The sequence below is a fragment of the Sodalis sp. RH16 genome, assembly GCF_047324245.1.
Taxonomy (GTDB): Bacteria; Pseudomonadota; Gammaproteobacteria; order Enterobacterales; family Enterobacteriaceae; genus Acerihabitans; species Acerihabitans ligni.
This window is the reverse complement of sequence record NZ_CP178737.1, coordinates 1319210-1434552: the sequence shown is the minus strand read 5'-3', so window position 1 is coordinate 1434552 and position 115343 is coordinate 1319210. Positions and strand designations below refer to the sequence as shown.

Here is a 115343-nt window from a genome sequence, read left to right as displayed (position 1 = left end):
CCGCCAGCTGATGGCTGTTCTCGCCGTAACGCATATCCTGTTTTTTAACAAAATTCAGATTCAGGGTGCGGGGAAAGCGGCCGGCGGGGGCGGAAGTCTCACCATAATAGGGGGGGACCTGGCTGCCAAAATAGTTGGCGATCATGCTGTCATATGCCGCGGTGTGTTCAAACGCTTTAATCGCCAGGTCAAAGCGGGTGTCGTAAGTCAATGAACCGTCGTGCCGGTCCATTTCATTGAGCAGGCGAGGGTAATCCGCGCTGTTCACCACAATCGCGACATCCTTATGATTCTTGGCGGCGGAACGCACCATGGTGGGACCGCCGATATCGATATTTTCCACCGCATCTTCGCGGGTACAATCTTCCCGCGCCACGGTTTGGGCAAACGGATAAAGATTTACCACCACCATATCGATAGGCTCGATGGCATGCAGTTGCATAATGGCATCATCCTGGCCGCGGCGACCCAAAATACCGCCATGCACTTTGGGGTGCAGTGTCTTAACCCGACCGTCCATCATTTCAGGGAAGCCGGTGTAGTCTGAAACCTCGGTCACCGGCAATCCGGCTTCCGCCAAAAGGCGCGCGGTACCGCCGGTGGACAGCAGTTTAACGCCGCGCTGCGACAGGGACCGGGCGAATTCTACGATACCGGCTTTGTCAGAAACACTGAGCAGAGCACGGCGTACAGGACGTGGTTGTTGCATAACAAAGTTATCCCTTGATTGGATAGTTTTAATAACACTGACACGCACCGGCGTTCATTTATAAAAGGCCACTGATGCATGGAATACCGATGCTGATAAAATAGGCGTGAATTGTAGCGAAAACGTTTGCGTGATGCTCGCCAAATTTTGCCTGTCATGCATGTCTGTGGATAAGTTTGTGCACAAGCGGGTATAACCCCCTGTTTTGCTGTGGAAAGCAGCGAACGAGCCTATTCAGGCAAAATACCTGTTGCGGCTCCATTAGAATTCCCTATAATGCGCCTCCATCGACCGGGACTGTGAGCAGCTTCACAAGGACCGAAAACGAGTCAGAAGCAAGCCTGACGGGCTTGACACTGATAGGGGAAAGCGTAATATACGCCACCTCGCGCCAGACTGAATCATAGCGGCGCACGCTCTTTAACAATTTATCAGACAATCTGTGTGGGCACTCACAAGACCGTATCGAAACACAACAATACAAGTCTTAGAGTGTTTACCAGTTAATTCAGTAATGAATGAAACAGTAGATTCTTTGAGCATCAAGCTTTTAATTGAAGAGTTTGATCATGGCTCAGATTGAACGCTGGCGGCAGGCCTAACACATGCAAGTCGAGCGGCAGCGGAAAGTAGCTTGCTACTTTGCCGGCGAGCGGCGGACGGGTGAGTAATGTCTGGGGATCTGCCCGATGGAGGGGGATAACTACTGGAAACGGTAGCTAATACCGCATAACGTCGCAAGACCAAAGTGGGGGACCTTAGGGCCTCACACCATCGGATGAACCCAGATGGGATTAGCTAGTAGGTGGGGTAACGGCTCACCTAGGCGACGATCCCTAGCTGGTCTGAGAGGATGACCAGCCACACTGGAACTGAGACACGGTCCAGACTCCTACGGGAGGCAGCAGTGGGGAATATTGCACAATGGGCGCAAGCCTGATGCAGCCATGCCGCGTGTGTGAAGAAGGCCTTCGGGTTGTAAAGCACTTTCAGCGGGGAGGAAGGGGTTGGGTTTAATAGATTCAATCATTGACGTTACCCGCAGAAGAAGCACCGGCTAACTCCGTGCCAGCAGCCGCGGTAATACGGAGGGTGCGAGCGTTAATCGGAATTACTGGGCGTAAAGCGTACGCAGGCGGTTTGTTAAGTCAGATGTGAAATCCCCGAGCTTAACTCGGGAACTGCATTTGAAACTGGCAGGCTAGAGTCTCGTAGAGGGGGGTAGAATTCCAGGTGTAGCGGTGAAATGCGTAGAGATCTGGAGGAATACCGGTGGCGAAGGCGGCCCCCTGGACGAAGACTGACGCTCAGGTACGAAAGCGTGGGGAGCAAACAGGATTAGATACCCTGGTAGTCCACGCTGTAAACGATGTCGATTTGAAGGTTGTGGCCTTGAGCCGTGGCTTTCGGAGCTAACGCGTTAAATCGACCGCCTGGGGAGTACGGCCGCAAGGTTAAAACTCAAATGAATTGACGGGGGCCCGCACAAGCGGTGGAGCATGTGGTTTAATTCGATGCAACGCGAAGAACCTTACCTACTCTTGACATCCAGAGAAGACTTCAGAGATGGAGTTGTGCCTTCGGGAACTCTGAGACAGGTGCTGCATGGCTGTCGTCAGCTCGTGTTGTGAAATGTTGGGTTAAGTCCCGCAACGAGCGCAACCCTTATCCTTTGTTGCCAGCACGTCATGGTGGGAACTCAAAGGAGACTGCCGGTGACAAACCGGAGGAAGGTGGGGATGACGTCAAGTCATCATGGCCCTTACGAGTAGGGCTACACACGTGCTACAATGGCGCATACAAAGAGAAGCGAACTCGCGAGGGTAAGCGGACCTCACAAAGTGCGTCGTAGTCCGGATTGGAGTCTGCAACTCGACTCCATGAAGTCGGAATCGCTAGTAATCGTGGATCAGAATGCCACGGTGAATACGTTCCCGGGCCTTGTACACACCGCCCGTCACACCATGGGAGTGGGTTGCAAAAGAAGTAGGTAGCTTAACCTTCGGGAGGGCGCTTACCACTTTGTGATTCATGACTGGGGTGAAGTCGTAACAAGGTAACCGTAGGGGAACCTGCGGTTGGATCACCTCCTTACCGAAAGATGCGCGTCAAGTGACGTGTCCACACAGATTGTCTGATAGAAGTGATGAGCAAACAGCTCGTATGGTTTTGTTTGTGAAGCGCAGCTTCGCGAACGCGTATCTTTGTCCCCTTCGTCTAGTGGCCTAGGACACTGCCCTTTCACGGCGGTAACAGGGGTTCGAACCCCCTAGGGGACGCCAAACAGCCTACGTGTCTGATAAATTTCAGAGCGCATTTGAAAGAGTGCGCTGCGAAATACTGCTCTTTAACAATCCGGAACAAGCTGAAAATTTGAAAAAAACATGCTGAGCAAAATCAGTATGCGAGTCTCTCAAAGCAAGCAAACCTAGAATGCTGTTATGTCGATAACAGCCTCTGTCCAACGCTGGCGATGTCCGTAACAGGCCGCGCCGAAGCAAGACCGAGCGAACGAATGCAGGGCAAGGCGCCCGGCACGGAGAAACCGGAGTGGACTGTATGTCCATGAGGATTTCGAGTACCGGAGTGGACTGTATGTCCATGAGGATTTCGAGTACCGGAGCAACGCGGCCATGTATTTGTGCAGCCGGTCGGACAGAACAAACACTTTAGGGTTGTGAGGTTAAGTGACTAAGCGTACACGGTGGATGCCTAGGCAGTCAGAGGCGATGAAGGACGTGCTAATCTGCGAAAAGCGTCGGTAAGCTGATATGAAGCGTTATTAGCCGGCGATGTCCGAATGGGGAAACCCAGTGCAATTCGTTGCACTATCATTGCGTGAATCCATAGCGCAATGAGGCGAACCGGGGGAACTGAAACATCTCAGTACCCCGAGGAAAAGAAATCAACCGAGATTCCCCCAGTAGCGGCGAGCGAACGGGGAACAGCCCAGAACCACCATCAGCTTTTGCATCAGGAGAACGGTCTGGAAAGTCCGGCGACAGAGGGTGATAGCCCCGTATCCGAAGGTGCAGAGGTTGTGGGTTCGATGAGTAGGGCGGGACACGTGATATCCTGTCTGAAGATGGGGGGACCATCCTCCAAGGCTAAATACTCCTGACTGACCGATAGTGAACCAGTACCGTGAGGGAAAGGCGAAAAGAACCCCGGCGAGGGGAGTGAAACAGAACCTGAAACCGTGTACGTACAAGCAGTGGGAGCCCCATCACTAAGCCAGTGGTGAAGCTGCATATGCATCCTTTGCTAAAGGTACGGCAGGCGGAGCGAAAGCGACGCCCAACCGACAAAATAAGCAGAGGGGGCTTAGTGATGGGGTGACTGCGTACCTTTTGTATAATGGGTCAGCGACTTATATTCTGTAGCAAGGTTAACCGCATAGGGGAGCCGTAGGGAAACCGAGTCTTAACTGGGCGTGTAGTTGCAGGGTATAGACCCGAAACCCGGTGATCTAGCCATGGGCAGGTTGAAGGTTGGGTAACACTAACTGGAGGACCGAACCGACTAATGTTGAAAAATTAGCGGATGACTTGTGGCTGGGGGTGAAAGGCCAATCAAACCGGGAGATAGCTGGTTCTCCCCGAAAGCTATTTAGGTAGCGCCTCGTGAATTCATCTTCGGGGGTAGAGCACTGTTTCGGCTAGGGGTCCACCCCGGATTACCAACCCGATGCAAACTGCGAATACCGAAGAATGTTATCACGGGAGACACACGGCGGGTGCTAACGTCCGTCGTGAAGAGGGAAACAACCCAGACCGCCGGCTAAGGTCCCAAAGTCATGGTTAAGTGGGAAACGATGTGGGAAGGCATAGACAGCCAGGATGTTGGCTTAGAAGCAGCCATCATTTAAAGAAAGCGTAATAGCTCACTGGTCGAGTCGGCCTGCGCGGAAGATGTAACGGGGCTAAACCATGCACCGAAGCCGCGGCAGCGATACCTTCGGGTATTGTTGGGTAGGGGAGCGTTCTGTAAGCCTGAGAAGGTGGCCTGTGAGGGTTGCTGGAGGTATCAGAAGTGCGAATGCTGACATAAGTAACGATAAAGCGGGTGAAAAGCCCGCTCGCCGGAAGACCAAGGGTTCCTGTTCAACGTTAATCGGAGCAGGGTGAGTCGACCCCTAAGGCGAGGCCGAAAGGCGTAGTCGATGGGAAACAGGTTAATATTCCTGTACTGGGTGTGACTGCGAAGGGGGGACGGAGAAAGCTAGACCGGCCGGGCGACGGTTGTCCCGGTTCAAGCGTGCAGGTGGAGAGGACAGGAAAATCCGTTCTCTTGTAACACTGAGGCGTGATGACGAGCCACTACGGTGGTGAAGGGGTTGATGCTACGCTTCCAGGAAAAGCCTCTAAGCACCAGGTCACATCGAATCGTACCCCAAACCGACACAGGTGGTCAGGTAGAGAATACCGAGGCGCTTGAGAGAACTCGGGTGAAGGAACTAGGCAAAATGGTGCCGTAACTTCGGGAGAAGGCACGCTGGCATTAGGTGGAGGAACTTGCTTCCCGAGCCGAAGCCAGTCGCAGATACCAGCTGGCTGCAACTGTTTATTAAAAACACAGCACTGTGCAAACACGAAAGTGGACGTATACGGTGTGACGCCTGCCCGGTGCCGGAAGGTTAATTGATGGGGTTATCCGTAAGGAGAAGCTCTTGATCGAAGCCCCGGTAAACGGCGGCCGTAACTATAACGGTCCTAAGGTAGCGAAATTCCTTGTCGGGTAAGTTCCGACCTGCACGAATGGCGTAATGATGGCCAGGCTGTCTCCACCCGAGACTCAGTGAAATTGAACTCGCTGTGAAGATGCAGTGTACCCGCGGCAAGACGGAAAGACCCCGTGAACCTTTACTATAGCTTGACACTGAACATTGAGCCTTGATGTGTAGGATAGGTGGGAGGCTTAGAAGTAGGGACGCCAGTCCTTATGGAGCCAACCTTGAAATACCACCCTTTAATGTTTGATGTTCTAACTCCGGCCCGTAATCCGGGTCGAGGACAGTGTCTGGTGGGTAGTTTGACTGGGGCGGTCTCCTCCTAAAGAGTAACGGAGGAGCACGAAGGTTAGCTAATCACGGTCGGACATCGTGAGGTTAGTGCAAAGGCATAAGCTAGCTTGACTGCGAGAGTGACGGCTCGAGCAGGTGCGAAAGCAGGTCTTAGTGATCCGGTGGTTCTGAATGGAAGGGCCATCGCTCAACGGATAAAAGGTACTCCGGGGATAACAGGCTGATACCGCCCAAGAGTTCATATCGACGGCGGTGTTTGGCACCTCGATGTCGGCTCATCACATCCTGGGGCTGAAGTAGGTCCCAAGGGTATGGCTGTTCGCCATTTAAAGTGGTACGCGAGCTGGGTTTAGAACGTCGTGAGACAGTTCGGTCCCTATCTGCCGTGGGCGTTGGAAGATTGAGAGGGGCTGCTCCTAGTACGAGAGGACCGGAGTGGACGCACCACTGGTGTTCGGGTTGTCATGCCAATGGCATTGCCCGGTAGCTACGTGCGGAAGAGATAACCGCTGAAAGCATCTAAGCGGGAAACTTGCCTCGAGATGAGTCTTCCCTGTGGCTTTAAGCCACCTGAAGGGACGTTAAAGACGATGACGTTGATAGGTCGGGTGTGTAAGCGCAGCGATGCGTTGAGCTAACCGATACTAATGACCCGTGAGACTTAACCTTACAACACCTAAGGTGTTTGAGCGATGAGAGCGTTGTCCGCAAGGGCGATGAGAGAATTTTCAGCGATTGTTCCGGATAAAGGCCAATGGTCATCAGTAAAAGATGACGGTTGGATAACGAATTTGCCTGGCGGCACTAGCGCGGTGGTCCCACCTGACCCCATGCCGAACTCAGTAGTGAAACGCCGTAGCGCCGATGGTAGTGTGGGGTCTCCCCATGCGAGAGTAGGGAACTGCCAGGCATCCAATTGAACGAAGCCCTCTGTGAAAACAGAGGGCTTTTTCATATGCGTCAAACTGGCGGTTCGCTACTCGGTCAGTTCGTATAAGAGGTAGAGTAGGACAACCGGCAAAGCCGGTTGAACGAAGCCGAAGGCGCCGGCCCGCAGGGTGACCGCCGCAGGCGGGCATCAACTGCCAGGCATCCAATTGAACGAAGCCCTCTGTGAAAACAGAGGGCTTTTTTCTGCCTGCTAAATCCTTCGGGCTTACTCACCACCGATCGTTTCACGGATTCGTTGTGCAATATATTCCACATGGGTTTCCAACGCGAAATGGCCGGTATCCAGCAATTCGACGACCGCATTCGGATTGTCTGATTTATAGGCATGGGCACCTGGCGGAATAAAGAAAGGATCGTGTTTTCCCCAGATTACCAGCGTCGGCAGCTTGGTTTTACGAAAGAACGCCTGGAAATCAGGATACAGCTTCAGATTGTTGGCGTAGTCCAGGAACAGATCGAGCTGGATGGTTGTGTTGCCGGGGCGTGATAGCAGAAAGTTATCGAAAAAATAGGACTCCGGGGCAATGCGGTTTAATGTCTTCTCCGGCACACCGTGAATATATTGCCAGCGAATCCCATCAAAGTTCAACGCCGCATCCTGAACAGTCTGCCGGTTCTCTAGAGAAGGATCGGCCCAATAAGCCTGAATCGGCGCCCAGGCATCCCCAAGTCCTTCAAGGTAGGCGTTGCCATTCTGCGAAACAAGTCCCGTCACGCGTTCGGGATAAGCCAAGGCCAGGCGCAAACCCGCTGGCGCGCCGTAATCGAACACATACAAGGCATAGCTCTTTAAGCCAAGCGCATCTACAAAATGGACCAGCGTTTTACCCAGGGCATCGAAACTATAGGCATAGTTGCGTTCGGCAGGAACCTCGGTGAAACCAAAGCCGGGAAGGTCGGGAGCAATAAGATGAAATTTATCCGCCAATAAGGGAATCAGCTCACGAAACTGGTGGGACGAACTGGGAAAGCCATGCAGCAGCAGGAGGGTTGGCGCATCGGCATTGCCTGCTTCACGATAAAAAACGCGGACACCATCAACATCGATAAATTGATAATGAACGGGGAAATGGGTATTGGCAGTCATATGGCACCTCTTTTGTGTAACCGTTAAAGTGTATTATTACTAGTTATCTGAAAGCAGTATGCCTGCATTATGTAACTAGTCAAGTTGATTTTTATTGGTTACAATGGTGGGGAGTCAGTTTCGGAGATCAACATCACTATGCAAAATGCCATGCCGAACGCTATCCCGCGTTTTCTCGCCGATCATACGGCGCTGGATCTGCTCAATACGGTAGAGATGATTGACGGAAAGCAATGCGACCTTTGGCATACCAGTGATGATGTTAAACTCTGGTTGTCAAAGGTCGGTCTGTTGCTTGATGCGAAAAAAATGGATATCCAGGATAGCCTGTTAGATGAGGCCAGAACCCTGCGCGAGACGGTACGGGAGCTGGTTGCAAGCAAAAAGGCCGGGCGACCCTTAACAATCAGTAAATTGAATGATTATCTGGCGCAGTCATGCAGTTATCCTGCGCTTAAGATAAGTGAGGAAGGGATATTAAGCACCGCGCGTATTTATCAACCTCAAACCGCTGGACAACTGCTCGGTCCGTTGGCGGAACAGGCGGCGGATTTACTGGCCAATGTTGATTTCGGCCTGGTGCGTGAATGCGAAAATCATGAATGCTGCCTTTGGTTTTATGATAAAACCAAGTCCCACCGGCGTCGTTGGTGCAGCATGGCGGTTTGTGGAAACCGGCATAAGGTGGCCAAATTCCGCCAAAATCAGAAAGACGCTGAATAAATAACAATTATCCCGCCCAACTGCTCCCAAAAAGAAAACGGAAAAAACAGGAGGCACAGCGGCAAACCCCTCATGCTGTGCTCCGTTTTTCAATAGCTTTGCTTCATGGGATATTTTCGGCCAGGCGATATAACACCTCCGCCAGTACCTGTGTGCCGGCGTGCAGATCGGCAAGGGCAGCGTTTTCCTTTTCATTATGACTGATGCCTCCTTCGCAGGGGACAAAGATCATTCCCGTGGGACAGCACAAATGCAGATTGACGGCATCATGGCTGGCACCGGAGGGTAATACCCGATTCGGAAGCTTAAGACGATGGGCGGCGTTTTGAATCAAATCGGGCAGGACTTTACTGAATTCAACGGGCTTACGCCATCTGAGCTCTTTCGCCCGGATGCTGCACCGGCCCGTATGCTTATCGCATAACGCTATGACTTTATTGCCCAATGCCGTCAATGAAGATTGCAAGGGGTGTCGTAAATCGATGTTAAAGACAACTTGGCCCGGTACGACAGAGCTGCTGTTGGGATACACCTGGAAAGCGCCGACGGTGAAACGGCACTCATCACCGGCCGAATCCATAAGGGTATAAAGATCGCGCAACAGCAAAACCGCCGTCTTCATGGCATCCTGGCGGGATGATGCCGGCGTGGTGCCGGCATGGGCCTCCATACCGCTGATAGTGACCTGAAAATCCCTGCATCCCTGAATACCGCTTACGATGCCGATGGTGGCTGATGTATTTTCCAGTACCGGTCCCTGCTCAATATGGGCTTCTACATAGGCATGCACAGGGGTACCCAGCGGACGATGCGGGATCCCCGACAGTGTCTTATGGAAGCGCGCCACCGCCTGTGCGACGGTAATGCTTTCATCGTCGGTGATGGCCAGCCAGTGTGGCAAATCATCAGGCTTTGCAAAGCAGGCCGACCCCATGCATCCCGGAACAAAACGGCAGCCTTCTTCATTGGCCCAAACCGCTAATTCAAGCGGGCGGACGGTGGCCATATCCAGGTCATCCAGGGTACGGAATACCTCCAGTCCTGCCAGGACGCCGTAAATACCGTCAAATTTCCCCCCGGAGGGCTGGGTATCCAGATGAGAGCCGGTCATTACCGGGTCCAGGGAAGGCGTGGCGCCGTCGCGACGGATAAACAGGTTACCTATCGCATCGACAAAAAAATGATAATTCGGCCGATTTATCCATTCCATGAGGATGATGCGCACAGCATTGTCCGTTTCAGTCAGGGCGAGCCGGTTCACCCCGCCGTTGGCCGTGGCGCCGTATTTCGCCATTTCCATAATAGAGTCCCATAATCTGCCGGGCTTGATGGTTTGGGTGATAGCATCCACCTTCTCTTGTATGGATTTCATTTCGCGCTGACTCATCATCGTTCACCTGTTACCGAGGGGATTGCCACGTCCGCATCCGCGGCGAAACGGCAGATCCTGTCCCAGACCTCCGCCAGAATTGGTACTCCCTGCCCGAGATTGTTTGTGCGGGCCCTGGCCGAGCGTTCACCCGGCATCAATATCTCATCGACGCCAGGCATCCTTCTGCCCGCTTTTATTTCCGCCAAATAGGTATCCGCACGGCTGCGGGCGACGGTGGGATCACCAAAAGCCGCGGGATCGATGGCAATAAACAGATGGCTCCTTTTGCCCAGGCTCCGGTCATTGGAACGGGCCACTATATCCAGCCGGGAACCCAGCTCGCCGCCCGCCATGGCCCCGGAGAGCAGGGCGATGCATAGTCCCAGCCCAAACCCTTTATGGCCGGCCATGGGGGTAAGCGCTCCTTGCAGCGCCTCGCCGGGATCGGTGGTCGGCACGCCATCGGCATTTAATGCGATGCCCGGCGCAATTTTTTCGCCATGATAGTCTGCAAGCCTGACGTGTCCGATGGCGGAAGTGCTTGTGGCCGAGTCGAACACGATCGGCTTTGCTCCGGTAGGGATGCCGATGGCCAAGGGGTTGGTGCCCAGGATCGGATCGATACCGCCGGTGGGGTGTACGCGCGGGGGCCAGGTATTGGTAAATACCAGACCAATCAGGCCGGCCCGGGCGAACTGCTCGGCATAGTATCCCAGCATAAAGAGATCTCCGGCATCCTGCAGGGCCGCCGAAGCCGTGCCCATACGGCGGGTTTTTTCAATGAGCTGTTCCGCAGCGAACACACCTCCCACATATCCCGGGCATCCCGCGCCATCGATTAAAAGCGTTGCGCCCGTGTCGGAAATAACCCGCGGGGCGGCATCGCCTTTTAAAACGCCATTGGCCAGGTCGCGCAGTATAGAGTAGATATGATCGATGCCTTGAATGGAATGCCCGCGTAAATCCGCTTCAATACAGACGTTCGCCATAATTTGGGCATTGCTTTCACTGCAGCCGTTGGCGATGAAAATATCTTTGATAAACCCGGTTAGGACGGTGATGCCAATGCGGTGGTACCGCCTGGGCTGAATATTATTCATATCCATGTGAGCCATGGCCTCCAGCATATTGCTGCCTTGTGTCTTCCAAGGCCTCGGTGATGGAAATAAATTGGCCGCCGTGCTGACGGATATGGACCAGCATTGTCTTAAGCTGCTGATTCAAAAATTCGTTTTCCACGGAATAGGTATGGCAGAGGAAAGAGACCACCTGCGGTTGACCGCTATCCGTTGCCCGGCGGGCAATGGCGTCCCAGACCCGTTTCAACTGCTCTAAGGCGCTGGTTTCGTTCGCCAGGTAATTTACCGTGGGGCGGCGCCGGTCTTCAGGGATGATACCGTCCCAGCCCAAGGGAATCATCAGCATTGCTCCTTGGTGGGCGGCGCCCCGGGCCGAGAGATTACCGTCCAGGGCAAAATAGGCGGTAGCGGGCGCGCCTTGCCAGTTGACGCCGCGCTCTTGCCAGTAAAGCCCCGGCGCGCAGCTCAGATCGGCGATAATGCCCTGGGTTTTTAAAAACTCCGCAAGGGCCAGGGAATGTCCGTTTGATCCGCCGCGGAAACAGCAACAGTCGATTTTCCCTTCTTTGAGCCGCGCCAATATCGTCTTGATAATGTCAAACAGCGTTTCCGGACGGTGAAAAATACTCGGCTGCCAGGACTCAGAGGAGGGTAAGCGATATAAATCATCCTCGATATGTATGGCCAGGTCCTTGCCCGAGGCTGTCCACTCTCGCCAGAACGCCATGTACCGGTCGCTGATAAACCGCTGCCGAAATACCGGGCTGCTGTGAACCGTCATGACGGCTTTACCATCACAATACTCATTCACTAGGGATCGCATTTTATGGTATTTGCGAAAAACGACGGCATCGGGGTCGGGATTAAGTACAGGATCCGGATCGCCGTCAATACTTAATACCACTTTGACTAAAGGATACATTTTCCCTCCCTCTATATTGGGATATTGGGCATAATTGCCCTATTCAACGGCCGGGCAGCTTATATTATTGAAAAGACAAAAGCCGTTATTCGCTGGCGTTAATCCTTGAGCAGGCGCTTATGGCCGAGCTTTCGCCGTGACTGCCATATCTCATTATTCAAGAGATGAGGAGGCCTAATATCTTTGAACACCGAAACAATTTGTTCGGCGCAGCAGATGGCCGTCTTTCGCAAGGCTTCCTGGGTGGAGCCGGCAATGTGAGGCGTCAACAGGGTATTTTGCAGTGTGGCCAGCCGCGAGCGGGGCAGCAGGGGTTCATGCTCAAACACATCCAAACCGGCGGCGGCAATGCGTTTTTCCAGCAGGGCCTGGTATAATGCGTCTTCGTCTATCAGCCCGCCGCGGGAGGTGTTGATAAGCAACGCGGTGGATTTCATCTTCCCCAGGGCCGCGCCATCGATAGTGTGAAACGTGTCCGGGCGCAACGGGCGATGCAGGCTGATGATGTCGGCGTTTGCCAGCAGATCGACTAAACTGCCGACCGGGGCGGCGCCCGCGGCGGTGATATCGGCGGCGTGGGCATGGGGAGACCAGACCGAGACCTGCATTCCGAAGCCGCCTATCGCCATTTTGCACACCTGCCGGCCGATATCGCCAAAACCGATAATACCCAGGGATTTGCCGGATAAAGAATGGGTAATGCCGGTGAACTTAAAATCCCAATCCCCCCGGCGTGCCGCCATATCGGCGCAAAGCAGTTTGTGGGACAGGGCCAGCATTAACAATAGGGTGTGTTCAGCGACGGACAGGGCATTACAGTTCGGCGTATTGACTACCAAAATGCCTTTCCCATGGGCATAGTTGATATCGATTCTGTCCGTGCCTGAACCATGATTGGCTATTACCGCGAGGCTGTCCGCGCCATCGATACATTTGCTTTTGATCTCCCCTCGGGTAATTACCGCGTCCGCCGATGAAAGCGCTTTTGCCAAGGCGTCGTCATCGCAATCATAGGCAAATCGCACATCAACACCCGCGGCGGTTAATAGCGAGATGCCATCGTCGTGAATGGGATGGGTGATTAAACAAATTGGCTGCTTCATCATGTATTCCGGATAATGACTATTGGTTGGATATTTCCCATAAAATATCGGATAGCACTCGGGCGCCATTGCTGAAATCATCCATTTCCATCATTTCATCCGGATTATGGCTGCCGTTGGCATTGGGAATAAAAATCATGGCGGTAGGGATGCCTGCATTGGCGAACATGGCGGCATCATGTCCCGCGCCGCTCGGCATCGTATGGAATTTCAAATCTCTGTTTTTCGCACAGGCTGTTAACCTATGGCGCAATGCCGGATCCATTATTGCCGGCTGGCTGCGAATTTTTTCCCCCAGCGAGAAATTTACGGCATAGCGCGCGGATATATCCGCTACGGCACATCGAACGTAATAATCCATCAGTTCCAGGGTATCCCCATCACGGGAGCGGATATCAATGCAAAATAGGACATATCCCGCCACCTTGCTGAAATCCGACTGTTTTGCATCGGTATTGACCTGGCCGAAGGTTAACGTCAGTTCATGTCCTTCCGCTTCCATCATCCGCCATTTGTCTTGCAGTCCATGGACCAGTTCGGCAAACGCCACCACGGCATCATGGCGATGGCTTCTGGGCGTCGCGCCGGAATGGGCGTACTGGCCGTTGATGGCCGCGCTGCGGTATCTGAGGCTACCGCAAATGCCGGTCACAATACCGATAGCATGTCGGCTTTCGATCAAGACCGGGCCTTGTTCAATATGCAGTTCAATAAAAGCGCGAACGGTATCGCCGGAAACGGCAGGCGTTCCGTTCAATACTTTTTCAGGCAATCCGCCCTGATCCTCCATGTGTCCGCGCAGGGTCTTGCCGGTATCAAAACGAACCGCCTCCAGGGCCTCGGGGGGCAACAATCCTAAGGCAGACTTACTGCCGATATAGGAGACCGGGAACCATACGCTCTCTTCCGCGCGAATGCAGATAACGGTCACATCGCGTTTCGGCTGCCGGCCGCACCTTATCCAGGAAGCCAATACCGACATGCCGGCGATAACCCCGGCCGCGCCGTCGTAATTGCCGCCGCGGGGGACGGAATCCAGATGGGAACCGGCCAGTACGGCGGGCAGGCCGCGTTCCTGGCCGGGCAGGGTGAGGTAAAGATTCAGCGCCGCGTCAATACGGGATTCGAGGCCAAGCCCGGTGCCATGGCGCCGGATAATGTCATGGGCGCGCTGTTCCCCCGGCCCATACGTGTCGCGCGTGACGCCAATGCCGTCGTAGCCGATAGCATAGAGCTCCTTGAACAAAGTTCGCGCCAGTTCCACGTCAGGTTCAATCATAGATAAACCATCCCAAGGCGCGCTAAGGCGTTGTAATGAAGTCGAAACAGATTGAAATTCATCATATTCCAGATCCTAGCGATTTATGAATACCGTTGGTATACCAATGACTTGCTGATGCTCTCCTGATTTAGTACAGAAGCCATTACCGATAAGTTTCAGGACGTTAAAAAAAATACGTTTGCTTGTTCATTTAGATATTAATCAAGTCCCGAGGAATTTTACTTAACGGCCGGCATCCGTCCCGCGTAACGATGACCGTTTCGCTGCAGGCAACGGTAAATCGAGCATATTCCCGCAGGGTGATGGGAATATGAAAGGCCATGCCTTCAACCAATTCCACATCGTAGCCTTTATTAAGATGTAAAATATTGCCTTCACCCCAGTCAGGGGCAAAAGAGATACCCATGCTATACCCGGTCCGCTTCCTATAGGCATTCGTGGCGCCGCCGGCGTCAATCACCCGCTGCGCCGCATCATGGACATCGGAACACAGATTGCCGGGTTTCATGGCTGCCATGGCGGCGGCGAGGGCGTCAAGGGTGATGTTATGCCAATCGCGGGCCTGTTGCGGGACATCCCCCACCATGATGGTGCGAAAAAGCGCGGCATGGTAGCGGTGATGGCAACCGGCGGTTTCCAATACCACCACATCGCCAGATTGGATCACGCGACGGCGCCAGGTGGTATGGGGAACGCCGGAGCGCGGGCCGGACGTGACAAAGGGTTCCATTCCCATATATTCCGAACCGGCGGCGATGGTCGCGCCCATAATCGCGCCGGCAATGGCGTTTTCATCCACGCCGGCTCTGGCCGCCTGTATTCCTGCCCGCATACCGGCGTCATTTTCCCGCGCCGCTTCCTCCAGCGCGAGGATTTCCAGAGGACTTTTCACCCGGCGCAGCGATTCGGCGAAACCGCTGCCATCCTGCATTTCCCCCAGGCGGGCGGCAAGTTCGTCGAAAATATTCACCGTGAGAAACCAGGCGTTTCTATCGATAGCGATGCGTTTGCCTTTCCACCCTTCCTGTTCAATGGCCGAGGCCAGGGCTTGTGCGGGAGAGAAGCCGTCGCCGTAACCGTATAAACTTTCCAGGTAGGTATTGAAGCGGGCGTTATAGGACTCCAGCTCGCGCAGAACCAGGAAGGGTTCTCCCTGTACCGGAATTGCCAGACACTGGAAAACGTAATAACCAGGGGTTTGCTGGCCGGAAAGATAGAATATATTTTCAGCGCCGCTGGTGAGATATAAGTCGATACTTTTATCCCTTAAAATGGCCTGGAGTTTCGCGATACGGCTGTCGAATTCCTGCTTGGGAAAGGCCGAATCGCCCCCTTGGGGGATGCTGCCGATTAAGTTCTTATCTATCATTTCACTTTTTCCTTATGAGAGAGTGCCGGCTGTTTTTGCCTCAAAGCACTTTGGAGAGAAACGCTGATTGTCTTGCGTCATTGGCCGGTCTGAAAAATTCCTTCGGCGGTAAATCAACCACTACCTGTCCATCATTCATCATGATGACCCGGTCCGACACCTCGCGTGCAAATCCCATTTCGTGGGTAACGACAATCATGCTCATGCCGCTTTCGGCCAGTTCTTTCATCACCACGAGCACTTCCGATACCATTTCCGGGTCAAGGGCAGAGGTAGGTTCGTCGAACAGCATCAGGGCCGGCTCCATGGCCAACGCCCGTGCTATGGCGACCCGTTGCTGTTGTCCGCCCGACAGTTGGCCGGGGTATTTGTCTATCTGATCGGCCAGGCCGACGCGAGCCAGGAGCTGCTCCGCCCGTGAATTCGCTTCTTTCCTGCCCAGTCCCAGGGCGCTTACCGGCGCCAGGGTGACGTTGGTTCTCACGCTCAGATGCGGGAATAAATTGAAGTTTTGGAAAACCATACCCACATCTTTGCGTATGGCCCGAGCCGAAGCGGCATTGTGTTCCAGCCGAATGCCGTCTATGAAAATCTCGCCGGCATCGATGGGTTCAAGGGCATTTAACGTCCGCAGGAAGGTGGATTTGCCGCTGCCTGAGGGACCGACAACGCAGGTGACGGTTCCTCTTTTGAATTCCAGGGAGATGTCATTCAGGGCGCAAAAATTACCGTAGTATTTTTTTACTGCCTGGCATATGACAATATGCGAGGAAGGAATATCCGCATTCATACGCATCTTAAGTCCTCGCCATATGATATTTGCTGCGATTTTCGCAATAACGGCCATACAGGCTCAGCGGCACTATCATGAGCAAATAATAGACGGCGGCCAGGGTATAGATTTCGAGGTAACGATAATTTTCACCGCTGATGACGGATGCTTCATAAGATAAGTCAGCGATACCGATGGTTGAGAGTAAACTGGATATTTTGACGAGATCGCTGGTGAAATTGACAAACGCGGGGAAAACGACTTTCACCGCTTGAGGAATAATAACCGTTTTCCATTTCTCCACCCTGGGTATGGATAGCGCCGCGCAGGCTTCAAATTGCCCTTTCGGTATAGCCAAGATGCCCGTTCTGAATATTTCGGCAAGAAAAGCACCACTGCAGAGCGTTAATGCCAGGATGCCGGAGGAGAAGGCGGATAATTTCACATCAAAAATAAACGGGACGCAGGTGTATATCCAAAATATGGGAATCAATTCAGGAATGGTCCGGAAGGTTTCAATAATGATAACCGAAACCCGATAGAGAGGGCCGCTGCCTTGCATCTTTCCCCAGCATAAAACCGCGCCAAGCACCATACCGAGCGCCAGCGACAGGCAGCAGCTTAAAAAGGTTGTCACGGCACCCTGCGCAAGGATTTTCCAAGCGTTTTCAATAACAAAAAAGTGGAAATTCATGTGGGGTCCCGTAAAGATGATTGCGACAGTCTTTTCTCAAGCCTGGAACTCAGGTACGAAAATCCATAGCCGATAATAAAAAAGAGCAGGCCGGAAAAAGTGATGATCTCAATGGGCCTAAAGGTGAAGCTGGCAATATTATTACTGACTGTCACTAATTCGCTGATGGCCAGAACGGAAAGTATGGTGGAGCCTTTAAAAAAGCTGAGAACGGTATTGCACAGCGCCGGCAGCATCAATTTAAGCGCTTGAGGCAAAATGACCCGCAGCCATGTGGTCCTTGTTGAAAGATTCAGTACCTTCGCCGCTTCCCATTGTCCCTCGGGGATGCTTTCAATGCCCGAGCGGGTGATTTCCGTTAGATAGGCGCTTGACTGGAGCGTCATGGCTATAATGCCGGAAACCAGAGCCGGGGTGGGAATACCGGTGATTTGCGGCAGGGCGAAATGGATCCAGAAGATTTGCACCAGCAGCGGCGTTGAACGCCAGATCTCCACATGGACGGCGATGAGGATTTTGATTATCCGGAAGGGAAGCTGGCTGAGGATAGCCAGGACGATGCCGCTCAGCAGGCCGGTTATAACCGAGACCAGCGTAACAAGCACCGTCATGGAAAGTCCCTTGAGCAATAACCGCCAATATTGATAAATCACGGAAAAATCGAGGGTGCGTACAAAACTCCATTTCACGTTATATAAAATAAACGCGAATAAAAGAATAACGATGACGGTACCGACGATTTTTTGCGTATCAATTTTTTTACGTTTAGCGATTATGGCTGACTCGGTCATACAGCGTCCTCATACCGATATGAAGAGTAGGGAGTGCCGGTTGACTCGGCACTCGTGATTATTTACTGGACATAGTCGGTGCCAAACCATTTTTTCCACAGCTCGGCCGTACGTCCGGAATTGAGCTGTCCCCGCAGCCACACATTGATTACCTGCTGCAGATGATATTCATTCAGGTCGATTGCCCAGACAATGCCTACGCGATCCAGCGGTTTTTCACCCAGCGGCCGCATGCCGAACTGTGGGTTCTGCTGGAGCATGCGTGATGTGGAGGTGTAGGAAACCCACCAGGCGTCGGCCCGGCCGTTGGCCACTTCCGCCGCGTCTACCGAACTGTTGTCGGAAGCGACAAACCGTATTTCGGCGTTTTTGAAGAACCGTTTGGCGAAATCACCTGATGCGGATCCGGTTTTGGAAATCAGCACCTTACCTTTCTTGTCCAAATCGGCGTAGGTTTTATAGGGAGAATCATTTTTGACAAAGGCGCCGCTGGTTTCATACGAAAGGGGATCGGTGAAAAGAACGACTTCAGCCCGTTTCATGGTGTCGAATAACGCGGCTCCGCCAATGTCGCACTCGTGATTTTTCACGCTGGCTATGATGGTTTTAAACGTTGAATCGACATCCACCAGTTTGACTTCCATGGCGCTGGCGAGATCAACGGCCATATCGTGGTCAAATCCTTCCCATTTACCGGTGGCGGGGTCTTTATAGGAATAGGGATTGTCTTCAGCCCAGCAAACGCGCAGCTCGCCCTTTGACAAAATAGTGTCTACCGCGCTATCCGCCGCAGCGGCGTATTGCGCGAATCCCAATACAAATAAGATTGCCGCGCCTATTTTTCTGCACTCTTTCCGAGTGAAAATCGACAGTAAATGCATGGAGTTACCCTTATCATATGGATAATTGTGCTTATCAGCCGTTTGGGCCGCTTTATTTTTTCATAGCTATCATCATGTTATTTTGGTATCCAAGTGGTATACCAGTTGGATCAAAGATTACCCATGATACTTTTCCTCTTGGTTAACCTGGTATGATCGATTGGTATCAAAATGGTATATTTTTTGAAAGCAATATAAATGCCAAATTTTCCTAACCAGCACAAGAAAACGGCAGCGCAGGCGTATAAAAATTGTACCGATGCCTTGAGGTCCTGCGCGATAAAGAAACAATTTTCACGAAATCCTTAGCGCAATAATTTTAAAATTTATTATAATTCAGCGAGATATTCTACCGATCCTCTCGCCTGTTTTTGTAATGATGATAGAGTCCGGCCAATAGCTGCCCTTTTTTTTCACCGCGAGAGTATTTCAACGAATCCCTTTTTATAAGGTAAATATTTTTCCCCTCCGGGTTTTATTCACTTTTCAGCAGCGAATGCGTTCGCCTGTTTCAAGTGATTCAGCAGCTAAACGCACCAAGTCAGTGCTATTGATTTATTTTTGTGCAAAAGAATTCGCCGGCCTGATCACACATCCGCCAATGCTTGGCCATGGTTTCCAATAAACGTTGACATCCTGCTAAGAGTTAATAGATTAATATACCTATGGTATTCCGTCTGATATGGCCAGTCTCCCTCTCCCTCTTTTAATTTCATGAAAGATATAATAAATGACAAATAAAACAGCATTATTGGATGGCGGTAATGGCGGTCTTGGCAATCAGGCTTATGAAGCGCTGCTGGATTTGATCATTGCCAGGGAGCTAAAGCAGGGCGAGCAGATACAAGAGCGGGCGCTAGCTATCCGTCTCGGTATTTCCAGGACCCCGCTACGTGAAGCGATGCACAGGCTTGAAGGAGAGAAAATCCTCGAGCGTAAGTCCAATAATCGGCTTTTTGTCCGCATGGTGACCCTTGAGGAAATTCTTGAGATCCTCCACGTCAGACGACTGCTGGAAACCGAGGCGGCGGCCCGCTCAGCCGGCAAAATCCCCCTGAATAAGCTGGCGCTGCTGAAGGTCAGGCTGGAAAAGCTCAGGCAGGCCGGCGATCCTTCCAGCTATGAGCACCAGATTGTGGATGCGGAATTGCACGGGCTGATTGTCCATTATTGCGAAAACAAGCTCTTGGCGGAGATGATAGATGAATTACGGCGCAAAACCCGGATGTTTTCACTCAAACGGGTGGATAAGCGCATGATGCCCGTCCTGAATGAACATATGGCTATCATTGCCGCCCTTGAAAAGGGGGACGCGGAGCAGGCCGCCCTGGAGGTCTCGCATCATATTGACAATATCAGGATTTCGATAATCGAAAAATACACCAGCCTCTGATGTAAAAAGTGAGGCAAATATCCGCATCAGCTGAGGCTATATCCCGCAGTTTTTTTACCCCGAAACGTTTATTTTATTAAAAATTAAATAATATCATATGCTTAATATCATGGCATGATGGTTGCTCTCTATAGCCCGGAAGCAATGTAGCTATAAAGAGGACCACCCATGAAAAATAACGCAGTCGTCATCAATGGCAAGGACAACGTTGCCGTTGCCCTGATAGCCCTCCACGCCGGAGAGAACGCCACGGTTGCCATCGACAATCGTTTTATCGATGTGTCTTTGCGCCAGGATGTGCCGTTCGGGCACAAATTCGCCATCGCCGATATCGCTTTGCACGGCGAAGTTTATAAATACGGTGAATCCATAGGCCGCAGCACCGCGCCCATTCAACGGGGCGAGTATGTCCACGTGCACAATGTGGAAAGTGAACGCGGCCGCGGCGACTGGCAATAACAGGAGATAAGCATGAGCATGACATTTAAAGGTTATCGCCGTCCCGACGGATCCGTCGGCATCCGTAACCATGTATTGATTTTACCCACCAGCGCCTGTTCCAATAAAGTGGCGCGCGATATCAGCCTGCAGGTTAAAGGCGCCGTGTGGATAAATAATAATTTCGGCTGCTGTCAAATAGCCAGCGATGCCAAACTCACGGTAAAAACCCTGATCAACGTCGCCGCCAACGGTAATGTCGGTGCGGTGGTGGTGGTGGGGCTGGGCTGCGAAGGGGCTGAGCCCACCTATGTTACCGATGAAATCCGCAAAACCGGCAAACCGGTCTGCTGCGTGACCATCCAGGGCGAAGGCGGCACGCTTAATTGCCAGGCTAAAGGTATTTCCCTGGCCCGGGCCTATGCCCAGGAGCTGTCGATGCAGCAGGGGGAGGCGATTTCCCTTGCCGAACTGACGCTGGGTATGGAATGCGGCGGTTCGGATACTACTTCAGGGCTGATTTCCAATCCTTCGTTGGGGGTTGCCTGCGATCGGCTGATTGCGGAAGGCGGCACCGCCATGCTGTCGGAAACCACCGAATTTATCGGCGCGGAGCAGGTTTTTGCCAAACGTGCCGTCAACCCGCGGGTGGCGAAAGAATTCATCGATATGGTGCTGGACTGCGAGCAGCGGGCCAAGGCATTAGGTGAGGATATTCGCGGCGGCCAGCCGACGCCGGGCAATATCAAAGGCGGCTTGACCACCATTGAAGAAAAATCCCTCGGCTGCATCCATAAAGCGGGCCATTCGCCGCTGCAGGGAGTGTTGAAATACGCAGACCGTCCGCAGGGCCATGGGCTGTGGGTGATGGACACCCCAGGGCAGGATATTGAATCACTCTCCGGCAAGGTCGCGGGGGGCGCCAATTTGATCGTTTTCACCACCGGGCGCGGCAGTCCTACCGGCACGCCCATTGCGCCGGTGATTAAAATCACCGCCAACGAAGCCACCTACGCCAAAATGAGCGATAACATCGACCTTGATGTTTCAGCGGCCATGCGCGGAGAAGCCACCATTGAGGAGATGGGACAACGGGTATTTGATGAAATACTGAAGGTTGCCAACGGAAAAAGCACCAAAGCGGAAGAACTCGGCCATGATGAGTTCTCGATTTATAAAATTGCGCCTTCCTTCTGAATATATTCAGGCCCCAAGGAACGGTAACGTCCCTTCAGACTGCTGACAGACGTATTCGGAGTCAATAAGACGGGACAGGCTGCCAGAAGAGTAAACCGTCCGCGCCAGGGATGGCGCGGATCGAGCCTAAAAGGACGTATTCACGGCGAGTTTACGATCTGGCAGCCTGCCCCGGCCATGCGCTATGTCAACAAGCTCCTTTATAAGAGGCTGAAATGAAAATCAAACGAGCAATGGAAAAATTTCCGGGCGGCATGATGGTCATACCGCTGATTATCGGCGCCCTATTTAAAACATTTTTCCCCCGAGCCCTGGAAATAGGCAGCTTTACCACCGCGTTATCCCACGGTTCGATGGCGATCCTGGCGGTATTCTTTATTTGTATGGGAGCGGAAATCCGCTTTAACGCCGCGCCACAGGCTTTGAAAAAAGGGGCGGCCATTACCTTGTCAAAACTGGTGGTGGGTATCGTCATTGGTCTGGCGGTAGTGAAATTTTGCGGAGAGGGCGGATTGTTCGGGCTGTCCGGCCTGGCCATTATTTCCGCCATGACCAATGCCAATATGGGCCTGTATGCGGCGCTTACCAAAGAATACGGTAATGAAACCGATCGCGGCGCCATTGCGGTACTGTCAGTGCTGGAAGGCCCGTTTCTCACCATGGTGGCGATGGGCACCGCCGGCTTGGTGTCGATTCCGCTGCTGGATTTTATCGCGGTAATCATTCCTATCATTATCGGCGTGATATTGGGTAATCTGGATGAGGAGATGCGCGCCTTTTTGAAAAGCGGCGGCGGTATGTTGATCCCCTTCTTCTCTTTTGGCCTGGGCACCAATATCGATTTTATGACGCTGCTGCAAGCCGGGCTGTCGGGCGTATTGCTTGGCGTGATGACGGTGGTCATCGGCGGCGTCTTTAATATCCTGGTTTCGCGCCTGGCGGGGGGCAGCGGCATTGCCGGCGCGGCGGTGTCAACCACCGCGGGCAACGCGGTAGCCACACCGGCGGCCATTGCCGGCGTCGATCACAGCATGGCGGGATTGGTGGCGGTGGCGACGCCGCAGGTGGCGGCATCCACTATCGTTTCCTCGCTGTTGACGCCGTTGCTGAGCGCCTGGGTCGCTAAAAAAGAAGCCCTACGCTTGGAAAAAAAACATCAAATGATTCCCAAAAAAGCAAGGACCTAAATGTAAATAACGGGACCGGCTAACAGTAAATATTTCTTATCTCTTTATCATCGTGCGGAAGTTGTTTATGGGACATTGTGTAATGAAGAAGCTTCCGCATTTTTGTATTATTTCACCCACCGCCGATCTCACCGAAAATATTGCCGGCATTAAAGCCAATTATGCCGGTAAAGCCAACATTACCATTGTGGAATCCAGCTTGACCGGGATTAAAGAGACCCTGAAGCATTTACCGCTGGAAGATTACGATATTTTTATCAGCCGCGGCGGCATGGTGAGATTGCTGGAACAATGCATAAAGCAGCCCATTATCGAAATAAAAACCTCCGCTTACGATATCATTGACGCCTTGGCTCCTTATCGTAACCAAACCTGCATCGGCATCGTCGGTTACGTCAGCGTCATCAACGGCAGCCGTAAAATCGCCGCGATGCTGAATATTCCGCTGAAAATTTTTACCGTGCCGGATATGTCGCTGCCCACCATCGAACGTATTCGCCGGCAGGTGCATCAGCAAATGGCCAGCGGCGAGGTGGAGCGGCTTATCGGTGATGCCATTAGCACTGATTATTTCGACCTTCCCGCCGAGCGTTGCACGCTGTTGAGTACCGGCGTGGAGTCCATTGAACGGGCGCTGGAAGAGGCCATTACGGTCTATCGGGGGCTGGCGCGCCAGCGTGTGGAAAACCGCCAGCTGCAAACCTTGATTGATGCGGTGAGCAAGGCCATTATCACCGTCAACGGGCGGGGAGAAATCCTGCACAGCAACAGCCAGGCGATGTCCATGCTTGGGTTGACGCAGCGTACCGGGAATAACTTGCAACGCTACCTGGCGTTTGGGTCTTTATCCCGCTTTAACGAACACTATGATGTGAACGAAAGCCTGATTATCGATAGCAGCGCCTATGGATCCCTCCTGGCCAAGGTAACGCCCATTGTTGAAAACGGCGAGACCGACCGGCTGATTATCACCTTGCAAAAAGCCGCCACCGTACGCGGCGAGGAGCAGGCCATACGCCTTAAGGAAGCGGAAAAACGCAATTTCCAGGCCCGTTATGGTTTCAACGATTTTATCACCGGCCACCCTGAAATGGCCCGCCGGCTGCAGCTGGCGGCAACCTATGCCAAGACCGATGCCACAATTTTGCTGATTGGCGAGAACGGCACCGGTAAGGAGATCATTGCCCAAAGCATTCATAATGCCAGCGAGCGCCGGGATAAAATGTTCGTGCCGGTAAATTGCGGGGCCATCCCGCCGGATATTCTGGAAAGCGAGCTGTTCGGCTATGTGGAGGGGGCATTTTCCGGCGCGTCGCGCAAGGGCAAAACCGGACTGTTTGAACTGGCCCATGGCGGTACGCTGTTCCTGGATGAAATCACCGAGCTGGACAAAAGCCTGCAATCAAAACTGCTGCGGGTGTTGCAAGAACGCCAACTGATACGCCTGGGCTCGGATCGTATTATTCCCATCGATGTGCGCATTATCGCCGCCACCAACCGTAACATCCAGACATTTGTCGAGGAAGGCGGTTTTCGCGAAGACCTCTATTACCGCATCAACGTATTGAAGATTACCGCCATGCCGCTGCGCGAACGGCCGGAAGATATCCGCGCCATCGGTGAATACTGGCTGAGCCGTTATCGCCGGCGCTATGATTTGCCGCCGCTGCGTCTGGCGGACAATCTGTGGCGATTCCTGACTCGTTACTCTTGGCCTGGCAATGCACGGCAGCTGGGCAATATTATGGAGCGTCTGGCGCTCTCAGCCGTCGGCGACACGCTGGATCTCGAGCAGGCCGCGCTCTACATCGAGGATCTCGCCGGCGGGCAACAGCAATTGGGGAAAAAAGCCTGTACCCAATGCGATTTGCTGGAGGGTAATTACGCACAGATCCGCCGGGCTATACTGGAGCGGGTCATTGCCAGGCAAGGTTATAATAAAAGCCGTACCGCACGGATGCTGGATGTGGATCGTACCTCAATCAACCGCTGGCTAATGAAACCTTAGGGTTGCCGGCGGTAAAACTGCCGGGCATCCTGGTGCCCCAGCCTGCCTTTCACGCATGAAAACAGTTATTTCATCATTTAATCAAACCATTACAAAAATACGGCCGCTAAAAAATCCATCAGCTAAAATAGTGATTAAGATGAAACATTTTCAACTTATGGTTGAATACTCGACATCATTTAGCAAAAGCGGTATGGTCGGGCATCTGGATGTCTAAACGTATAAACGTATGCTTTGAGGTTCTAAGGTTATGCCGATTCGGGTTCTTGATGAGTTGCCGGCAGTAAATTTTCTGCGCAATGAAAATGTCTTTGTGATGACGACTTCCCGCGCCAGCACACAGGAAATTCGTCCGTTGAAGGTTCTGATACTCAATCTGATGCCGAAAAAAATAGAGACGGAAAACCAATTCCTGCGTTTGTTATCCAATTCGCCGCTCCAGATCGATATTCAACTGCTGCGCATCGACAGCCATGAGTCGAAAAATACGCCGGCGCAGCATCTCAATACCTTTTACTGCGACTTTGAGGATATCCAGGATCAGAACTACGACGGTCTGGTGGTTACCGGGGCGCCGCTGGGGCTGGTGGATTTCAGCGATGTGGTTTACTGGCCGCAGATCGCCCGGATCCTGCAATGGTCAAAGGATCATGTCACGTCAACCCTGTTTGTCTGTTGGGCGGTACAAGCCGCGCTGAATATTTTGTACGATATTCCCAAAATGACCCGCCAGGTAAAACTGGCCGGCGTTTACCAGCACAATACCCTTAAGCCCCACGCGTTGCTGACCCGTGGTTTTGATGAGACCTTTCTGGCGCCCCATTCCCGCTATGCGGATTTTCCCACCGACGTCATCCGCCGGTATACCGATCTGGAGATCCTGGCGGAGTCCGAGCAAACGGGGGCGTATCTGTTCGCCAGTAAAGACAAGCGGCTGGCCTTTGTCACCGGACATCCTGAATATGACGCACTGACCCTGGCCGGCGAATATCATCGGGATCTGGCCGCCGGCCTGGATCCCTTGCTGCCGGTTAATTATTTCCCGGATGACAATCCCGACCTGACGCCGAAAGCGAGCTGGCGGAGCCACGGGCACCTGCTGTTTGCCAATTGGCTCAATTATTACGTTTATCAGATCACGCCGTTCGATTTACGCAATATGAACCCCACCATCGATTGATGTCCCACAAACATACAAGGGGCGCGGTGAGGGCCAAGGACGGCCTGCAGAGAAACCATCCCGGCCAGGCTCGGCCGGGAATCGCAGGGTAAGGATTTTTGCGCTTAGACGACGATGCAGCTAGCGCCCTGTTCGGCGCCGGAGAGCTGGCTGCGCAGGGCACCGAACAGTTCCCGCCCGCTGCCCATATGGCCGGCGCTTAAATCGGGCAACGCGACGGTACGTTGAGCCAGTTCGCTTTCTTCCACCAGCAGGGACAACTCGCCGGTAACGCCATTAACCCGCACCATATCGCCGGTGCGGGCCTTCGCCAGCAACCCGCCGTTAAAGGCTTCCGGCGTGACGTGGATTGCCGAGGGCACTTTGCCCGAGGCGCCCGAAAGACGTCCATCGGTCACCAGCGCTATTTTGTAACCGCGATCCAGCAGGACGCCCAGGGGCGGCATCAGCTTGTGCAGCTCCGGCATCCCGTTGGCGCGGGGGCCCTGATAACGCACCACGATGACACAGTCTTTATTCAACTGCCCGGCATCAAAGGCCGGACCGACGTCATGCTGGCTTTCGAATACCACCGCCGGCGCTTCAATAACCTGGTTGGCGATGGGTACGGCGGAGGTCTTCATTACCGCACGCCCCAGGTTGCCGTCCAACACCTTGGTGCCGCCGTGATGCTCGAACGGGCTTTCCAGCGTGGAAATCACTTTCGGATCCAGGGAGGTCTCGGGACTTTCGCGCCAGGCCAGAGTGCCCTGATCCAGCCAAGGTTCAAGGGTATAGCGGCTTAAGCCGAATCCGGCGACGGTATTGACGTCTTCATTGAGCAATCCGCCTTTCAGCAGTTCGCGAATCACCAATTGGACGCCGCCGGCATCGTGGAACTGATTGATGTCCGCCGGGCCGTTCGGATATATCCGCGCCAGCAAAGGCACCGAATCGGAGAGTTCGGAAAAATCGTCCCAGTTGATGATGATGCCGGCGGCGCGGGCCATGGCCACCAGATGCATGGTGTGATTGGTGGAACCGCCGGTGGTGAGCAATGCCACAATGCCGTTCACGATGACCTTTTCATCCACCAACCGGCCGACGGGCAGGTAATTGCCGCTGTTTTCCGTCAGACGGGTAACCTGGACGGCTGCGGCATCTGTGAGGGCGTCACGCAGCGGGGTGTTTGGCTGGATAAAGGAGGAACCCGGCAGATGCAGCCCCATCATTTCCATGACCATCTGGTTAGAGTTGGCGGTACCGTAGAACGTACAGGTGCCGGCGCTGTGATAAGACTCGGCTTCTGCTTCCAGCATGGCGGCCCGGTCAAGCTTCCCTTCCGCATAGAGCTGCCGGACCCGGACTTTTTCCTTATTCGGTAAACCGCTGGCCATGGGGCCGGCCGGTACAAACACCGCCGGCAGATGGCCGAAAGATAACGCCGCCATCACCAGGCCCGGGACTATCTTGTCGCAGATACCGAGATAAAGCGCCCCGTCGAACATATTGTGGGATAAGCCGATGGCCGCCGACATGGCGATGATTTCGCGGCTCATGAGCGAGAGTTCCATCCCGTCCTGGCCCTGGGTAACGCCGTCGCACATGGCCGGAACCCCGGCCGCCACCTGGCCTACCGCGCCGGCGCTATGCAAAGCGGCTTTCAACCGTTCCGGATAATGTTCATAGGGTTGATGGGCGGACAGCATGTCGTTATAGGCGGTGATAATGGCGATGTCATTATGGGTCAGGCTTTTCAGCGCGGCTTTATCGTCGGGCTGGCAGGCGGCAAAACCATGGGCCAGATTGCCGCAGGCCAACTGGGCGCGGTGGACCGTTTTGGTGCGCGCATCGTCGATGCGCGCCAGGTAAGCGGCGCGGGTGGCAGTTGAACGGTCGATGATACGTTGCGTTACACGGGCTACGGTAGGATTCATACATGCCTCACTTAAGATTGAACGGTTCAGGGCCGCCCTCGCGGGCAGCGCTGAACAACAGAATTTGTGGTCCGACGGCACATCAGGATGCTTTACGCTTTTATTATTAAAATCGGTCGTTGGCGGAACCGTCTGATGGCGCTGTTATCGGTCGGCCCCCAGTAAGGCCGGGTCTTTTGTCGCTTTTAACCGAGGTGCAAATTGGCATACCTCGATGTTGAATCGTTTCAGCTACGCAGAACTTAAAAAGCCGGATGCCAAAAGTCGGGCTCATCCGGCCTGTGTGAATGTAAATCCTTTACATCCTTTGAAGAAACCGCGATTCCGGCAACGTCGGTCGCCGGCTTCAGCCGGCGTTTTACTGATTAAACTGCCGGATATAATTCAAGGCATCGTCAATCACTTTTTCCACCGGCTGGGCGATATTGACGACGAATACATCGGGTTCGTCCGCACCGGGTTCTTCCAGAGTATCGAATTGGGTCACCAGCATCTCGGATTTGAAAAAGTGGCCTTTACGGGCCTTCATGCGTTCTTCAATTACCTCGAAGCTGCCCTTGAGATAGATGAAGGAGAGATTGTCATTGCCCTGCCGCAGGCGATCGCGATACCGCTTTTTCAGCGACGAACAGACGATGATGGAGACCGCGTTGGTGCGCTGCATGGCGAAAGCGGCATCGTTAATCGCCGCCAGCCAGGGCGCGCGATCATCATCGTTTAACGCATGGCCCGCCGCCATTTTTTCAATGTTGGCGCGGGGATGGAGGAAATCGCCATCCAGAAACGCGGCCGAAAGCTCGCGGGCCAGGGCGCTGGCTACAACGGATTTGCCGCTGCCTGAAACGCCCATTAAAACGAAGATATGGTTGGATGTAGTTGTCATCGTAGGGCTCCGAGGCCTGCTAAAGTTCATTGATGTTACCGGTAACATTATGCGTGTTTTTTTATCGGTTTCTAGCGGCATCAACGACTTTTATTTTCTTCTGTGATCGACATCAAATTATAAGGGCATTATGAAACATAACTTTTACATTAAGTGGCGTTTTTTTAAACTGTCAGCCGATAACTGAAAAAGTCTCATGAGCCGCCATCTTCGCTCCCGCTTAACTTATGTTAGGATGTTCTGCCTGTTTTGGCTCAATTTTAGACGCTCTACCCTGGATAATTCGGGTTGCAGGAAAGCGACGCACCTGCAGCTTGAAGTATAACGGGTATATTTTTCTGCGGTGGATGGGTAATAGTGAATAATCGAACTGACGGACTTCGCCGGCAATTGGCCCAGCGCATCATGGTGCTGGACGGCGCCATGGGCACCATGATCCAGAGCTACCGGTTGGAGGAAGCGGACTACCGGGGCGAGCGCTTTGCCCAGTGGCCAAGCGATTTGAAGGGCAATAACGATTTGCTGGTGCTCAGCAAGCCCGAGGTGATTTCCGCGATTCACTACGCCTACCTTGAAGCGGGCGCCGACATTCTGGAAACCAATACCTTCAACTCCACCGCCATCGCCATGGCCGATTACCAGATGGAGTCGCTGGTTGGCGAGCTTAATTTCGAAGCCGCCCGGCTGGCACGACAGTGCGCCGATGAATGGACGGCGCGCACTCCGGATAAACCGCGTTATGTTGCCGGCGTCCTGGGCCCCACCAACCGCACCGCCTCGATTTCCCCGGATGTAAACGATCCGGCGTTCCGCAACGTGACCTTTGATCAGTTAGTAAGTGCTTACAGAGAGTCGGTGCACGCATTGGTTGAGGGGGGCGCGGATTTGATTATGGTGGAAACCATTTTCGATACCCTCAACGCCAAGGCGGCTATATTCGCCATTGAAACCGAATTTGAAGCCATGGGCGTAGAGTTGCCGGTGATGATTTCCGGAACCATCACCGATGCCTCGGGACGGACGCTTTCCGGCCAGACCACGGAAGCCTTTTACAACTCCCTGCGGCACGTTAAACCGCTGTCGTTCGGTTTGAACTGCGCCCTTGGCCCGGATGAGCTGCGGCAGTATGTCGCCGAGCTGTCCAGGATTGCCGAGTGTTACATTAGCGCCCATCCCAATGCCGGATTGCCCAATGCCTTCGGCGAGTACGATCTCGGCCCCGATGTTATGGCCAGGCAAATCAAGGAGTGGGCCGGCGCCGGTTTTTTGAATATCGTCGGCGGCTGCTGCGGCACCACGCCGGAGCATATCGCCGCCATCGTCCGGGCCATTGAGGGCATACCGCCGCGCCAGCTGCCGGATCGGCCGGTGGCCTGCCGCCTGGCGGGGCTGGAACCCCTTAATATCGACAAAGACACCCTGTTTGTGAACGTGGGCGAACGGACTAATGTCACCGGCTCTGCGCGCTTCAAACGCCTGATAAAAGAAGAAAAGTATAATGAAGCCCTGGCGGTGGCCCTTCAGCAGGTGGAAAGCGGCGCCCAGGTTATCGATATCAACATGGATGAGGGCATGCTGGATTCCGAAGCCGCCATGGTGCGTTTTCTGAGCCTGATCGCCGGAGAGCCTGACATCTCCCGCGTACCCATCATGATCGACTCCTCCAAATGGGATGTTATCGAGCAAGGCCTTAAATGCATCCAGGGCAAAGGCATCGTCAACTCCATCTCCATGAAGGAAGGCGAGGAGGTCTTTATCCACCATGCCCGCCTGGTGCGCCGTTACGGCGCCGCGGTGGTGGTGATGGCCTTTGACGAGGACGGACAGGCGGATACCCGCGCGCGCAAAATAGCCATTTGCCGCCGGGCTTACCGTATCCTGACCGAGACGGTGGGCTTTCCGCCGGAAGATATCATTTTTGATCCGAATATCTTTGCCATCGCCACCGGCATTGAGGAGCATAACAATTATGCGATGGATTTTATCGGCGCCTGTGCCGATATCAAGGCCGAACTGCCCCATGCGCTGATTTCCGGCGGTGTCTCCAACGTGTCTTTCTCGTTTCGCGGCAATGAACCGGTGCGGGAAGCCATTCATGCGGTATTCCTTTATCACGCCATCCGCAACGGTATGGATATGGGTATCGTCAATGCCGGGCAATTGGCCATTTATGACGATTTGTCGGCTGAGCTGCGCGAGGCGGTGGAGGATGTGGTGCTTAATCGCCGCGCCGACGGCACGGAGCGGTTGCTGGAACTGGCGGAGAAGTACCGCGGCGGCAAGACCGACGAAGTCAGTAAGCAGCAGCAGGCGGAATGGCGCGGATGGCCGGTGATAAAACGCCTGGAGTATGCCTTGATAAAAGGCATTACCGAGTTTATCGAGCCCGATACCGAAGAAGCGCGGCAGCAGGCGGCACAGCCCATCGAGGTCATTGAAGGGCCGCTGATGTCCGGCATGAACGTGGTGGGAGATCTGTTTGGCGCCGGCAAGATGTTTTTGCCGCAGGTAGTGAAATCGGCGCGGGTCATGAAGCAGGCGGTGGCTTACCTGGAGCCTTTTATCCAGGCCGGTAAGCAGCAAAAGAAAGCGGCGGGAAAAGTCCTGCTGGCGACGGTAAAGGGTGATGTCCACGATATCGGTAAAAATATCGTCGGCGTGGTGTTGCAATGCAATAACTATGAAATCATCGACCTGGGGGTAATGGTTCCGATGGACAAAATCCTGAAGACCGCCCGGGAGATGAACGTGGATATCATCGGTCTGTCCGGCTTGATTACCCCATCGCTGGATGAAATGGTCAACGTCGCCAAGGAGATGGAGCGGCAGGGATTCACGCTGCCGCTGCTGATTGGCGGCGCAACCACCTCCAAGGCCCATACCGCGGTGAAAATCGAGCGCAACTACAGCGGACCGACGATTTATGTCCAGAACGCGTCCCGTAGCGTGGGGGTGGTTTCCGCACTGCTGTCCGATGCGCAACGGGACGAATTTGTCCAGAAAACCCGCAGTGAATATGACACGGTGCGTATCCAGCATGGCCGTAAAAAGCCCCGTACCCCGCCGGTGACATTACAAGCCGCGCGGGACAATGACGCCGCCATGGACCGGGAGCATTACACTCCGCCGGTGGCCCATCGCCTGGGGATTCAGGCGGTGACGGCCTCCATTGAGACCTTGCGCAACTATATTGACTGGACGCCGTTTTTTATGACCTGGTCGCTGGCGGGTAAATATCCGCGCTTGCTGCAGGACGAGGTGATCGGCGAAGAGGCCCGGCGGCTGTTTGCCGATGCCAACGCCATGCTGGATAAGCTCTCCGCTGAAAAATCACTGCTCCCGCGCGGCGTGGTGGGGCTGTTTCCCGCCAACCGGGTGGGTGACGATATCGAAATCTATCGGGATGAAAGCCGCCGCGAGGTGGTTGCCGTCAGCCATCATCTGCGCCAGCAGACGGAAAAAACCGATTTCGCCAATTACTGCCTGGCAGACTTCGTGGCCCCGAAATCCAGCGGCAAGGCGGATTATCTCGGCGCGTTTGCCGTGACCGCCGGTTTGGAGGAAGACCAGCTGGCCGCGGACTATGACGCCCTGCATGACGATTACAATAAAATCATGGTAAAAGCCTTATCCGATCGGTTGGCTGAAGCGTTTGCCGAGTACCTGCACGAACGGGTGCGTAAAGTCTATTGGGGGTATGCCGCTACGGAAAACCTCAGCAACGAGGAGTTGATCCGGGAAAATTATCAGGGTATCCGCCCGGCGCCGGGCTACCCCGCCTGTCCCGATCATACGGAAAAAGAGGCTATCTGGCGCCTGCTCAACGTTGACGAAAATACCGGCATGCGGTTGACTGAATCCTATGCCATGTGGCCGGGAGCATCGGTTTCCGGCTGGTATTTCAGCCACCCCGACAGTAAATATTATGCCGTGGCGCAAATTCAGCGGGATCAGGTGGAGGATTATGCCGCCCGTAAGAGTATGCCGGTGGCGGAAGTTGAACGCTGGCTGGCGCCTAATCTCGGCTATGATGCCGATTGAGGATCAATTCCACATAGTGATGATGGTAAGCAATCCTTTTGGATTGCTTTTGTTTCTGAAATAACCTGTTTTTTTGCCTGGACAGGGAAGCTTGACATTGAATTTATTAGCAATATTGATTTTATAATAAGAATTATACCCCGCTAATTAATTATGGCTAATAATATAATTATTTTACCTATCCCCTTGCCGGCGTTAGATTGATCTAAGCAAAGCGGCATTATAATCAAAACGCTAATTATTATTTGAAATGTAATTGTTCATAACTTTATTTAAATTTTTATTTTATTGGAAGCAGTCTGAGCAATCGGCAGACATTTACTATTAACCCGCAGGACATTACGCAGTTCATGATAACGGGAAATCATTCCCGCTATCGGCAATTGCGGACCGGCGGCGTTAATGGTTTTGGACTCGTATACCCTTAATGGGTATAAATATGGCAAATTGGGGTGGTATATGGACCAACATGAAGAGAAAATTTTCCTGGCAAACTTAGTGGCGGCATTTAGAACAACACAGCGGTATATGAAGCGCAATTATATGCCCGGTAAGGGAATGGAGAAGACCGCGCCACGTTCTTGAAAGGGAAAATTCAATGACGGTAAGAGGTTAAGATGATTCAACATAACGTGTTGTTCCGGTTCAAGGCGACGCTCGGCGAAGATGAAATCCATCGCATCAGCGCAGCGTTATTGACCATGGATCGGTATATTCCGGGTATTCTCAACGCTTCATGGCATGAAAATATCAGCCGCGAACAACACGATTACGGATTCAGGCATAAAATAAGCCTTTATTTTGCCGATAATGACGCGCTGGAAATTTATCTTAACCACCGCCATCATCTTTATGTCCGGGAAAATATTATTCTGCCGTCTCTCACCGACGGGGTCTGTTCAGTACTGATTTTTGATGCGTTATTATCCGGGGTAGCCGAGACCTGACCTTCCCCGTGCCATTTGCCTCCGTTATTCCGCTTCCACGCTGATATGCAGCGTGTCATAACGCCAATATTCCAAGTCACAATCGATGATCCGCGCATACTGATCGCGATTGATACGGGTAATAAACAGCGCCGGGCTGTTATCCGCCACCTTCAGCGCCTGCGATGCCGCGAAAGGAAAGGTGGTGGGCAACATGTCGAAACGGACCTTGCCATAACGGATCCCATAGCGGTTAGCGTAGAGTTCGGTGAGGGAAGAGGTGAGATCTTCTTGCAAAATCGCCGGGAAAAAAGCGACATTGAGATAATGCTCCACATAAAGCACCGCCCGCCCATCGATGCGTCGCACCCGTCGAATACAAAATACCCGCCCCCCCGCCGGCAGGTCCAGATGGGCGCATATCGCGTCCGGCGCCACGATTTCACCGGCATCCAATACTTCGGTGTCCGGTTTTCGTCCCTGTTCCCTGGCCATGGCATGAAAATGGCTGCGCTGAAGCGGGTTATAGATAATCCGCGGCGGGCTGACAAACCAGCCGCGGCGCTCCTCGCGATAAATCATCCCTTGTGCTTCCAATTGACCCAGGGCTTCTCTTAGGGTGATGCGGGTGGTGGCGAACTGCTCGCTAAGGATACGCTCCGCCGGCAAACGGTCGTTATGGGTCAATACGCCCTGGGTGATCCAGCCGCTAATGGCCTGGCAAATGGCGGTAACGGTTTTCTGCCGGGAAAGGCTTTGCAGAAAAGGAGCGTCATTTTGAGGCATTTTAGTCACCCATCTGCATTGTCATAGTGCATGATTTTCCGCCTTTGCGGATGCGGTAGTGAAACCATAACAAAAAACAGGCTAAAAGAATTACTGACATCAAATATTCATCTTTATTAAGTAGATTGGCTTGGTTCTTGCTGGACTAGACCAGTTATCTGTTCCATTCACACACTATCATCCGGAGCATCACATATGAAACTTTTGTTCGCTTCAGTGTTAACAACCGCGATTTTGCTGGCCAGCCAGGCCGGTTACGCCGCACCCGCCGATGTGGCGGCGTTACAAAAAGCAGCACAACAAGAAGGCGAGGTTAATAGTGTCGGTATGCCGGACAGCTGGGCAAACTGGAAAGACACCTGGGCGGATTTGTCCAGTAAATACGGACTCAAGCACAGCGATACCGATATGAGTTCGGCCCAGGAAATCGCCAAGTTTCTGGCGGAAAAAAATAACGCCAGCGCCGATATCGGCGACGTGGGATCCTCTTTCGGGCCTTTGGCGGTACAAAAAGGCGTAGCGCAACCCTATAAACCCAGTACCTGGGATCAGGTGCCCGCCTGGGCAAAGGATAAGGACGGCAACTGGGCGTTGGCCTATACCGGCACCATCGCTTTTATCGTCAATAAGCAGACGGTAAAACAAATACCCCATAGCTGGGCCGATCTTCTTAACGGCAGCTACAAGGTTTCCGTAGGGGACGTCAGCACCGCGGCGCAGGCGGTTAACGGCGTCCTGGCGGCGACCTATGCCATGGGCGGCAACGAGAAGAACCTGAAACCGGGCCTGGATTTCTTTGCCAAGCTGGCCAAGGCCGGGCGGTTGGGACTGAATAATCCCACTATCGCTTCGCTGGAAAAAGGGGAAGTGGATGTGGGCATCGTCTGGGATTTCAACGGCCTTAACTATCGCGATACCATCGACAAAACCCGCTTCGAGGTGCTGATTCCTTCCGACGGCTCCATTACCTCGGGTTATACCACCATCATCAATAAATACGCCAAACACCCCAACGCCGCGAAATTTGCCCGGGAATATATCTTCTCCGACGCCGGACAAATCAACCTGGCCAGAGGCTATGCCCGTCCTATTCGTATAGAACATTTGACCCTGCCGGAGGATGTCAAAGCCAAACTGCTGCCCATCGGGCAATATAAAAACGCCCATCCCATCGCCGATCAGGCCGCTTGGGAGCAGAGCGCTAAAACCTTACCTCGGCTGTGGCAGGAAAATGTCATGATATCCATGCAGCAGTAAGTCAAGGAGTCCTGATGAAAACTGTGTTGGTGATACTGGACGGATTAAATTATCAGGTAGCCTATGACGCCATGGGTTATCTGCATGCGGAATGCGCGGCGGGGCACGGATGCCTCTATTCGCTGGAATGTGAATTGCCGTCATTATCGCGGCCATTGTACGAATGCATTCTTACCGGCATGCCGCCGGTGGAGAGCGGCGTGGTCCACAATAATGTGGTGCGGCTTTCCCGTCATCGCAGTGTTTTCCATTATGCCCGCGCCGCCGGTTTGACCACCGCGGCCGCGGCGTATCATTGGGTAAGCGAACTCTACAATCGCGCGCCGTTCGATGCGGCCCGCGATCGGCATACCCTCGACCCTGAGGCCGCCATTCAGTACGGGCATTTTTACCATGCGGATCATTATCCCGATTCCCATGTGTTTGAAGACGCCGAAAGCCTGCGGCTGCGTTATCAGCCGGATTTCCTGTTAATCCATCCGATGAACATCGACGATGCCGGCCACCGTTTCGGTTTATCCACGCCGCAATACCGTAACGCGGCGCGGACGGCGGACGGGCTGTTGTCGTTATATCTGCCGGAGTGGCTGGCCCGGGGTTATCAGGTCCTGGTGACCGCGGATCACGGTATGAACGATGACCGTAGCCATGGCGGAATTCTGCCGGAAGAGCGCCAGGTGCCGCTGTTTGTCTTCGGCGAAGCGTTCAGCCAATCGCCGGCGGCGGTGCGGCAAACTGAACTCTGCGGCACGGTATGTTCTTTGCTGGGGGTGGAGCATGATAAACCGGTCTGTGGGGGGCTACTCAAATGAAGGGTAAATGGCTGGCGGCGGCCATCATGTTGCCCTTTGTCCTGTTTTTCTGCGCCTTCCAGATTGCGCCGATGATTTGGATGGCTTTTAACAGTTTTAACAGCGAGACGGACGGATGGGGATTTGCCAATTACCAGGAGATTCTCACCTCGCCGTTTTACCGGCAGGCCATCGTTTTTTCCCTTGAGATAACCTTCTGGTCCAGCCTGTTCGGCCTGTTGATCGCACTGGTGTGCAGCTATTCGCTGCGCCAGCTGGGCGCCACCCGATTGCGCACCGCGGTGATGTCTTTTACCAATATGACCAGTAACTTTACCGGGGTGCCCCTGGCGTTCGCCTTTATCATCCTGCTGGGCACCAACGGCTGCGTCACGCTGATTCTGCGCCGTTACGGCGTGCTGGAGGACTTTAACCTTTACTCCAAACCCGGATTGATGGTGCTTTATACCTATTTTCAAATTCCGCTGGGGGTGCTGCTGCTCTATCCGGCGTTCGACGCCTTAAGCGAGGATTGGCGCGAGTCGGCGGCGTTGCTGGGGGCGGGGCAGGTGCATTACTGGCGCTACATTGGCTTACCGGTGCTGGCGCCTGCCCTGTTGGGTACCTTCGTTATTTTGCTGGCAAACGCCCTGGGGGCTTACGCCACGATTTATGCGCTGACGGGCGGTAATTTCAACGTTATCCCGATTCGCATTGCCGCCCTGGTGGCGGGGGATCTGGACCTGGATCCGAATATGGCCAGCGCCTTGGGTATGTTCCTGGTGGTGCTGATGGTCTTTATTACCTTAGTGCATCAATGGATCGTCCGGCGGAGCTACACCCATGCCCGTCCTTGATCTATTGCCGGCCGGCTGTTCAGGAGGCTCTGATGTCGCGTATTGAAAATTTCTATCACCGTGGCGTGGTCACGGTCATGCTGATTATCCTGTTATCACCGTTGGTCGCCACGTTGATTTACGCTTTTTCCAGCCAGTGGGGCTCGACGATTTTGCCCGAAGGCTTCACGTTGAAGTGGATGACCGAGCTATTGCAGGATCCCCGCTTCCTGATTGCGCTGGAGCACTCATTAATTATCTGTTTCGGCGCCCTGGCGTTATCGGTGGTGCTGGTGCTGCCCTTAATGTTTGTGATTGCTTACTATTTTCCCCAGCTTGATTCAGTCATGAATATCCTGATCCTGCTGCCGTTTGCCGTACCGCCGGTGGTGTCATCGGTGGGCTTGTTGCAGCTCTATTCCGACGGCCCGCTGGCGCTCACCGGTACGCCATGGATCCTGATCGGTTGTTATTTCACCATAGCGCTGCCCTTTATCTACCGGGCCATTACCAACAATATGCAGGCCATTCATTTGCGCGATCTGATGGATGCGGCGCAGTTGCTGGGGGCCAGCACCTGGAAAGCGGCAATTTTGGTGGTGCTGCCGAATCTGCGTAAAGGCTGTATGATCGCGTTGCTGCTGTCCTTCTCTTTTCTGATAGGTGAGTTTGTGTTCGCTAACCTGCTGGTGGGCAACCGCTTTGAAACGCTGCAGGTTTACCTGTACAACCTGCGTAACGGCAGCGGTCATTTAACCAGCGCGCTGGTCATCTCATACTTCCTGGTGGTACTGCTGCTGACCCTGGCGGCGAATACCGTTAACAAGGACAAGGATTAATCATGTCTTATCTGGCGGTTAAACAACTCAACAAACATTACGGACCGACCCAGGTCTTTGAGAATATTGATTTCAGCGCGGATGAGGGTGAGTTTGTTACGCTGCTGGGTCCCAGCGGCTGTGGAAAATCCACGCTTTTACGCTGCCTGGCGGGGCTGACCTCGGTGGACAGCGGGCAAATCGTTCTGCAGGGAGAAGACCTGGTGCCGCTGGCGCCGCAGCAGCGGGGCATCGGCATGGTATTTCAGAGTTATGCCCTGTTCCCGAATATGACCGTGGACGGCAATGTGTCCTTCGGCCTGAAAATGCAGAAATTGCAGTCCGCCGAGATCCGCCGGCGGGTGGAGGAGGTGTTGGCATTGGTGGAGTTACAGGAATTCGCCCACCGCTATCCGCACCAGCTTTCCGGCGGGCAGTGCCAGCGGGTAGCGCTGGCGCGCTCGCTGGTGACCCGGCCGCGGCTGCTGTTGCTGGACGAGCCGCTCTCGGCGTTGGATGCCCGTATTCGTAAACATTTGCGGGATCAAATCCGCCGTATTCAGCAAGAGCTGCGCTTGACCGCGATATTCGTCACCCACGATCAGGAAGAGGCCCTGACCCTGTCCGACCGGGTGGTGTTGATGAATAAAGGTAAAATCGTGCAGAACGGCAGTGCGGAGATGCTTTATACCCGGCCGGTGAATGCCTTCGCCGCCGGGTTTATCGGCAGTTACAATGTGCTGAGCCCGCAGCAGGCCGCGTTGCTGACCGGACGTTCCTGGCAGGGACAAGTGGCCGTCCGGCCCGAGTCCATTACCCTGGTTCCGGTCGGCCAGGGCATTGAGGGACGCATCCTCAGCCACAGCCTGCTGGGGAATGTGATCCGTTATCGTGTGGAAACGCAAGGCATTGAACTGCTTGTAGATGTTTTGAACCGTTCGGTGGCCGATCTCCATCCTAATGACGTGCAGATTGGTCTACAGTTAGATATAGCGACATTATGTGAGGTGGCATGAGGCTGGCGTTATTCGATCTGGATGAAACTCTCATCAATGGCGATTGCGCCAGCTTGTGGAGTCGTTATATGTGCGAATTGGGGTGGACGGAGGGCCGCGCCTTTGTCCGGCGGGAGCAGACGCTGATGCGGCAATATGCCCAGGGGACACTTTCCATGGATGAGTATATGTCCTTTACCCTGCAGCCGTTAATCGGCCGTTCAACCGGCGAAGTAAGGCACCATGTGAACCGGTTTATCGAGAGCGTGATTGTTCCGGCCATCCGTGAAGAGGCCAGCCGCTGTGTTGATGCCCACCGGGCCCGTGGGGATAGGGTTATCGTCATTTCCGCCTCCGGTGAACACCTGGTGGCGCCCATTGCGCAGCATTTCGGCATCAGTGAAACATTATCCATTAAGCTTGAAGTGCTGGACGATTCCTATACCGGTGGGACCACAGGCATATTAACCTATCGGGAAGGCAAGGTGGCTCGCTTGTCGTCGCTGCTGGGGGGAGATTTATCGGTATTGGCCGAGGCGAGTTTCTACTCCGATTCCAGTAACGATTTGCCATTACTGATTCAGGTCGGCTATCCCCATGCCGTTAATCCGGATAGCGTCCTGCTGCGGCATGCCCAAGGGGCCGGGTGGCCGATTCACCGCTGGTAATTAAGGAGTTTTGATACGCGTGCTGACTTTGTTGCATCTGCTTTCCGCGGTGGCATTACTGGTATGGGGAACTCACATTGTCCGTACCGGGATTATGCGTGTATACGGCGCCCGTTTACGCCAGGTGCTGAGTAGCAGCGTAGAAAAAAAGCCCATGGCGTTTATGGCGGGTATCGGCGTTACCGCGCTGGTGCAAAGCAGCAACGCCACGGCAATGCTGGTGACCTCCTTTGTGTCCCAGGGGTTGGTGGCCCTAACCCCTGCCTTGGTGATTATCCTCGGGGCGGATGTGGGCACTGCTTTGATGGCCAGGGTGCTGACCTTTGATTTATCCTGGCTTTCCCCACTGCTGATTTTTATCGGCGTCTGCCTGTTTCTCGGCCGCAAGCAAGCGCGAATCGGCCAGATAGGCCGGGTGTTTATCGGCCTGGGCCTGATCCTGCTGGCCCTGGAGCTGATTGTAGCCGCCGCGGCCCCTATCACCCAGGCCAACGGCGTTAAAGTCCTGTTCTCCTCCCTGACCGGGGATGTGGTGCTGGATTCCCTCACCGGCGCCCTGTTCGCCATTATCAGTTACTCCAGCCTGGCGGCGGTATTGCTCACCGCCACGCTCACCGCCACCGATGTTATCTCTTTTAAAGTCGCCCTGTGCCTGGTGATTGGCGCCAATCTCGGCAGCGGCATCCTGGCGATGATTAACGCCAGCGGGCAAAATGCCGAAGGCAAGCGGGTGGCCCTCGGCAGCCTGTTGTTCAAATTGATCGGCTGCGTGGTGGTTTTACCGGTCATTTCATGGCTGGCCGATCTGCTGGACCGCCTGCCGGTGAGCGCCGCCGAGCTGGTGATTTATTTCCATGTTTTCTATAACCTGATCCGCTGCCTTGTCCTGGTGCCTTTTGCCGGCCCGATGGCCCGTCTCTGTACGCAATGGATAGGGGATACGCCGGCCAGCGAACTCGGGGTTCGGCCCCGCCATTTGGACGTGAGCGCGCTGGATACCCCGGCGCTGGCATTGGCCAACGCTTCCCGCGAAACCCTGCGCATGGGGGATGTGGTGGAGAGTATGCTGCTGCTGCATCATGAGGTGCTGCACGGCCAGCCGAACAAGGATCGTGAAGTACGCCGGCTGGATGATGATGTGGATGTGCTTTATACCGCCATCAAGCTTTATCTGGCGCAAATGCCGAAAGAGGATTTGGATGAGCCGGATTCCCGCCGCTGGGCGGAAATCATCGAGATGGCCCTGAACCTGGAACAGGCCGGGGACATCATCGAACGCATGACCGGCGATATTGCCGCCAAGTCCCTGGCAACCCGCCGGGCATTTTCCCCGGAAGGGCTACAGGAACTGGATACCCTCCATGAACAGTTGGTATCCAATCTGCGCCTGGGCCTGTCGGTGTTCCTGTCGGGGGATATCACCAGCGCGCGGCGTCTGCGGCGGGCAAAACACCGGTTTCGCATCACCGATCGCCGCTATGCCCACGCCCATGTGGACCGGCTGCATCAGCAAAACGTCCAGAGCCTGGAAACCAGTTCCCTTCATTTGGGGCTGCTGGGAGACATGAAGCGCGTCAACTCGCTGTTCTGCTCGGTGGCCTACAATGCGCTGGAGCTGGAAGAAGAGGACGCGGACGACCTGGACGATCGCCGCAAAACACCAAAAATTGTCTAAGCATTACCCGAACAGGTTATGATGCAGGGTTTTCACCACCTGTTCGGCGTCCTGTCCGGGTACCAGCAGGCACAGATTATGGCTGCTGGCGCCGTAGCAAATCAGCCGGATATTAAACGGGTCCAGTACGCCGAACACGTCTTTGCCCACCCCGCAGGCTTGGGAAAGCTTATTGCCGATCAGCGCGATCAGCGCCAGATTTTCTTCCACCTCCACCCGGCACAGGGACGAAAGCTCCGTAAGCAGCGAGGTGGTCAACAGGCTGGCGCTGGTGGAGGTAGAGCCGGTGGTATCCATGGTCAGCGCCACGCTCACCTCCGAGGTGGTAATCAAATCCACGGAGATGTAGTGGCGGGCCAGAATATTGAAAACTTCCGCCAAAAAGCCCCGGGCCTGCAGCATGTTGAGGCTGTGCAACGTCAACAGTGTTTGCCGGCGGCGCAGGGCGATGGCGCGGAACAGCGGAGGATTGGCGGTTTTGTTGCACACCAGCGTGCCGCCGATATGGGGGTCCTTACTGGAGCCGACAAACACCGGGATATCGCTGCGCACCGCCGGCAACAGCGTAGCGGGATGGAGGATTTTGGCGCCGAACGTGGCCATCTCCGCCGCTTCCTCAAAGCTGATTTCATCAATCCGCCGCGCTTCCGGCACCACGCGCGGATCGGTGGTGTAGATACCCGGCACGTCGGTCCAGATATCGATTCGCGATGCATGCAGCGCTTCGCCAAGCAGCGCGGCGGTGTAGTCGCTGCCGCCCCGCCCAAGCGTCGTGGTGCGTCCCTTGGCCTCGCTGCCGATAAAACCCTGGGTAACGGTAAGCGACAAGGACAGCCGCGGCAACAGCAGATTCCGGGTCAGCTCCTTCAACGTGCCGATATCCGGTTCGGCATGGCCGAAACGATCGTTGGTGCGCATAATCTTGCGCACATCGAACCACTCCGCCGCCACCTGGCGCTGGCGCAGTATCTCCACAAACAGCAGGGTGGACATGAGCTCGCCGTGACTCACCAGCTCATCGGTCAGGGCGTGAGAGGTCGCCAGCCCCGCCGCTTCGGAAAGCATGGCGATATTATCGAGCATGCGATCGATTTCTTCGCGGATGACCTGTGATTCCGCCAGGCGATCGATAATGGCGTATTGAATTCGGCGAATTTCATCGAGATGGAAGGCGCGCCTTTCCGGCTCATTCCCTTCCGCCAGCGCCACCAGTAAATTGGTGACGCCCGCGGAGGCGGACAATACCACCAGACGAACCGAGGGATTGGACAGGACGATATCCGCGCTGCGATTCATGGCGTCGAAATCAGCGACGCTGGTACCGCCGAATTTTGCCACGATCAAGGAGTTTAATGCTGTTTCTGCCATGCTCTTGCTGCCTCGTATCAAGCTGTCATCCATATCCGTGATGACAACGTTTAAATAATGCCGGCACGCGTTAAGAGCGGAAAACGGGGAGCAGACGTAGATGATGACCTACGATACGCCCAGAAGCGCCCCACCGTGCCTATCGCCCAACGGCGAATATGCGGGTGACAACCCAGGGGATTCAGCCCATGCGGTCGGTAGCGGAAATTCCGTGCATTCACCGCCACCTCGGCGCCGCTCCCCCTCGGGTTCTTTCAACGGAAAACGGATCCTCCGGAACCTTGCCTGGGCGGCGCGCCTCTTCTGGTTCACGCATATACCCGTCATACGTCAAGTCGCAGGTGCGTGCCGCCTTCCTGCAACTCCAATTATTCAAGGTATTGGATGCGCAACTAGGCCACTACAAATAGCGGGTAATTTTGTTCCTGTCAACGAGCAGCGTAAGGGGATATTCAATTTGCCCGCAAGTCATGGCGATAGCGCAAATCCGTTCGACTCTGTTACTCTGAAATACAGGCGCCCGCCTCGCGAGGCCATGGCGCGATAGTTTTTGCCGGTGGTTGTAACTATCCAAATTAATTCCAGTTGCGGGAAGGCGGCACGCGCCTGCAACGTGAAGCATGACGGGTATATCGCAATAAAAGGCATCGCAAGCCGAGTCCTTAGCGATACAATCACCGTTATCGGATCTTTTTAATTCTCAAGAAGAGCGTTGCTATGAAAAATATTAACCCTATCCACACGGCGGCCTGGAAAGCGCTGCAACAGCATTATGATCAGATGAAAAACGTGAAGATAAGCGATCTGTTTGCCCAGGACAGCGATCGTTTCAGCAAATTCTCCGCCACTTTTGACGACCAGATGCTGGTGGACTTCTCCAAGAACCGGATAACCGGCGAGACGTTGGCGAAATTACAGGACCTGGCTAAAGAGTGCGATCTCTCCGGAGCCATTAAGTCCATGTTCTCCGGCGAAAAAATCAACCGTACCGAAGATCGCGCGGTATTGCATGTGGCGCTGCGCAACCGCAGCAATACGCCGATTATTGTGGACGGTAAAGACGTCATGCCGGACGTCAATGCGGTACTGGCCAAAATGAAACAGTTTTGCGAACGGGTCATCAGCGGCGCATGGCTGGGCTATACCGGTAAACCTATTACCGACGTGGTGAATATCGGTATCGGCGGTTCGGATCTCGGGCCTTATATGGCCACCGAAGCGTTGCGGCCTTTTAAAAATCACCTGAGCATGCATTACGTCTCTAACGTTGACGGAACCCATATCGCCGAAACGGTCAAACATCTCGATCCCGCCACAACGCTGTTCCTGGTGGCCTCCAAAACCTTCACCACCCAGGAAACCATGACCAACGCCCACAGCGCCCGGGACTGGTTCCTGGCCGCCGCGGGGGATGGGAAACACGTCGCCAAGCATTTTGCCGCCCTCTCTACCAACGGCAAGGCGGTAAGCGAGTTCGGTATCGATACCGACAATATGTTCGAATTTTGGGATTGGGTGGGGGGACGTTACTCGTTATGGTCCGCCATCGGCCTTTCCATTGCCCTGTCCGTGGGGTTCGACAATTTTGAACAGCTGCTCAGCGGCGCCCACGCCATGGACCGTCATTTCGCACAAACGCCCGCTGAACAAAACCTGCCGGTGCTGCTGGCGCTTATCGGCCTGTGGTATAACAATTTCTACGGTACCGAAACCGAAGCCATCCTGCCTTACGATCAATATATGCACCGGTTTGCCGCCTATTTCCAACAGGGCAATATGGAATCCAACGGCAAATACGTCGATCGCAACGGGCAGCCGGTCACCTATCAAACCGGGCCGATTATCTGGGGTGAACCCGGCACCAACGGCCAGCACGCTTTTTATCAGCTGATTCATCAGGGCACCAAAATCGTACCTTGTGATTTTATTGCGCCGGCAATCAGCCATAATCCCCTAAGCGATCATCACGCTAAGCTGCTGTCGAATTTCTTTGCGCAAACGGAAGCCCTGGCATTCGGCAAATCACTCCAGGTGGTGGAAGATGAATTCGCCGCAGCGGGTAAAACGCCGGAACAGGTGACCCATGTGGCGCCGTTTAAGGTGTTTGAGGGCAATCGCCCCACCAATTCCATTTTGCTCAAAGAGATCACCCCCTACAGCCTGGGTGCTTTGATTGCATTGTATGAACACAAAATCTTCACCCAGGGCGTCATCATGAACATCTACACGTTCGACCAATGGGGCGTAGAACTGGGTAAACAGTTGGCGAGCCGGATCCTGCCGGAATTAGCCGCTGACGACCATGTCACCAGCCACGACAGCTCAACCAACGGATTGATAAATCGTTTCAAAGCCTGGCGCCGCTGATTACGCTACAGACCGAACGGGCAGCCAAGGAGTGGCTGCCGTTATGGCCCCGAGCGTTGCCGCTTATGGTATCCGATTGTTTATAATTAACTTTTTAATAGGGAGTAAGGTTAATCCTAAAAAAGCCGGTAAAAAGGCTTTTAACAATTTTTTATATGCGACTTAGCTGAAAAGAGCCATAAAATTTAAAAGCATGTTACTTCAAGCGGATAGGCTGTTATAATCTCGTCGCTATTAACCCTGGCAGCCGCTATAAAGCCGTGAGAATTTTCTGATTTATTATTGTCATGAAAGCTTCATAGCATTGAATAATCTGTCTATTCCTCGCCTATATTAGCGTTTAATCTTACAAATTTTCGATCAAATAGCGGAAGTCACTGGTTTAAGCCACCGGAGACTTTTGAATGCCATTTTTTAGCCCCTGATCCACAGGGATGAATGCAAGATATATTTTATTGCATTATATTGCTTTATGATGCTTATATAAGGCAAATCAACATTCCAGTGCTTTATAGTCATCATCCTCAAGAGTCTAAGGTAATAAATATGAAAAAACTGTTTAATGTTGTAATAGCTGCGATGCTGATGGCTAGTGGTTCCTACGCGATAGCGGCTGCACCTACCACCACCACTTCCAACGGCACCACGGGCAGTACGGCCGCCGCTTCAGGTTTGGGCGCGGGTGCCGCGACGGCAATCGGTGTCGGTGCGGTGGCATTGATAGCGGGTGCTGCGCTGATCAGTTCCCACAACGATGACAACGGTGATAACGGCGGTGGCGGTGGAACAACCGGAACCGGAACCACCACTTCAACCCGATAAATTATAATTACTCGATAACCACACATTTGTGTGGTTATTTTTTGGTCTCCTTCGTTTGGGATGAACGACGTGCGCTATTTCTTCTTATTGGTGGTGTGCTTTCTGGTGGCCGCGTGCAGTCCAGCGCAACAAGGTATAGGCGAGACGTTTAAAGTAGCTGTATTTGGTACGCCCGATGTGGAAAGGACCCCTGAACAGATTCGGGACCTTCCCTATGCCAGCATGTATGTCAAGGTGAATAAAGGTTCGCAGATATTTGTCGTTCTGGCGTATGCCGAGAATGGCTTCCTGAAGTGGGTTACCCGTGACAAGGCCATGCTTGTCACCCATAACGGACGGCTGGTAAAAACCCTGGATTTAACCGACAACCTTCTTGAGGTGACCAATCTGGCCTCGGATCCGCTGGCGCACGCCAACAGGATTACCGACGGCACCGAATGGACCCGCGTTCAGTCCTGGACCCAGAATAAGCAAACCTATTCCGCGTCGTTCACTTCCCGCTTCAGTATCGCCGGCAATGAAACCTTGACCGTACTGAACGTTCCCCATACCTATCGCATCCTTGATGAAGATGTCACCGTGGCGCAATTGAATACCCATTATCGCAACCGTTTCTGGATCGACACGAGCACCGGCGCCGTAGAAAAAACCCAACAATTTATCGGACCGGATTTCTTCCCGATTGAAACCACCACTTTAAATCCTTATAAGCCATGAAAAAACGACTCTTACTGCTAGTGAGTTTATGTGCTGGTTTTATTGCGTCCGCCTCTGCCGACAGCCGGGTGTCTATCTATCTACCGGGCCGGTCCCAGGCCGTTGTGGTCAATGGCGCGACCCACCTGGGACAAATCGCGCTTAATCCGGCGCTGGCCGGACATACCTGGTGGCCCGGCACCGTTATTGCGGAAAAATTGGCTACCGCCGCACAGCTTGATCAGCAGCGGCAACTGGTGGCAAGGCTGGGCGCGCTGAGCGCTGAACTGAGACAGGATAGCAACGACGGCCTGGCAAATTCCGTGGATCAGGTGCGCAGCCAGCTTGCCGGCTTGAAAGTCACCGGCCGCCAGTTCGTTTCCATGGATCCGGATTTCATCCGTCTGGAAGACGGGGCCGATCGTAAATTAAGCGGCGATTATACCGTGTATGCCCTGGCGCGGCCCACCAGCGTTCATGTGTTCGGCGCGGTAACGCCCGCCGGCTCGCAGCCTTATCAGGTGGGCAGCGATGTGTCCGATTATCTTGATAGCCATGATCGTTTAAGCGGCGCCGAAAAAAGCTATGCCTGGCTTATCCAGCCCGACGGAAAGTACCGCCAGGTCCCGGTAGCCTACTGGAATCGCCGCCATAACGAAGCGGCGCCGGGCAGCATTATTTTCGTCGGCTTTTCTTCCTGGTCATTACCCAGTGCTTATCAGGGCTTAAATGAACAAATTGTTTCCTTGTTGACTCACCGGATCCCTGACTGATGAAAAAAAAATATCTATTCAGCCTCATCGCTTTGTCAGTGGCCTCCGCTTGCCAGGCTGCCCCTTATACCGAGCCTTTGGGTCCGTCGCAGATGGATATGGGCGGCGTGGGCCTGCTGCAAACCCCTACCGCGCGCATGGCCCGGGACGGGGAATTCAGCCTTAACTACCGTGACAATAATCAGTATCGTTTCTGGTCGGCCAATATCCAGCTGTTCCCCTGGCTGGAATCCACCGTGCGCTACACCGACGTCCGTACCCGCCTGTACAGTAATGATCCGAATTTCAGCGGCGGTCAAACCTATAAAGACAAGGGCATCGATTTCAAGCTGCGCCTATGGGAAGAGGGGTATTACCTGCCTGAAGTCTCTGTGGGCATCCGCGATTTCGGCGGTACCGGCCTGTTTGACAGCGAGTTTGTGGCCGCCAGCAAGGCCTGGGGACCTTTTGACTTCTCCGTCGGCCTTGGCTGGGGATACCTGGGTACACGGGGTAACGTTAAAAACCCCTTCTGCGAGGCATCAGACAAGTTCTGCCACCGCGACAACAGCAATAATACAGCCGGTTCGTTTAATACCGGCGATTTTTTCCACGGCCCCTCGGCGATATTCGGCGGCGTCGAGTACCAGACGCCGTGGCAGCCCCTGCGCCTGAAGCTGGAGTATGAAGGCAACAATTACCAGGACGATTTTGCCGGCGATCTGAAACAGAATACGCCGGTGAATGTCGGCGCGATTTATCGGGTCGCCGACTGGGCGGATGTCAATCTCAGCTATGAACGCGGCAATACCCTGATGTTCGGTGTGACCCTGCGCACCAATTTCAACGACTTGACCCAGAAGCACCTGGACAGTGAAAAACCGGCCTACCAGCCCAATGAACAGTCCGATATGCTGCAGCATCAGGTGGCAGCGCAGCAGTTGGAGGATCTGAACAGCAATGCGGGTTACACCGCGCCGCATATCCAGGTCAAGGGCAATACCATGTACATGACCGGTCAACAGGATAAATACCGGGATGGTACGGAGGGCGTGGATCGCGCCAACCGCATCCTGGTGAATAACCTGCCGGCCAATATCAATACCCTTAAAGTGACTGAGACCCGGCTGCATATGCCGATGGTGACCACCGAGACCGACGTGAAGAGTTTGCAGAATACCTTGAGCGGTTATCCGCTGGGGCATGAGCAGCCGCTGATACAGCGCCGGACCGAACCGGATGTTCCGGAGCGTGCCGAACAGGGCTATTATATCGACCGCAGCCGCCTGGAGCTGGGCTGGTCGCCGGTACTTAACCAGTCGGTGGGCGGCCCCGAGTCGTTCTACATGTATCAGCTGGGCGTGGAGGGTACGGCCAATTATTGGATGACCAATCATTGGGTTACCTCCGGCAGCGTGTTTGGTAATATTATCAATAATTACAATAAATTCAATTTTACCAATCCTCCCAGTGACTCCCATTTGCCGCGGGTTCGCACCCGCATTCGTGAATATGTCGGTAACGATGTCTATATCAGCAATCTGCAGACCGCCTACATCTCCGGTCTTGGCGACGGCTGGTATGGCCAGTTATACGGCGGCTATCTGGAAATGATGTACGGCGGCGTCGGCGGCGAAGTGCTGTACCGTCCGCTGGACGCCAACTGGGCGGTGGGCGTGGACGGTAACTACGTCAAGCAGCGCGACTGGAACGATATGATGCAGTTCGCCGACTACAGCGTCGCCACCGGTAACCTGACCGGCTACTGGCAGCCCAGCTTTATGAACGGGGTGCTGGTTAAAGCCAGCGTAGGGCGTTACCTGGCCAAGGACAAAGGCGTGACGTTCGATGTGTCGCGGCGCTTTGACAGCGGCATAACCGCCGGTGCTTTCGCCACGTTCACCAACGTTTCCAAAGAAGAATACGGCGAAGGCTCTTTCACCAAGGGATTCTATCTGTCGATACCGCTGGATCTGCTGACCGTAACACCGAACCGGACCCGTGCCCAGCTGAACTGGATACCGCTGACCCGCGACGGCGGACAGATGGTCGGACGCAAATTCTACCTGTACGGTTTAACCGACGAGCGTTCTCCCGCACTGAACTGATGAGTTACCGACATCGGTTACTGCGCTGCCATGGCCTCCTCCCGGAGGCCATTTTATTGACTTGACGCCCGCCGCGGGCGATATTGGCGAGGGGAAACCCCCAGCAGATAATTCTCCCGCCGCAGGCGGGTCATTAAGCCGGCGTTCTGGGCTACAATAATGTCACCCGCTTATTTTCAAACGATGGGGAACGGTTGACGGATAATCTCTATATCTCATTGCTGGCGTCCATCCAATGGTTAACCCCACAGTCACCACAGCCTGATCCGACTAAAAGAGATTGGCTGCTGGAGTGCGATTCCATGACCCGGCGCCTGGAACGCCATTGCCGGCAGGTAAGCGTACAGCGGGCCAGGGAGGGGTATGTCTTCGCCGGCGAAGCGGGCGACGATATTGCCTTGTTGCCCGCCAGCGAGCGCTACTGGCTGCGTGAGGTGGTGCTGTACGGCGACGGCAATCCATGGCTGGCGGGCCGTATGGTTATTCCCGCCGCGGTGCTGGAAGGACCGGCGTGCGCGCTCAAAACCCTGGGGGATATGCCGCTTGGGCGATGGCTGTTCCGCGACGGGATGCCGACCCGTGACTACATCCAGTTGGGTCGGGCGGGGAATTTATGGGCGCGTCGCTCTTGCCTGCGTCCGCATGGAAAGCCCTTATTGCTAACCGAACTGTTTTTACCGGATGCCCCTCTGTATCGTTAACAGCGGCGGCGTTTTGATGAAGTGAAGGAGAGAAAAGTGGAACACAGCGCCACAATGGGCAAATGGCAGGCCTGGTGCCGGTTGATGCGCATTGATAAACCCATTGGTTCTCTGTTGTTGCTTTGGCCGACGTTATGGGCTCTGTGGCTGGCCGGACGGGGCACTCCCGATGTCGGCATTCTGCTGGTTTTTATCCTCGGGGTATTTTTAATGCGTGCCGCCGGGTGCGTGGTGAATGATTTCGCCGATCGCAAAATTGACGGCCATGTTAAGCGTACCGCGTCGCGCCCTCTGCCCAGCGGCCACATCAGCGAAAAAGAAGCAAAGGTCCTGTTCTTGTCACTGGTCACCGCGTCCTTCGGCCTGGTGCTGACATTAAATTCCATGACCATTGCCCTATCGGTGGCCGGATTGGTCCTGGCATGGGTTTACCCGTTTATGAAGCGGATAACCCATTTACCGCAGCTGGTATTGGGCGCGGCCTTCGGATGGTCAATTCCGATGGGGTATGCCGCGGTTAGTGAGTCCTTACCGATTTCATGCTGGCTGCTGTTCGCCGCGAACGTGCTGTGGACCGTGGCCTATGACACCCAATATGCCATGGTGGACAGGGATGATGATATCCGCATCGGCGTTAAATCAACCGCTATCCTGTTCGGCCGCTATGACAGGCTTATCATCGGTATATTGCAAGCGGCTACCCTGCTGTTATTGGTTTTGCTGGGATGGCGGTCGGGATTGAACGGCATTTTCTTTATCGCATTGGCGCTGGCGGGGGGACTGTTCGTTTATCAGCAAAAGCTCATCGCCGGACGTGAACGGCCGGCGTGCTTCAAAGCCTTTTTGAATAATAACCTGGTGGGCATGGTGATCTTTCTCGGCATCGCGCTGAGCCTGCTTGTCGAGGCGATGAAATAATCATCCGCAGCCCACAGCTCACGGAACTATGTCGACAGCCAGCATTGCAGCCGACAGACAACATCGCACAGCCCGGCCCTGACGGCTTTCCGCCAAGCCGCCAGGGATATACTGCTTATTCTACTCCGCCGGTGACGGCAGGGGTTGCAGTCCGGGGGCGGCAACCAGCAGGCTGGCGCTTTCTATGGTCAAATGCACTTCCGGCGTCATCAACTCGCTGAGTATCTCGCTCATTTCAAGCACCTTTCCGCTAATGGCATCGCCGCTGTCGCTGATGTAGTTCTCTTCGCGCAGCGTGGCCACCAGTGTGGAAAACACCGCCTTATCGAAAAACTCAGGCGCATTGATACCGTGCAAGACCGAGAGCCGCTGGGCCATGATCCGGCTCTCTTTCTCCAGCGTGCCTCGATTGATTTGAGGGTTAAACCGCAATAAGGAGAACGTAATGGCATAACGCTGCAGGGTTTCCCTTATTCCTGCGGCCAAGAGCTGCAGAGTTTGGGCGCGCACCGGGTTGAGCAGGAGTTGCCGCGCCTCCTCGATAATCAATCCCTGCCGGAGCAGCTCTTCAATCAGCGCATCGATAACCGGGCCGATCTCCGCCGTTTCATAGTGCATAAACAGTTCTGCTTTGAGCAGCGGGTAAAGCAGATAGCTATGGCGTAATAGCGTCTCTCGGTCTATACCGGGATGGCCGAGAATGATGCTGGCCACCAGCGACGGCAGGATAAATAAATGCTGGATGTTATTCCGGTAGTAGGTCATCAGCACCGCTTGTTCTCGCGTCAAATAGATGATGTCGCCGATGGTGTCCTGCTCAACGCTGAATTTATTCATCGCCAGAGCATGCTCCAGCAAGCCTTCCGCCGTGGTGTCCGGAATGGTCACATCCGCTGCGTAGGGAACGTTGCGCATCAGTTCCAGATAGCAGTTCAGTTGGTGCAGCAATTGTTCCCGGGTTAACGAACGCTGGCGTGAAGCCAGCAGTACCGTGGAACAAAGATTAATGGCATTCGCCGCGGCGGCGTTATTGATGCGCACCATGATTTTGCCGGCGATGTCATCCACCACCGGCGCCAGCCAGCCGGGACGCTGGGCTTCGATAGGATCGATGGAATCACGCCACTGCGGCACGTTCTGGCTCAGATAGGCGCTCAGTGACAAAGGCTCGCCGAAGTTGACATAACCTTGGCCCAGATTACGCAATTTACGCAACCCGCGCACCATCTGCAAAAATCCCTCTTTTTCCTTGGTGGCGCCGCGCAATTCCTTGGCGTAGGTGGCCACCTCCATGACATGTTCATAGCCGACATAAATCGGCACCAGGGTGATGGGCCGGTTACCTCCCCGCAGCATGGCCTGGATGGTCATGGTCAGCGTGCCGGTCTTGGGCTCCAGCAGGCGTCCGGTACGGGAACGCCCGCCCTCCATAAAATATTCCACCGAGTAGCCGCGGGTGAAAAGTTCCCCAAGGTATTCACGGAATATGGTGGAGTAGAGTTTATTGCCCTTGAACGTGCGGCGGATAAAAAATGCCCCCAGGCGCCGGAAAATCGGGCCCGCCGGCCAAAAGTTCAGGTTAATGCCGGCGGCGATATGCGGGGGCACCAATCCCTGGTGATAAAGTACATAGGACAGCAACAGATAATCCATGTGGCTGCGGTGGCAGGGCACGTAGACGATTTCGTGACCGTCTTCGGCCAGTTGCCGGACCCGATCGGCATTGCGTACGTGCAGACCTTGATACAGGCGATTCCAGGTCCAGCTCAATACCCGATCCGATAAACGTATGGCCTCATAAGAAAAGTCCGCCGCAATTTCCTCCATCAGCTGGATGGCGGTTTGCTGCGCCTTATCGGTGGAGATTTTTTTGCTGCGGGCTTCATCTTCAATGGCTTTTTCAATGGCCTTGGACGCCAGCAGCTTGTTAAAAAGATCCTGGCGTACCGGCAAACGCGGCCCAACCGCCACCAGGCGCTGGCGGGCAAAATGTATCCGGGCGACCCGGGCGAGCTTTTGCGCGATGGTCTTATCCGTACCGTGTTCCGTTGCCATGTACCGCATCGACAGCGGATTGGAAAAGCGGACAAAACTGTCACGCCCCAGCCAGAGAATGGCGATGAATTTTTGAAAACCGTTCAGCAGCCGCAGCTGCGGAGCCGGTTGGTTGGGCTGTGCTTCACGGCCCGGGGCGCGTCCGAACATCACGGAAACCGGCACCATTTGTACATCGAGCTGGGGATTGTTACGGTGTAAGTCCAGGTAATTGTGGAATAACTTGACGGATTCCGGCTTCTCGGTGAAGTAGGAGAAAACCCGCGGACCATCGTTAATAAAGACATAACGCGGCAGCGTTACCCCGTCAATTTCCAGGGGAATCAGCGGATCCGGCAGTTGGAGCTTTAAGCACTGCCCGCGCAGGGTAAGCAAATCCGCTTTGGAATTATAAGGTAACACGTACATCATGGCCCGCATGGGATCCAGACCGGTTTCTTCCCGTGGATTCGCGGGGATTACCTTACTTCTCACCAGCAATTTTATTGGCAAATCCAATAACGCATAATAAATGTTACGCCAACCTGACATATCTGTGTGAAGCCTCTTGTTAGCATTGCGGCACAAGAATACCAGAAACTGCGCAACAGATCTGTGGTGATGAGAACGCAAAGAACCGGTAATATGGGCGCAATTTTCCTCAAGCGCGCAAATGTATGGCAAACCAAATCAGTGGACTTAAACGTATCTATAACGCCATGGGATATTCATTAAAAGGATTATCAGCGGCCTGGCGTCATGAAGCGGCTTTTCGGCAGGAAGCGGTAATAGCCATCCTTGCCATCGTACTTGCATATTATCTCGAATCCGACGCTATTTCGCGTATTTTATTGATTGGCTCGGTGTGGCTGGTATTGGTGATGGAAACGATAAACAGCGCCATAGAAGCGGTGGTGGACCGCATCGGGCCAGAGCTGCACCCCCTCTCGGGACGGGCAAAGGATCTCGGGTCGGCTGCGGTTGCGCTGGCCATCATATTGGCGGCCTGGGTCTGGATAACCTTGCTGTGGCGACTATTTCGATGATGGCTTCTTTTAACCGTTGTTAAATTCAGCCGTTTTTATTACGTTTTGCCACACATGAGGTTTTCAATTGGGCTCGACCTGTATATACTCACATGAAGACTGTATAAACAAACAGGGGACGGAATGAAAGCGTTAACCGCCAGACAACAAGAGGTTTTTGACCTTATCCGCGATCATATATCGCAAACCGGCATGCCGCCGACACGCGCGGAGATCGCCCAACAGCTGGGGTTTCGCTCACCCAATGCCGCCGAGGAGCACCTTAAGGCGCTGGCGCGAAAAGGGGCGATTGAGATTGTCTCCGGCGCTTCCCGCGGGATCCGTTTACTCATTGAGGAAGAAAGCGGTTTGCCTCTGATTGGCCGCGTGGCGGCGGGCGAGCCATTGCTGGCGGAGCAGCATATCGAAAGCCATTACAAAGTCGATCCTGATTTGTTCAAACCCCATGCGGACTTTTTGCTGCGCGTCAGCGGCATGTCAATGAAAGACATCGGCATCATGGATGGTGATTTGCTGGCGGTGCACAAAACGCAGGATGCCCGTAATGGCCAGGTGATTGTCGCGCGGATTAACGATGAAGTGACGGTAAAACGCCTGAGAAGACAAGGCAATATCGTTGAGCTGTTACCTGAAAACAGTGATTTCTCCCCCATCGTGGTGGATTTACGCCAGCAGGAGCTCACTATCGAAGGATTGGCGGTAGGTGTCATTCGCAACGGCAATTGGATCTGAGCCTTTGTCTGGACCCGCTTTGATCTGTTGGTGACTCTAGGTAGCGTATTCTCCCCCGGTTTGGTTTTCGGCGTCCTTTATCAGCTTCGGCGGCCGCAGATTTATTGGGGGAGCTGTGGCGCGTCGTTTTGTTCCGTTCAATAACCTTTTTGCATCTTTTCTTGCCTCGCTTTCTTCAATACTTGCCGTCATTAATCGCTGTTCCCGCCAGCTATCCGCGTCAAAGCACAAGTGAAGTTTATACATATTTTGTTACATTTATCGTCACTCTAATTTCCTCCGCTACCTGCTGTTTTATATCGCCTTATGGTAAAAAACGCGGGAATTACCGTCCATATGACGTCAAATCCTCTGCCAAATAAACCTTTCGCCAAACGCACTGCTATACTTAATCTCATAGGGTTAGCTTATAGATTAACGATGTCAGACGTTTTCTTTAACGAATCCGATTATTCATTAACCGCTGCAAAAGGTTAATGATTAAAATTCCTCACCAAACGATAGCGAAGGAGTTTTACAATGAATACTGACCAAGCAAGCGGCAACTGGAAGCAATTCAAGGGTAAAATGAAAGAACAATGGGGCAAACTCACCGATGATGATTTGACCGTTGTTGAAGGGAAGCGTGACCAGTTAATCGGTAAAATTCAAGAACGTTATGGTTACGGCAAAGAAGCAGCAGAAAAGGAAGTTTCGAACTGGGAAACCCAGAATAAATATCGCTGGTAGCGATGTAACGTGGTAGCCCGCTATTACGTTGGTTACCCGGAATAATCAGATTAATGTTCCTACCCAAAGGTACAAGGATGTACCACCTGCCTAATCACATCCTTAAACTAATCTACTAAAAATTTTAATGCCTACCTGTTTAACTATTACCTCTTTTTGATCCCAATGCTATGGTCGTGTCCGCAATTATGCAGCCGATCGCAGGATTGCACTTCGGAACACTTGAGGCAAAAACCATGGGCTTCCACCACGTTATGCCGCATGGCAAAACCCGCTGACCGGGCCATGCGTTGTAGAATCTCCTCAATCCCCTCGGTGGATTGCTCCGTGACCTGGCCGCAGCGATCGCAGATAAAAAAAGCCGAGGTATGGCTAGGCTCTTCAAAATGATGGCACAAGACAAAGCTGTTGGTTGACTCGACGCGATGTATAAATCCCTGCTCCATGAGAAAATCCAGTGCGCGATATATAGTCGGCGGTTTAGCCTGGGGTTCTGAGGCCCTTAACAGATCAAGCAGATCGTAGGCGCTAATTGCCCCCTCCTGCTGCGTCATCAGGCGCAATACTTCGAGCCGCTGCGGCGTCAGGCGTACATTCCGTTGTTCACACAATTGTTCAGCTTGACTGAGCAATTGCGAACTAGTCATGCTTTTCATAGGGAACCCCCGTAGCTTATCTATCCATCATCTTATCATGATGACGATAAAATACCGAATCTAGGGATGTAAGCCGAGCGAGGCTATAGCATTCCCGGCTAACGGTCAGCAAAACAGGGCAGAGAAGAGCTTTTATGCTGTCAGGCGTGGCGACATATTTATTTCCCGGGGAGGGTGGCTGTTGATGCCTTCCGTAACGCTATTGGCGATGGTAATCAGGTGATAGATAACCTGTTTGTTGCTTGCCCTGGTTTTTCTCTTGATATTTATCTTATGGGAGGAAAGGGTTTTTTCTTTGATATGCAAATGTGAACAGATATGTAACGTATCGTAGCCGGACATCCACATTGTGAGGACTTCAGCTTCCGTTTTACTAAAGCGCAGTGGGGAAAATCCAAGTTTGTTATTATCATCCAGCCATGTTCTGACATCGAGATAATAACGGATAATCATATTGATAGTGCTGATTTTGATAAATTTTGAAGTGATAATGACATTCTTTTTGATTGGGATAAAATCATAGAATTTTATGCTTTCATTACCGATAAAGATAAAAAAGAGCGTCGCCGGATGCTGTTCTATGACGGTCTTGAGCTCCTCATTATTGTGCTGATATTGAAAATAATTCTGATTGATAAAAATAATGGAAGGAGATGCTGTTTCGCATTTTTTTCTCAATGTTGACAAACTGTCCAGTGTTCGAATACTTCCTTTAACACCATTTGCGCCAAGAGAGCTTTTCAGCGCATATCTGGTGTATGTGCATGGATCAAGAATAAACACTGTCATAATAATCGCGATATCTACAGTTATGGTTATTGATAGGGGAAGGATGCGTTAGTTCGTTCTATAAATTCCCTTTGAAGACGAAAACAGTGCCTTCGGTATTTGTTTACCGGCTGCTTGTTCGGTTGAATATGATTTTTCTCTTTCTGTTTTCCCTGAAATGCAGAGCCAGGCTGATTATGGTAATCAGCAGCATAAAAGCGATAAGCACGCTGTAAATAATCATACTTCAACCTTTCACTCAGTAATGAAGACGGCGACGCCTTAAATCCATGTGATAGAGGATTATGACCAGTTTGTAAATCGCCATCGAAGCCATTGGGACGTAATATAAGTTATTTGGTACAAAATGAGTTTTTTTTCAAAAAAAAGCTATTGAATGTTAATACTTCGCTGCCAAACCGCGGTTTGCGCACGGCGCACCTCCGGTCGTTTAAAACGCTTGGCAGGGTATTGCCGCCGCTGGATTTCATGCCAAAGGCCGGCGGCAAACGGCAGGGATCTTTATTTGCCGGAAGAGGAGTGATGCCACGCCATGGAGAAGGCGCTGTGGGAATAGTGGAATAGGATGAGATATACGCCGGTAATTGCTTTTTTTAATCAGTTAAAAATCAACATTGCTACTCGACAGCGTGATGCTTATGATTATTGATAGGCAAATAAATTTATCAATAACGGATGCCTTTTTGATTAAAAATTATTATAGGGCATAGAAGAGATGCGATATATTTTTGTATCTGTCTTTTAGGTATCCATCGCCGATATGCCCTTTTTTTTGCTCAACTCAATATCCGCCTTCTTTAAGCGTCATTAAGAGCAAGGAGAAAGCCCGTTGGAGAAATATCAGGCTTTCCCCAGGGCGTTGTTGCAAAAATATCAGACTCTCCCCCGTTCGAGGGATCTTATATCGGTTTGAGTAAATATCTGTTGAAACAGGGCGAGCATCCCCTCGCACAGGCTGTCATTCCAGCCGCCGTGCCGGACGTTATCCCGGAATTTTTCCGCCAGCTCTTCCGGCGACAGCGGCTGCTGTGCGCCGCCGCGCATCCAGGGCTGAACGTGCTCATAAACGGTGCCGTCGCTCATCGTTGCCCGCAGATGGCCGGTGAACTGGGCCGGGTAGGGGTTTTGCGGGTCGATTTCATAGCGGATTTTTTGTGCCAGCGCTAGCACCGCCGGGTCGTTAATCCGTGCCGGCGTGAATTGTCCCAGTCCGGCCCGGCCGTCAAAAAAGCCCACCGCCATGCAAAACGGCGTGCTGAATTTTGCCGCGTAGGCGGTGGGAGGGCGATGCTTGACCGCCAAATCCTCCCACAGCCGATGTACTGTACCCTCCCCGACCCGGCAAACGATGTCGCGAATATCGCCGGGATTGATGTTCCGGCGCGCCAGGGCGATGGCGCAATCGATATAGGGCTGGGTCATGGTGCCGCATGCATAAGGCTTGAAAGCGATGGACTGCATTAGCCAGCGCTGATTAAGGTCAGATAAGAGCGGGGTGAAATCAGGGGTTACCGAAGGCGCGAAGGCCTGGAAAAAACCATGGCGCCCCTCGAGCACGGTTCGCGGTCCGTCTAATCCGCCCCGGGCCATCAAGGCGGCGCGAATGCCCGATTGCGCGGCCCAGCCGGCGTGCATGCGTTTGGTGGAGGTGCCTTCGGCCAGGTATTCAATAATCCCTGACGCCATGCTGCCGGCAATCCCCAAGGCCGACGTCGTCTGCCCGTGGTCTAGCCGCAGCGCCGCCGCAACGGCTCCCGCCGCGGCAATAGCGCCGATGGCCGCGGTGGGATGAAATCCCGCCCGATGGATGGCTTTCGGCGCCACCAGGCTCAAACGGCACATTAATTCAGCCCCCACGGCAATGCCCCGTAGCAGCGCTTCTCCGGCTAGTCCTTCGCGCTCGCAAATCGCCATGACCGCCGGCACCACCACCGCGCCGGAGTGAACCGGGCCGCCCTCGAATGTGTCGTCGTAATCTTCACCATGGGCTGCGGTACCGTTCACCAGGGCGGCGTCATAGGCCGTCAGCCCCCCAGGATGCCCCAGCGCCGTACATAAACCGCTACCGTCAGCCGTTGCCAGGGCGGACTCTACGTAATACTCGTGTCGCGCGGCAATGCACAGACCCATCACATCCATCAGCAGCAAGCGCGCGGTGCCGATGGTTTTTTGCGGAAAGTCGCCGGCATCCTGCGCCAGGATCCAATGGGCAAGCTGCTCGGCAATACTATTCTTATCCAGTTGGCGATCGTTCATAACGTGTTTTTCTCCCGGAGCAGGGTGGCGGCAAGATATCTCGCTCGATCAAAAGGGCAACGGCTGACTACAGCGCCCGGTTTTGCGCACTACAGGCACGCTGATACCCTTGTTGAATATGCTGACGCATCGAGTGTGCAACGGCATCCGGGTCTCGTGCCGCCAACGCTGCCAGAATCATGCGGTGTTCGGCATGGGACGCCTGGGAGCTGCCGGATAACGCGAGGCCCTGACGCCGGATTAAGTGCATGCGGTTGATAACCTGGCGATAGAGCGTAAGTAATGTGGCGTTTCCGGCCATTTCCACCACCCGATCATGGAAGGCAATATTCAATAAAAAATAATTATTCACATCGTCATGCTGGGAAATGGCCTCCAGTTGATCAAGCACGCCATGCAATTCCTGCAATTGGTCCTCGGTAACGATGGACGCCAGGCGGCGACCGGCGATTTCATCCAGGCCGGCGCGAACTTCATACAGTTCGGCTGCTTCCTGTTCGGAAATATCCCTGATCCAGGCGCCGCGGTTTTTTTCCAGTGAAACCAGGCCGGCCTCTTCCAAGGCGCGGAAAGCTTCCCTGACCGGACTGCGGCTGATTTGCAGGTGCTCGGCCAGCTCCATTTCGTTGAGTTTCATACCGGCCACCAGTTGCCGGGTTTTAATCCGCCGCAGGATTTCTTCCTGCACGAGGTCACAAAGGGTCGCCGAACGTAATACCTGGATGGAATCTGCTGTATAAGACATAAATTCGCCTGTGAAGAATTATCGGTACATTTAACGGTACTTAAGGGAGAAACGCGCCGCCATTGGCGTGAATGACCTGTCCCGTGAGGTAGCGGGCGTGAGGTCCGCTCAAAAAACGCACCAAATCCGCAATGTCCTTGGGAGTGCCGCGTCTTCCCAATAGCGTGCTGTGAACGGCATGGTGCGCGGGCTCCGCATTGCCCGCCGCCGCGCCGCGGGCGGTATTTATCATGCCCGGCACCACGCAGTTCACCGTGATGCCGTCAGGGCCTAAATCATGGGCCAGGGCGCGAGTTAATCCCACTAGGCCGGCTTTAGCGGCCATGACGTGCGCCCGGCCGGCGGAGCCCGCATGGGCGGACATGCCGCCGATATTGATAATGGTGCCTTCACCGGCCTGCCGCAGCGCCGGCAAGGCCGCGCTTGCGCATAGAAAAGCGCCATCAAGTATCACCGCCAGTACCTCGCGCCATTGCGTCCAGTCCAACTGCGCGAAAGGGACTTCACGGCGTATGGCGGCATTATTTACCAGAATATCAATCTTGCCGAAGCGGTGTAATGCCGCCGTCATCAGGCTTTGCGCACCCTCGGGCCCGCTGATGTCGGCAAGGTGCAGCAATGCTTGCCCGCCCTGACGTTCTATATCCTCAACCACCCCGGCGGCCGCGTCAGCGGATTGTTTGGCGTTGACTACGACGGCTGCGCCCGCCGCCGCCAGCTCAAGGGCCATTGCCCGGCCAATATTGCGGGCCGCGCCCGTCACCACCGCTACCCGTCCACTCAGTTCTGCGGACATACATTGCCTCCGTCTATTTCATCACTGATGATACGTTCGCCGACATTGCCTAAGTACAAGAGTAGTACCGGCTCAGCGCCCGCCCTCTTGGGTCATGGCCGACAGTTCCGCCATATTGCGGCAGGACTCGACGTCCCAGCATGCCCGCAACAGGATGGCGGCGCGATCTTGTCCCAATATCGGCGCCACCAGGTCAGTAAATTTAGTATTCAGATCCTGCCGGGTCATTGGCTTCGCCGCGCTGCCTATAGCATGGTCGACGTGTTTTTCAAGGCGTTGGCCGTTGTGAAGCCGGATAACGATATGGGCGGCATCGCTGTCCAGTGAGGGATCGATGACGGCATTGACCCTATCGCGCAACCCGATGGTGTGTTCATCCCGTACCGACGCGTCACTGTATTGCGCTTCGCCCGCGCGCCCTTGAATCACTGCCACAGCGGCGGAATGATAGACACTGAACTTACCGTCGAGACCGGTTTTGGGTGTGCGCTTGCCGGTCAATTCCAGCACCAGCGGATGGACGCGCAGTTCTATACTGTCAATCTCGTCGGCCTGCAAAGCGTATTCACTGCGTAGCTGGATACAGCCGTCAATCACCGGGTGGATTACGATGCCGCAGGCAAAAGGCTTAAAGGTATTGAGCAGGCTTTCGTGCCGCTCCCCCAGTCCGCAGGTTATCTCCGCCAGGTTGCGGTGGGTGCTGGTGACATTGGCCCAGCCCCGTTTCGCTTCAATGCCCTGTTCCGAACTGGTATAGCCCTTTGCCGCCAGCAACGCGGCGGTTAAGCCGTTTTGCGCCGCCCGCCCCGGATGGAAGCTTTTGGTCATGGTGCCGAACATTTCCCGTAGCCCAACGGGTTGCGAGGCGGCCAGACCCAGCGCCCATACCATTTGCTGTTCGTCCAGAGCCAACAGTTTTCCTACCGCCGCCGCGGCGCCAAACACCCCCGCCGTGCCGGTGATATGCCAGCCGATATCATAGTGGTCCGGATAAACCGCGTTACCGATGCGGCATTCCGTTTCTATTCCCAACACCAATGCATGGATAAAGTCCGCACCGCTGATGCCACGGAATTCCGACAGCGCCATAATGGCCGATGCCACGGGCCCTGCGGGATGGATAACGGTTTTAAGATGGGTGTCGTCAAAGTCAAAAACGTGTGAGGCGATGCCGTTGAGCAATGCCGCTGTTATGATATCCGTGCGCGTATTTCGTCCCAGAAGGGCGGCCTGTTCCGTTCCGGCAAAAGGAGAGAGCGCAGCATAGGCGATATCCACCGCCGGATGACGGCTCCCTCCCACGGCACACCCCAGCCAGTTAACGAAAGAACAGATGCCATGGGCGCGGACATTTTCCGGTAAATCCCCGGACCTGGATGTCACCAGATAGCGCGCCAGCGCGCGGGTAACGCCTTCATCGGACGTGTTCGATGCCTGTTGAGAATCGGGTAAAGACATAAACGCTCCCCAGTAAACAAATCAATGGTTGTATTGCATATTGTCGACAATATTCGATGGTATGGGTTATTCTGTAAAGTACATTTTCCAATTCTGTTACCTGGATCAGATATTCGCTAATGGGAAAAACAACAGATTGACTTTAGGAAAGAATGTAAATTGCAGGGCAGGGTAATGAAACGCGTTAACATGATGCAAAAGGCGAGGCCATGGTAATGGCGGCGGCCGGGCGATTTTATATGCTATCATGCCCTTTAAATTTTTACCCCACGGGCCTTGTTCAAGAGTGGCCGGGGTGCCGTTACAGCCAATACGATAAATGGTCCGAAATGCTCGATAATTCTATATCCCCATTGCCTTCCGACGGCCGGTTACAATCGGAAGCGGCTCGATTTTCCTCCCAGCGCTTCGCCGTCGCGCCCATGCTGGACTGGACCGATCGCCATTGCCGGTATTTTTTACGTCTGTTGACACGGCATACCCTGCTCTACACCGAAATGGTGACCACCGGCGCCCTGCTCTATGGCAAAGGGGATTATCTTGCGTACAACGAGACGGAGCATCCGCTGGCTTTGCAGCTCGGAGGGTGTGAACCCGAGGCGTTGGCGCAGTGTGCCCGTATGGCTGAACAGCGGGGATATGACGAAATCAATCTCAATGTCGGCTGCCCTTCCGATCGAGTGCAAAACGGGCGTTTCGGCGCTTGCCTGATGGCGGAGCCCGTGCGGGTCGCCGACTGCGTCGCCGCCATGCGTTCCGCGGTGTCGATCCCGGTGACGGTGAAAACCCGTATCGGTATCGATGAGCAGGACAGCTACGGGTTTTTGTGCGAGTTTATTCAGACCGTTGCCGAGCGAGGGGGTTGCGATACCTTTATCATCCATGCCCGCAAGGCTTGGCTAACGGGTCTTAGCCCCAAGGAGAACCGCGATATTCCGCCGCTGGACTACGATCGCGTCTATCAGCTGAAGCGGGATTTCCCCGCACTGGCGCTGGCCATTAACGGTGGCATCAAAACCCTGGACCAGGCGGAGCAGCATCTGCAATGGCTTGACGGTGTAATGGTGGGTCGCGAGGTTTATCAAAATCCGTCGCTCCTGTCCCGGGTCGACAGCAGGCTATTTGGTGGCACAGATCCCTATCATGACATGACCGACGTTGTGGCGGCCATGTTACCCTATATAGAGCTTGAGTTATCCCGCGGCACCTATCTGGGCCATATCACCCGCCATATGCTCGGTTTGTTCCAATCCATACCGGGCGCCAGGCAGTGGCGCCGCCATTTGAGCGAGAATGCCCATAAGCCGGGAGCGGGCGTGGCGGTGGTTGAGCAGGCGCTCGCCAAAGTGATAGCACCGGGTGTGCGGGAAGAGATGGCGGAATTGACTAAAAAATAGTAAAAATGGCCGATCCATTCTAAATAATGTGATGGAAATTTATTATAAAACAATGGGTTATAAAATATATTTGTTGGCATGGATTTTGTAATAAAGCTCTTGTAATAGTTAAAGGCGTCATTGAGACAGTCGCGGGACTTATCCCCTATTTCAGGAGTCTGCCATGTTGGAAATTTTCTTTGTCATCGGATTCTTTTTGATGCTGCTGCTGACCGGGATTTCCGTGCTGGGCGTTCTTGCCGCATTGGCCGTGGGGACGTTTATCATGATGTTTGCCGGTCTGTTTGTCATGGCGATAAAATTATTGCCATGGTTACTGCTGGCGCTGGTGGTGGCCTGGGTATGGCGCGCCGTTAAGCCGCCGCGGTTGCCCCGCTATTAGAATAGTCATCATCCCCACCCGGCGGCGGGTTGCCAGGTCGCCGAACCCAAAAATGCAGGGTTGATCACATCTTTTCGTCTTTTTTACACCTTGTATTTATTATCGATATTTTTTACTTATATCTGCTGATAGGATGCACCCTGGTTATCAGCCATTTCATCCACATCGGAAAATAATAGCGGCTTTAGCGGCAGTTTCCGGTGTTTTGCCGTTCTGTCCCTACCTACAGCAGCATCACATGCAGTGAAAAATGACGGGCTTTCGCAAGGAAGCCCGTCTCTCAACGATCAGGGAATCAGCAGGGAGGAGCCGTTGGTTTCTCGTCCTTCCAACGCCCGATGCGCCCGCTGTGCCTCGGCCAGGGGAAATTTTTGCCGCTCCGGCACGTCGATTTTAATTGCGCCGCTGGCGATCATGGAAAAGAGTTCATTGCTGGCAAGCTTAAGTTCTTCCCGGTTGGTAATGTAGCCGTTCAGGGACGGACGGGTGACATACAGCGACCCTTTCTGGTTGAGGATTGCCAGGTTTACGCCGCTCACCGGCCCGGAAGAGTTGCCGAAACTCACCATCAGGCCCCGGCGACGCAGGCAGTCCAGCGAGATTTCCCAGGTATCTTTCCCTACCGAGTCGTATACCACATTGACCTTTTCACCATGGGTCAACGCCGCAACACGCTCCGGCACGTTCTCTTCACGATAATTGATGATTTCCCAGGCGCCGGCCTCCCTGGCCAGGGCGGCCTTTTGCGCCGAACCCACGGTACCTATCATCTTGGCTCCCAGCGCCTTGGCCCACTGGCAGGCAATCCGGCCTACGCCGCCGGCCGCGGCGTGGAACAGGAAAATTTCATTCGGTTTAACCGCGTAGGTCTGGTGCAGGAGATAATATACGGTTAATCCTTTAAGAAAGGACGCCGCGGCCTGTTCAAAGGAAATGGCGTTGGGAAGGACGGCGATATTCTTATCGGGGACGTTATGTATTTCGCTATAGGCTCCCAAGGGACCCTGGGCGTAGACCACCCGATCCCCGGCATGCAGCCCGGTCACTCCGGGGCCGACTTTTGTGATGATCCCCGCGCCTTCCGTCCCCAAGCCCGAAGGCAGCTGCGCCGGATAAAGGCCGCTGCGCATATAGGTGTCGATAAAATTGATACCTATTGCCTTATTTTCAACCTGAACTTCGCCCTGACCCGGATCTTTTGGTGTAAAATCTGTGTATTCCAATACATCCGGACCGCCGGTGGCGGAGAATTGAATGCGCTTAACCATAGCTGTTCCTCTCGTGGAAAGTCTTAAATAACCATAAGCCCTTACCGCCCGATTGCAAAGCCGCATAGGATTTGGCGACAATCAACGTTACAATGCGTCTTCACCCAGGTCGCTTCTCTCAGGCAAAGTCATTATCACATGTCAGAAAAAAAAACCGCTAACAAAACAAACTTCTCGCAGGACCGTCAGGTTGAAGGTCTCAAGCTTCCCCCCCATTCATTGGAAGCGGAACAGTCGGTGTTGGGCGGCTTAATGCTGGATAATGAACGCTGGGACAACGTCGCCGAACGCGTCGCCGTCAAAGATTTCTTCAACCGCCCGCACCGGCTGATTTTTGGCGAAATGCAGCGCCTGATGGAGTTGAATAAGCCTATCGATCTCATCACCCTTTCCGAATCCCTGGAGCAGAAAGGGGACTTGGATTCGGTGGGCGGTTTTGCCTATCTGGCGGAATTGTCGAAAAACACGCCGAGCGCCGCCAATATTTCCGCTTATGCCGATATCGTCCGCGAACGCGCGGTGGTGCGGGAAATGATCGCCGTCGCCCATGAAATTGCCGATGCGGGTTACGATCCCCAGGGGCGCAGCAGTGAAGAACTGCTCGATCTGGCGGAATCACGGGTTTTCCAGATTGCCGAAAATCGCGCCAGTAAAGATGAAGGCCCGAAAAGCATCGACCGTATTCTGGAAGATACCGTGGCGCGCATCGAGCAGCTGTATCAAAAACCCCATGACGGCGTGACCGGCGTCTCCAGCGGCTACCACGACCTGGATAAAAAGACCGCCGGTCTGCAAAAATCCGATTTGATTATCATCGCGGCGCGCCCGTCCATGGGTAAAACCACCTTCGCCATGAACCTGTGCGAAAATGCCGCCATGACCGAAGACAAGCCGGTGCTGATTTTCAGTCTGGAAATGCCCGGCAACCAGATTATGATGCGTATGCTGGCCTCGCTGTCCCGCGTTGACCAGACCCGGATCCGTACCGGCCAGCTGGATGATGAGGATTGGGCGCGTATTTCCAGCACCATGGGGCTGCTGCTGGAAAAGCATAATATGTATATCGACGACTCGTCCGGCCTGACCCCGAGCGACGTGCGTTCACGCGCCCGGCGGGTATTTCGTGAGCATGACGGCTTAAGCATGATCATGATTGACTATCTGCAATTAATGCGCGTACCCGCGCTATCGGATAACCGGACGCTGGAAATCGCCGAAATCTCCCGTTCCCTCAAAGCGCTGGCAAAAGAGCTGCAGGTACCGGTGCTGGCCCTCTCCCAGCTTAACCGCGGTCTGGAGCAGCGCGCGGATAAACGCCCGATAAACTCCGATTTGCGTGAATCAGGTTCTATCGAGCAGGATGCCGATTTGATCATGTTTATCTACCGTGACGAGGTGTATCACGAAAACAGCGATCAGAAAGGCATTGCGGAAATTATTCTCGGTAAACAGCGTAACGGCCCCATCGGCACGGTACGGCTGACGTTTAACGGGCAGTGGTCGCGGTTCGACAGTTATGCCGGGCCGCAATATGATGATGATTGATAACCAGGACAAGGATAATGAAAACGGCCATTGCCGTTATTGACCGGCGTGCTTTGCGGCATAATTTGCAGCAGGTGCGCCGGCTGGCGCCCCACAGCCGGGTCGTGGCGATAGTAAAGGCCAATGCCTACGGGCACGGTATGCCTGAAACCGCACTGACGCTGCAGGATAACGCGGACTGCTTCGGTGTGGCGCGTTTCGCCGAGGCATTAGCGCTGCGCAGCGCCGGCATTACCAAGCCGATTCTGCTGCTGGAAGGATTTTTCGACGCTGATGAATTGCCGCTATTGGCCGAGCTTGGCATCGAAACCGCCGTGCATAGCCCGGAGCAATTGCTGGCCCTGGAGCAGGCAAACCTGGCGTCGCCGGTGCGGGTATGGATGAAGCTGGATACCGGCATGCACCGTCTGGGCGTCTCGCCGCGGCAGGGGGAGGAATTTTATGCCCGCCTGGCGGCGTGCCGCAATGTGCTGGGGCCGGTTAATATCATGAGCCATTTCGCCCGTGCCGATGAACCGCAGGCGGATGCCACCCCCCGGCAATTAGCCTGTTTTGACGACTTTGCACAGGGCAAACCGGGCATGCAGTCCATCGCCGCTTCCGGCGGGATCCTGTATTGGCCCGACTCCCACCGCGACTGGGTTCGTCCCGGTATTGTGCTGTATGGCGTGTCCCCCGGCGCCGGCATCGGCGCTGACTTTGGCTTCAGGCCCGCCATGACGTTGACCTCTTCCCTTATCGCCGTGCGCAACCATCGGGCCGGTGAAGCGAGCGGCTACGGCGGTATCTGGGTCAGCTCCCGGGATACCCGTTTGGGGGTGATAGCGTTCGGTTACGGCGACGGTTATCCCCGCAGCGCCCCCAATGGCACACCGGTCTGGGTCAACGGCCGCGAAGTGCCGCTGGCGGGACGGGTCTCCATGGACATGCTGGTGGTGGATCTGGGACCGGACAGCCGCGAGCGCGTGGGCGATCGCGTGGTTTTATGGGGCCCGGAGCTGCCGGTGGAACGGGTGGCCGCCGCCAGCGGCATCAGCGCTTATGAGCTCGTCACCAAGCTGACTTCCCGCGTGGATATTGAATATATTGAGAGCGAGCCGGCGGAAACCCTGGCAAAAGGCAGCGCTGCTTCAATTTTTAATCATTCCAGCTAACAGCTAATGAAATTTATTTGGTAGTGTGGAGGCAGGGCTTTACCCCTGAACCCACAATACCAGGAGATTTACACCGTGTTCCAACATGTTGATGCTTATGCCGGGGATCCGATCCTGTCGCTGATGGAAGCCTATAAACTGGATCCGCGCCCAAACAAGGTGAATCTGAGCATCGGGCTTTATTATAACGAGCAGGGAATCATTCCCCAACTGCAGGCGGTCGCCAAGGCGGAAGCCCTGCTGGATGCCATGCCGAAACAGGGCGCGGGTTATCTGCCGATGGCGGGCCTGCCGTCGTATCGTAGCGCCAGCCAGGCTTTGCTGTTCGGTGAAGATCACCCGATGCGCAACGCCGCCCGTATCGCCACCATCCAAACGGTGGGCGGCTCCGGGGCGCTGAGAATCGGCGCGGATTTCCTCAAAGCCTATTTTCCGGACTCGACGGTTTATGTCAGCGATCCCACCTGGGAAAACCATGTGGCGGTTTTCTCCGGCGCCGGTTTCAAGGTGGATTATTATCCCTACTTTGACAGTGGCAAGCTGGCCGTAAATTTCACCGCCATGCTGGCTTGTTTACAATCGCTGCCGGCCAAAAGCATCGTATTGCTGCATCCCTGCTGCCATAATCCCACCGGCTCCGATTTGACCCATGAACAGTGGGATCAGGTTATCAAGACGGTGGCACAACGGGATCTCATCGCTTTCATGGATATCGCCTATCAAGGGTATGGCGAGAGTCTCGACGACGACGCCTATGCGGTGCGGGAAATGGCCCGGCTGGGACTGCCTTGCCTGGTGAGCCAGTCGTTCTCGAAAATCTTCTCCCTGTATGCCGAGCGGGTAGGGACGCTGTCGGTGGTTTGCGACAGCGCCGCCGAGGCTGAACGGGTGCTGGGACAATTAACCTCGACGGTGCGCCGCAACTATTCCAGCCCGCCGAATTTCGGCGCCCAGGTGGTGGCGAAAGTCTTGAACGATCCGGCTTTGTATACCTTATGGCGCGGAGAGGTCGCCGCCATGCGGGAACGTATTCTCAGCATGCGTCACAGCCTGGTGGAGGCGCTGAAAGTCTCCCTACCGGGCCACGATTTCAATTATCTTTTGCGCCAGCGCGGCATGTTCAGCTATACCGGCCTCAGTCCGGCGCAGGTGGACAGGCTGCGGGAAGAATTCGGCGTATACCTGATAGCCTCCGGCCGCATGTGCCTGTCCGGCCTGAACGGCGATAACGTGCAGCGGGCGGCGCAGGCGATTGCGGCGGTGAGCTGATTCCGGGGGGCCTGCTTGGTACTCCGCCTGACACCGATACCCTATACTTAGGGGTATAGAAGAGGAGCAGGCATCATGTGGTATCAGCAAACGTTGATCTTGGCAGCGCGAAAGCGCGGGTTCCATTTGGTCACCGATGAGATAGTCGGCCAACTGGAGCATCTGTCCGAGGTGAATATCGGCCTGCTGCACTTGTTATTGCAGCACACCTCGGCTTCCCTGACGCTGAATGAAAATTATGACCCTACCGTCAGGGCCGATATGGAGAGCCATTTTTTGCGCCATGTGCCGGAAAATGCCTCCTATCAACATGATTATGAAGGACCTGACGACATGCCGGCCCATATCAAATCATCGCTGTTGGGCGCGTCGCTGACCATCCCCGTCAGCCGGGGGAAATTAATACTGGGGACCTGGCAGGGCATCTGGCTGGGAGAACATCGCCACCATGGGGGCAATCGCAAGGTTATCGCCACCCTGCAGGGAGAATGATCACCCGCCGAGGTTGATTATTTCCCCATATAAATCCACCGATTGCAGCAGCTTATCCACCAGGCAATATTCGTCGGTTTGGTGCGCCATGGCCGGTTCGCCCGGCCCGAGAATAATGCAGGGCGGCGAGCCGAGCGCGTCCCGCAGCAGCGAGGCATCGGTAAAATAGGGCACAACCCGGTGTTCCAGCGGCCCGTCGTGCAGCGGCCGGCAGCACTGGAATACCTGCTTTATCCAGGGGTCTCCCGGCTCGGTGAGTACCGAGGGCAAATCCACCAGGGTAGTCAGCCGCACCTGTTCCCCGGCCATGGCGGCCAGGCGCTGCCGTATCTCTCCATGCTGCAGATTGGGGGCGGTACGTATATCCACGTCAAACGAACAGCGATCCGGCACCGAGTTGATATTCAGTCCACCGCTGACGGTGCCGACATTCAGCGTCGGTTGTTTCATTAGCGGATGCGGCGCGCCCGGTTCGAAATTACGTATCTTGCCGATGGCCTCGGCGGCAAGATAAATAGCGTTAATCCCCAGCTCCGGCATGGCGCCGTGGGCGGTTTTGCCCTGGGTTTCGCAGCGCAGCCATAAAGCGCCCTTATGGCCGATAATAGGGTAGTTGGACGTGGGTTCGCCGACGATCAACGCTTTCACCGGCGGCAAAACGACCCCGGCATCCTCTAACAGCGCCCGTGCGCCGTCACAGCCAGTCTCTTCGCCGCCGGTCAGCATGAGCAGTACGCCGTTCCCGGTCCGTATCGCCTGTTGATGTTGCATACAGGCCGCGATAAAGGCCGCGACGGCCGCTTTCATGTCGCTGGCGCCGCGGCCGTACAGCTTACCGTCGACTATTTCGCCGCCGAATGCATCATGCCGCCACGGAGCGTTCCCCAAGGGCACGGTGTCCAGATGGCCGGTAAAAGCCAGGGGCCTGGCATCTTTGTCTTTGCCGTCCATGCGTGCCAGCAAGTTGTACCGCTTATCAGCGAAGCGCCGCAATTGGATTTCGAAGCCGTGCCGTTGCAGATAGTCCGCCAGGAACGCCATGCAGAGGGATTCGTCACCGGGTGGATTGATGGTATCAAAGCGCAGCAAAGCGCGTGTTAGCGTAATGGCGTCTTCAGCGGCGTTCATCGCATTACCTCAACGTAAGTCATTTTAACAACGCTTGATGTCATGCCGGGAACCGCCTGCCTACTGGCGGTGCTGACCATATTGGCGGCGAAACACCGGATATAGGCGCAATACCCGTCTGCGATAGACCGGGCGTTCCCGGCCGAAGCCGACGACGGCTTAACGCTGAAAGACCCGCCGGGGATTCATGATCATCAGGGTTTCCAACTGTTCGCCGGTTACGCCGTGGCGCCGCAGCCGTGGGACGAAATGCCGCAGGATATAGCCATAGCCGTGACCGCCGTAACGGGTGAGCATGGTTTTGAGAAAGACGTCCTGGGACATTAAAATCTGGTTTAAAAAGCCATCGTCGATAAGTTCCCGAATAGCGCGGGCGTTTTCTTCGTCGGAGGGAGATTGGGCGGATTCATCGGCATAATAATAACTCATGCCGATCATATCGTATTCCAGAAATGCCCCACGCCGGGCCAGGTCGCGCTGATAGGTTTTATCGGCGAAGCTGGGATTCATATGGCACAGTACGGTATGGCGCAGGTCGGCGCCTTCGTCCTGCAATATATCCAGCACCCGGTGCCCCAGCCGCTCCCAGCCCGGCAGATGCACCTCGATGGGGACGCCGGTGGCGGCACTGGCCCGGCCCGCCGCACGCAGCGACTTTTCCTCGTCGGCGGTAAAGGCCGACGAAATGCCGATTTCACCGATCAGACCGGCAATCACCTGGGGTTTTTCCTCGGCGCCGCCGACGTCGTAAATCATCTGTTGGGCGAGCTGTTCCAGCGAGCTCGTTTTCACGTAGGCGGGGTGGGACGGCTCCAGATAAAAACCGGTGCCCATGACGATGTTCAAACCGGTCAAACGGGAAATCCGCTGCAAGGCCAGGGGATCGCGGCCAATGCCGATATTGGTGGGATCCACCACTGTTTCCCCGCCTAACGCACGGAATTTCATTAACTCCTCCGTCGCCACTTCCGGATCGAACAGCTGGCAGTTGTCCCGGCTGGACAAGGGATTAAGGGATAGCTCGCCGAGATTTTCCATCTTGACCGGCATCTCCGCCAGATGCCTGTCGCTGCAGCAGCAGGGGGGTACCCATTTACCGGAGGCATCCAGCAAAATATGCTCGTGCATCAGCGTCACGCCCATCCGGTCAACCGGCAGCGGACCAAGCACCGTCATCACATAACCGCTGGCGACCCCCAGCGGGAGGGGATCCGCATGGCGGAAAATTGAACTTTGCATCGCGTCTATCCTTTGATGGGCCGGGCCGGGTTAAAAATACGAGTGTTAAGCCAGATGGCCAGCAGAATAATGGTGCCGGTGGCTATCTGGGTAAAAAACGGCGAAATGTGCGATAAAATCAGGCCGTTTTGAATTACCGCGATGGACAGCGCCCCCAGCAGAGTGCCGATAATGGTGCCGAAGCCGCCGAACAGACTGGTGCTGCCCAGCACCACCGCCGCAATGACCTGCAATTCAAATCCCTCTCCCTGGTTGGAGGAGCCGCTACCCAGCCGCGCGGTGATGATCATCCCGGCCAGGGCGGCGCTCATGCCGCTGAGAACATAGACCCACATTGTCGTGGCGCGGGTATTGACCCCTGAGCGCCGCACCCCTTCGGTATTGGCGCCGATGGCCGTGACATAGCGGCCAAAACGGGTATTGTTCAGCAGGATATGGCCGCAAATCAGTACCAATACCCCTAATATCGCCGGCAGGGGCAGGCCGATCACCCAGGCGCGTCCCAACAGCGTAAACGGGCTGTCGGCGGGAATCGGGATTGAATAACCCTGGGTAATCAGCAGAGCGACGCCGCGCACCACCGCCAATGTCGCCAGGGTGACGATAAACGCCGGTATGCCTTCATAGGCGATGAAATAGCCATTCAGCAAACCAATCAATCCGCCGAGCACCAGACCGCCCACCAATACCACCGGCCAGGGCAATCCCCAATTGTTCAAGGCAATGGCGGATAACGCCCCTACCAGCGCCAGAATGGAGCCCACCGAAAGGTCGATGCCGCCGGTGGTGATAACCAGGGTCATGGCGGTGGCGACAATCAGCAACGGCGCACTTTGGCGGATGATATTGAGCCAGTTGGGGCCACTGAGGAAATCATCGGTTATCAAGGCAAAGACTACACAGCAAAACAGGCAAAACAGCGCGATGCTCACCACGCCGGAGTGGTTATGTAAAATGCGTCTCGGCAGCGAGTGCTGAATCATACGGTTATTAGACATATTCATAATACTCATGCGGGGATCCCCGTTAATGGGCGCGGGCGGAGTGCGCCTCGAACTTCTCGCCGACGATCAGATTGACGATATCCGATAAACTGGTATTCGCCACCTGGCGCTCCGCGACGTTGGTGCCTTCGTACATCACCATGATGCGATCGCAGACCAGAAAAAGATCCTGCAGGCGATGGGTAATCAGGATGACGCTGACGCCGCGGGCGCTGACGCGCTTTATCAATTCCAGCACCGCCTCCACTTCGGCCACCGCCAGCGCCGCGGTGGGTTCATCCATAATCAGCACCTTGGGTTCAAAGGCCGCCGCCCGGGCGATGGCAATGGCCTGCCGCTGGCCGCCGGAGAGGTTACGCACCAGCAAACGGGTATCCGGGATGGATATACCCAATCCTTTTAGCATCTCCCGCGCCCGGGCATGCATGGTTTTTTCATCAAGAAACGGGATGCCCAGCCAGCGGGTCTGCGGTTCACGCCCCATAAAAAGATTACCCGCCACATCCACCGTGTCGCAGAGCGACAAGTCCTGGTAAACCATTTCAATATGGCAACGCCGTGCGTCCGCCGGGGAGGTAAAGGCCATTTCCTGGCCGTCGATACGGATGGCGCCGCTGGTTGGCACCACCGCGCCGGACAGTATTTTGGTCAGCGTGGACTTGCCGGCGCCGTTGTCGCCCACCAGCCCCAATACTTCTCCGGGAGCCAATCTCAGGTTGACCCCGCGCAGCGAGCGGATGGATCCATAGGTCTTGGTGATATCCACCATTTCGACCCGAGGGGATACGTTTTGTGCTCCAGCCATTGATATACCTCTGCTCATAAAAGATGAAGCGCATACCGTCCCCCGAAAGGGACGTTATGCCGGCATCGGTGAATTCCCGCTATTTTCGGCTCGCAATTCCTTTGTAAACCGGTTTACCAAAACAGCGGAAATCCACTTTTTGCCATTCCACTTGCCAATATCGCGTCGTGGATATTTGTATCGCCAAGAAGTCTAAAGCAGTTTTCATGCCATGGTGGCGATTAATCCCGCGGAGATGAGAAAAGGGCCGTTGCTAATATTCTGATAATTAAGGGATAAAAAATAAATGCTTTTTTAAGCAGCGGGTATCCGCCAGCGCTGGCTAAAAAATTTTATATGCTCATCCATGCCGCATTTTTGTGCATTGCTGCGCAAAAATGGTGCAAAAAGTTTACTCCGGCGGGTAAGATCGCACAGAATCGCGGCCGACCCACTCCACCGGAATGCGGGTTTCGATATTGATATCCACGCGGCCGTTAAGCAGTTTAATCATGATATCCACGGCGGTTCGCCCCAGCAAACGAGCCGGCTGGCGGATGGTGGATAAACGCGGCGTGATAAGTTCGGCATAGCTGGCATCGTCAAAACCCACCAGGGATAAGGCTTCCGGCGCCGTCAATCCCCTTTGGCTCAGGCCGTCCAACAGGCCAAGCACCAAATAGTCACTGGCGGCGAACACCGCGGTGGGCGCCTCGGGCAGCGACAGCAAACGGTGCAGGGCGGACTGGCCGAATTCGCGGCTGTAATCCCCGTACAGCACCCGCTCGGGCGGGCAAGCCAGTCCCGCACGATCCATGGCCTGCCTGAAACCCTCATGGCGTTCCCGCACGCTCATTAACGCATCCGGCCCGCCGACAAAAGCGATGCGGCGGTGGCCGGCGGCAATGAGCTGCTCCGTCGCCAGGATGCCGCCCTGCACGTTATCCACAAAAAGCTTGGGCACCAGGCTTCCTGGAATATCTTCATCAATCAATACAATGCGCTGATGGCCCACCAATTCTTCCCGTAGTAAACCGTTATCCGGCCGGTTGGTGGTAAACAGCAGTCCGTCCACCTGGCAGGTATCCAGCCAGCGGATAAATTGACGCTCTTTGTCCGGATTATTGCGGGTAATACACAATACCAGGCTGTAGTGGTGCTCCGAAGCGGCTTCTTCCGCGGCGTCCGCCAGTTCGGCGAAAAACGGATTGGTAATATCCGGCAGCACCAGGCCGATAGTCTCGCTGCCGCCTTTGCTTAAACGTCGGGCCAGGCTGTTGGCGCGATAATCCAACTGGGCGATGGCATCTTCAATCCGCTGAACCGTCGCCTGCGGCAAGACGATGCTGTTGTTGAGATAACGTGATACGGTGGCCTTGGACAGGCCGGCTAAATTGGCGACATCCGAAAGAACCACTCTTTTTTTATTCATCCGCACCACCACAATCATTCTGCCCAGCGCTATTGTTAACACATTTACGTCAGAGGGTTACAGACCTTTTTATCGGAAGTCTGTCCTATAATACGCTGTGGTCCAAGAATTAATGCTTGACAAAAGTTCGCTGTCGATGAATTGTAAATAGCAGTTTACCCGCATTACCTGTTTACCGGGAATTATTCCCAAACCTGCCGACTCTGCCCGACAAATAGCCTACATGGACAGGCTAGGAACAGAATCCGACAGTAAAAAGCCGCGACACCGGACGGTGGTTCAACAATCCCCGTTGCTGTGTTTTCGCCCTATCGATATTTGTCCCGCCAACATTATCCTTGATGCCAGACCGTGGTTTTTGGTCTCACCGCATCTTGCTTGCACTATTTTCCTTGACGAGGACAACCGTATGTTATTCAGCACCGGCAAGAAATTCATTTCCACCCTAGCCTGTTCATTGACGGCAATAGCATTAATGACCGGCGCATCTTCGGCAAAAGACGCGGCGCCTACCTATGCGTTGGTCCAGATTAATCAGCAAGCGTTATTCTTTAATTTAATGAATAAAGGGGCACAGGAAGCGGCAAAAGAAACGGGTAAAACATTGGTGGTTTTTAATGCCACCGATAATCCCGTGGCGCAGAATGACGCCATTGAAAACTATATTCAACAAGGTGTTAAAGGCATTCTTGTTGATGCGATTGATGTCAACGGTATTATGCCGGCCATCAAAGAAGCGGCGGATGCCCATATTCCCGTGATCGCTATTGATGCCGTATTACCCGCCGGACCGCAAAAATCACAGGTTGGCGTGGATAATATTAAAGGCGGCCACATCCTGGGTGATTATTTTACCGACTATGTTAAGAAAAATATGGGCGGTAAGGTCAAGGTGGGGATTGTCGGTGCGTTGAATTCGGCCATTCAAAATGCCCGTCAAAAAGGATTTGAAGACGCTATTAAAGTCAATCCGGCGATTAAAGTGGCTGATGTGGTGGACGGCCGAAATATTCAGGACGATGCGCTGACCGCTGCGGAAAACCTGATTACCGGCAATCCTGATATGACTGCGATCTATGCCACCGGCGAACCGGCATTACTGGGTGCGATGGCGGCAGTGGTTAACCAGGGACGCCAAAAGGACATCAAGGTTTTCGGCTGGGATTTGACCGCCCAGGCCATCACCGGCATCGATCAGGGCTATGTGGCGGCGGTATTGCAGCAGGATCCTGAAAAAATGGGCTCCGAAGCGCTGAAAGCCCTTAACGCGGTAACCGCCGGCAAGACGGTGGAGAAAAACATTCTGGTACCGGCCACGGTGGTGACCAAAAGCAATGTCGACACGTTCCGCCCATTATTCAAGTAATGGTGCGCATCGAGCCTAAAGGGATGTATTCACGGCAGGTTTACCGTATCGCTACGGTCTGGCGGCCTGTACTGGCGGGGCACTTTGTCAACAAGCCCGGCGAGACATTCCTGTCCCGCCCGGGCAGTTTTTTAACAGGTAAGCAAGCCGACCAGCTCTTGCCGGGAAGGAAAGGCGCTTAACGTGCCGCTGCGGCCGATGGTAATCGCCGCGGCGGCGACGGCATGACGCAGCGCCTGCGGGTCCACGGCAACGCCGCGCCGCAGTGAAGAGGCCAGCATGACCGACAGGAAGGTATCGCCGGCGCCGGTGGTGTCAACGACCCGGCAAGGAGCGGCGTCCACATGATGTTGCTGTCCGTTGCCCAACAGCAGCGCGCCCTCGGCGCCCAGAGTAATCACCAGCATGCCGACGCCGTCGTTCAGCAACTGCTGCGCCGCGGCCATCGGCTCCTGGCGGCCCTGGCTCAGCAGCCGGGCTTCGACGCTGTTGAGCACCGCCAGATCGATAAGCGGCCAAAGTTTGGCGAACTGAGCCTTAACCGGCGAAGGATTGAAGACATTGAATAACTTACGGCTGCGGGAATATTCAAAAATGGCACGGGTTTTTTCGAAAGAGAAATTGCCCTGCTGTAATAACACATCGCCCGGCTGCGCTGCGGCAAGGGCGGTTTTGATGTCCTCCAGGGATAAGCTCTCGGCTGCGGTGGTGGTGGTAATATTCGCATTATCGCCATCGGCGCTATTAAGAATGATGGAGGTATCTGTAGCGCAATCCAAGGGTTGGGTCGGAAACAGGCCTAATGACTCTTGCGCTATTTTATTGCGGCACCATGCTCCATGACTATCGTCACCGCTGCCGGCAATCAAGGTGGTATTTATTCCACAGCGGGCCAGAATAATGGCCTGGTTGGCTCCTTTTCCGCCCAAATCCTGGGATATTCTTTGCCCAAGAATCGATGCGCCTTTTTCCGGCAGTTCATCGATCAGAAAGGTTTGGTCGACGCCCATATTACCCACGACATAGACGTGCATAATGTAATTCCTAAGAAGGTGAAATAAGATGGCTTCTATATCAGCAGAAAAACCTAGTGCAATACAAGATATATTTTCCAGGAGCAAAGCAGTTATTGGTGTTGTGCATTGTCTGGCTTTTCCGGGTACGCCACAATATCAAGGTCAGCCTTTTTCAAAAATAATCGATCGCGCTTTGTACGATGCCAAGCATTATATTTCCGGCGGCGTACATGGATTAATTATCGAAAATCATGGCGATATTCCTTTTGCCAAACCGGAAGATATCGGACCGGAAACCGCGGCGCTAATGTCGGTTATTACCGACCGTATTAAAAATGAATTCGGCGTGCCCCTTGGGATTAATGTACTGGCCAACGCCGCGCTGCCTGCATTGGCCACGGCGCTGGCGGGCGGAGCGGATTTTATCCGGGTGAATCAATGGGCAAACGCCTATATCGCCAATGAAGGATTTATCGAAGGCGCGGCGGCCAAAGCATTGCGCTATCGCAGCATGCTGCGGGCCGAACATATCCGGGTGTTTGCCGACAGCCACGTTAAACACGGCAGCCATGCCATTGTCGCCGATCGCTCCATTCAGGAATTGACCCGGGATGTGGATTTTTTCCAGGCTGACGCGGTAATAGCCACCGGCCAACGTACCGGTGACAGCGCGACGCTGGAAGAAATCGATGAAATCCGCTCCGCCACCGCGTTGCCGCTGCTGGTGGGATCCGGTGTAACGCCCGATAACGTCCAGCAGATTTTGCAGCGCACCCAGGGCGTTATTGTCGCCAGCACCTTAAAAGTGGGCGGCGTATGGTGGAATGAAGTGGAACCGGAGCGTGTTACACACTTTATGGCCGCGGCCCGGGCAGCATTGGAGGAATGATGGAGAGTTTCAGCGACCGTCTGCTGGCGGAACATCAGGCCACCTGGCAGGCCATGCAGCAGCATCGTTTTGTCACCGATATCGAACAGGACAAATTGCCCGCCGGGGTATTTAACCAATACCTGGTGTTCGAAGGCGATTTTGTCGCCACCGCCATCGGCATTTTCGCCCTGGCGGTCAGCAAAGCGCCGGGTATACGCCAGCAGCGCTGGCTGGTGGGCGTGCTGAACGCCCTGGTGGACGACCAGATGGGCTATTTTGAACAGGTCCTGGCGCGGCGCGGCATCAATCCCGATGACTATCAGCGCAACCTCCCTGCGGTGAGCCGTTTTCGCGACGGCATGCTGACAGCGGCCCGTGAAGGCGGTTATGCCGATATCGTCACCCTAATGTTCGGCGCCGAGTGGATGTATTACCATTGGTGCAGCCGGGTGTATAGGTCCGAACAAGCAGATCCGGATATCCGCCACTGGGTGGAGATGCATGCCGAAGAGACCTTTTTCGCCCAGGCCCGTTGGTTAAAGGCAGAACTCGATCAGTGCGGGGCGGTTTTGACGAAAGACGAACAGCAGCGCCTGTCCGCGCTCTACCGGCAGGTGCTGGAATGGGAAATTGATTTCCACGGCGCGGCCTATGCGGATTGCCCGGCGGGTTAAGCCCGCGATCGCCGGCGCGTGAAGCGAGCCTGTTAAAGGGAGACCGCGGCAATGGGGTCGAAGCGGCCTTGGTCGGCCGCGGAGCGCCCCATGCCACGGCAGGCCCGCGATCATCGAACGTGCAGCGAGCCTGTTAAAGGGAAAGCATGCCGGCATTCGGTTAGCGTTTACCCCGTCCCCTAGCCGGCTTTGGATATAGGATGGTGCCTGCGGTCCAGAATCGGTTTCAAGAAGCGGGCGGTGTAAGAATCTTTGCACGCCGCCACGGTTTCAGGGGTACCCGATACCAGAATTTCCCCGCCGCCGTTACCCCCTTCCGGACCGAGATCCACAATCCAGTCAGCGGTTTTAATCACATCCAGATTATGCTCGATAACCACGATGGTATTCCCCTGATCCCGCAGCTGATGCAGCACTTCCAACAGTTGCTGGATATCGGCGAAATGCAGCCCGGTGGTGGGTTCGTCCAGAATATACAGCGTCTGGCCGGTGCCGCGTTTCGACAGTTCCCGAGCAAGTTTAACGCGCTGCGCCTCACCGCCCGACAGGGTGGTGGCGGATTGCCCCAGGCGGATGTAAGAAAGGCCGACATCCATCAGGGTTTGCAGTTTACGGGACAGCGCCGGCACCGCATCGAAGAATTCCCGTGCGTCTTCAATGGTCATATCCAGCACCTCATGGATATTTTTGCCTTTATACTTCACTTCCAGGGTTTCCCGGTTATACCGCTGGCCCTTGCACTGATCGCAAGGCACATAGATATCAGGCAGGAAATGCATCTCTACTTTAAGCACCCCGTCGCCCTGGCAGGCTTCGCAGCGTCCGCCGCGAACGTTGAAACTGAAACGGCCGGGGGTATAACCTCGGGTCCGGGATTCCGGCACACCGGCAAAGAGTTCACGCACCGGCGTAAAGACCCCGGTATAGGTGGCGGGGTTGGAGCGCGGCGTCCGGCCGATAGGGCTTTGGTCGATATCAATGACCTTATCGAAGTACTCCAGGCCCTGGATATCGCGATAGGGAGCGACTTCTGTGGTAGTGGCGCCGTTTAGCTGACGCTGCGCCACCGGGAACAGCGTATCGTTGATCAAGGTGGATTTGCCTGAACCCGACACGCCGGTGATACAAGTAAACAGGCCCACCGGCAGCGTCAGGGTGACATCCTTAAGATTATTGCCGCGGGCGCCGATGAGTTTCAGCACCCGGGTAGGGTCCGCCGGGATCCGCCGTTCGGGAATGGCGATTTCCCGTTTCCCGCTCAGGAACTGACCGGTGAGTGAAGCCGGATTGGCCATAATCTGTTCGGCGGTGCCTTCAGCCACCACCTCCCCGCCGTGCACGCCGGCTCCCGGACCGATATCGATAATATGGTCCGCCGCGCGAATGGCGTCTTCGTCATGTTCCACCACGATCACCGTATTGCCGAGATTGCGCAGGTGGATCAGGGTTTCCAGCAGCCGTTCATTATCCCGCTGATGCAAACCGATGGAAGGCTCGTCCAGCACATACATCACTCCCACCAGCCCGGCGCCGATTTGACTGGCCAGACGAATACGCTGCGCTTCCCCCCCTGAGAGGGTTTCCGCCGACCGTGACAGGGAGAGATAATTCAGGCCGACATTCACCAGAAACTTCAGCCGATCGCGGATCTCTTTCAGGATTTTTTCGGCGATTTTCGCCCGCTGGCCGCTAAGCTTCATTTCATCAAAGAAGCTCAGCGCATGGCCGATGCCCATATCGGAAATGGTGGGCAACGTGGTGTTTTCCACAAACACGTGGCGCGCTTCGCGGCGCAGGCGTGTGCCGCCGCAGCTGTTGCAGGGGCGGTTGCTGATATATTTCGCCAGCTCTTCGCGCACCGCCGAGGATTCGGTTTCTTTATAGCGGCGTTCCATATTCGGCAGCACCCCTTCGAAGGGATGGCGTTTCACCGAACTGTCGCCGCGATCGTTGATGTATTTGAATTCGATGGTCTCTTTACCGGAACCGAACAGGATTTTTTGCTGAACATCGCTATCCAGTTCATTGAACGGCGCTTCCACATCAAATTTATAATGGGCCGCCAGGGATCGCAGCATCTGGAAGTAATAGAAATTACGCCGATCCCAGCCGCGGATGGCGCCGCCCGCCAGGGATATTTCCTGATTTTGCAAAACCCGTTCCGGATCGAAATATTGCTGCACCCCCAGCCCGTCGCAGGTGGGGCAGGCACCCGCCGGGTTGTTGAATGAAAACAGGCGTGGCTCCAGTTCCGGCATGCTGTAACCGCAGATGGGACAGGCAAAATTGGCGGAGAACAGCAGTTCTTCCGCTTGCGGATTATCCATTTCCGCCACCACGGCGGTGCCGCCGGATAGGCCAAGGGCGGTTTCAAAGGATTCCGCCAGCCGCTGGGCCAGATCTTCCCGCACCTTGAACCTGTCCACCACCACTTCAATGGTATGTTTCTTTTGCAGTTCAAGCTTGGGCGGGTCGGACAGATCGCAGACTTCGCCATCGATGCGGGCGCGGATATATCCCTGCGTCGCCAGGCCTTCCAGGGTTTTGCTGTGTTCGCCTTTACGTTCTTTCACAATCGGCGCCAACAGCATCAAACGGGTGCCTTCCGGCTGGGACAGCACATTATCCACCATCTGGCTGACGGTTTGCGCCGCCAGCGGCACGTCGTGATCGGGACACCGCGGCTCGCCGACCCGGGCAAACAGCAGGCGCAGGTAATCATGGATTTCGGTTATGGTCCCCACCGTGGAGCGCGGATTATGGGAGGTGGATTTCTGCTCTATGGATATGGCGGGTGAAAGACCCTCGATATGGTCCACATCCGGTTTTTCCATCAGCGACAGGAACTGGCGGGCATAAGCGGAAAGCGACTCGACATAGCGACGCTGGCCTTCGGCATAAAGGGTATCGAAAGCCAGTGAGGATTTGCCTGAGCCGGACAGGCCGGTAATGACTATTAACTTGTCGCGGGGAATAACCAAACTGATGTTTTTCAGGTTATGGGTACGAGCACCACGAACTTCGATCTTATCCATTCAACTTAATCCCGTCACCGGATGAATAATGACTGACGACCGCGTTGGCAACGCGACCGGCACGAAACGGACAATTATGACACAAAAAAAGCTGAACGAATATCCAGTATTGATTGCAACAGCAATATCTGTATCAACCGATACGGGATCGTCCCCGCATTCATTTTCAGCCGTGTTCTTTACGCGTTTGCATGGTAAACTTTAGCGATTACACTTAGTAAATCATCTTATCAGGAGAGTCGACATGGCCAGCAGAGGCGTAAACAAAGTGATTCTAGTCGGAAATCTGGGCCAGGATCCGGAAGTCCGCTATATGCCGAACGGTGGCGCGGTAGCCAACATGACTCTGGCCACTTCCGAAAGCTGGCGCGACAAGCAGACCGGCGAAACCAAGGAAAAGACCGAATGGCACCGGGTGGTCCTGTTCGGCAAACTCGCTGAAGTGGCGGGGGAATACCTGAAAAAAGGTTCCCAGGTCTATATTGAAGGGGCGCTGCAAACCCGCAAATGGACCGATCAAGGCGGCCAGGAACGTTACACCACCGAAGTGGTGGTCAACGTAGGCGGCACCATGCAGATGCTGGGTGGCCGTCAGGGCGGCGGCGCGGGCGCGCCCGGTGCCAATGCCGGCGGCGGACAGCAGGGCGGCTGGGGCCAGCCGCAGCAGCCGCAGGGCAATAACGCGCAGTTCAGCGGTAATCCCGCTGCCGCGCCGTCGTCGACCGCCGGTCGTCCGGCCGCTGCGCCGCAGAACAATGCGCCGGCTGCCGGCAATGAACCGCCGATGGATTTTGACGACGATATTCCGTTCTAATCTCGTCATTTTTCACTCTAGATCAAGTGGTTATTACGAATTATTGTGATAATTGCGGGCTATTAAAGTTCTTATTGCAAGACTGACTTATCCTTACCCAGTAATGGGTTTGAACCTTGAAAGAGGGAGGGAAGCGTAGCATGTCAGGAAAGGCTGGTTGCGGGGAAATAACCTACTTTGCGCCAGCCATTGCAAGTTCCGCATAGCAACGCCTGCTTCATAGTTCATGGCAGGTTTTTCAAAGTCTTTGTCGTAAACATTTTTTAGATCTCCCTCCTTAATTAATACTGAGCTTTTAATTAAATCTGGCCTCCGGCTCAGTTAATAACGCTCCCAGGGCGGTATATCGCCGAAGTCAGTTACCAGATAATCAATAAATCGGCGAATCTTTGACGGCGTATATCGCATTGCCGGATAAACCGCCTGTACGGTCAAGTCTTTGGTCCGATAGGCGGGCAGTAAATTAATCAACTCACCGCTGGCAAGATACTTACCGAATACAAAGCTTGGGCCGTAGGTAATACCGATACCCGCCAACGCCGCGTCCAAGAGCATCTGAACATTATTGGCCTGCATCCGGATTGGGCCGTCTATGAGGTGAGGTTGCTGGTTTTCATCATAAAGCGTCCATGCACCCATCGACACCTCTTCGCTGAACGCCAAACGGGGAGAATGATATAAATCCTCCGGCACTCGAGGCGTTCCCCCGCGCTTTAGATATGCCGGCGCGGCGCACAGCACCATGCTGCAGGGGGCCAGGCGCCGGGCAATCAAGGACGAGTCGGCCAACCGGCCGATACGAATCGCCACATCGATATTGTCGTCGTGCAAATCCAGGTAGCGATCGTCCAGCCGCATACTCACGTTAAGCTGCGGATGATCCTGCAAAAACCGCCCGATGACGTTGCCCATATGCAGGGTGCCGAAGGTCACCGGCGCGGCAATACGCAAGACGCCGTGCAGGCTTAAGCTGGCGTCACTGGCTTCGCGGTTGGCGTCGTCGAATTCGTCCAGAATACGTTTGCAGCGGTCGTAATATCTTTTGCCGGCATCGGTAAGGCTCAGCCGCCTGGTGCTGCGCTTGATCAAACAGACATTCAGCTCTGTTTCAAGGCCGGTCAGGTATTTTCCCGCCATCGAGGCGGACAGGCCAAAGCGCCGGCCGGCGGCCACCAGGCTGCCTTCATCGACGGCGGCGATAAAAACCTCAATGCTGGTCAGACGATCCATCAATGCCTCTATTCGATAGTTTAAAGAAAGACTGATGATAACAGACGCCGGATTATCGATTAAGAGGATTTAATATACCCTTGCAGCCTAACATCACTCATTGAGAGGTTGCGTTATGAAATATTTTTTGAATGGTTTGGAGCTGAATATACAAGATAGGGGTAACGGCTTGCCGGCCATTATCTTTTTGCATTATTGGGGCGGATCGTCGCGGACGTGGGCGGATGTTATCGCCGCCCTGCCCGAAACCTACCGTACCATCGCCCCCGATCTGCGGGGATGGGGTGAATCGTCCGCGCCGGCTGACAACGGTTTTGCACTTATTGATTTCGTTAACGATATCTTGGCCATGATCAAGGCGCTGGATGTGCGGCAATATGTGCTGGTGGGGCATTCCATGGGAGGTCGAGTCGCACAATTGCTGGCATCGCAGCGTCCTTGCGGACTCGTCGGGCTGGTACTGATTGCCCCAGCGCCTCCGACGCCAATGAAATTGGCCCCCGAAGCGCGTCTGGTCATGGAGAATGCCTATACCTCCCAGGAGACGGTGAATATGGCAATCGACCATATGCTGAGTGCAAAGCCCTTATCTCCCGACCATCGCCGGCAGATCATTAAAGACAGTTTGCGCGGCGCGCCGGAGGCGAAAATAGCCTGGCCGAAATATACCAGTCAGGAAGATATTTCCGGGGCTGTCGCCGGGATCGTATCCCCCGCGGTCATTATTGCTGGCGAGCTGGACCGGGTTGAAACCGTTGCGGTGTTGAAAACCGAATTGCTGCCGCTTATCCCCCATGCGCGGCTGCATGTGTTGCCGGGAACGGGGCATCTTTCACCCCTTGAATCCCCTGCCGAGATTGCCGCGATCATTCGTGGATTTGTCGAATGCTTATCCCTTTCGGGGCGATAGGAGCATCCATCTTTTATCTAATGCGTTGGCCTTTGCTATGGCTTGTTCCCTGCAGCCATTCGGCCACGTCGGCCCAGCGCCATAATGGCGATATGCCTTTTAACCGTTGAACGGGGGAGGGAGGGAACCCGCAAATATTTCCCTCGAGGTCGTTGAGAAGTGATTTGATATTTTCGCCATAATGCGTCTGTCAGCGCGAGGGCGGGGCGATGGCCTGCCCGATCAATTCCGCCAGCCAGTCCATAAACACCCGCGCGCGTCGGGGCAGATAATGGCGATGGGCGTACAGCAACGAGACGTCCATAGAAGGCGGCGGGTAATCCGCCAGGATGGCAACCAAACGCCCGGCGGCTACATGTTCGCTCAAGCCGATGGACGGCGCCTGAATGATCCCCAGGCCGGCCAGACAGGCGGCGTTATAGGCGTCGACATTATTTACCGTTACCATGGCCGGCAGCTCCAGGTCCACCGGCTTGCCTTGCCGCAGGTAGGTAAATCCCTCGGCCCGGGTGCCCAATACCGACACGTAATGAACCAGATAATGCCCGGCAAGCTCTTCCGGGGTGTGGGGGGTGCCGTGGGCGGCCAGATAGGCCGGACTGGCGCAATTTATCATCGGCAGTTGACCTAAGCGGCGCGCGACGTGGGTGGCATCGGTTAATTCACCCACGCGCAGTACGCAATCAAACCCCTCACGCACGATATCCACCCTGCGGTCGGTGCAGCTGATCTCGATTTGCACCTGCGGGTGCCGTTGCATGAATTCCCCCAAATGCGGCAGCACCAGGGAACGGGCGAAGCCGGCGGGCATATCGATACGCAGGCGCCCGGTCAGCACCAGGCCGTCCTGGCGAAACAACCCCTCCAGTTCGTCCATGTTCGACAACATATCCAGGCTGCGCTCATACAGTACCAACCCATCCTGTGTCGCCCTTACGCGCCGGGTGGTTCGATGCAGCAAGCGGGCGCCCACCAGGGCTTCCAGCAGCTGGATATGTTCGGACACCGTTGACTTCGGCAGTCCCAGGCTCTCGCCGGCCTGGGTAAAACTCGACAGTTCGGTTACCCGCACGAAACTGCGCAGCAGCTCCAGTTTGTTTACCATCGATTTAGCTCGCTATTGTTCTGTCATAGCGAACAGTATTTCCGGTTTTGGCGGATTTATCTATCGCTGTCCGGCTAATAAACTGTTATCCGAGCCATAATAATGTATTCACCCATTAGCGGGAGTAATAACCATGAGTCATAAAATTGCATTGATCACCGGCGCCAGCCGCGGGCTGGGCAAAAGCATCGCGCAACATCTGGCCCGCCAGGGCGTTGATATCATCGGCACCTATCATAGCAAGGCCGACGAGGCGCGGGCGCTGGCGGACGAGATCAAACAGGCTGGCGGTAAAGCGGCCATGGTGCAGCTGGATGTAGGTGAAAGCGCCGGCTTTGGGGAATTCGCCGCCAAAGTGGGGCAGGTTTTATCCGCTGAATTTTCCCGCAATCAATTCGATTTTCTGGTCAATAATGCCGGCGTCGGTTTGCATGCCGCTTTTGCACAAACCACTGAGGAGCAGTTTGAACTCATGTTCAAGGTTCATCTAAAAGGACCTTATTTCCTGACCCAGAAATTGCTGCCGCTGATTGCCGACGGTGGACGGATCGTGAATATCTCCTCCGGCCTGGCCCGTTTCTCATTCCCAGGTTCATCCGCCTATGCCGCCATGAAAGGGGGAGTGGAGGTGTTAACGCGCTATCTGGCCAAGGAGTTGGGGGATCGCGGCATCAGCGCCAATACTCTTGCCCCCGGCGCCATCGAAACCGACTTCAGCGGCGGCATGGTGCGGGATACGCCGGAAATAAACCGGCAGATTGCGTCAGCCACCGCCCTTGGTCGGGTAGGGCTGCCGGATGATATCGGCGCCGCGGTGGCCTCATTGCTGGCGGAAGGCAACGGCTGGATCAACGGCCAAAGAATCGAGGCTTCCGGCGGTATTTTCCTGTAAAACCGCTGCATTGTTCCGTTGAACCTGACCCGCATCTGTAAAACCGTTGCGTTATCCAGGGAACTTGACCGGAATCTGCAGCTGCGTACCGGTTAATTTCCTCGACAGGTCCTGCGCTGCCGCGCTTCCACCAGTGGGCAACCGGGGCAATATTCCAGACCGGCGAGCTTATAGCGCAGGCAGCACAGGCGGCGGATGATTTTCGGCGGTCCCGACGGCTGCGGTATTTCCCGCATCGGCTGATAGAGGCGGTTGGGGGCGCCATCCGGCAGGGTGCGCGCCGCCAGAAAATCGTCAGCGCGGGTAATGTCCGCCCCTTGCTCTTGCGCCATGGTGAAACCGTGCGCCAGACGGATGCCGGCATTATTCCAGAACAATCCCGGCTTGATGCCGGCTAGTCGGCTAAATGTCTGGCACACCGGCGCCAGATGGCGGTGGATCAAGGCATCGAACCGGGCCGGACCCGTCGGCGCGGCGCAGCCGTGATCCGCCAGGATAAACCGATCCGGCACCGCGTTTTCGGACTGGGTAAAGCGGATATCGTGCGGCAAAAACGGCAATTGCCAATCGTAAAGCATATTGATACGCGCCCAGGGCGCCAGCAAAAGAGCAAAGTACCACTGCGACCAGATGGAGATCACCGCCGCCGGGTCTTCCCCCTCATATTTTTTCAACAGCGGTTCAACCACTGCCTGCGCCGTTTCCGGCGCACATAAATCCAGTGCGCTATAAACTTTTGTCTGCGCGGGCGCCTCAAGTAAAAAGCTTTCCGTTATCTCGGCGGCGCACGCCCGGCCAGGCATTTTTTCGTCAGGATGCATGTGTTTCCTTTGTTGATTTAAACCAAGGGAAAGGCGTTCAGGCAGGCGAGTTGCTTGCAGTCACTCTCCGAATGCGCATAATAGGCGATTAAAATCGTAATGATAACTATTAATATTTAAATTTTATGCAAACTCATGATGAGTACCGCCGCCGGCTGCTTATGGGCATGATGACCCTGCCCTGGTGGTTTTCCGCCGCCATTGCCGCCGATGAAAAGCTCGATCCTAGGCGGATAATCGCCCTGGAATGGCGTCCCACTGAGTTATTGCTGGCCCTCGGCGTCACCCCGCAGGCGATTGCCGACGCCCCCAACTACCGCAACTGGGTGGTTGAACCCCCGCTGGCGCTATCGGTGAAGGATGTGGGATTGCGTACCGAGCCGAATATGGAAGCGTTGCAACGCCTGCGGCCCTCGCTGCTTTTACTGACCAAAGGCTATGGTCCGGCGGCGGAAAGCCTGGCGTCCATCGCGCCGGTGATGTCTTTTCCCGTTCAGGAAACGCCGGGACTGCCTTTCACCACCGCCCGGCAGGATGTGCTGGCGCTGGGGGAGTACTTGGGCCTGGCGGATCGGGCCCGGCAACATCTGCAGGTTGTTGAGGAACAACTGGCCCGAACGCGCCGGCGGCTGAATTCCGTTGTCAGCCGTCCGGTACTGCTGTTCACCTTTCTGGACAGCCAGCACGTTATGGTGCTGGGTAAAGGCAGCATGTTCCAGGAGATCATGGATCGGGTCGGTGTGACCAACGCCTGGCATGGAGAAGTCAACCGCTGGGGCAGCGCAACCGTGGGTTTTGAACAATTGGCCGGATTAAAGGATGTTCGCGGATTGTGCTTTCGCCGCGGCGATGAAGATCCCCTCGACGATGTCGTACTGTCGCCGCTCTGGCAGGTGATCCCCTTTGTGCGGGAGCGGCAATGGCAGACTGTCCCGGCGGTGTGGTTTTTCGGCGCCACCATCGCCGCCATGCGGTTTTGCCGCCTGCTTGAGCAGTCTCTGGTGAAAACGGCATGAGCGCCAGGACTTCGCCTTATTCTCCGCTGCTGATTTTGCTGCTGGCCTTGGCCGCATTGGCGCTCACCGGTCTGAACCTGACGCAGCAGCTGCCGGTGGATCTTTGGCGGCAGGCCGCCTGGCAACCTCATGTAGATAACATCGACGAGATGCTGTTTCATTACAGCTTGCTGCCGCGCACCGTGCTGTCGTTGCTGGTGGGGGCCGGCCTCGGCCTGGCGGGACTGTTGTTTCAGCAGATCCTGCGCAATCCCCTGGCTGAGCCCACAACTCTCGGGGTTACGGCGGGAGCGCAATTGGGACTGACCGTCGCCATGCTTTGGGCACTGCCCGGCGGCGAATCCACCCGGCAATTGGCCACTATCCTCGGCGCGCTGACGGTGGGCGGACTGGTGTTCGGTGTCTCGTGGGGGCGGCGCCTGTCGCCGGTCACCCTGATTCTGGCGGGCCTGGTCCTGGGGTTGTATTGCGGATCCGCCCGCAGCCTGCTGTCGCTGCTTAACTATGAACGTCTGCAAGGCATTTTCCTCTGGAGCAGCGGCATGCTCAATCAGCAGGACTGGAGCAAAGTGAGCTTTTTATGGCCGCGTCTGGTTATCGGACTGGTGCTGGTATTGCTGATGCTGCGGCCGCTGATGTTGATGGGGCTTGACGACGGTATCGCCCGTAATCTGGGCCTGGGATTAATTACCGCCCGTGTCGGCGGCCTGGGCATCGCCATTGTCCTGAGCGCATTTCTGGTCAACGCCGCCGGCAATATCGGCTTTATCGGTCTATTCGCGCCGCTGCTGGCCCGGATGCTGGGGGCGCGCCGCCTGTTGCAACGGCTGTGGCTATCCTGTTTGTTGGGGGCGTTGCTGCTGCTTTTCAGCGATCAGATGATGATCATGCTGGCGCGCCGGTGGCTTGACATACCCACCGGCGCCGCCACCGCGTTGCTGGGGGCGCCGCTGCTGTTATGGCTGCTGCCCAGGCTGCGCAACAGCGTTGCCGGTCCTGAGGACGGTACTCAGCATCCGGGCCGCGAACGGCGACTGACCTGGATCGGGGCGGTTTGGGGTGTGGGGTTGCTGTTGCTGCTTGCCGGCCTGGCGCTGGCGCTGGGGCGTGCCGACCATGGCTGGTATCTGTCGCTGGCGGAGATGTGGCGCTGGCGCTGGCCGCGGGTGCTGGCGGCGGGCGCGGCTGGGGCCATGCTGGCGGCGGCGGGCGCCCTGATCCAGAAAATGACCGGTAATCCCATGGCCAGCCCGGAAGTACTGGGCATCAGCTCCGGAGCGGCGCTGGGCATCGTGTTGATGCTGCTGCTGGTGCCGGGAGACGCTTTCGTCTGGCTATTGCCGGCGGGTAGCCTCGGCGCGGCGGCGACGCTGCTGCTGATTATGCTGCTGGCGCAGCGCGGCGGGTTTTCCGGCAGCCGCTTGCTGTTGGTGGGTATCGCCTTGAGCACGCTTTTTTCCACGCTGCTGACGCTCATGCTGATCAGCAACGATCCGCGTATGGCGTCGGTCCTGACCTGGTTATCCGGATCCACCTACAAAGTCAGCGGCGCCCAGGCGCTATGGACCGCTCTTATCGCGGTAATATTGCTGGCGGCCACCCCGCTGCTGCGCCGCTGGCTGGCATTGCTGCCTCTGGGGGGCGCTACCGCCCGATCCGCCGGGGTGGCGCTGAAACCGGCCAGGGCGGCCATTTTGCTGCTGGCGGCGGGACTGATCGCCGCCGCTACCCTCAATGTCGGCCCGCTGAGTTTTGTCGGACTCATGGCGCCGCACATGGCGCGGTTGCTGGGATTTCGCCGGCCGCTGCCGCAGTTAGTGGTGGCCGGGTTGCTTGGCGCCATGCTGATGATCGCGGCAGACTGGTGCGGCAGGATTATTCTCTTCCCCTACCAGATACCGGCCGGTTTGCTGGCAACCTTTTTCGGCGCCCCCTACTTCATTTATCTCTTGCGCAGGCCGGCGGGGTAGGGCGTGCCTGGCGCAGCACGCAGGATGGATCGGACAGAACGTTTTTCACTCGCCGTTAAAAAGTTAATCTGACGCAATGATCCATTAGTAATATAAATAATTGCTTGCAAAAAAAATGGCGTTACGCATAATCATGAACTCTTATAAGAATCATTCTCATTATTGTTTGCTTAAGGTTTGCACATGCGTACTGCCGTTGTTTCAACTCCCGCCCCATCGGGGGCCCTGCCGCGTTTGCTGGCTGTGATTATCGGTGCCGCTTGCGGGACCACGATGTTGCCGGTATTTGCCGCCACGACGGCGGATACAACCTCCACAGCGACCTCTACCACCGCCGCTTCCGCGTCGAAGGGAGAGACCATGACCGTGGTGGCATCTCCCAACAATGAATTCAGGGCCGGCGGCGACCAACTGGTACCGGCGTTTTTGGATGGCCCTATCGCCAACGGCGGACGTGTGGGATTTCTCGGACAGCAGGATGCGAGCAACGTGCCCTTTAGCGTGGTGGGCTTTACCTCCAAGCTGATGCAGGATCAGCAGACCCGCTCCATCAGCGACGTGTTGCGTAACGATGCCTCGGTGCAAACCGCCTACGGCTACGGCAGTACTCAGGAAATCTTCAATATCCGCGGCTTTAAGCTCGCCAGTGAAGATATCTCCTATGGCGGGCTTTATGGCGTGCTGCCGCGCCAGTTCGTCGCTACCGAGATAGCGGAGCGGGTAGAGCTGCTTAAAGGCGCCAGCGCATTTCTCAACGGCGTACCGCCGGGGGGCACCGGCGTGGGGGGCAACATTAATATCGAGCCGAAACGCGCCGGCGACGAGCCGCTGAACCGCGTTTCGCTGGACTATACCTCCAAATCACAAATTGGCGGCTCTTTTGACGTGGCGCGCCGTTACGGCGATAACAACCAGTGGGGCGTACGGGTCAGCGGTGTGCACCGCGAAGGCGAAACGGCGATTGACGATGAAAATCGCCGCCTGACGCTGGGCACCATCGGCCTGGATTATCGCGGCGATCGTTTCCGCGCCTCGTTGGATGCGGGCGCTGAAAAACAAACCATTCACGGCGCCCGTTCAGTGGTCTACACCACCGGCCTGGATGAAATCCTCAAGCCGCCCTCCGCCACCACCAATTACGGCCAGAAATGGGCTTTTACCGATACCGAAAGCCAGTTCGGCGCCCTGCGCGGCGAGTATGATTTAACCAACGACTGGACGGTCTATGGCGCGGTGGGCGGCAACCACACCCATGAGTACGGTTCCTATTCTTCCCCCACACCCTTTGACGATAACGGCGACGCCACCATGGGCCAGATGAGGGTGCCTTATTTCAGCGACAGCTTCTCCAGCCAGGCGGGCGTGCGCGGCAAATTCGACACCGGCTTTATCACCCACCATGTCAATCTGGGCTATTCAAGCGTTTGGACTCGGATTCGTACGGCTTACCAGATATCGTCCAGCAGCATAGCCACCAATATTTACGATCCGAGCTATGTGGATGAGCCCACCGACGCCACCTATGCCGGCGGCAGGATGGGGGACCCAGGCACCACCAGCCGCACCTTTAACAGCGGCGTGTCGCTGTCGGACTCCCTTTCCATGCTGGACGATCGCCTGCAGCTGATCGGCGGCCTGCGGCGCCAGAGCGTCAATGTCAGCAATTATGACTACACCGGCGTAGAGTCCAGCAAGTTCACTGAAACCAAGGTGACGCCGGCCTTTGGCCTCGTAGTCAAGCCCTGGCAGCATATCTCTCTCTATGCCAACCATATTGAAGCGCTGCAATCCGGCGAAACCGCCGGCGCCAGCTATGGCTCCGGCGTCGTCGTCAACGGCGGCCAGGTGACCGGCATCGAGACCTCGAAGCAGAACGAAGTGGGCGTGAAAGTGGATTACGGCCGCATCGCCGGTTCGCTGGCGGCATTCGAGATCAAAAAACCGGTGGCCTCCTACAATTACCTGGGGGACAACCAGTATGAATACGGCAACTATGGCGAGGAGCGCAACCGTGGGCTGGAGCTGAACCTATTCGGTGAACCGCTTCTGGGCGTACGCCTGAACGGCAGCGCTACCTGGATGGATCCGGAATTGACCAAAACCCAGGACGGCGCCTATGACGGCAACGACGCCATCGGCGTGCCGCGCTACCAACTGGTGCTGGGCGGCGAGTGGGATCTGCCGAGGCTGAACGGCGTCGCCGCCACCGGCCGCGTGATTCGTTCCGGTTCCCAGTATGCCGACCAGGCCAATGATTTGAAGGTCAAGGGCTGGACCCGGCTGGATCTGGGGTTGCGTTATGACATGCAACTGCCGAAAAATAATATCGTCTGGCGCGCCAATGTGGAAAACGTCACCAACGAAAATTACTGGGCATCCGCCAGCGACGGCTATTTGACGCAAGGCGACCCGCGTTCTCTGAAACTTTCCATGACGGTGGATTTCTAATCGCCGGCGCTACCTTAGAACGCCCCGGCCTTGGCCGGGGCGCTAATCTTCCGCGCAACTTCACGGGGTTGGTATACAGTAATAACTGGAAAATCCCCGAAGGAGCGCATCATGATTACCGTTCATCATCTGAACCAGTCACGTTCCCACCGTATTCTCTGGCTGCTGGAAGAGCTGTCCCTGCCTTATGAGGTTGTGTATTACCAGCGGGAGAAATCCATGCTGGCCCCGCCGTCGTTAAAGCGCATTCACCCGTTGGGGAAAGCGCCCATCGTCACCGATGACGGGCTGACATTGGCGGAGTCGGGGGCGATTATCGATTATCTGGAGGCGCGTTATGACAGCGCGCACCTCTTCAGCCCGGCGGACGGCCTGAGCGACAGCGGTGTGCGATATCGCTATTGGCTGCATTATGCCGAAGGCTCATTAATGCCATTACTGGTGATGAAACTAATCTTCGGCATGCTGGGCAAGCCGCCGGTGCCCCTGCTGGCCCGTCCGCTGGGGGCGGCGGTGGGAAAGGGGGTACAGCGGCAATATGTGGACCCGCAATTAGCGACCCATCGCCAGTATATCGAGGATCACCTCACTTTATACCCCTGGTTTGCCGGCGAGCAGTTCACCGCGGCGGATATTCAAATGAGTTTTCCCATGGAAGGCCTGGTTTCCCGGTTCGGCGCCGAAGGTTTTCCTAAAATACAGGCATTCGTATCAAAAATTCAGTCTCGGCCGGCCTATCTGCGCGCTAAAGCCCGTGAGGAGAATAAATAATCGCTATAGCCCGGTTTTACCCATTCCTCATCAAGGTATCCCTATTTAACGGAATTTTGGGTTGAATTATCCCCGGCGGGAGCAGGATAATTCCTGCCCTCGCGATCCATAAGCACACCGGTATTTTAGGGAAATTTTCATGTCCAGCTCCACTCAACCGGCCGCTCCGCAGGCCAGATCACTATTTTCACTCGACGGTTGGTTCCAGATCTCCGCGCGGGGCAGCACTCTTCGCCAGGAAGTCTTAGCCGGTCTGACCACCTTTCTGGCCATGGTCTATTCGGTGATTGTCGTGCCCGGCATGCTGGGTAAAGCCGGTTTCCCGCCGGCTGCGGTCTTTGTCGCCACCTGTCTGGTGGCGGCGTTCGGGTCGCTGTTGATGGGCCTGTGGGCCAATCTGCCCATGGCCATCGGCTGCGCCATATCCCTCACCGCCTTTACCGCCTTCAGTCTGGTTCTGGGACAGCATATCAGCGTGCCGGTGGCGTTAGGGGCGATATTCCTGATGGGTATCCTGTTTACCCTGATTTCCGCAACAGGCATACGCTCATGGATTTTGCACAACCTGCCGATGGGCGTCGCCCATGGCACCGGTATCGGCATCGGCCTGTTCCTGCTGATCATTGCCGCCAACGGCGTCGGGCTGGTGGTGAAAAATCCCATTGACGGATTGCCGGTGGCCCTGGGCCGCTTCGCCTCGTTCCCGGTGATTATGTCCCTGGTGGGGCTGGCGGCGATCTTCGGCCTTGAGAAATTGCGGGTACCGGGTGGGATACTGCTGGTGATCATCGTAATCTCGCTGCTGGGACTGGCATTTGACCCTAATGTTACCTACCGGGGATTGTTCGCTCTGCCGACCTTATCCGACGCCCAGGGCCATTCGCTTATCTTGAATCTGGATATCAAAGGCGCGCTGCAGCCGGCGGTACTGCCCAGCGTGCTGGCCCTGGTGATGACGGCGGTGTTTGACGCCACCGGCACCATCCGCGCGGTGGCGGGCCAGGCTAACCTGCTGGATAATGAGGGCCAGATTATCAATGGCGGCAAAGCCTTGACGGCGGATTCCCTGAGCAGCATTTTTTCATCCCTGGTGGGGGCGTCGCCCGCAGCGGTCTATATCGAATCCGCCGCCGGGACCGCCGCCGGCGGCAAAACCGGTCTGACCGCCACTATTGTCGGCATATTGTTTTTGGTGATTCTGTTTCTTTCACCCCTATCTTATCTGGTACCGGGTTATGCCACCGCCCCGGCCCTGATGTATGTCGGCCTGCTGATGCTAAGCAACGTCGCCAAACTGGATTTGACCGATTTTGTCGATGCCATGTCCGGTTTGCTGTGCGCCACCTTCATCGTCCTGACCTGTAATATCGTCACCGGTATCATGCTGGGGTTTGGTTCGCTGGTGATAGGCCGCGTGTTTGCCGGCGAATGGCGCAAGCTCAATGCCGGTACGGTCATTATCGCCATCGCGCTGGTGACATTTTATGCCGGCGGCTGGGCCATCTGAGGTTGAAAAAAACGATCACAGATTTTTAACTTATGGCAAAATGATTTACCATAGCAGCTCACGTTTTCGCCCAGACTTTCTCCAGGCCGGACTGCAATACGTCGCCGGACCGACGACATAGTAAGGAATGCATGGAAATCTTCTTTACAATTTTGCTCCTCACCTTGATGGTTTCCTTATCGGGGGTGGTCACTCGCATCCTTCCTTTTCAGATTCCCCTCCCCCTGATGCAGATTGTATTGGGGGCGCTCATGGCCTGGCCGCGGTTTGGCTTGCATGTGGATTTCAATCCCGAGCTGTTTCTGGTGCTGTTTATCCCGCCGCTGCTGTTTGCCGACGGCTGGAAAACCCCGGCGCGTGAGTTTTTACGCCACGGCGGCGAGATTGTGGCGCTGGCGCTGGTACTGGTGCTGATTACGGTGGTAGGCGTCGGTTATCTTATTTACTGGATGGTGCCGGGTATTCCCCTGGTGGCGGCGCTGGCGCTGGCGGCGGTGCTCTCTCCCACCGATGCCGTGGCGCTGTCCGGCATCGTGGGGGAGGGACGCATTCCCAAAAAACTGATGGATATACTGCAGGGGGAGGCGCTGATGAACGACGCTTCCGGCCTGGTATCGCTGAAATTCGCCATTGCGGTGGCCATGGGGACCATGGTTTTCACCGTCGGCGGCGCGTCGCTGGAGTTCGTCAAGGTCGCCGCCGGCGGTTTGCTGGCCGGCGTGGCGGTGACCTGGGCCTACAGTAAATCCCTGCGCTGGATCACCCGCTGGAGCGGCGACGATCCCGCCACGCAGACCGTGCTGTTGCTGCTGCTGCCTTTTGCGTCTTATTTGATCGCGGAACATGTGGGCGTCTCCGGCATCCTGGCCTCGGTGGCCTCGGGCATGACCATCGGGCAATCCGGCATTATCCGCAATGCGCCGCTGGCCATGCGGCTGCGCGCCAACAGCGTCTGGGCAATGCTGGAATTTGTCTTTAACGGCATGGTCTTTATCATGCTGGGCCTGCAATTGCCGGAGATCCTCGAGACCTCCATCACCCAGGCCATACTGGACCCCACCATTGAAACCTGGATGCTGTTCAGCGATATTGTGGTGATTTACGCCGCCTTGATTTTGCTGCGCTTCGGCTGGCTGTGGCTGATGAAAAAATTCAGCCAGCGTTTTCTAAAGAAAAGGCCGATGGTCTTCGGTGATTACAGCACGCGTGAAATCCTGATTGCTTCATTTGCCGGCGTGCGAGGGGCGATTACCCTGGCCGGTGTCTTGTCGATACCTCTATTGCTCAGCGACGGCTCCGCCTTTCCCTCCCGCTATCAGCTGGTATTTATCGCCGCCGGCGTCATTGTATTCTCCTTGGTGTGCGGCGTAATCGCCTTACCCTTGCTGTTACGGGGCATGGTGGTGTCGGATAAGAGCCTGCACCGCAAGGAGGAGCGAATGGCGCGCGCCGCCGCCGCTGAAGTGGCCATCGAAAGCCTGCGGAAAATGCAGGAGCGTCTGGCGGGAGATCCGGAGGAAACTATCGACAATCAGCTGCTTACCGAGGTCAGCGCCCGGGTTGTAGGAAATTTGCGCCGGCGGATAGACGGCAATAATGAGCTGGGGAATGCCCTGCTGATTGAAAACCTTGAACGGCGGATGCGTCTGAATGCCCTGCGCGCCGAGCGGGGGGAGTATTATCATCTGCGGGCGCAGCAAAAGATCAGCAACGAGACGCTGGTAAAGCTGCTGCGGGATTTGGATTTACTGGAAGCGCTGCTGATAGAAAGCGAATAGCCGGTGCTCAGCGTTCCAGCGCCCCTCCCTGCGGCCAGTGCCGGCGGCAGGCCTCGATCCACGCCTGGGCGCTGTGAGGCAAATAGATCCCCTGCCGCCAGATCAATCCCAGTTGCCACATCATGGGCGGCGTCACCGGCAGCCATAACAGGCGTGATTTATCCAGCCGCTGGCAAATAGGCTCGGGCAGGATGGCGATACCGATGCCCGCTTCCGCCATGGCCGCCAGGAAATCCCACTGCCCGCTGCGCACGGCGATTTGCGGATTGATGCCCTCGGCCTGGAAAGCCCGCATCAAGTGCCGGTGCAGGGCGAAATCTTCGTTGTAAATCAATACCGGCCAATCGCCGAGCTCCGCCAGCGCTATCCCGGTACGATCCAGCCAAGGGGCGGCACGGGGCACCACGGCGCATAATGGATGGCTGAACAGCGGCAGTACGTTCAGGGTGGTTTCGGTTTCAGCGGTGAGGGCGGTGAGCGCCACATCCAGTTCGCCGGACAGGACCGCCTGCTGAACCGTCAGTCCGCCGAACTCGGCAATCAACAGCTCAATACCGGGATACCGGCGGCGGAATGAACTGATCAAATCCGCCATTTGGGTGCCCACCATCGGCGGAATGCCCAGCCGCAGACGGCCCTTTTTCAGCGAGCCGATGTCCTCCAGCTCCGACTCTAATTGTCGGAACTCATCCAGAATGGCCAGCCCGCGCTGATATACCGCCTGGCCGCTGTCGGTGAGCAGCAGTTTGCGTCCCTCGCGCATTAATAATGGCCTGTCCAGTTCGTCTTCCAGTTGCTTTAGCATTTTGCTGATAGTCGGCTGGGTAACGAATAACGCGTCGGCGGCACGAGTAAAGCTTTGTTGTTTAACCACTTCCACAAAATAACGGAGAGTACGGATATCCATTACTATTCCTTCCGGTAATGATTAACATAATATTAATTCATTTCATGCAACTTTAACCCTCCGCCTATAATGCTTCCACATCATTCAACGAAGGATCTCAAGGTGTTGTACACTGCGCGCATGGCAGTACCGTTACGCTGGGTAAACTTTCCCCTGGTGATCCAGCTGGCGTTGTATATCGGCTTGTTCCTGGCTGCCCAGACGTTGGTGGATCGTTATCATTCGCCGTTGCCCGCCAACGTGGTGGGGATGTTTATGATGCTGGCGCTGATTCTTACCGGGATCCTGCCGGTGCGGTGGGTACGCGAGGGCGCGCGCTGGCTGCTGGCGGAGATGCTGTTGTTTTTTGTACCGGCAGTGGTGGCGGTTATCAATTACACTCAGCTATTGATGGTGGACGGCTGGCGTATCTGTGTGGTGATAGCTGTCAGTACCTTGCTGGTCATGGGGACCACCGCCGTAGTGGTGGATCGTGTTTATCGTTTTGAACTGAAAATGGCGCGTAAAAAACCCCATCATGGTTAATCTTATTCTGAGCTGTGTCTGTTTGTTTGTGACGCTGCTCTTATATTTCGCCAATAAGTTTCTTTATCGCCGCTATCATTATTTAATGCTGATGCCGCTGATATTAACGCCGGTGGTGTTGATAGCCTTACTGGCCGCCACCCATGTGACCTATCAACGTTATATGGTTGAAAACCAATGGCTATTATGGTTGTTGGGTCCGGCTACCATCGCTTTTGCGGTGCCGGTTTATGAAAACCTGTCACTGATTCGCCAGCACTGGCTGTCGCTGACCGCCGGCGTGGTGGCCGCCACCCTGATGGCGGTGTTGAGCTCGGTTTGGCTGGCGCGTTTGCTGGCGCTCCCCGAGATTATTCAGCGCAGCATGGCGGTTCGCTCCATTACTACCCCTTTTGCTCTGGCGGCGGCGCGGCAGGTGGGTGGCCAGCCGGATCTGGTGGCGCTGTTCACGGTGATAACCGGGGTATTCGGCATGGCAGTGGGGGATATTGTTTTTCTGCGCCTGTCGGTTCGGGCGAAAATGGCCAAGGGCGCGGGTCTGGGGGCGTCGTCCCATGGAGCCGGCACCGCCCGCGCCTATGAGTTGGGCCGCAAGGAGGGGGTGGTTTCCAGCCTGGTGATGATGTTGGCGGGGGTGCTGACGGTACTGCTCGCCCCGATGATTAGCCGGTTTATGTGGTAATGGTAAGGGGCCCGAGCGCAGCGGGCCAGTCTGCCTTTAACAGGCTCGTTGTACGTTCGGTGATGGCGGTTTCCCTTTAACAGGTTCGTTGCACGCTCGGTGATGGCGGGCTTACCGTGCCATGGGGCGCTCGGGCAGGCGGGAAGACCACGCCTGCTTCGACCCCATTGGCGCGGTCTCCCTTTAACACGTCCATTGCACGCGCGGTAATGGCGGGCCTATTCTGCAATGGGCCGTTTTCCCGTAGCGATAGTGTCGGTTGGAGGAGTCGAGGGTTCCTGCCACTCCCGGATGCCGGTCTGGGAGCGGATAAACTGAGCGTAAAACAAGCCCCGCTCCTGTACCGCCTGCGTCGAGCTGTCGGTAATGGAAAATATCCAGATGCCGATAAAGGCCACCAGCATGGAAAACAGCGCTGGGTATTCATAAGGATAGATTGCTTTGGCGTGGCCCAGTACCTGTACCCAGATGGTGGGTCCCAAAATCATCAAGGTCACCGCGGTGATGAGTCCCAGCCAGCCGCCGACCATGGCGCCGCGGGTGGTGAGTTTGGACCAGTACATCGACAGCAGGATAATGGGAAAGTTACAGCTGGCGGCAATGGAAAAGGCCAGCCCCACCATAAAGGCGATATTTTGTTTTTCGAACAAGACCCCCAGGCCGATGGCCACCAGGCCAAGTACCAGCACGGTGACTTTGGAAACTTTTAACTCGTCGCGCTCGGTGGCTTTGCCTTTTTTGATGACGCTGGCATAAATATCATGGGATACCGCCGACGCGCCGGCCAGGGTTAAGCCCGCCACCACCGCCAGTATGGTGGCGAAGGCCACCGCCGAAATGAATCCCAGGAAGAAATTGCCCCCCACCGCGTTAGCCAGATGGATAGCCGCCATATTGGCGCCCCCCAGCAGCGCGCCGGTGCTGTCTTTGAACGCCGGGTTGGCTCCCACCAGCAGGATGGCGCCGAAGCCGATAATAAACGTCAGGAAATAGAAGTAACCCATGAAGCCGGTGGCATATAACACGCTTTTACGCGCTTCCTTGGCATCCTGGACGGTGAAGAACCGCATCAGAATATGCGGCAATCCGGCGGTACCGAACATCAGGGCCAGTCCCAGGGAGAGGGCGGATATGGGATCGGACACCAATCCGCCGGGACGCATAATGGACGCGCCTTTGCTGTGTACTTTCATGGCTTCGGAGAACAGCGTATCGAAGCTGAAATGAACGGTTTTCAGCACCATCAGCGCCATAAAGCTGGCGCCGGCCAATAACAGCACCGCTTTGATAATCTGCACCCAGGTGGTGGCCAGCATGCCGCCGAACAATACATACATCACCATCAGAATGCCCACCAGTACTACCGCCACATGGTAATTCAGGCCGAACAGCAGTTGGATGAGCTTACCTGCCCCCACCATCTGGGCAATCAGGTAAAGCGCTACCACCACCAGCGAACCGCAGGCGGACAACAGACGGATGGGTTTTTGCCGCAGGCGGTAGGAGGCGACGTCGGCAAAGGTATATCGCCCGAGATTGCGCAGGCGCTCGGCGATTAAAAACAGGATAATCGGCCAGCCCACCAGGAAACCTAGCGAATAAATCAGTCCGTCATAACCGGAGGTGTATACCAGCGCGGAAATACCGAGAAAGGATGCCGCCGACATAAAGTCGCCGGAGATGGCCAGCCCGTTCTGCAAGCCGGTGATTCTGCCGCCGGCGGTATAGTAATCTTTCCGTGAACGGGTTCGTTTTGATGCCCAATAGGTGATGTACAGCGTAAGGGCGACAAACAGCACGAACAGAATAATCGCCTGGACATTCAACGGCCGGCTGTCGCCGGTTGCCGCCTGAACCAGCAGCGGCAGCAGCCCTGATACACCCGCCGCCATTTTGACGAATTTAGCCATTATAACGTACCTCGCGCAGCAACTGCTGGGTCAGGCGATCGAATTCGCCGTTGGCGCGAACCACATATATCGCGGTGAGAATAAACGACATGATAATCAGGCCAATCCCCAGGGGAATGCCGCGGGTTACGCTGGTGCCTTCGTAAATCGGCGTACCCAGCCAGCCTGGGGCAAAGGCGATCAGCAGAATAAAACCATAATAGAGCACCAGCATAATCAGCGTGAGCAGCATGGCGAAATGCTGGCGTTTTTTCACCAGTTCTTGGAAGTGCGGATTTTTCTCAATCCGTTGATAAATGATGTCATTCATCAGGGATTCTCCAGTAGGGTATGGGTATTGTTGGAATAAAGCCGCCCGCGGGCGGCGGAAGTCTTATGAAGGCACGTTCATGGATTGTTTTTCTTCTAACAGCTTTTCCACCACGCCCGGATCGGCCAGGGTGGATGTATCGCCCAGATTCCCGGTATCGCCGGCGGCAATTTTGCGCAGGATACGCCGCATGATTTTACCGGAGCGGGTTTTGGGTAATGAATCGGTCCAATGCAGGATATCCGGGGTGGCTATGGAGCCGATTTCCTTGCGTACCCAGCTGCGTACATCGTTATAAAGTTCGGGGGTCGGCAGTTCTCCATGATTAAGGGTGATATAGGCGTAAATCGCCTGGCCTTTGATATTGTGCGGGATGCCCACCACCGCCGCTTCGGCGATCTTGGGATGGGATACCAGGGCCGATTCGATTTCGGCGGTGCCGAGACGGTGACCGGAGACATTAAGCACGTCATCCACCCGGCCGGTTATCCAGTAATAACCGTCTTCATCCCGCCTGGCGCCGTCGCCGCTGAAATACATGCCCTTGAAGGTGGAAAAATAGGTTTGCTCAAACCGGTCGTGATCGCCGTATAGCGTGCGCGCCTGTCCCGGCCAGGAATCGACGATGACCAGATTCCCTTCGGCGCCGCCCGGCTGCGGCTCGCCGCCGTTATCCACCAGCGCCGGCTGGATGCCGAAAAACGGCAGTGATGCGGAACCGGCCTTGAGCGGCGTGGCCCCCGGCAGCGGCGTAATCATGAAACCGCCGGTCTCGGTCTGCCACCAGGTATCCATAATCGGGCATTTGCCGTTGCCGATTTTATGGTAGTACCACTCCCAGGCTTCCGGATTGATGGGTTCACCCACCGAGCCCATGATGCGCAGGGATTCGCGGCTGGTGCCTTCGATAGCCTTGTCTCCCTCCGCCATCAGCGCGCGGATGGCGGTGGGGGCGGTATAAAGTATATTCACCCGATGCTTATCCACCACCTGGGCCATGCGCCTGGCGTCCGGCCAGTTGGGCACGCCCTCGAACATCAGCGTGATGGCGCCGCAGGCCAAGGGGCCATACAGCAGGTAGCTGTGACCGGTGACCCAGCCGACATCGGCGGTACACCAATAGATATCCCCGGGATGGTAATCAAACACATACTTGAAGGTCATGGCGGCATAAACCAGATAGCCGCCGCTGGTATGCAATACGCCCTTGGGTTTGCCGGTGGAACCCGAGGTGTAAAGGATAAACAGCGGGTCCTCGGCATTCATTTCGGCGGGGGGACAATCATCCGACGCGCCGGCCATGGCGTCATGCCACCAGATATCCCGGTTCCCCCGCCAGTTGATATCTTTACCGGTTCGTTTTAATACAATCACTTTTTCCAGGCTTTTGACCGCCGGGTTTTTCAACGCCTCGTCGATATTTTGTTTCAGCGGGATTTTTCTGCCCGCGCGGATCCCTTCGTCGGCGGTGATCATAAGCTTAGCGCTGGAATCCACAATCCGGCCGGCGATCGCCTCGGGAGAGAATCCGCCGAATATCACCGAATGAATGGCGCCGATGCGCGCGCAGGCCAGCATGGCGACGGCGGCTTCCGGCACCATCGGCATATACAGCGCCACCACATCGCCTTTGGCGACCCCTTGCGACTTAAGCACGTTGGCGAAACGGCACACGTCCCGGTGCAACTGGCGATAGGTGATGATTTTGCTTTCATTGGCATCATCCCCTTCCCAGATAATCGCCGTCTGCTCGCCGCGTTCCGCCAGATGCCGGTCCAGGCAATTGGCGGCTACGTTGAGCGTGCCGTCCTCAAACCAGCGGATCCGGATATGGCCGGGATCGAACGAGGTATTCTTAACCTGGGTATAAGGGGTAATCCAATCGATGATTTTGCCCTGTTCACCCCAAAAAGCGGCCGGGTCGTTCACGGATTGCCGGTATAGCTGCCGATATTGTTCTTCTGAAATGAGTGCCCGCTGCGCAATATCAGCGGGAATCGGATAGGTATGCGGTTGACTCATGGTTTCCTCCTTTAAATGTTAATAGTATGTCAAACTTAAGTTAATTAAACCTATCCCGACGGCTTTGTTTCCTTTTTGCGCAGTAGATCACGCATCTTTGGTGAGGTTTTGCTAAAGCGGCATTCTTCCGCTTTTCCTCAGAGTGAACATCGTCCTTTTGCCAGGGTATTCATCATACTTATACCCGTGCGCGGGGCGATATAAGTGGCCGCGCCTTTAGCGGTAAAGAAAAATATACCGCGGAGAAAAAACCTTGGGGGAAGTGATAAACATTACTTTATTCATACTTTTAACTTATTGAATTACAAATAGTTAAGTTATATAAATCGTCTATTCAACCCTGTCAGTGATAAATGATTACGAAGCGAGGATAAATCATTGCTTGCATTGGTGCTTTTTAAGGTGTTACAGAATAGCGTCCTTATCTTTTGTGCGTTGAAAATCGACCCCGCCGGATGCAGCCGGATAGCGTAATGAAGCGAATAAAAAGCAGTGCGTGTCACGCTCTCGGCCGTGGCGGGATGGTCGTAGGGGAAAATATTGTTATGAAAAGGTTAAATTTTAGTCTCGCCTGGCAAATTCTGTTGGCGCTGGTATTGGGCATCGGCGCCGGGGCGATATTACACAACCAGGGGGAACCGCGGGATTGGCTGATGGGCAATATCCTGACGCCGGCCGGCGATATATTTATTCACCTGATCAAGATGATTGTGGTGCCGATAGTGATTTCCACTTTGATAGTGGGTATTGCCGGGGTAGGGGATGCGAAAAAGCTGGGCAAGCTCGGCTTGAAGACCCTGCTTTATTTTGAACTGGTCACCACTATCGCTATTATCCTGGGCATCACTCTCGCCAACGTTTTTCAACCGGGACAGGGCATCGATATGTCCTCTCTGGCGGTGGTGGATATCTCGCAATATGAAAGAACCTCCCAGCAGGTGCAAAGCGGCGGCCATAGTCTGGCGGGCACGCTCCTGTCGTTGATTCCGCAGAACATCTTCGCCGCCATGGTCCGCGGCGACATGCTGCCGATCATTTTCTTTTCCGTGCTGTTCGGTTTGGGATTGGCGGCATTGCCCGTTGAAACCAAAACGCCGTTGCTGAATGTGTTTAAAGCGGTGGCCGAGACCATGTTCAACGTGACGCATATGATTATGCGTTATGCCCCGGTTGGGGTTTTCGCCCTGATTGCGGTGACTGTGGCCAATTTCGGTTTTGCCTCGCTGCTTCCCCTGGCCAAGCTGGTGCTGCTGGTTTACGCCGCGATTATTTTTTTCGCCCTGGTTGTCCTGGGCCTGGTGGCGAGGCTATGTGGCCTGCGTATTTGGACGCTGATCCGTATTTTGAAAGAAGAATTGATCCTGGCCTATTCTACCGCCAGTTCGGAAAGCGTGTTGCCGCGCATTATCGAAAAAATGGAAGCCTATGGCGCGCCGCGGGCGATAACCAGCTTCGTGGTCCCCACCGGCTACTCTTTCAACCTGGACGGCTCCACGCTTTATCAAAGCATTGCGGCGATATTTATCGCCCAGCTTTACGGTATCGATTTGTCCCTCGGACAGGAAATCGTTTTGGTGCTGACATTGATGGTCACCTCAAAGGGGATTGCCGGAGTGCCGGGAGTATCCTTTGTGGTGCTGCTGGCAACCCTTGGCAGCGTGGGAATTCCGTTGCAGGGTCTGGCGTTTATCGCCGGAGTCGATCGTATTCTCGATATGGCGCGCACGGCGCTCAATGTGGTGGGTAATGCGTTGGCGGTAGTGGCCGTCGCCAAATGGGAGAATCAATTCGACGATGAGAAGGCCCGTGCCTATGAAAAAGAGAGGCTGACGGTCAAAGCGCCGCATTCATCTCTATCGTAACAAACTCGCGGCACCACCAGTGCCGCGAGATTCCCATTAACCTTTACGGTGCAGGATACGGTAAAGCGCCGGGATCACCAGCATCGACAGCAGCGGCGCGCTCACCATGCCGCCGATCATCGGCGCGGCGATGCGCTGCATCACCTCCGATCCGACTCCGCCGCCCCACATGATGGGCAGCAGCCCGGCCATGATGGTGGCCACCGTCATCACCTTCGGCCTGACCCGCAGTACCGCGCCCTCGCGGATCGCCGCCAGCAGCTGTGGCTCCGACAGCGGCTCGCCGTTGACCCGGTGGTTTTCCATCGCGTGATTAAGGTAAAGCACCATGATCACCCCGAACTCCGCCGCTACCCCCGACAGGGCGATAAAGCCCACCGCGGCGGCCACCGAAAGATTGTAGTGCAGCAGATAGAGCAGCCAAACCCCGCCTATCAGCGCAAACGGCAGCGTGCCCATGATAAGCAACGCATCCCGTACCCGGCTGAAGGTGACATACAGCAGCACGAAAATTATCGCCAGGGTAAACGGCAGCACGATTTTCAATTTGGCGCTCGCTCGCTCCAGATACTCAAATTGTCCAGACCAGCTCAGCGACACGCCGTCCGGCAGCTTGACCTGCTGCGCCACCACCTGCTGCATGGCATCCACGGCGGATTTCAAATCGCGGCCGCGTAAATCCACGTAGATCCAGTCCGACAAACGGGCATTTTCGCTTTTCAGCATCGGCGGGCCTTCGGTGACCTTGATATCCGCCAGATCGGACAAGGCCACCTGCGCGCCGCCGGCGGTGACCACCGGCAAATCCTTCAGCTTTTGCACCGAATCCCGCAGTTCGCGGGGATAGCGCACGTTGATGGGAAAACGCTCGCGGCCCTCGATGGTTTCGCCGATATTATCGCCGCCGATAACCGCCGCCACGATGGATTGCAGCTCGCTCACCGATACGCCGTAGCGGGCGGCGCGCACCCGGTCGATATTGATATCGATATAGCGGCCGCCGTTAAGCCGTTCCGCCAGGGCGGAAGTCACGCCGGGCACGGTTTTCACCACCCGTTCGATCTGCTGGGCAACCGCTTCGATATCGTTGATATTGTTGCCGTTGACCTTGATGCCCACCGGGCTTTTGATGCCGGTGGCCAGCATGTCCAGCCGGTTGCGGATAGGAGGCACCCAAACATTGGCCACGCCGGGCAGCGATACTGTCCGATCCAGCTCCTGTATCAGCTTATCGGTGGTCATGCCCGGCCGCCATTGATCCCGGGGTTTAAAATGAATGGCGGTTTCGAACATGGTCAAGGTCGCCGGATCGGTGGCGGTTTCGGCGCGTCCCGCTTTGCCGAACACCGTCGCCACCTCCGGCACGGTTTTAATCAGCCGGTCGGTTTGCTGCAGCAACCGGGCGGCCTCGTTGGCGGAGATGCCGGGCAGGGTGGAGGGCATATAGAGCAAATCCCCCTCGTCCAGCGCCGGCATGAATTCGGTGCCCAGCCGACTCAACGGAAAAAGGGTAATGAGCAGCAATGCCAGGGACAGGGACAAGGTGGTTTTCGGCCAGTGCAGGACCTTTTCCAATAACGGTCGATACAAACCGATAAGCCCCCGGTTAATGGGATTGGCGTTTTCATCGGGAATACGCCCGCGAATAAAGTAGCCCATCAGCACCGGTACCAAGGTGATGCCCAGACCGGCGGAGATGGCCATGGCATAGGTCTTGGTAAACGCCAGCGGGCCGAACATCTTGCCTTCCTGCGCCTCCAGCGAAAAGACCGGAATAAACGACAGGGTAATGATTAGCAGGCTGCAAAACAGCGCCGGGCCCACCTCGGTGGAAGCCTGGGCGGAAATCTGCCAGTAGTCCTCCCCCACCGGCGTTTGGCCGGGGTGATCGTGCCGCCACTTTTCCAGCACCTTGTGCATGTTCTCTATCATGACGATGGCCGCATCCACCATCGCGCCGATGGCGATGGCGATGCCCCCCAACGACATGATATTGGCGTTGACCCCCTGATAATGCATGACGATAAAGGCGCCGAGGATCCCCAGCGGCAGGGTGATGATCGCCACCAGCGCCGAGCGGAAATGAAACAGGAACAGGCTGCACACCAGGGTGACCACGATAAACTCTTCCAACAGCTTATGGGAAAGGGTCTCGATAGCTTGCTTTATCAGGTTGGAGCGGTCGTAAACCGGGACAATCTGTACGCCCGGCGGCAGGCTGCGGCGGATTTCATCCAGTTTCTTTTTCACGCCGTTAATGGTATCCAGCGCGTTTTTGCCGTACCGCATCACCACAATGCCGCCGGCCACTTCCCCTTCGCCGTTGAGCTCCGCCACGCCGCGCCGCATTTCCGGCCCGAGACGCAGGCTGGCGACATCGGACAGCAATATCGGTACGCCGCCGCGGGTGGTAATGACAATATTGTCAAAATCCGCCGTGGTTTTCAGGTAACCGGCGGCGCGCACCATATATTCCGCTTCATTCATCTCAAGCACCGAACCGCCGCCCTCCTGGTTGGCCTGTTTGACCGCATCGATAACCTGCTGGTGGGAGACGTTCAGGGCCCGCAGCCGATCCGGCTTCAGGATGATTTGGTATTGCCGCACCATACCGCCGACGCTGGCCACTTCCGACACGTTCGGCACCGTTTTCAACTCGAACTTCAGCGTCCAATCCTGCAGGGCGCGTAAATCCGCCAGGCTATGGCGTCCGGTTTTGTCCTCCAGGGCATATTCATAGACCCAGCCGACGCCGGTGGCATCGGGTCCCAGGCTGGCCCGGGCGTCCGGCGGCAGAGTGGATTGTACCTGGCTCAGGTATTCCAGCACCCGCGATCGCGCCCAGTAGGGATCGGTGCCGTCTTCAAACAGGATGTAGACATAGGAGTCGCCGAACATCGAGAAGCCGCGCACCGTGGTGGCGCCCGGCACCGACAGCATGGTGGTGGTTAACGGATAGGTAACCTGGTCCTCCACCACCTGGGGCGCTTTACCGGGATAGCTTACGCGGATAATGACCTGTACGTCGGAAAGGTCCGGCAGCGCATCCACGGGCATGCGCTGCAAGGCCCATATTCCCCAGGCGGTGAGCAGCGCCGCTCCCACCAACACCAATAGCCGGTTGCGCAGCGACCAGCGGATGATAAACGCGATCATCGGACGCTCCTTACCGGTATCATCTGCGTGATACGGGCGCCATTATCATCCAGGGTAAAATGGAACAACACCCGGCTGCCCACCGCCAGTCCCTGGGGCAGTTTCCCGTCGGGCAGGGTGAAGTCCATGGTCATCGGCGACCAGTGCAGTTCAGGCACCGCATGATGGGACAGCGTGACCTGCCCATTGCTGACGGCGTCAATCATTCCTTCCGTGGCATACTCTCGGGGCTTGGCGGCGGCGGGCTCCGCTGTCTGGACGGATGCCGGCGCCGCGCCGGAGGACATCGCCGGCCTATCGGGCATGGGCGCCATACCCGGCATATCCGCCATGCCCGGGGCATTAGATTGAGCCGGTGTTTTAGCGGGAACCGGAGCCGGGCCGGAAGACATCCCCGGCATATCCGCCATGCTGGCGGCGGAGGTCTGAGTCGGCATTTTGGCGGATGCCGTACCCGTTGCCGAGACATCTGCGGCGGCCTGCGGGGCGGCATCGGCCGCCGCCGGCGGGTTACCGGTCATTTGCGGCAGCGCGCTGCGCAGGCTGGCTTCGGAATCAATCAGGAACTGACCGGAGGTCACCACCCGATCGCCGGCCCGGAGCCCTTGGCGTATTTCCACCCAATCGCCGAATTCACGTCCGGCGGTGATTTCCACCGGTTTGAAATGTCCGTCCCCTTCCGCCAGCAGGACGGTATTGCGGCTGCCGGTCTGAATCAACGCGTCCTGGGGAATGGCCAAGACGGTTTCTCCTTGTGCCGCCCGGGCCAACCGCACGTTCATATACATGCCGGGCTGCAATCGGTTATCCCGGTTATCCAGCGCGATACGGGCCCGATAGGTCCGGGTGGCGTCATTCACCACCGGCAGCACCTCGCTGATGCGGCCATGAAAGGATTCGCCGGGCCAGCGCGCCGTGGTGGCGATGATGTCGCTGCCCGGCGTCACGGCGCCGGCCTGGGATTCGGGGTAATCCGCCACCACCCACACCGGATCCAGCGAAGCCAGTTCAAACATGGCCTGGGAAGCGGAGACCTGGCTGCCTTCGCGCACATCCAGCTTGCTGATAAAACCTCTTTCCGGCGCCCGGATTTCAATGCGGGTCTGCGGCTGCCCGGTTTTTTCGATGGCCCGGATCAGGTCATCTGGCATAAACAGCAACTGCAGTCGTTGCCGCGCCGCGGCGGTCAGCGCCGGGTCGCCCAAATGGCGCACCGCCAGATATTCCTGCTGAGCGGCGCTCCATTCCGGGATCCAAAGTCGTGCCAGCGGTTGATTCTTGGCCACCTGCTGCTGTTCGGCCCTGACATACAACTTTTCCACCAGCCCGTTGGCCCGGGCGGGAATGATCTGTATGCCGCGGTCGTCAATACTCACCGTACCGAATGCATCAAGGCGGGACTGCATCACCCGTTGTTCCACGAACGCCTGCCGCACCCCCAGATTTTGCTGCTGGCGGGCGCTGACCGTCACGCCTCCATCCTGCGCATCTTCATCGGCGTAACGCGGCTTTAGCGGCATATCCATCAGCGGGGACTTGCCCGGCTTGTCAAATCGCTGCCCCGGCGACATGGGATCATACCAATACAAGACTTTCCGACCGCCGCTGTCAGCGGTGGCCGGCGCGGCGGTTTGGGCGTCCGCCGGGGTCACTATCTCGGGCTGGCGCAAAAAATAGCCGGCGGCGAAGGCGGCTGTCAGCGCCGCCAGGCTTATCAAGGGCGTGACCATACGGCCCGTGTTGAAACGGCTCATGATTGGGTCTCCTGCGGAATGAGATAGCGGATGGCGGCCCAGCTTTGCGCCAGATCCCGTGCGGCGCGGTTTGCCTCAAGTTCGCTTTGCAGCAGTGCCCGCCGCGCGGCCAGCATATCGGTCAGGGTGGCGCTGCCGGTGCGGTATTGCGCCTGGGTCAGCTGCAGACGCTGCCGCTGCAACGGCAGAACATCATCTTTTTGCCGCTGCCAGCGGGTTTGCGCGGCCTGGTATTGGGCTATCAGCATAGCCAGCTGTGCGTTGTGGTCGCGAATGGTGGTTGCCAGCTGATCGTTGGCTTCAAAGGTCCGGGCCTGATCCGCCGCGTGATCTTTATCCTGGCGCTGGGACTGGAACAGCGGCAAATCCATGGTGAACATCACGCCGGCCATATCATCGAGACGATCGGCACGCCTGCCGTAGTAGACCTCAATGCCCACATCCGGGATGGCCGCTACCGCCGACTGGGCGGAACGGGCCTGAGCGACTTCCGATTCACGGCGGGCCTGCAGGATTTCGGGGTGTTGATCGATGCCCTGCGCCAATACCGCCGGATCGGCGGGCAGGCGTTCAAAGCGCGGCAGCTGGCCGGCGGCGATGGCCTGGCTGTCGCCGGTCAACCGCGTCAGCTTGGCCTGCGCCACCGCCACATCACGCTCCGCATCGGTCACCGCATTTTGCATATCCACCACTACCAAGCGTCCATCCAGCACCGATGCGGCGCTGCCGCCCCCTGCCACCGCCGCCCGCTGCACCGAGATTTGCCGTTCGCTTTCCGCCAGCAGGCTGCGGGCCGCCGTCAAACCCTGCCGGGCCAGGGCCATATCCAGCCAGGCCTGTGCTGTGTCGCGCTGCAACTGCGCCCGCAGGGTTTGATAACCGGCGGTAGCGGATGCCGCTTCAGCGCGAAAAGCATCGGCTTTCCGATCGCGCTTGGTGCTGCTGATGTAATCCTGCTGGATGCCGATGCGCTGCATGGTCATATCTTCGCGAGTAAATCGATGGGCGTTGTTACCCCCCACCGGCAGGTTTTCGATACCGAATTCCAGCTTGGGATCCGGCAATTGGGTGGCGGAATCCGCCTGGTTCGCCAAGGCCTGCCGTTCATGACGATTGGCGGAGAGTTCGGCGGAATAGTGTTCGGCACGGGCCAGTGCCTCATCCAGGTTCAGTTCCGCGGCGGAAGTCGTCGCGGAAGCGAGCAGCATGAGGACCAACCACGCCCGTTGAGAGCATGGAAGTAACATGGCTGTCCTCGCTTAAGGCTGAACGGGATGGATGGCGGTAAGCTGATAGCCCTGCGCATCCTGGCGGAAACTGAAATCAACCTGGGTGCCTACCGCCAGCTTCTGGCCGGCAAAGGCAGGGGGCAGCGCGAAGGTCATGGTCATCGGCGGCCAGTTCAAGGCCGGAATGGCGTGATGGGCTATAGCCACATGTCGGCTATCCCACAGTTTGATAATACCCTGGGAGTGATAGTCCGAGGCGGCCGCATCGGCCGCGGTCATCATGCCGTGGTCATGCTGCATGCCGGGCATATCGCCCATGGCCGCCATATCGTCGGCAAAGGCCGGTAAGTTGAAGAGAGAAAAAGCGGAAAGAACGACAATCAGTAAAGCTCGCATGGGATAAATTCCTAAACATAAGTCATACACTACCCGCGCATTACAGCGAGGGTAACCATTGGCGTTATGTCTGGGTCTATTCTCGGAACCGGCAGAAGCGAATCTCTGCCGGCGGCCCTGCTATGGGCGGAGCAAGCCAGGCGGCATCCTGGATACAGGGTTCGTCGCGCCAGTCCGCCAACTGCAAATCGGTCTGGCTGGGCAGGACGGCAAACGGCGCATGGGGAGAATCTTTTTGCGCATTATCCGGGACGCAGTGCTTATCGCACAGCAAACCCGGTTCAGCAGCATGCTGCTGCGGGTCGTTATCGTGGAGCATACTCTCGGTATGTTCCATGGCGGCGGGCAGCGCGGTAACCGGCATAGAGCACTGGTGGCTGGCCAGCGCCAGCTGGGCGTTCAGTAACAGCCAAAAGGCCAGTAAAATCAAGGCAAACATTCGCCGCCGCCGGCAGCGAAGCTTAACCATGAATTTAGTTACCGAAGCGGAAGACAACATTATTTCCTTTTAAACAAGCCGGCATCGTACACAGCCGAAAGGTCAAAGCCCGTCAAAACCCAGCATGGCCGGAGGACGCTTATCTGCCACCGGTTTGCCACAGTGAACGCGAAAAAGCCGACAACGTTATTGATGCGCGTCAACTTTCTTGAAATGAGCCCTCGGAGACAAGAAAATTTGCATTTATTGACATTCGTATGCGGGGTGCTGTTGAATTCTTTGAATGAATTTTGCAATTAAAAAAAGATCATTTATCTAATAATTAACTTTAAATTTAAAGGAGATGGCACGATGCCGATTAGTAATTTATCTTTTCCCCACAAGACAAGTCCTTACATTGGACAAAATTTGGAAATCGTCCACAAAAAATTACATTCAGTCAACAACACCACTCTGGTTAATTTTAAAGCTCCTGATGCATCAAAATCCCGTGAAAATATAAAAATAGCCTTGGAGAATAATTCATTACACCTCAAAGAGTCTCCTCTTTTACGAGCAATAAAACGGAATGATGCTGAGCAGCTGGAAGATTTTTTCAGTTACGAAAATAGATATTCCGGTGCGGAAAAATTAAATTTTAGAGATGAAGACGGTAACACGGCCGTTATGCATGCGGTTAAAAAAAACAACATGGAACTGCTGGCAAGATTAGAAAAAAATTTCTTCAGTGAAAAATTTATTCATAGGATACCCCTGGATAATGAACTGCCCGATAATAACGGAAATACCCCACTCATGGTAGCGATTAAAAATGGGCATAAAAAGATGGTTGCTCATCTATTATCGATGGAAGCGACTAATGTTTATCATAAAAATAATGAGGGCGAAAGCGCCTTCACCATGGTCATTAACGATAATGAGCTATCCTTAGAAATTTTCAAACTGGTTTGCGACCATACCCAACTTTCTGCCTACGATGAGCAGGGACGAACGTTATTAATGAAAACGGTGATTTGCGGCACGGTAGAGAAAGTAAAGTATGCATTACAACGCGTGGACCACTTGATAAATCAATTGGATGTTAACGGCAACTCCGCCCTGGCGCTGGCCCGGCGGCGTGGTGATAAAGATATCATAAAACTTGTTTCGGACAGTATTGATAACATTAAGAGCTCTTCCATTGACAGTATCGTCATGGACTATGAGAAGGATACCGACTTTCATAACCACTTTGTTGCCCACCGTGGCGACTTTGTTTTTGGCCTGTCGGAGTTTCGTACCGAATATCTGTTGAGGCTGAATAACGCGTCTAAGGATAATTTTAATATTATAAATTATTATACCAATCGCATAGCGAGGCGTATTTTTTTGGCGGAGAAAAATCTGGCGATGCTGCATAGTGGTTTCATCAATACAGGCGGTAGGAAAATTTCACCTAGGGAGATTGTCCACGCACTGGAGGTTTTTCCTGATATCTACGAAGCGGCCAGCGCGAATGATGATATAGAATATCCCTATGCGTGGCGGGAATATAATCTGATACGCGGTGAAATAAAAAAATTTGATATAAAAACGATGCTGGTTGAAGTCCATGATAATTATGACAAATACGATCACTATCTTCATTTGGCCTACTCCTCCCGGTTGGGTTTCCGGATTCCGCTGTTTTGGAAGCGCAGCAGCAAAGTGGGCATTGAGATCATTATACGTAACAGCAAAAGGCATCTGCATTTCGTACTTGATGGATTGGATCAACAAAGAATCACCGATAAAATCGAAGATTCCGTGACAGCATCCGAATTGCGATATATCTATAGGAATAAAGAGAAGCTGGAAGGAAGATTGCATTTTTACCACGATTATCGGCGGGTGCCGGCGCCGTGGGCAGCTGGTGAGAGGTTTAGCGGCCTATGGGCCGCGTATATTCCCACCGATAAGGACACAGCCGCTCAGCGCAGATAATGCACTACCTGGTTACTGCTGCCGCGCCAAATCAGCGCCGGGTCGCGCAGATCCTGCACAAATTTGCCGTCAATCAGCACATTGATAAGCGATGTCACCTGCTGCTGAGGCTCGGTAAGAGAGTCCAGCGTATAACCGGTCCAGA

92 protein-coding genes, 1 tRNA gene, 3 rRNA genes and 1 riboswitch (2 of these 97 running past the window's edge) are annotated in these 115343 nt (G+C 55.3%); of the genes, 52 read left to right on the top strand and 44 right to left on the bottom strand.

What is annotated here, in order from left to right:
• Positions 1-709, bottom strand: the beginning of a protein-coding gene (gene purH / locus ACL2XJ_RS06515; protein ID WP_413726026.1) for a bifunctional phosphoribosylaminoimidazolecarboxamide formyltransferase/IMP cyclohydrolase. Its footprint begins 881 nt before the window's first position; only the first 709 of its 1590 coding nucleotides appear in the window; it begins with the start codon at positions 707-709; the stop codon falls past the left edge of the window.
• A 551-nt stretch (positions 710-1260) separates the two neighbouring features.
• On the opposite strand from purH, the gene ACL2XJ_RS06510 reads away from it, so the two are divergent.
• From ACL2XJ_RS06510 to rrf, 4 genes are all read left to right on the top strand, one after another.
• Positions 1261-2803: ribosomal RNA gene (locus ACL2XJ_RS06510) — 16S ribosomal RNA — on the top strand.
• 112 nt (positions 2804-2915) lie between these two features.
• Positions 2916-2991: transfer RNA gene (locus ACL2XJ_RS06505), tRNA-Glu, on the top strand.
• Positions 2992-3390: 399 nt separating this feature from the next.
• Positions 3391-6401 (top strand): 23S ribosomal RNA (locus ACL2XJ_RS06500).
• Positions 6402-6526: 125 nt separating this feature from the next.
• Positions 6527-6642, top strand: a 5S ribosomal RNA gene (gene rrf / locus ACL2XJ_RS06495).
• Together the 16S, 23S and 5S rRNA genes with 1 tRNA gene alongside form the textbook arrangement of a ribosomal RNA operon.
• Before the next feature lie 246 nt (positions 6643-6888).
• On the opposite strand, the gene ACL2XJ_RS06490 is transcribed toward rrf, so the two are convergent.
• Positions 6889-7770, bottom strand: coding sequence for an alpha/beta fold hydrolase (locus ACL2XJ_RS06490; protein ID WP_413726025.1), 882 nt, complete (start codon positions 7768-7770; stop codon positions 6889-6891).
• Positions 7771-7854: 84 nt separating this feature from the next.
• Here ACL2XJ_RS06490 and ACL2XJ_RS06485 point away from each other — a divergent pair, with 84 nt between their 5' ends.
• The gene (locus ACL2XJ_RS06485) at positions 7855-8493 is read left to right on the top strand and encodes a CGNR zinc finger domain-containing protein (protein WP_413726024.1); all 639 of its coding nucleotides are present in this window, start codon (positions 7855-7857) and stop codon (positions 8491-8493) included.
• A gap of 103 nt (positions 8494-8596) precedes the next feature.
• Here the strand turns inward: ACL2XJ_RS06485 and ACL2XJ_RS06480 are convergent, their stop codons facing one another.
• From ACL2XJ_RS06480 to ACL2XJ_RS06435, 10 genes are all read right to left on the bottom strand, one after another.
• Positions 8597-9883, bottom strand: a complete 1287-nt coding sequence (locus ACL2XJ_RS06480) for a hydantoinase/carbamoylase family amidase (RefSeq protein WP_413726023.1) — start codon at positions 9881-9883, stop codon at positions 8597-8599.
• Positions 9880-10971, bottom strand: a complete 1092-nt coding sequence (locus tag ACL2XJ_RS06475; protein WP_413726022.1) for an Ldh family oxidoreductase — start codon at positions 10969-10971, stop codon at positions 9880-9882. The genes ACL2XJ_RS06480 and ACL2XJ_RS06475 overlap by 4 nt, the downstream gene beginning before the upstream one ends.
• Entirely contained in the window at positions 10958-11866 is a 909-nt protein-coding gene (locus ACL2XJ_RS06470; RefSeq protein ID WP_413726021.1) for a hypothetical protein, read from the bottom strand. Before ACL2XJ_RS06470 ends, ACL2XJ_RS06475 begins: the two co-directional genes overlap by 14 nt.
• Before the next feature lie 98 nt (positions 11867-11964).
• Entirely contained in the window at positions 11965-12972 is a 1008-nt protein-coding gene (locus ACL2XJ_RS06465) for a hydroxyacid dehydrogenase (protein WP_207917900.1), read from the bottom strand.
• A gap of 16 nt (positions 12973-12988) precedes the next feature.
• Positions 12989-14248 (bottom strand): Zn-dependent hydrolase, encoded by a 1260-nt coding sequence (locus ACL2XJ_RS06460; RefSeq protein ID WP_413726020.1) that lies wholly within the window; start codon positions 14246-14248, stop codon positions 12989-12991.
• A 193-nt stretch (positions 14249-14441) separates the two neighbouring features.
• A complete protein-coding gene (locus tag ACL2XJ_RS06455; RefSeq protein WP_413726019.1) occupies positions 14442-15620 on the bottom strand; it encodes a M24 family metallopeptidase in 1179 nt (392 codons plus the stop codon).
• A gap of 40 nt (positions 15621-15660) precedes the next feature.
• The gene (locus tag ACL2XJ_RS06450; RefSeq protein ID WP_413726018.1) at positions 15661-16416 is read right to left on the bottom strand and encodes an amino acid ABC transporter ATP-binding protein; all 756 of its coding nucleotides are present in this window, start codon (positions 16414-16416) and stop codon (positions 15661-15663) included.
• Position 16417: 1 nt separating this feature from the next.
• Positions 16418-17086 (bottom strand): amino acid ABC transporter permease, encoded by a 669-nt coding sequence (locus ACL2XJ_RS06445; protein ID WP_203523752.1) that lies wholly within the window; start codon positions 17084-17086, stop codon positions 16418-16420.
• Entirely contained in the window at positions 17083-17877 is a 795-nt protein-coding gene (locus ACL2XJ_RS06440) for an amino acid ABC transporter permease (protein ID WP_132924482.1), read from the bottom strand. The genes ACL2XJ_RS06445 and ACL2XJ_RS06440 overlap by 4 nt, the downstream gene beginning before the upstream one ends.
• A gap of 62 nt (positions 17878-17939) precedes the next feature.
• Positions 17940-18758, bottom strand: a complete 819-nt coding sequence (locus ACL2XJ_RS06435; RefSeq protein WP_132924484.1) for a substrate-binding periplasmic protein — start codon at positions 18756-18758, stop codon at positions 17940-17942.
• Between the two features lie 730 nt (positions 18759-19488).
• On the opposite strand from ACL2XJ_RS06435, the gene ACL2XJ_RS06430 reads away from it, so the two are divergent.
• The 6 genes from ACL2XJ_RS06430 (at position 19489) to metA (ending at position 26161) form a co-directional block, all read left to right on the top strand.
• Positions 19489-20151 (top strand): GntR family transcriptional regulator, encoded by a 663-nt coding sequence (locus ACL2XJ_RS06430; protein WP_203523750.1) that lies wholly within the window; start codon positions 19489-19491, stop codon positions 20149-20151.
• A gap of 168 nt (positions 20152-20319) precedes the next feature.
• On the top strand, positions 20320-20610 hold the full coding sequence (locus tag ACL2XJ_RS06425; RefSeq protein WP_132924488.1) for a UxaA family hydrolase: 291 nt from the start codon (positions 20320-20322) through the stop codon (positions 20608-20610).
• Positions 20611-20622: 12 nt separating this feature from the next.
• Entirely contained in the window at positions 20623-21786 is a 1164-nt protein-coding gene (locus tag ACL2XJ_RS06420) for a UxaA family hydrolase (RefSeq protein ID WP_203523749.1), read from the top strand.
• 215 nt (positions 21787-22001) lie between these two features.
• Positions 22002-22973 (top strand): 2-keto-3-deoxygluconate permease, encoded by a 972-nt coding sequence (locus ACL2XJ_RS06415; protein ID WP_413726017.1) that lies wholly within the window; start codon positions 22002-22004, stop codon positions 22971-22973.
• An 82-nt stretch (positions 22974-23055) separates the two neighbouring features.
• A complete protein-coding gene (locus ACL2XJ_RS06410; RefSeq protein ID WP_413726016.1) occupies positions 23056-24981 on the top strand; it encodes a sigma 54-interacting transcriptional regulator in 1926 nt (641 codons plus the stop codon).
• Between the two features lie 250 nt (positions 24982-25231).
• Positions 25232-26161 carry a homoserine O-acetyltransferase MetA gene (metA, locus tag ACL2XJ_RS06405; RefSeq protein ID WP_132924494.1) on the top strand — a complete coding sequence of 310 codons (930 nt, stop codon included), beginning with the start codon at positions 25232-25234 and terminating at the stop codon, positions 26159-26161.
• A 104-nt stretch (positions 26162-26265) separates the two neighbouring features.
• Here the strand turns inward: metA and edd are convergent, their stop codons facing one another.
• Positions 26266-28077: a phosphogluconate dehydratase gene (gene edd / locus ACL2XJ_RS06400; protein ID WP_413726015.1), complete on the bottom strand. Its 1812-nt coding sequence runs from the start codon at positions 28075-28077 to the stop codon at positions 26266-26268.
• A gap of 358 nt (positions 28078-28435) precedes the next feature.
• Positions 28436-28960, bottom strand: coding sequence for a gluconokinase (gene gntK / locus ACL2XJ_RS06395; RefSeq protein WP_413726014.1), 525 nt, complete (start codon positions 28958-28960; stop codon positions 28436-28438).
• Between the two features lie 357 nt (positions 28961-29317).
• On the opposite strand from gntK, the gene metH reads away from it, so the two are divergent.
• Positions 29318-33001, top strand: coding sequence for a methionine synthase (gene metH, locus ACL2XJ_RS06390; protein WP_413726013.1), 3684 nt, complete (start codon positions 29318-29320; stop codon positions 32999-33001).
• A 617-nt stretch (positions 33002-33618) separates the two neighbouring features.
• On the top strand, positions 33619-33948 hold the full coding sequence (locus tag ACL2XJ_RS06385; RefSeq protein WP_413726012.1) for a Dabb family protein: 330 nt from the start codon (positions 33619-33621) through the stop codon (positions 33946-33948).
• 24 nt (positions 33949-33972) lie between these two features.
• On the opposite strand, the gene ACL2XJ_RS06380 is transcribed toward ACL2XJ_RS06385, so the two are convergent.
• Complete coding sequence (locus ACL2XJ_RS06380; protein ID WP_413726011.1) at positions 33973-34713, bottom strand: UTRA domain-containing protein; 741 nt, start codon at positions 34711-34713, stop codon at positions 33973-33975.
• Positions 34714-34908: 195 nt separating this feature from the next.
• Between ACL2XJ_RS06380 and ACL2XJ_RS06375 the strand changes: the two genes are divergently transcribed.
• Genes ACL2XJ_RS06375 through ACL2XJ_RS06345 form a run of 7 tightly spaced genes read left to right on the top strand, consistent with a single transcriptional unit; the run spans position 34909 to position 41753 of the window.
• The gene (locus ACL2XJ_RS06375; RefSeq protein WP_132924505.1) at positions 34909-35970 is read left to right on the top strand and encodes an ABC transporter substrate-binding protein; all 1062 of its coding nucleotides are present in this window, start codon (positions 34909-34911) and stop codon (positions 35968-35970) included.
• Between the two features lie 14 nt (positions 35971-35984).
• Entirely contained in the window at positions 35985-36782 is a 798-nt protein-coding gene (locus ACL2XJ_RS06370; protein WP_413726010.1) for an alkaline phosphatase family protein, read from the top strand.
• A complete protein-coding gene (locus tag ACL2XJ_RS06365; RefSeq protein WP_132924509.1) occupies positions 36779-37618 on the top strand; it encodes an ABC transporter permease in 840 nt (279 codons plus the stop codon). Before ACL2XJ_RS06370 ends, ACL2XJ_RS06365 begins: the two co-directional genes overlap by 4 nt.
• A 32-nt stretch (positions 37619-37650) precedes the next feature.
• Positions 37651-38436 (top strand): ABC transporter permease, encoded by a 786-nt coding sequence (locus tag ACL2XJ_RS06360; RefSeq protein WP_413726009.1) that lies wholly within the window; start codon positions 37651-37653, stop codon positions 38434-38436.
• A gap of 2 nt (positions 38437-38438) precedes the next feature.
• Positions 38439-39431, top strand: coding sequence for an ABC transporter ATP-binding protein (locus ACL2XJ_RS06355; protein WP_203523741.1), 993 nt, complete (start codon positions 38439-38441; stop codon positions 39429-39431).
• On the top strand, positions 39428-40078 hold the full coding sequence (locus ACL2XJ_RS06350; protein WP_413726008.1) for an HAD family hydrolase: 651 nt from the start codon (positions 39428-39430) through the stop codon (positions 40076-40078). Before ACL2XJ_RS06355 ends, ACL2XJ_RS06350 begins: the two co-directional genes overlap by 4 nt.
• A 19-nt stretch (positions 40079-40097) precedes the next feature.
• Positions 40098-41753 (top strand): Na/Pi cotransporter family protein, encoded by a 1656-nt coding sequence (locus ACL2XJ_RS06345; RefSeq protein WP_413726007.1) that lies wholly within the window; start codon positions 40098-40100, stop codon positions 41751-41753.
• A 3-nt stretch (positions 41754-41756) separates the two neighbouring features.
• On the opposite strand, the gene lysC is transcribed toward ACL2XJ_RS06345, so the two are convergent.
• The gene (gene lysC / locus ACL2XJ_RS06340; RefSeq protein ID WP_132924519.1) at positions 41757-43121 is read right to left on the bottom strand and encodes a lysine-sensitive aspartokinase 3; all 1365 of its coding nucleotides are present in this window, start codon (positions 43119-43121) and stop codon (positions 41757-41759) included.
• A gap of 115 nt (positions 43122-43236) precedes the next feature.
• Positions 43237-43432: riboswitch (Lysine riboswitch) on the bottom strand.
• A gap of 406 nt (positions 43433-43838) precedes the next feature.
• Between lysC and pgi the strand changes: the two genes are divergently transcribed.
• From pgi to ubiA, 7 genes are all read left to right on the top strand, one after another.
• Positions 43839-45488, top strand: a complete 1650-nt coding sequence (gene pgi / locus ACL2XJ_RS06335) for a glucose-6-phosphate isomerase (RefSeq protein WP_413726006.1) — start codon at positions 43839-43841, stop codon at positions 45486-45488.
• A 438-nt stretch (positions 45489-45926) separates the two neighbouring features.
• Positions 45927-46310 (top strand): hypothetical protein, encoded by a 384-nt coding sequence (locus ACL2XJ_RS06330; protein WP_203523737.1) that lies wholly within the window; start codon positions 45927-45929, stop codon positions 46308-46310.
• A gap of 69 nt (positions 46311-46379) precedes the next feature.
• Complete coding sequence (locus ACL2XJ_RS06325; protein WP_413726005.1) at positions 46380-47027, top strand: YjbF family lipoprotein; 648 nt, start codon at positions 46380-46382, stop codon at positions 47025-47027.
• A 68-nt stretch (positions 47028-47095) separates the two neighbouring features.
• Entirely contained in the window at positions 47096-47779 is a 684-nt protein-coding gene (locus tag ACL2XJ_RS06320; RefSeq protein ID WP_338091449.1) for a capsule biosynthesis GfcC family protein, read from the top strand.
• Positions 47779-49866 (top strand): YjbH domain-containing protein, encoded by a 2088-nt coding sequence (locus ACL2XJ_RS06315; protein WP_413726004.1) that lies wholly within the window; start codon positions 47779-47781, stop codon positions 49864-49866. Before ACL2XJ_RS06320 ends, ACL2XJ_RS06315 begins: the two co-directional genes overlap by 1 nt.
• 194 nt (positions 49867-50060) lie before the next feature.
• Positions 50061-50567: a chorismate lyase gene (gene ubiC, locus ACL2XJ_RS06310; protein ID WP_413726003.1), complete on the top strand. Its 507-nt coding sequence runs from the start codon at positions 50061-50063 to the stop codon at positions 50565-50567.
• Positions 50568-50621: 54 nt separating this feature from the next.
• Complete coding sequence (gene ubiA / locus ACL2XJ_RS06305; protein ID WP_413726857.1) at positions 50622-51485, top strand: 4-hydroxybenzoate octaprenyltransferase; 864 nt, start codon at positions 50622-50624, stop codon at positions 51483-51485.
• A gap of 120 nt (positions 51486-51605) precedes the next feature.
• Here the strand turns inward: ubiA and plsB are convergent, their stop codons facing one another.
• Positions 51606-54071, bottom strand: a complete 2466-nt coding sequence (gene plsB, locus ACL2XJ_RS06300; protein ID WP_132924535.1) for a glycerol-3-phosphate 1-O-acyltransferase PlsB — start codon at positions 54069-54071, stop codon at positions 51606-51608.
• A gap of 125 nt (positions 54072-54196) precedes the next feature.
• Between plsB and ACL2XJ_RS06295 the strand changes: the two genes are divergently transcribed.
• The 3 genes from ACL2XJ_RS06295 to ACL2XJ_RS06285 all read left to right on the top strand — a co-directional run bounded on the left by ACL2XJ_RS06295 (position 54197) and on the right by ACL2XJ_RS06285 (position 56026).
• Positions 54197-54565 carry a diacylglycerol kinase gene (locus ACL2XJ_RS06295; RefSeq protein ID WP_132924537.1) on the top strand — a complete coding sequence of 123 codons (369 nt, stop codon included), beginning with the start codon at positions 54197-54199 and terminating at the stop codon, positions 54563-54565.
• A 123-nt stretch (positions 54566-54688) separates the two neighbouring features.
• Positions 54689-55297 (top strand): transcriptional repressor LexA, encoded by a 609-nt coding sequence (gene lexA / locus ACL2XJ_RS06290; protein WP_132924539.1) that lies wholly within the window; start codon positions 54689-54691, stop codon positions 55295-55297.
• Between the two features lie 519 nt (positions 55298-55816).
• Complete coding sequence (locus ACL2XJ_RS06285; RefSeq protein WP_132924541.1) at positions 55817-56026, top strand: CsbD family protein; 210 nt, start codon at positions 55817-55819, stop codon at positions 56024-56026.
• A gap of 146 nt (positions 56027-56172) precedes the next feature.
• On the opposite strand, the gene zur is transcribed toward ACL2XJ_RS06285, so the two are convergent.
• The 6 genes from zur to ACL2XJ_RS06255 all read right to left on the bottom strand — a co-directional run bounded on the left by zur (position 56173) and on the right by ACL2XJ_RS06255 (position 62726).
• Positions 56173-56682, bottom strand: a complete 510-nt coding sequence (zur, locus tag ACL2XJ_RS06280) for a zinc uptake transcriptional repressor Zur (protein ID WP_132924543.1) — start codon at positions 56680-56682, stop codon at positions 56173-56175.
• Between the two features lie 132 nt (positions 56683-56814).
• Positions 56815-57471, bottom strand: coding sequence for a transcriptional regulator RcsA (rcsA, locus tag ACL2XJ_RS06275; protein WP_132924545.1), 657 nt, complete (start codon positions 57469-57471; stop codon positions 56815-56817).
• 873 nt (positions 57472-58344) lie between these two features.
• On the bottom strand, positions 58345-59727 hold the full coding sequence (locus ACL2XJ_RS06270; RefSeq protein WP_413726002.1) for an MmgE/PrpD family protein: 1383 nt from the start codon (positions 59725-59727) through the stop codon (positions 58345-58347).
• Positions 59728-59794: 67 nt separating this feature from the next.
• Positions 59795-60472 (bottom strand): FCD domain-containing protein, encoded by a 678-nt coding sequence (locus ACL2XJ_RS06265; RefSeq protein WP_203523731.1) that lies wholly within the window; start codon positions 60470-60472, stop codon positions 59795-59797.
• Between the two features lie 40 nt (positions 60473-60512).
• On the bottom strand, positions 60513-61268 hold the full coding sequence (locus ACL2XJ_RS06260) for an SDR family NAD(P)-dependent oxidoreductase (protein WP_132924551.1): 756 nt from the start codon (positions 61266-61268) through the stop codon (positions 60513-60515).
• Positions 61269-61340: 72 nt separating this feature from the next.
• Positions 61341-62726, bottom strand: coding sequence for an MmgE/PrpD family protein (locus tag ACL2XJ_RS06255; RefSeq protein ID WP_413726001.1), 1386 nt, complete (start codon positions 62724-62726; stop codon positions 61341-61343).
• 329 nt (positions 62727-63055) lie between these two features.
• Here ACL2XJ_RS06255 and dusA point away from each other — a divergent pair, with 329 nt between their 5' ends.
• Together dusA and pspG are read left to right on the top strand one after the other, a co-directional pair.
• Complete coding sequence (dusA, locus tag ACL2XJ_RS06250) at positions 63056-64123, top strand: tRNA dihydrouridine(20/20a) synthase DusA (protein WP_413726000.1); 1068 nt, start codon at positions 63056-63058, stop codon at positions 64121-64123.
• A 163-nt stretch (positions 64124-64286) separates the two neighbouring features.
• Positions 64287-64505 carry an envelope stress response protein PspG gene (pspG, locus tag ACL2XJ_RS06245; protein WP_203523727.1) on the top strand — a complete coding sequence of 73 codons (219 nt, stop codon included), beginning with the start codon at positions 64287-64289 and terminating at the stop codon, positions 64503-64505.
• 287 nt (positions 64506-64792) lie between these two features.
• Here the strand turns inward: pspG and ACL2XJ_RS06240 are convergent, their stop codons facing one another.
• Entirely contained in the window at positions 64793-65773 is a 981-nt protein-coding gene (locus ACL2XJ_RS06240) for a quinone oxidoreductase (RefSeq protein ID WP_203523726.1), read from the bottom strand.
• A 138-nt stretch (positions 65774-65911) separates the two neighbouring features.
• Between ACL2XJ_RS06240 and dnaB the strand changes: the two genes are divergently transcribed.
• The 4 genes from dnaB (at position 65912) to ACL2XJ_RS06220 (ending at position 70233) form a co-directional block, all read left to right on the top strand.
• Positions 65912-67318 carry a replicative DNA helicase gene (gene dnaB, locus ACL2XJ_RS06235; protein WP_132924563.1) on the top strand — a complete coding sequence of 469 codons (1407 nt, stop codon included), beginning with the start codon at positions 65912-65914 and terminating at the stop codon, positions 67316-67318.
• A 17-nt stretch (positions 67319-67335) separates the two neighbouring features.
• Positions 67336-68472 carry an alanine racemase gene (gene alr / locus ACL2XJ_RS06230; protein ID WP_413725999.1) on the top strand — a complete coding sequence of 379 codons (1137 nt, stop codon included), beginning with the start codon at positions 67336-67338 and terminating at the stop codon, positions 68470-68472.
• A 75-nt stretch (positions 68473-68547) separates the two neighbouring features.
• Positions 68548-69741 (top strand): aromatic amino acid transaminase, encoded by a 1194-nt coding sequence (locus tag ACL2XJ_RS06225; RefSeq protein ID WP_413725998.1) that lies wholly within the window; start codon positions 68548-68550, stop codon positions 69739-69741.
• Between the two features lie 75 nt (positions 69742-69816).
• The gene (locus ACL2XJ_RS06220) at positions 69817-70233 is read left to right on the top strand and encodes a secondary thiamine-phosphate synthase enzyme YjbQ (RefSeq protein ID WP_413725997.1); all 417 of its coding nucleotides are present in this window, start codon (positions 69817-69819) and stop codon (positions 70231-70233) included.
• On the opposite strand, the gene ACL2XJ_RS06215 is transcribed toward ACL2XJ_RS06220, so the two are convergent.
• From ACL2XJ_RS06215 to ACL2XJ_RS06195, 5 genes are all read right to left on the bottom strand, one after another.
• The gene (locus tag ACL2XJ_RS06215; protein ID WP_413725996.1) at positions 70234-71361 is read right to left on the bottom strand and encodes a M20 family metallopeptidase; all 1128 of its coding nucleotides are present in this window, start codon (positions 71359-71361) and stop codon (positions 70234-70236) included.
• 159 nt (positions 71362-71520) lie between these two features.
• Positions 71521-72600, bottom strand: coding sequence for a phosphotriesterase (locus ACL2XJ_RS06210; protein ID WP_132924571.1), 1080 nt, complete (start codon positions 72598-72600; stop codon positions 71521-71523).
• A 5-nt stretch (positions 72601-72605) separates the two neighbouring features.
• On the bottom strand, positions 72606-73604 hold the full coding sequence (locus ACL2XJ_RS06205) for an ABC transporter permease (RefSeq protein WP_165934294.1): 999 nt from the start codon (positions 73602-73604) through the stop codon (positions 72606-72608).
• 22 nt (positions 73605-73626) lie between these two features.
• Positions 73627-74373 carry an ATP-binding cassette domain-containing protein gene (locus ACL2XJ_RS06200; RefSeq protein WP_165934295.1) on the bottom strand — a complete coding sequence of 249 codons (747 nt, stop codon included), beginning with the start codon at positions 74371-74373 and terminating at the stop codon, positions 73627-73629.
• A 427-nt stretch (positions 74374-74800) separates the two neighbouring features.
• Entirely contained in the window at positions 74801-75820 is a 1020-nt protein-coding gene (locus ACL2XJ_RS06195; RefSeq protein ID WP_413725995.1) for a LacI family DNA-binding transcriptional regulator, read from the bottom strand.
• A 409-nt stretch (positions 75821-76229) separates the two neighbouring features.
• Between ACL2XJ_RS06195 and ACL2XJ_RS06190 the strand changes: the two genes are divergently transcribed.
• Positions 76230-77186, top strand: coding sequence for a substrate-binding domain-containing protein (locus tag ACL2XJ_RS06190; RefSeq protein ID WP_413725994.1), 957 nt, complete (start codon positions 76230-76232; stop codon positions 77184-77186).
• A gap of 131 nt (positions 77187-77317) precedes the next feature.
• Here ACL2XJ_RS06190 and ACL2XJ_RS06185 read toward each other — a convergent pair whose 3' ends face one another.
• A complete protein-coding gene (locus ACL2XJ_RS06185) occupies positions 77318-78220 on the bottom strand; it encodes a PfkB family carbohydrate kinase (protein ID WP_132924581.1) in 903 nt (300 codons plus the stop codon).
• 28 nt (positions 78221-78248) lie between these two features.
• On the opposite strand from ACL2XJ_RS06185, the gene ACL2XJ_RS06180 reads away from it, so the two are divergent.
• Both ACL2XJ_RS06180 and ACL2XJ_RS06175 read left to right on the top strand, forming a co-directional pair.
• Entirely contained in the window at positions 78249-79091 is an 843-nt protein-coding gene (locus ACL2XJ_RS06180; RefSeq protein ID WP_413725993.1) for a BtpA/SgcQ family protein, read from the top strand.
• Positions 79091-79747, top strand: a complete 657-nt coding sequence (locus tag ACL2XJ_RS06175) for a TenA family protein (protein WP_413726856.1) — start codon at positions 79091-79093, stop codon at positions 79745-79747. The genes ACL2XJ_RS06180 and ACL2XJ_RS06175 overlap by 1 nt, the downstream gene beginning before the upstream one ends.
• A gap of 179 nt (positions 79748-79926) precedes the next feature.
• Here ACL2XJ_RS06175 and uvrA read toward each other — a convergent pair whose 3' ends face one another.
• On the bottom strand, positions 79927-82782 hold the full coding sequence (uvrA, locus tag ACL2XJ_RS06170; protein ID WP_132924585.1) for an excinuclease ABC subunit UvrA: 2856 nt from the start codon (positions 82780-82782) through the stop codon (positions 79927-79929).
• A gap of 244 nt (positions 82783-83026) precedes the next feature.
• On the opposite strand from uvrA, the gene ACL2XJ_RS06165 reads away from it, so the two are divergent.
• Complete coding sequence (locus ACL2XJ_RS06165; RefSeq protein ID WP_413725992.1) at positions 83027-83596, top strand: single-stranded DNA-binding protein; 570 nt, start codon at positions 83027-83029, stop codon at positions 83594-83596.
• 321 nt (positions 83597-83917) lie between these two features.
• Here the strand turns inward: ACL2XJ_RS06165 and ACL2XJ_RS06160 are convergent, their stop codons facing one another.
• Positions 83918-84826: a LysR family transcriptional regulator gene (locus tag ACL2XJ_RS06160; protein ID WP_413725991.1), complete on the bottom strand. Its 909-nt coding sequence runs from the start codon at positions 84824-84826 to the stop codon at positions 83918-83920.
• Between the two features lie 115 nt (positions 84827-84941).
• On the opposite strand from ACL2XJ_RS06160, the gene ACL2XJ_RS06155 reads away from it, so the two are divergent.
• Complete coding sequence (locus ACL2XJ_RS06155; RefSeq protein ID WP_413725990.1) at positions 84942-85736, top strand: alpha/beta fold hydrolase; 795 nt, start codon at positions 84942-84944, stop codon at positions 85734-85736.
• Between the two features lie 190 nt (positions 85737-85926).
• Here ACL2XJ_RS06155 and ACL2XJ_RS06150 read toward each other — a convergent pair whose 3' ends face one another.
• Complete coding sequence (locus tag ACL2XJ_RS06150; RefSeq protein ID WP_413725989.1) at positions 85927-86841, bottom strand: LysR family transcriptional regulator; 915 nt, start codon at positions 86839-86841, stop codon at positions 85927-85929.
• 133 nt (positions 86842-86974) lie between these two features.
• On the opposite strand from ACL2XJ_RS06150, the gene ACL2XJ_RS06145 reads away from it, so the two are divergent.
• Positions 86975-87733: an SDR family NAD(P)-dependent oxidoreductase gene (locus ACL2XJ_RS06145; RefSeq protein ID WP_413725988.1), complete on the top strand. Its 759-nt coding sequence runs from the start codon at positions 86975-86977 to the stop codon at positions 87731-87733.
• Between the two features lie 92 nt (positions 87734-87825).
• On the opposite strand, the gene fhuF is transcribed toward ACL2XJ_RS06145, so the two are convergent.
• Positions 87826-88554, bottom strand: coding sequence for a siderophore-iron reductase FhuF (gene fhuF, locus ACL2XJ_RS06140; RefSeq protein WP_413725987.1), 729 nt, complete (start codon positions 88552-88554; stop codon positions 87826-87828).
• Positions 88555-88679: 125 nt separating this feature from the next.
• On the opposite strand from fhuF, the gene fhuD reads away from it, so the two are divergent.
• The 6 genes from fhuD (at position 88680) to ACL2XJ_RS06110 (ending at position 98044) form a co-directional block, all read left to right on the top strand.
• Complete coding sequence (gene fhuD / locus ACL2XJ_RS06135; RefSeq protein ID WP_413725986.1) at positions 88680-89570, top strand: Fe(3+)-hydroxamate ABC transporter substrate-binding protein FhuD; 891 nt, start codon at positions 88680-88682, stop codon at positions 89568-89570.
• The gene (fhuB, locus tag ACL2XJ_RS06130; protein ID WP_413725985.1) at positions 89567-91540 is read left to right on the top strand and encodes a Fe(3+)-hydroxamate ABC transporter permease FhuB; all 1974 of its coding nucleotides are present in this window, start codon (positions 89567-89569) and stop codon (positions 91538-91540) included. The genes fhuD and fhuB overlap by 4 nt, the downstream gene beginning before the upstream one ends.
• 183 nt (positions 91541-91723) lie before the next feature.
• Entirely contained in the window at positions 91724-93988 is a 2265-nt protein-coding gene (locus ACL2XJ_RS06125; protein ID WP_413725984.1) for a TonB-dependent receptor, read from the top strand.
• Between the two features lie 111 nt (positions 93989-94099).
• Positions 94100-94759, top strand: coding sequence for a glutathione S-transferase (locus ACL2XJ_RS06120; protein WP_132924604.1), 660 nt, complete (start codon positions 94100-94102; stop codon positions 94757-94759).
• Between the two features lie 139 nt (positions 94760-94898).
• Positions 94899-96266: an NCS2 family permease gene (locus tag ACL2XJ_RS06115; RefSeq protein WP_132924606.1), complete on the top strand. Its 1368-nt coding sequence runs from the start codon at positions 94899-94901 to the stop codon at positions 96264-96266.
• Between the two features lie 131 nt (positions 96267-96397).
• Positions 96398-98044 (top strand): Na+/H+ antiporter, encoded by a 1647-nt coding sequence (locus ACL2XJ_RS06110; protein ID WP_132924608.1) that lies wholly within the window; start codon positions 96398-96400, stop codon positions 98042-98044.
• Between the two features lie 7 nt (positions 98045-98051).
• Here the strand turns inward: ACL2XJ_RS06110 and ACL2XJ_RS06105 are convergent, their stop codons facing one another.
• Positions 98052-98951, bottom strand: a complete 900-nt coding sequence (locus ACL2XJ_RS06105) for a LysR family transcriptional regulator (RefSeq protein WP_132924610.1) — start codon at positions 98949-98951, stop codon at positions 98052-98054.
• Between the two features lie 120 nt (positions 98952-99071).
• Between ACL2XJ_RS06105 and ACL2XJ_RS06100 the strand changes: the two genes are divergently transcribed.
• Both ACL2XJ_RS06100 and ACL2XJ_RS06095 read left to right on the top strand, forming a co-directional pair.
• Positions 99072-99476: a CidA/LrgA family protein gene (locus ACL2XJ_RS06100; RefSeq protein WP_413726855.1), complete on the top strand. Its 405-nt coding sequence runs from the start codon at positions 99072-99074 to the stop codon at positions 99474-99476.
• A complete protein-coding gene (locus tag ACL2XJ_RS06095) occupies positions 99469-100158 on the top strand; it encodes an LrgB family protein (protein WP_132924612.1) in 690 nt (229 codons plus the stop codon). The genes ACL2XJ_RS06100 and ACL2XJ_RS06095 overlap by 8 nt, the downstream gene beginning before the upstream one ends.
• 218 nt (positions 100159-100376) lie before the next feature.
• Here ACL2XJ_RS06095 and ACL2XJ_RS06090 read toward each other — a convergent pair whose 3' ends face one another.
• From ACL2XJ_RS06090 to acs, 3 genes are all read right to left on the bottom strand, one after another.
• Entirely contained in the window at positions 100377-102050 is a 1674-nt protein-coding gene (locus ACL2XJ_RS06090) for a cation acetate symporter (RefSeq protein WP_413726854.1), read from the bottom strand.
• 10 nt (positions 102051-102060) lie between these two features.
• Complete coding sequence (locus ACL2XJ_RS06085; protein ID WP_132924616.1) at positions 102061-102378, bottom strand: DUF485 domain-containing protein; 318 nt, start codon at positions 102376-102378, stop codon at positions 102061-102063.
• A 63-nt stretch (positions 102379-102441) separates the two neighbouring features.
• Positions 102442-104400: an acetate--CoA ligase gene (acs, locus tag ACL2XJ_RS06080; protein WP_413725983.1), complete on the bottom strand. Its 1959-nt coding sequence runs from the start codon at positions 104398-104400 to the stop codon at positions 102442-102444.
• A 545-nt stretch (positions 104401-104945) separates the two neighbouring features.
• On the opposite strand from acs, the gene gltP reads away from it, so the two are divergent.
• Complete coding sequence (gene gltP / locus ACL2XJ_RS06075) at positions 104946-106262, top strand: glutamate/aspartate:proton symporter GltP (RefSeq protein WP_413725982.1); 1317 nt, start codon at positions 104946-104948, stop codon at positions 106260-106262.
• Positions 106263-106298: 36 nt separating this feature from the next.
• Here the strand turns inward: gltP and ACL2XJ_RS06070 are convergent, their stop codons facing one another.
• The 5 genes from ACL2XJ_RS06070 to ACL2XJ_RS06050 form a co-directional block, all read right to left on the bottom strand.
• Complete coding sequence (locus tag ACL2XJ_RS06070; protein ID WP_203523702.1) at positions 106299-109418, bottom strand: efflux RND transporter permease subunit; 3120 nt, start codon at positions 109416-109418, stop codon at positions 106299-106301.
• A complete protein-coding gene (locus tag ACL2XJ_RS06065; RefSeq protein ID WP_413725981.1) occupies positions 109415-111172 on the bottom strand; it encodes an efflux RND transporter periplasmic adaptor subunit in 1758 nt (585 codons plus the stop codon). Before ACL2XJ_RS06065 ends, ACL2XJ_RS06070 begins: the two co-directional genes overlap by 4 nt.
• The gene (locus ACL2XJ_RS06060) at positions 111169-112380 is read right to left on the bottom strand and encodes a TolC family protein (RefSeq protein ID WP_243701499.1); all 1212 of its coding nucleotides are present in this window, start codon (positions 112378-112380) and stop codon (positions 111169-111171) included. Before ACL2XJ_RS06060 ends, ACL2XJ_RS06065 begins: the two co-directional genes overlap by 4 nt.
• Before the next feature lie 51 nt (positions 112381-112431).
• Positions 112432-112797 (bottom strand): copper-binding protein, encoded by a 366-nt coding sequence (locus ACL2XJ_RS06055; RefSeq protein ID WP_413725980.1) that lies wholly within the window; start codon positions 112795-112797, stop codon positions 112432-112434.
• Positions 112798-112873: 76 nt separating this feature from the next.
• Positions 112874-113236 carry a hypothetical protein gene (locus tag ACL2XJ_RS06050; RefSeq protein WP_132924626.1) on the bottom strand — a complete coding sequence of 121 codons (363 nt, stop codon included), beginning with the start codon at positions 113234-113236 and terminating at the stop codon, positions 112874-112876.
• 351 nt (positions 113237-113587) lie between these two features.
• On the opposite strand from ACL2XJ_RS06050, the gene ACL2XJ_RS06045 reads away from it, so the two are divergent.
• Positions 113588-115198 (top strand): ankyrin repeat domain-containing protein, encoded by a 1611-nt coding sequence (locus ACL2XJ_RS06045; RefSeq protein ID WP_413725979.1) that lies wholly within the window; start codon positions 113588-113590, stop codon positions 115196-115198.
• Here ACL2XJ_RS06045 and nrdG read toward each other — a convergent pair.
• Positions 115186-115343, bottom strand: the 3' end of a protein-coding gene (gene nrdG, locus ACL2XJ_RS06040) for an anaerobic ribonucleoside-triphosphate reductase-activating protein (protein WP_132924630.1). 307 nt of this gene lie beyond the right edge of the window; 158 of the gene's 465 nt are visible here — the last part of the coding sequence; its start codon lies off the right edge, out of view; the stop codon is at positions 115186-115188. The genes ACL2XJ_RS06045 and nrdG overlap by 13 nt on opposite strands.

What these genes read in the sequence shown, in the direction of transcription:
- ACL2XJ_RS06490 (WP_413726025.1), bottom strand. Translation starts at nt 7,770, where the DNA reads ATGACTGCCAATACCCATTTCCCCGTTCATTATCAATTTATCGATGTT.
- ACL2XJ_RS06480 (WP_413726023.1), bottom strand. Translation starts at nt 9,883, where the DNA reads ATGATGAGTCAGCGCGAAATGAAATCCATACAAGAGAAGGTGGATGCT.
- ACL2XJ_RS06475 (WP_413726022.1), bottom strand. Translation starts at nt 10,971, where the DNA reads ATGGATATGAATAATATTCAGCCCAGGCGGTACCACCGCATTGGCATC.
- ACL2XJ_RS06470 (WP_413726021.1), bottom strand. Translation starts at nt 11,866, where the DNA reads ATGTATCCTTTAGTCAAAGTGGTATTAAGTATTGACGGCGATCCGGAT.
- ACL2XJ_RS06465 (WP_207917900.1), bottom strand. Translation starts at nt 12,972, where the DNA reads ATGATGAAGCAGCCAATTTGTTTAATCACCCATCCCATTCACGACGAT.
- ACL2XJ_RS06460 (WP_413726020.1), bottom strand. Translation starts at nt 14,248, where the DNA reads ATGATTGAACCTGACGTGGAACTGGCGCGAACTTTGTTCAAGGAGCTC.
- ACL2XJ_RS06455 (WP_413726019.1), bottom strand. Translation starts at nt 15,620, where the DNA reads ATGATAGATAAGAACTTAATCGGCAGCATCCCCCAAGGGGGCGATTCG.
- ACL2XJ_RS06450 (WP_413726018.1), bottom strand. Translation starts at nt 16,416, where the DNA reads ATGCGTATGAATGCGGATATTCCTTCCTCGCATATTGTCATATGCCAG.
- ACL2XJ_RS06445 (WP_203523752.1), bottom strand. Translation starts at nt 17,086, where the DNA reads ATGAATTTCCACTTTTTTGTTATTGAAAACGCTTGGAAAATCCTTGCG.
- ACL2XJ_RS06440 (WP_132924482.1), bottom strand. Translation starts at nt 17,877, where the DNA reads ATGACCGAGTCAGCCATAATCGCTAAACGTAAAAAAATTGATACGCAA.
- ACL2XJ_RS06435 (WP_132924484.1), bottom strand. Translation starts at nt 18,758, where the DNA reads ATGCATTTACTGTCGATTTTCACTCGGAAAGAGTGCAGAAAAATAGGC.
- ACL2XJ_RS06430 (WP_203523750.1), top strand. Translation starts at nt 19,489, where the DNA reads ATGACAAATAAAACAGCATTATTGGATGGCGGTAATGGCGGTCTTGGC.
- ACL2XJ_RS06425 (WP_132924488.1), top strand. Translation starts at nt 20,320, where the DNA reads ATGAAAAATAACGCAGTCGTCATCAATGGCAAGGACAACGTTGCCGTT.
- ACL2XJ_RS06420 (WP_203523749.1), top strand. Translation starts at nt 20,623, where the DNA reads ATGAGCATGACATTTAAAGGTTATCGCCGTCCCGACGGATCCGTCGGC.
- ACL2XJ_RS06415 (WP_413726017.1), top strand. Translation starts at nt 22,002, where the DNA reads ATGAAAATCAAACGAGCAATGGAAAAATTTCCGGGCGGCATGATGGTC.
- ACL2XJ_RS06410 (WP_413726016.1), top strand. Translation starts at nt 23,056, where the DNA reads ATGAAGAAGCTTCCGCATTTTTGTATTATTTCACCCACCGCCGATCTC.
- metA (WP_132924494.1), top strand. Translation starts at nt 25,232, where the DNA reads ATGCCGATTCGGGTTCTTGATGAGTTGCCGGCAGTAAATTTTCTGCGC.
- edd (WP_413726015.1), bottom strand. Translation starts at nt 28,077, where the DNA reads ATGAATCCTACCGTAGCCCGTGTAACGCAACGTATCATCGACCGTTCA.
- gntK (WP_413726014.1), bottom strand. Translation starts at nt 28,960, where the DNA reads ATGACAACTACATCCAACCATATCTTCGTTTTAATGGGCGTTTCAGGC.
- ACL2XJ_RS06385 (WP_413726012.1), top strand. Translation starts at nt 33,619, where the DNA reads ATGATTCAACATAACGTGTTGTTCCGGTTCAAGGCGACGCTCGGCGAA.
- ACL2XJ_RS06380 (WP_413726011.1), bottom strand. Translation starts at nt 34,713, where the DNA reads ATGCCTCAAAATGACGCTCCTTTTCTGCAAAGCCTTTCCCGGCAGAAA.
- ACL2XJ_RS06375 (WP_132924505.1), top strand. Translation starts at nt 34,909, where the DNA reads ATGAAACTTTTGTTCGCTTCAGTGTTAACAACCGCGATTTTGCTGGCC.
- ACL2XJ_RS06370 (WP_413726010.1), top strand. Translation starts at nt 35,985, where the DNA reads ATGAAAACTGTGTTGGTGATACTGGACGGATTAAATTATCAGGTAGCC.
- ACL2XJ_RS06365 (WP_132924509.1), top strand. Translation starts at nt 36,779, where the DNA reads ATGAAGGGTAAATGGCTGGCGGCGGCCATCATGTTGCCCTTTGTCCTG.
- ACL2XJ_RS06360 (WP_413726009.1), top strand. Translation starts at nt 37,651, where the DNA reads ATGTCGCGTATTGAAAATTTCTATCACCGTGGCGTGGTCACGGTCATG.
- ACL2XJ_RS06355 (WP_203523741.1), top strand. Translation starts at nt 38,439, where the DNA reads ATGTCTTATCTGGCGGTTAAACAACTCAACAAACATTACGGACCGACC.
- ACL2XJ_RS06350 (WP_413726008.1), top strand. Translation starts at nt 39,428, where the DNA reads ATGAGGCTGGCGTTATTCGATCTGGATGAAACTCTCATCAATGGCGAT.
- lysC (WP_132924519.1), bottom strand. Translation starts at nt 43,121, where the DNA reads ATGGCAGAAACAGCATTAAACTCCTTGATCGTGGCAAAATTCGGCGGT.
- pgi (WP_413726006.1), top strand. Translation starts at nt 43,839, where the DNA reads ATGAAAAATATTAACCCTATCCACACGGCGGCCTGGAAAGCGCTGCAA.
- ACL2XJ_RS06330 (WP_203523737.1), top strand. Translation starts at nt 45,927, where the DNA reads ATGCAAGATATATTTTATTGCATTATATTGCTTTATGATGCTTATATA.
- ACL2XJ_RS06315 (WP_413726004.1), top strand. Translation starts at nt 47,779, where the DNA reads ATGAAAAAAAAATATCTATTCAGCCTCATCGCTTTGTCAGTGGCCTCC.
- ubiA (WP_413726857.1), top strand. Translation starts at nt 50,622, where the DNA reads ATGGGCAAATGGCAGGCCTGGTGCCGGTTGATGCGCATTGATAAACCC.
- plsB (WP_132924535.1), bottom strand. Translation starts at nt 54,071, where the DNA reads ATGTCAGGTTGGCGTAACATTTATTATGCGTTATTGGATTTGCCAATA.
- ACL2XJ_RS06295 (WP_132924537.1), top strand. Translation starts at nt 54,197, where the DNA reads ATGGCAAACCAAATCAGTGGACTTAAACGTATCTATAACGCCATGGGA.
- lexA (WP_132924539.1), top strand. Translation starts at nt 54,689, where the DNA reads ATGAAAGCGTTAACCGCCAGACAACAAGAGGTTTTTGACCTTATCCGC.
- ACL2XJ_RS06285 (WP_132924541.1), top strand. Translation starts at nt 55,817, where the DNA reads ATGAATACTGACCAAGCAAGCGGCAACTGGAAGCAATTCAAGGGTAAA.
- zur (WP_132924543.1), bottom strand. Translation starts at nt 56,682, where the DNA reads ATGAAAAGCATGACTAGTTCGCAATTGCTCAGTCAAGCTGAACAATTG.
- rcsA (WP_132924545.1), bottom strand. Translation starts at nt 57,471, where the DNA reads ATGACAGTGTTTATTCTTGATCCATGCACATACACCAGATATGCGCTG.
- ACL2XJ_RS06270 (WP_413726002.1), bottom strand. Translation starts at nt 59,727, where the DNA reads ATGAACGATCGCCAACTGGATAAGAATAGTATTGCCGAGCAGCTTGCC.
- ACL2XJ_RS06265 (WP_203523731.1), bottom strand. Translation starts at nt 60,472, where the DNA reads ATGTCTTATACAGCAGATTCCATCCAGGTATTACGTTCGGCGACCCTT.
- ACL2XJ_RS06260 (WP_132924551.1), bottom strand. Translation starts at nt 61,268, where the DNA reads ATGTCCGCAGAACTGAGTGGACGGGTAGCGGTGGTGACGGGCGCGGCC.
- ACL2XJ_RS06255 (WP_413726001.1), bottom strand. Translation starts at nt 62,726, where the DNA reads ATGTCTTTACCCGATTCTCAACAGGCATCGAACACGTCCGATGAAGGC.
- dusA (WP_413726000.1), top strand. Translation starts at nt 63,056, where the DNA reads ATGCTCGATAATTCTATATCCCCATTGCCTTCCGACGGCCGGTTACAA.
- pspG (WP_203523727.1), top strand. Translation starts at nt 64,287, where the DNA reads ATGTTGGAAATTTTCTTTGTCATCGGATTCTTTTTGATGCTGCTGCTG.
- ACL2XJ_RS06240 (WP_203523726.1), bottom strand. Translation starts at nt 65,773, where the DNA reads ATGGTTAAGCGCATTCAATTCTCCGCCACCGGCGGTCCGGATGTATTG.
- dnaB (WP_132924563.1), top strand. Translation starts at nt 65,912, where the DNA reads ATGTCAGAAAAAAAAACCGCTAACAAAACAAACTTCTCGCAGGACCGT.
- alr (WP_413725999.1), top strand. Translation starts at nt 67,336, where the DNA reads ATGAAAACGGCCATTGCCGTTATTGACCGGCGTGCTTTGCGGCATAAT.
- ACL2XJ_RS06220 (WP_413725997.1), top strand. Translation starts at nt 69,817, where the DNA reads ATGTGGTATCAGCAAACGTTGATCTTGGCAGCGCGAAAGCGCGGGTTC.
- ACL2XJ_RS06215 (WP_413725996.1), bottom strand. Translation starts at nt 71,361, where the DNA reads ATGAACGCCGCTGAAGACGCCATTACGCTAACACGCGCTTTGCTGCGC.
- ACL2XJ_RS06210 (WP_132924571.1), bottom strand. Translation starts at nt 72,600, where the DNA reads ATGCAAAGTTCAATTTTCCGCCATGCGGATCCCCTCCCGCTGGGGGTC.
- ACL2XJ_RS06205 (WP_165934294.1), bottom strand. Translation starts at nt 73,604, where the DNA reads ATGAATATGTCTAATAACCGTATGATTCAGCACTCGCTGCCGAGACGC.
- ACL2XJ_RS06200 (WP_165934295.1), bottom strand. Translation starts at nt 74,373, where the DNA reads ATGGTGGATATCACCAAGACCTATGGATCCATCCGCTCGCTGCGCGGG.
- ACL2XJ_RS06195 (WP_413725995.1), bottom strand. Translation starts at nt 75,820, where the DNA reads ATGAATAAAAAAAGAGTGGTTCTTTCGGATGTCGCCAATTTAGCCGGC.
- ACL2XJ_RS06190 (WP_413725994.1), top strand. Translation starts at nt 76,230, where the DNA reads ATGTTATTCAGCACCGGCAAGAAATTCATTTCCACCCTAGCCTGTTCA.
- ACL2XJ_RS06185 (WP_132924581.1), bottom strand. Translation starts at nt 78,220, where the DNA reads ATGCACGTCTATGTCGTGGGTAATATGGGCGTCGACCAAACCTTTCTG.
- ACL2XJ_RS06180 (WP_413725993.1), top strand. Translation starts at nt 78,249, where the DNA reads ATGGCTTCTATATCAGCAGAAAAACCTAGTGCAATACAAGATATATTT.
- ACL2XJ_RS06175 (WP_413726856.1), top strand. Translation starts at nt 79,091, where the DNA reads ATGGAGAGTTTCAGCGACCGTCTGCTGGCGGAACATCAGGCCACCTGG.
- uvrA (WP_132924585.1), bottom strand. Translation starts at nt 82,782, where the DNA reads ATGGATAAGATCGAAGTTCGTGGTGCTCGTACCCATAACCTGAAAAAC.
- ACL2XJ_RS06165 (WP_413725992.1), top strand. Translation starts at nt 83,027, where the DNA reads ATGGCCAGCAGAGGCGTAAACAAAGTGATTCTAGTCGGAAATCTGGGC.
- ACL2XJ_RS06160 (WP_413725991.1), bottom strand. Translation starts at nt 84,826, where the DNA reads ATGGATCGTCTGACCAGCATTGAGGTTTTTATCGCCGCCGTCGATGAA.
- ACL2XJ_RS06155 (WP_413725990.1), top strand. Translation starts at nt 84,942, where the DNA reads ATGAAATATTTTTTGAATGGTTTGGAGCTGAATATACAAGATAGGGGT.
- ACL2XJ_RS06150 (WP_413725989.1), bottom strand. Translation starts at nt 86,841, where the DNA reads ATGGTAAACAAACTGGAGCTGCTGCGCAGTTTCGTGCGGGTAACCGAA.
- ACL2XJ_RS06145 (WP_413725988.1), top strand. Translation starts at nt 86,975, where the DNA reads ATGAGTCATAAAATTGCATTGATCACCGGCGCCAGCCGCGGGCTGGGC.
- fhuF (WP_413725987.1), bottom strand. Translation starts at nt 88,554, where the DNA reads ATGCATCCTGACGAAAAAATGCCTGGCCGGGCGTGCGCCGCCGAGATA.
- fhuD (WP_413725986.1), top strand. Translation starts at nt 88,680, where the DNA reads ATGCAAACTCATGATGAGTACCGCCGCCGGCTGCTTATGGGCATGATG.
- fhuB (WP_413725985.1), top strand. Translation starts at nt 89,567, where the DNA reads ATGAGCGCCAGGACTTCGCCTTATTCTCCGCTGCTGATTTTGCTGCTG.
- ACL2XJ_RS06125 (WP_413725984.1), top strand. Translation starts at nt 91,724, where the DNA reads ATGCGTACTGCCGTTGTTTCAACTCCCGCCCCATCGGGGGCCCTGCCG.
- ACL2XJ_RS06120 (WP_132924604.1), top strand. Translation starts at nt 94,100, where the DNA reads ATGATTACCGTTCATCATCTGAACCAGTCACGTTCCCACCGTATTCTC.
- ACL2XJ_RS06115 (WP_132924606.1), top strand. Translation starts at nt 94,899, where the DNA reads ATGTCCAGCTCCACTCAACCGGCCGCTCCGCAGGCCAGATCACTATTT.
- ACL2XJ_RS06110 (WP_132924608.1), top strand. Translation starts at nt 96,398, where the DNA reads ATGGAAATCTTCTTTACAATTTTGCTCCTCACCTTGATGGTTTCCTTA.
- ACL2XJ_RS06105 (WP_132924610.1), bottom strand. Translation starts at nt 98,951, where the DNA reads ATGGATATCCGTACTCTCCGTTATTTTGTGGAAGTGGTTAAACAACAA.
- ACL2XJ_RS06100 (WP_413726855.1), top strand. Translation starts at nt 99,072, where the DNA reads ATGGCAGTACCGTTACGCTGGGTAAACTTTCCCCTGGTGATCCAGCTG.
- ACL2XJ_RS06095 (WP_132924612.1), top strand. Translation starts at nt 99,469, where the DNA reads ATGGTTAATCTTATTCTGAGCTGTGTCTGTTTGTTTGTGACGCTGCTC.
- ACL2XJ_RS06090 (WP_413726854.1), bottom strand. Translation starts at nt 102,050, where the DNA reads ATGGCGGCGGGTGTATCAGGGCTGCTGCCGCTGCTGGTTCAGGCGGCA.
- ACL2XJ_RS06085 (WP_132924616.1), bottom strand. Translation starts at nt 102,378, where the DNA reads ATGAATGACATCATTTATCAACGGATTGAGAAAAATCCGCACTTCCAA.
- acs (WP_413725983.1), bottom strand. Translation starts at nt 104,400, where the DNA reads ATGAGTCAACCGCATACCTATCCGATTCCCGCTGATATTGCGCAGCGG.
- gltP (WP_413725982.1), top strand. Translation starts at nt 104,946, where the DNA reads ATGAAAAGGTTAAATTTTAGTCTCGCCTGGCAAATTCTGTTGGCGCTG.
- ACL2XJ_RS06070 (WP_203523702.1), bottom strand. Translation starts at nt 109,418, where the DNA reads ATGATCGCGTTTATCATCCGCTGGTCGCTGCGCAACCGGCTATTGGTG.
- ACL2XJ_RS06065 (WP_413725981.1), bottom strand. Translation starts at nt 111,172, where the DNA reads ATGAGCCGTTTCAACACGGGCCGTATGGTCACGCCCTTGATAAGCCTG.
- ACL2XJ_RS06060 (WP_243701499.1), bottom strand. Translation starts at nt 112,380, where the DNA reads ATGCTGCTCGCTTCCGCGACGACTTCCGCCGCGGAACTGAACCTGGAT.
- ACL2XJ_RS06055 (WP_413725980.1), bottom strand. Translation starts at nt 112,797, where the DNA reads ATGCGAGCTTTACTGATTGTCGTTCTTTCCGCTTTTTCTCTCTTCAAC.
- ACL2XJ_RS06050 (WP_132924626.1), bottom strand. Translation starts at nt 113,236, where the DNA reads ATGTTTGCCTTGATTTTACTGGCCTTTTGGCTGTTACTGAACGCCCAG.
- ACL2XJ_RS06045 (WP_413725979.1), top strand. Translation starts at nt 113,588, where the DNA reads ATGCCGATTAGTAATTTATCTTTTCCCCACAAGACAAGTCCTTACATT.